At 45.1% G+C, this 115343-nt stretch carries 79 protein-coding genes and 2 pseudogenes (1 of these 81 running past the window's edge); 41 read left to right on the top strand and 40 right to left on the bottom strand.

Going from position 1 to position 115343, the window contains the following annotated elements; translation table 11 throughout:
- Positions 1-16 precede the first annotated feature (16 nt).
- On the top strand, positions 17-3250 hold the full coding sequence (locus KUA49_RS03625) for a S41 family peptidase (RefSeq protein WP_218412976.1): 3234 nt from the start codon (positions 17-19) through the stop codon (positions 3248-3250).
- Positions 3251-3367: 117 nt separating this feature from the next.
- On the opposite strand, the gene KUA49_RS03620 is transcribed toward KUA49_RS03625, so the two are convergent.
- Together KUA49_RS03620 and fldA are read right to left on the bottom strand one after the other, a co-directional pair.
- On the bottom strand, positions 3368-3721 hold the full coding sequence (locus tag KUA49_RS03620; protein ID WP_089543800.1) for a DUF2023 family protein: 354 nt from the start codon (positions 3719-3721) through the stop codon (positions 3368-3370).
- A gap of 81 nt (positions 3722-3802) precedes the next feature.
- A complete protein-coding gene (gene fldA / locus KUA49_RS03615; RefSeq protein ID WP_218412975.1) occupies positions 3803-4297 on the bottom strand; it encodes a flavodoxin FldA in 495 nt (164 codons plus the stop codon).
- Between the two features lie 279 nt (positions 4298-4576).
- On the opposite strand from fldA, the gene KUA49_RS03610 reads away from it, so the two are divergent.
- On the top strand, positions 4577-5806 hold the full coding sequence (locus tag KUA49_RS03610) for an ATP-binding protein (RefSeq protein ID WP_218412974.1): 1230 nt from the start codon (positions 4577-4579) through the stop codon (positions 5804-5806).
- Positions 5807-5847: 41 nt separating this feature from the next.
- Here KUA49_RS03610 and KUA49_RS03605 read toward each other — a convergent pair whose 3' ends face one another.
- Positions 5848-7155, bottom strand: coding sequence for a carcinine hydrolase/isopenicillin-N N-acyltransferase family protein (locus KUA49_RS03605; protein WP_218412973.1), 1308 nt, complete (start codon positions 7153-7155; stop codon positions 5848-5850).
- A 239-nt stretch (positions 7156-7394) separates the two neighbouring features.
- Here KUA49_RS03605 and KUA49_RS03600 point away from each other — a divergent pair, with 239 nt between their 5' ends.
- Positions 7395-8402, top strand: a complete 1008-nt coding sequence (locus KUA49_RS03600) for a helix-turn-helix transcriptional regulator (RefSeq protein WP_218412972.1) — start codon at positions 7395-7397, stop codon at positions 8400-8402.
- Positions 8399-8491: pseudogene (locus KUA49_RS03595) on the top strand (exonuclease); the annotation flags it as partial. The gene KUA49_RS03600 and the pseudogene KUA49_RS03595, both read left to right, overlap by 4 nt.
- Before the next feature lie 361 nt (positions 8492-8852).
- On the opposite strand, the pseudogene KUA49_RS03590 reads toward KUA49_RS03595, so the two are convergent.
- Positions 8853-10361, bottom strand: a pseudogene (locus KUA49_RS03590) (AAA family ATPase).
- 449 nt (positions 10362-10810) lie between these two features.
- Between KUA49_RS03590 and KUA49_RS03585 the strand changes: the two are divergent.
- The 3 genes from KUA49_RS03585 (at position 10811) to KUA49_RS03575 (ending at position 13236) form a co-directional block, all read left to right on the top strand.
- Positions 10811-12052 carry an ATP-binding protein gene (locus tag KUA49_RS03585; RefSeq protein ID WP_218412971.1) on the top strand — a complete coding sequence of 414 codons (1242 nt, stop codon included), beginning with the start codon at positions 10811-10813 and terminating at the stop codon, positions 12050-12052.
- Between the two features lie 308 nt (positions 12053-12360).
- Positions 12361-12720: a hypothetical protein gene (locus tag KUA49_RS03580; RefSeq protein ID WP_218412970.1), complete on the top strand. Its 360-nt coding sequence runs from the start codon at positions 12361-12363 to the stop codon at positions 12718-12720.
- Positions 12721-12978: 258 nt separating this feature from the next.
- On the top strand, positions 12979-13236 hold the full coding sequence (locus KUA49_RS03575; RefSeq protein WP_218412969.1) for a hypothetical protein: 258 nt from the start codon (positions 12979-12981) through the stop codon (positions 13234-13236).
- Positions 13237-13252: 16 nt separating this feature from the next.
- Here the strand turns inward: KUA49_RS03575 and KUA49_RS03570 are convergent, their stop codons facing one another.
- Genes KUA49_RS03570 through KUA49_RS03555 form a run of 4 tightly spaced genes read right to left on the bottom strand, consistent with a single transcriptional unit; the run spans position 13253 to position 17076 of the window.
- Positions 13253-14347: an SHOCT domain-containing protein gene (locus KUA49_RS03570; RefSeq protein WP_218412968.1), complete on the bottom strand. Its 1095-nt coding sequence runs from the start codon at positions 14345-14347 to the stop codon at positions 13253-13255.
- Between the two features lies 1 nt (position 14348).
- Entirely contained in the window at positions 14349-14783 is a 435-nt protein-coding gene (locus KUA49_RS03565) for a hypothetical protein (protein ID WP_218412967.1), read from the bottom strand.
- Positions 14784-14790: 7 nt separating this feature from the next.
- The gene (locus KUA49_RS03560; RefSeq protein ID WP_218412966.1) at positions 14791-15954 is read right to left on the bottom strand and encodes an HNH endonuclease family protein; all 1164 of its coding nucleotides are present in this window, start codon (positions 15952-15954) and stop codon (positions 14791-14793) included.
- Positions 15955-15957: 3 nt separating this feature from the next.
- Complete coding sequence (locus tag KUA49_RS03555; RefSeq protein WP_218412965.1) at positions 15958-17076, bottom strand: adenine-specific methyltransferase EcoRI family protein; 1119 nt, start codon at positions 17074-17076, stop codon at positions 15958-15960.
- Between the two features lie 657 nt (positions 17077-17733).
- On the opposite strand from KUA49_RS03555, the gene KUA49_RS03550 reads away from it, so the two are divergent.
- The 3 genes from KUA49_RS03550 to KUA49_RS03540 all read left to right on the top strand — a co-directional run bounded on the left by KUA49_RS03550 (position 17734) and on the right by KUA49_RS03540 (position 21133).
- The gene (locus KUA49_RS03550) at positions 17734-18000 is read left to right on the top strand and encodes a hypothetical protein (protein WP_218412964.1); all 267 of its coding nucleotides are present in this window, start codon (positions 17734-17736) and stop codon (positions 17998-18000) included.
- 519 nt (positions 18001-18519) lie between these two features.
- Positions 18520-18975, top strand: a complete 456-nt coding sequence (locus KUA49_RS03545) for a DUF6078 family protein (RefSeq protein WP_218412963.1) — start codon at positions 18520-18522, stop codon at positions 18973-18975.
- Between the two features lie 262 nt (positions 18976-19237).
- Complete coding sequence (locus KUA49_RS03540; RefSeq protein WP_218412962.1) at positions 19238-21133, top strand: VapE domain-containing protein; 1896 nt, start codon at positions 19238-19240, stop codon at positions 21131-21133.
- 199 nt (positions 21134-21332) lie between these two features.
- Here the strand turns inward: KUA49_RS03540 and nhaD are convergent, their stop codons facing one another.
- Positions 21333-22703, bottom strand: a complete 1371-nt coding sequence (gene nhaD, locus KUA49_RS03535) for a sodium:proton antiporter NhaD (RefSeq protein WP_218412961.1) — start codon at positions 22701-22703, stop codon at positions 21333-21335.
- Between the two features lie 270 nt (positions 22704-22973).
- Entirely contained in the window at positions 22974-23141 is a 168-nt protein-coding gene (locus tag KUA49_RS03530) for a hypothetical protein (RefSeq protein WP_412178594.1), read from the bottom strand.
- Between the two features lie 257 nt (positions 23142-23398).
- Here KUA49_RS03530 and KUA49_RS03525 point away from each other — a divergent pair, with 257 nt between their 5' ends.
- The 4 genes from KUA49_RS03525 (at position 23399) to KUA49_RS03510 (ending at position 28471) form a co-directional block, all read left to right on the top strand.
- Positions 23399-25513 (top strand): TonB-dependent receptor, encoded by a 2115-nt coding sequence (locus KUA49_RS03525; protein WP_256624865.1) that lies wholly within the window; start codon positions 23399-23401, stop codon positions 25511-25513.
- Between the two features lie 33 nt (positions 25514-25546).
- The gene (locus tag KUA49_RS03520) at positions 25547-26776 is read left to right on the top strand and encodes a DUF4374 domain-containing protein (protein ID WP_218412959.1); all 1230 of its coding nucleotides are present in this window, start codon (positions 25547-25549) and stop codon (positions 26774-26776) included.
- Between the two features lie 42 nt (positions 26777-26818).
- Positions 26819-27949, top strand: coding sequence for a PepSY-associated TM helix domain-containing protein (locus KUA49_RS03515; RefSeq protein WP_203051499.1), 1131 nt, complete (start codon positions 26819-26821; stop codon positions 27947-27949).
- Positions 27950-28255: 306 nt separating this feature from the next.
- Positions 28256-28471: a hypothetical protein gene (locus KUA49_RS03510; protein WP_218412958.1), complete on the top strand. Its 216-nt coding sequence runs from the start codon at positions 28256-28258 to the stop codon at positions 28469-28471.
- Between the two features lie 146 nt (positions 28472-28617).
- On the opposite strand, the gene KUA49_RS03505 is transcribed toward KUA49_RS03510, so the two are convergent.
- The 15 genes from KUA49_RS03505 to KUA49_RS03435 form a co-directional block, all read right to left on the bottom strand.
- Positions 28618-29286, bottom strand: coding sequence for a hypothetical protein (locus KUA49_RS03505; RefSeq protein ID WP_218412957.1), 669 nt, complete (start codon positions 29284-29286; stop codon positions 28618-28620).
- A 36-nt stretch (positions 29287-29322) separates the two neighbouring features.
- Entirely contained in the window at positions 29323-29772 is a 450-nt protein-coding gene (locus tag KUA49_RS03500) for a hypothetical protein (RefSeq protein ID WP_218412956.1), read from the bottom strand.
- A gap of 339 nt (positions 29773-30111) precedes the next feature.
- Positions 30112-31677: an ATP-binding protein gene (locus KUA49_RS03495; protein ID WP_218412955.1), complete on the bottom strand. Its 1566-nt coding sequence runs from the start codon at positions 31675-31677 to the stop codon at positions 30112-30114.
- A 213-nt stretch (positions 31678-31890) separates the two neighbouring features.
- Positions 31891-32559 carry a hypothetical protein gene (locus tag KUA49_RS03490; protein ID WP_218412954.1) on the bottom strand — a complete coding sequence of 223 codons (669 nt, stop codon included), beginning with the start codon at positions 32557-32559 and terminating at the stop codon, positions 31891-31893.
- 25 nt (positions 32560-32584) lie between these two features.
- Entirely contained in the window at positions 32585-33940 is a 1356-nt protein-coding gene (locus tag KUA49_RS03485; protein WP_218412953.1) for a PD-(D/E)XK nuclease family protein, read from the bottom strand.
- Positions 33941-34294: 354 nt separating this feature from the next.
- Positions 34295-34660: a hypothetical protein gene (locus KUA49_RS03480; protein ID WP_238405816.1), complete on the bottom strand. Its 366-nt coding sequence runs from the start codon at positions 34658-34660 to the stop codon at positions 34295-34297.
- 231 nt (positions 34661-34891) lie between these two features.
- Positions 34892-36148 carry a type II toxin-antitoxin system HipA family toxin gene (locus KUA49_RS03475; RefSeq protein WP_218412952.1) on the bottom strand — a complete coding sequence of 419 codons (1257 nt, stop codon included), beginning with the start codon at positions 36146-36148 and terminating at the stop codon, positions 34892-34894.
- A complete protein-coding gene (locus tag KUA49_RS03470; RefSeq protein WP_089543833.1) occupies positions 36138-36455 on the bottom strand; it encodes a helix-turn-helix domain-containing protein in 318 nt (105 codons plus the stop codon). Before KUA49_RS03470 ends, KUA49_RS03475 begins: the two co-directional genes overlap by 11 nt.
- A 663-nt stretch (positions 36456-37118) precedes the next feature.
- Complete coding sequence (locus KUA49_RS03465; protein WP_118081390.1) at positions 37119-37799, bottom strand: hypothetical protein; 681 nt, start codon at positions 37797-37799, stop codon at positions 37119-37121.
- A gap of 89 nt (positions 37800-37888) precedes the next feature.
- The gene (locus KUA49_RS03460) at positions 37889-38518 is read right to left on the bottom strand and encodes a hypothetical protein (RefSeq protein ID WP_118081388.1); all 630 of its coding nucleotides are present in this window, start codon (positions 38516-38518) and stop codon (positions 37889-37891) included.
- Between the two features lie 1417 nt (positions 38519-39935).
- Complete coding sequence (locus KUA49_RS03455; protein WP_117945580.1) at positions 39936-41159, bottom strand: site-specific integrase; 1224 nt, start codon at positions 41157-41159, stop codon at positions 39936-39938.
- A gap of 335 nt (positions 41160-41494) precedes the next feature.
- Positions 41495-43222, bottom strand: coding sequence for an alpha-amylase family glycosyl hydrolase (locus tag KUA49_RS03450; protein WP_218412016.1), 1728 nt, complete (start codon positions 43220-43222; stop codon positions 41495-41497).
- 67 nt (positions 43223-43289) lie between these two features.
- On the bottom strand, positions 43290-45392 hold the full coding sequence (locus KUA49_RS03445) for a glycoside hydrolase family 97 protein (protein WP_218412017.1): 2103 nt from the start codon (positions 45390-45392) through the stop codon (positions 43290-43292).
- 92 nt (positions 45393-45484) lie between these two features.
- Positions 45485-47212: a RagB/SusD family nutrient uptake outer membrane protein gene (locus KUA49_RS03440; protein ID WP_218412018.1), complete on the bottom strand. Its 1728-nt coding sequence runs from the start codon at positions 47210-47212 to the stop codon at positions 45485-45487.
- A 71-nt stretch (positions 47213-47283) separates the two neighbouring features.
- Positions 47284-50259, bottom strand: coding sequence for a SusC/RagA family TonB-linked outer membrane protein (locus KUA49_RS03435; RefSeq protein WP_218412019.1), 2976 nt, complete (start codon positions 50257-50259; stop codon positions 47284-47286).
- A gap of 227 nt (positions 50260-50486) precedes the next feature.
- On the opposite strand from KUA49_RS03435, the gene KUA49_RS03430 reads away from it, so the two are divergent.
- The 3 genes from KUA49_RS03430 to KUA49_RS03420 all read left to right on the top strand — a co-directional run bounded on the left by KUA49_RS03430 (position 50487) and on the right by KUA49_RS03420 (position 56830).
- A complete protein-coding gene (locus KUA49_RS03430; RefSeq protein WP_218412020.1) occupies positions 50487-52124 on the top strand; it encodes a DUF6377 domain-containing protein in 1638 nt (545 codons plus the stop codon).
- Between the two features lie 316 nt (positions 52125-52440).
- A complete protein-coding gene (locus KUA49_RS03425) occupies positions 52441-55257 on the top strand; it encodes a TonB-dependent receptor (protein ID WP_218412021.1) in 2817 nt (938 codons plus the stop codon).
- Positions 55258-55300: 43 nt separating this feature from the next.
- A complete protein-coding gene (locus KUA49_RS03420) occupies positions 55301-56830 on the top strand; it encodes a hypothetical protein (protein WP_218412022.1) in 1530 nt (509 codons plus the stop codon).
- 140 nt (positions 56831-56970) lie between these two features.
- Here KUA49_RS03420 and KUA49_RS03415 read toward each other — a convergent pair whose 3' ends face one another.
- Positions 56971-57603: a nitroreductase family protein gene (locus tag KUA49_RS03415; protein WP_218412023.1), complete on the bottom strand. Its 633-nt coding sequence runs from the start codon at positions 57601-57603 to the stop codon at positions 56971-56973.
- A gap of 295 nt (positions 57604-57898) precedes the next feature.
- Between KUA49_RS03415 and KUA49_RS03410 the strand changes: the two genes are divergently transcribed.
- On the top strand, positions 57899-58564 hold the full coding sequence (locus KUA49_RS03410) for a hypothetical protein (protein WP_218412024.1): 666 nt from the start codon (positions 57899-57901) through the stop codon (positions 58562-58564).
- Positions 58565-58622: 58 nt separating this feature from the next.
- Here the strand turns inward: KUA49_RS03410 and KUA49_RS03405 are convergent, their stop codons facing one another.
- The 4 genes from KUA49_RS03405 to KUA49_RS03390 all read right to left on the bottom strand — a co-directional run bounded on the left by KUA49_RS03405 (position 58623) and on the right by KUA49_RS03390 (position 65134).
- The gene (locus KUA49_RS03405; RefSeq protein WP_218412025.1) at positions 58623-59492 is read right to left on the bottom strand and encodes a hypothetical protein; all 870 of its coding nucleotides are present in this window, start codon (positions 59490-59492) and stop codon (positions 58623-58625) included.
- A 64-nt stretch (positions 59493-59556) separates the two neighbouring features.
- Positions 59557-63252: an ATP-binding protein gene (locus tag KUA49_RS03400; protein ID WP_218412026.1), complete on the bottom strand. Its 3696-nt coding sequence runs from the start codon at positions 63250-63252 to the stop codon at positions 59557-59559.
- Positions 63249-63854 carry a condensin complex protein MksE gene (locus KUA49_RS03395; RefSeq protein WP_256624781.1) on the bottom strand — a complete coding sequence of 202 codons (606 nt, stop codon included), beginning with the start codon at positions 63852-63854 and terminating at the stop codon, positions 63249-63251. The genes KUA49_RS03400 and KUA49_RS03395 overlap by 4 nt, the downstream gene beginning before the upstream one ends.
- An 80-nt stretch (positions 63855-63934) precedes the next feature.
- Positions 63935-65134, bottom strand: a complete 1200-nt coding sequence (locus tag KUA49_RS03390; protein ID WP_218412027.1) for a hypothetical protein — start codon at positions 65132-65134, stop codon at positions 63935-63937.
- 301 nt (positions 65135-65435) lie between these two features.
- Between KUA49_RS03390 and KUA49_RS03385 the strand changes: the two genes are divergently transcribed.
- From KUA49_RS03385 to KUA49_RS03375, 3 genes are all read left to right on the top strand, one after another.
- The gene (locus KUA49_RS03385) at positions 65436-66104 is read left to right on the top strand and encodes a DUF3800 domain-containing protein (protein WP_217763513.1); all 669 of its coding nucleotides are present in this window, start codon (positions 65436-65438) and stop codon (positions 66102-66104) included.
- Entirely contained in the window at positions 66104-66640 is a 537-nt protein-coding gene (locus KUA49_RS03380; RefSeq protein ID WP_218412028.1) for a hypothetical protein, read from the top strand. Before KUA49_RS03385 ends, KUA49_RS03380 begins: the two co-directional genes overlap by 1 nt.
- A 166-nt stretch (positions 66641-66806) precedes the next feature.
- A complete protein-coding gene (locus tag KUA49_RS03375; RefSeq protein WP_218412029.1) occupies positions 66807-68699 on the top strand; it encodes a MutS-related protein in 1893 nt (630 codons plus the stop codon).
- Positions 68700-68769: 70 nt separating this feature from the next.
- Here the strand turns inward: KUA49_RS03375 and greA are convergent, their stop codons facing one another.
- On the bottom strand, positions 68770-69234 hold the full coding sequence (greA, locus tag KUA49_RS03370) for a transcription elongation factor GreA (protein WP_089544955.1): 465 nt from the start codon (positions 69232-69234) through the stop codon (positions 68770-68772).
- Between the two features lie 241 nt (positions 69235-69475).
- On the opposite strand from greA, the gene KUA49_RS03365 reads away from it, so the two are divergent.
- Positions 69476-71044, top strand: coding sequence for a PepSY-associated TM helix domain-containing protein (locus KUA49_RS03365; protein ID WP_218412030.1), 1569 nt, complete (start codon positions 69476-69478; stop codon positions 71042-71044).
- Between the two features lie 123 nt (positions 71045-71167).
- On the opposite strand, the gene KUA49_RS03360 is transcribed toward KUA49_RS03365, so the two are convergent.
- Positions 71168-72301: a 5-methyltetrahydropteroyltriglutamate--homocysteine S-methyltransferase gene (locus KUA49_RS03360; RefSeq protein ID WP_218412031.1), complete on the bottom strand. Its 1134-nt coding sequence runs from the start codon at positions 72299-72301 to the stop codon at positions 71168-71170.
- 254 nt (positions 72302-72555) lie between these two features.
- On the opposite strand from KUA49_RS03360, the gene KUA49_RS03355 reads away from it, so the two are divergent.
- From KUA49_RS03355 to KUA49_RS03345, 3 genes are all read left to right on the top strand, one after another.
- The gene (locus KUA49_RS03355; protein WP_118141730.1) at positions 72556-73032 is read left to right on the top strand and encodes an Lrp/AsnC family transcriptional regulator; all 477 of its coding nucleotides are present in this window, start codon (positions 72556-72558) and stop codon (positions 73030-73032) included.
- A gap of 11 nt (positions 73033-73043) precedes the next feature.
- Positions 73044-73742, top strand: coding sequence for a M15 family metallopeptidase (locus KUA49_RS03350; protein WP_256624776.1), 699 nt, complete (start codon positions 73044-73046; stop codon positions 73740-73742).
- A 477-nt stretch (positions 73743-74219) separates the two neighbouring features.
- On the top strand, positions 74220-75377 hold the full coding sequence (locus tag KUA49_RS03345; protein WP_218412032.1) for a DUF3810 domain-containing protein: 1158 nt from the start codon (positions 74220-74222) through the stop codon (positions 75375-75377).
- 154 nt (positions 75378-75531) lie between these two features.
- On the opposite strand, the gene KUA49_RS03340 is transcribed toward KUA49_RS03345, so the two are convergent.
- The 3 genes from KUA49_RS03340 to KUA49_RS03330 form a co-directional block, all read right to left on the bottom strand.
- Positions 75532-76023 (bottom strand): hypothetical protein, encoded by a 492-nt coding sequence (locus tag KUA49_RS03340; RefSeq protein ID WP_218412033.1) that lies wholly within the window; start codon positions 76021-76023, stop codon positions 75532-75534.
- A gap of 93 nt (positions 76024-76116) precedes the next feature.
- Positions 76117-76506 (bottom strand): hypothetical protein, encoded by a 390-nt coding sequence (locus KUA49_RS03335; RefSeq protein ID WP_218412034.1) that lies wholly within the window; start codon positions 76504-76506, stop codon positions 76117-76119.
- 48 nt (positions 76507-76554) lie between these two features.
- Positions 76555-77094 carry an RNA polymerase sigma factor gene (locus KUA49_RS03330; RefSeq protein WP_218412035.1) on the bottom strand — a complete coding sequence of 180 codons (540 nt, stop codon included), beginning with the start codon at positions 77092-77094 and terminating at the stop codon, positions 76555-76557.
- Between the two features lie 1080 nt (positions 77095-78174).
- On the opposite strand from KUA49_RS03330, the gene KUA49_RS03325 reads away from it, so the two are divergent.
- Both KUA49_RS03325 and KUA49_RS03320 read left to right on the top strand, forming a co-directional pair.
- Positions 78175-78564 (top strand): hypothetical protein, encoded by a 390-nt coding sequence (locus KUA49_RS03325; RefSeq protein ID WP_218412070.1) that lies wholly within the window; start codon positions 78175-78177, stop codon positions 78562-78564.
- A 46-nt stretch (positions 78565-78610) separates the two neighbouring features.
- Positions 78611-79375 carry an ADP-ribosylglycohydrolase family protein gene (locus KUA49_RS03320; RefSeq protein WP_218412036.1) on the top strand — a complete coding sequence of 255 codons (765 nt, stop codon included), beginning with the start codon at positions 78611-78613 and terminating at the stop codon, positions 79373-79375.
- A gap of 605 nt (positions 79376-79980) precedes the next feature.
- On the opposite strand, the gene KUA49_RS03315 is transcribed toward KUA49_RS03320, so the two are convergent.
- Positions 79981-80604: a vWA domain-containing protein gene (locus KUA49_RS03315; RefSeq protein WP_218412037.1), complete on the bottom strand. Its 624-nt coding sequence runs from the start codon at positions 80602-80604 to the stop codon at positions 79981-79983.
- A gap of 188 nt (positions 80605-80792) precedes the next feature.
- Between KUA49_RS03315 and KUA49_RS03310 the strand changes: the two genes are divergently transcribed.
- The 10 genes from KUA49_RS03310 (at position 80793) to KUA49_RS03265 (ending at position 91790) form a co-directional block, all read left to right on the top strand.
- On the top strand, positions 80793-82382 hold the full coding sequence (locus KUA49_RS03310; RefSeq protein ID WP_218412071.1) for an ATP-binding protein: 1590 nt from the start codon (positions 80793-80795) through the stop codon (positions 82380-82382).
- A gap of 44 nt (positions 82383-82426) precedes the next feature.
- Complete coding sequence (gene crcB, locus KUA49_RS03305; RefSeq protein ID WP_218412038.1) at positions 82427-82807, top strand: fluoride efflux transporter CrcB; 381 nt, start codon at positions 82427-82429, stop codon at positions 82805-82807.
- 201 nt (positions 82808-83008) lie between these two features.
- Positions 83009-83617: a DUF6621 family protein gene (locus KUA49_RS03300; protein ID WP_218412039.1), complete on the top strand. Its 609-nt coding sequence runs from the start codon at positions 83009-83011 to the stop codon at positions 83615-83617.
- Positions 83618-83659: 42 nt separating this feature from the next.
- Positions 83660-84901 carry a saccharopine dehydrogenase family protein gene (locus KUA49_RS03295; RefSeq protein WP_006848470.1) on the top strand — a complete coding sequence of 414 codons (1242 nt, stop codon included), beginning with the start codon at positions 83660-83662 and terminating at the stop codon, positions 84899-84901.
- A gap of 26 nt (positions 84902-84927) precedes the next feature.
- Positions 84928-85947 carry a recombinase RecA gene (recA, locus tag KUA49_RS03290; protein WP_203040743.1) on the top strand — a complete coding sequence of 340 codons (1020 nt, stop codon included), beginning with the start codon at positions 84928-84930 and terminating at the stop codon, positions 85945-85947.
- A gap of 313 nt (positions 85948-86260) precedes the next feature.
- On the top strand, positions 86261-88168 hold the full coding sequence (gene dnaK, locus KUA49_RS03285; RefSeq protein WP_203040744.1) for a molecular chaperone DnaK: 1908 nt from the start codon (positions 86261-86263) through the stop codon (positions 88166-88168).
- A gap of 218 nt (positions 88169-88386) precedes the next feature.
- Positions 88387-89241 carry an HAD family hydrolase gene (locus KUA49_RS03280; RefSeq protein ID WP_218412040.1) on the top strand — a complete coding sequence of 285 codons (855 nt, stop codon included), beginning with the start codon at positions 88387-88389 and terminating at the stop codon, positions 89239-89241.
- Between the two features lie 34 nt (positions 89242-89275).
- Positions 89276-89638, top strand: coding sequence for a hypothetical protein (locus tag KUA49_RS03275; RefSeq protein ID WP_203051028.1), 363 nt, complete (start codon positions 89276-89278; stop codon positions 89636-89638).
- A gap of 47 nt (positions 89639-89685) precedes the next feature.
- The gene (locus KUA49_RS03270) at positions 89686-90432 is read left to right on the top strand and encodes a peptidylprolyl isomerase (protein WP_256624777.1); all 747 of its coding nucleotides are present in this window, start codon (positions 89686-89688) and stop codon (positions 90430-90432) included.
- 23 nt (positions 90433-90455) lie between these two features.
- Positions 90456-91790: a DUF4861 domain-containing protein gene (locus tag KUA49_RS03265; protein ID WP_256624778.1), complete on the top strand. Its 1335-nt coding sequence runs from the start codon at positions 90456-90458 to the stop codon at positions 91788-91790.
- 164 nt (positions 91791-91954) lie between these two features.
- On the opposite strand, the gene KUA49_RS03260 is transcribed toward KUA49_RS03265, so the two are convergent.
- The 4 genes from KUA49_RS03260 to KUA49_RS03245 form a co-directional block, all read right to left on the bottom strand.
- Entirely contained in the window at positions 91955-94735 is a 2781-nt protein-coding gene (locus KUA49_RS03260; RefSeq protein WP_218412041.1) for a glycosyl hydrolase, read from the bottom strand.
- An 85-nt stretch (positions 94736-94820) separates the two neighbouring features.
- A complete protein-coding gene (locus KUA49_RS03255; RefSeq protein WP_218412042.1) occupies positions 94821-97154 on the bottom strand; it encodes a hypothetical protein in 2334 nt (777 codons plus the stop codon).
- Positions 97155-97267: 113 nt separating this feature from the next.
- Positions 97268-101575 carry an alpha-L-arabinofuranosidase C-terminal domain-containing protein gene (locus tag KUA49_RS03250; protein ID WP_218412043.1) on the bottom strand — a complete coding sequence of 1436 codons (4308 nt, stop codon included), beginning with the start codon at positions 101573-101575 and terminating at the stop codon, positions 97268-97270.
- Between the two features lie 163 nt (positions 101576-101738).
- A complete protein-coding gene (locus KUA49_RS03245; protein ID WP_218412044.1) occupies positions 101739-105359 on the bottom strand; it encodes a hypothetical protein in 3621 nt (1206 codons plus the stop codon).
- A gap of 534 nt (positions 105360-105893) precedes the next feature.
- Between KUA49_RS03245 and KUA49_RS03240 the strand changes: the two genes are divergently transcribed.
- The 4 genes in view from KUA49_RS03240 to KUA49_RS03225 are tightly spaced (at most 51 nt apart) and all read left to right on the top strand, a layout consistent with a single transcriptional unit that may run on beyond the window.
- Positions 105894-108791, top strand: coding sequence for a hypothetical protein (locus tag KUA49_RS03240; protein WP_218412045.1), 2898 nt, complete (start codon positions 105894-105896; stop codon positions 108789-108791).
- A gap of 24 nt (positions 108792-108815) precedes the next feature.
- Positions 108816-112199: a SusC/RagA family TonB-linked outer membrane protein gene (locus KUA49_RS03235; RefSeq protein ID WP_218412046.1), complete on the top strand. Its 3384-nt coding sequence runs from the start codon at positions 108816-108818 to the stop codon at positions 112197-112199.
- Between the two features lie 23 nt (positions 112200-112222).
- A complete protein-coding gene (locus KUA49_RS03230; protein ID WP_218412047.1) occupies positions 112223-114037 on the top strand; it encodes a RagB/SusD family nutrient uptake outer membrane protein in 1815 nt (604 codons plus the stop codon).
- 51 nt (positions 114038-114088) lie between these two features.
- Positions 114089-115343, top strand: the 5' portion of a protein-coding gene (locus tag KUA49_RS03225; RefSeq protein ID WP_218412048.1) for a fasciclin domain-containing protein. The gene runs 896 nt beyond the window's last position; only the first 1255 of its 2151 coding nucleotides appear in the window; the start codon lies at positions 114089-114091; its stop codon lies beyond the right edge, outside the window.

Genomic DNA, 115343 nt, shown 5'->3' with positions numbered 1-115343 from the left:
TGATAAACTATATAGTATGAAGAAACTGTTCCTGAGCGCTGCCCTCCTGGCAGCATCTCTGGCATCCCAGGCCCAGCAGGGTCCACTGTGGATGCGCTACCCGGCCATCTCGCCCGATGGCTCTACCATCGCCTTTGCCTACAAGGGCGACCTCTATTGCGTTCCTGCCCAGGGTGGCGAGGCACGCCAGTTGACTACCCATGCCGCCTACGATTCGCAGCCTATCTGGAGTCCCGACGGCAAGAAGATTGCCTTCGTCTCTACCCGAGAAGGCAGCATGGATGTGTACGTCATCTCTGCCAAGGGCGGTGCGCCAACCCGACTCACCACCCACAGCGGCAAGGAGACACCTATCGCCTTCAAGGACAACGACCACGTGCTCTTCGCTGCCAATATCATGCCTACTGCCCAGAGCAACCTGTTTGCATCCAATGAGTTCTCGCAGGTTTACGAGGTAAGTACCCAGGGCGGTCGTCCAAAACTGTATTCCGTTCTGCCGATGGAAAACATCAGCATCAACAAGAACGGACAGGTGCTCTACCACGACAAGAAAGGTTACGAGGATGCATGGCGCAAGCACCACACCTCACCTATCACCCGAGACATCTGGATGCTCGACAACGGAAAATACCAGAAGCTCACCACCTTCAAGGGCGAAGACCGCAACCCGGTATGGGCAGCCGATAACCAGAGCTTCTATTATCTGAGCGAGCAGGATGGTTCCTTCAATGTATATCGCCGCAACATCGCCAGCGGAAAGGATACCCAGATAACCCACGAAAAGAAGAATCCTATCCGATTCCTCACCTCTTCTGATAGCGGCCTGCTCTGCTATGGCTTCGATGGCGAAATCTATACCGTAAAGGAAGGCGGACAGCCTCAGAAGGTCAGCATCTCCATCACCACCGACAATGAGGAGCCAAGCCTCATCCGCCAGGTGCAGTCGTGGGGAGCCACCGAGATAGCCCTTTCTCCTGATGCCAAGGAAGTAGCCTTCGTGATGCACGGCGATGTATATGTTACATCTACAGAATACAAGACCACCAAGCGCATCACCGATACTCCTCAGCAGGAGCGCAACCTGAGCTTTGCCCCAGATGGAAGAAGTCTGGTCTATGCCTCCGAGCGCAATGGTGTATGGCAGATTTTCCAGGCTAAGATCAAGAACGAGAAGGAAAAGAACTTTACTTACTGCACCGACATTGAAGAGGAGCAGCTTACCAAGACCAACATTACTTCGCAGTATCCAGCCTACAGTCCTGACGGCAAGGAAGTGGCTTTCTACGAAGACCGTGCCGCCCTCCGCATCATCAATCTGAAATCGAAGGAAGTGCGCACCGTGCTCGACGGCAAATACAATTTTTCTTATGCCGATGGCGACATCTGGTTTGAATGGAGCCCAGACAGCAAGTGGATTATGTGCAGCTACATAGGCACCGGCGGCTGGAACAACACCGACATAGCCGTGGTGAAGGCCGATGGCAAGGAGGTGCATAACGTAACCAACAGCGGCTACAGCGACGGCAACGGAAAGTGGGTGCTCGGCGGAAAGGCAATGCTCTTCGAGAGCGACCGTGCCGGATATCGCAGTCACGGTTCATGGGGAGCAGAAAACGATGCCTATCTCATGTTCTTCGACCTCGATGCCTACGACCGCTTCCGCATGAGCAAGGAGGAACTGGAACTTGCCGAGGCTAACAAGGACCTGAAGGAGAAGAATGCCGATGAGAAGGAGGAGAAGAAGAAGGAAGAAAAGAAGAAGAAGGAGGAGAAGACTGGCAAGATAGAGGTGGATAAAGTAAAACCGCTGGAGCTAGACTTCGACAACTGCCGCGACCGCATCGTCCGTCTCACCGTCAACTCATCCAACATGGGTGACGCCATCCTCGACTCAAAAGGCGAGAAGATATATTACCAGGCAGCCTTCGAAGGTGGCTACGACCTCTGGTGCCACAACCTGAAGGAAGGCAGCACCACCCTGATGATGAAGGGTATCGGTGGCGGCGGCTTCGTTGCCGACAAGGACATCAAGAACCTCTTCCTCTGCAACGGCAGCAGCATCAAGAAGATAGACCTGGGCAGCAGGGCTACCAAGAACATCGCCTTCGAGGCTCCGTTCAACTACAAGCCAGCCGAGGAGCGCCAGTATCTCTTTGACCATATATGGCGCCAGGTGGACGACAAGTTCTACGATCCTAACATGCAGGGCGTGGACTGGGCATACTATCGCAAGGTGTATGAGAAGTTCTTACCTTATATTAATAACAACTTCGACTTTGCCGAGATGCTGAGCGAGATGCTGGGCGAACTGAACGCCAGTCATACGGGTTGCCGCTACTATGGTGGCACGGCATCGCTTTCTACCGCAGCCCTCGGAGCCTTCTTCGACCCTAACTACGAGGGCGACGGTCTGAAGATTCAGGAAGTAATCAAGCGTGGTCCTTTCGCCGTGAAGAAGAATGAGGTTACCGCCGGCTGCATCATCGAGAAGATTGACGGCGAGGCTATCAAGGCGGGCGAGGATTACAACGCATTGCTCGATGGCAAGGTCGGCAAGAACGTACGCCTCACCATCAAGAACACCAAGGGCAAGACTTTCGTTCTCACCATCAAGGCGATTTCGCAGGGCAATCAGCAGGAGCTGCTCTACAAACGCTGGGTAGATAGAAACCGTGCCATCGTGGACAGTGTATCAAAGGGCAGAATCGCCTATGTTCACGTAAAGGCGATGAACAGCGAGAGCTTCCGCACCGTATATAGCGAACTCTTGAGCGACAAGAACCGCAACAAGGATGCCGTAATCGTGGATGAGCGTCACAATGGTGGCGGCTGGCTGCACGACGACCTCTGCACCCTGCTCAGCGGCAAGCAGTATCAGGATTTTGTGCCTCACGGCAAGGTGGTGGGCAAGGACCCATTCAACAAGTGGACCAAGCCTTCCTGCGTATTGATTTGCGAGGACGACTACAGCAACGGTCATGGTTTCCCATGGGTATATAAGGAGTTGGGCATCGGCAAGCTGATTGGTACGCCGGTGGCTGGAACAATGACTGCCGTATGGTGGGAGACGCTGATGGACCGCAGTCTGGTATTCGGTATTCCTCAGGTAGGTTGCCGCGACATGCGTGGCACCTTCGGCGAGAACACCACCCTTTATCCACATGTAGAGGTGTATAACTCTCCAGAGGATTACATCACCGGTCATGACACCCAGCTCATCAGAGCCGTGGAGGAAATGATGAAAAAGTAAGGAAAAGGAATTATTCCGAAAATTGTCTTATACATGAAAAGAGCGTGATCGCCAAATGAGGCAATCACGCTCTTTCGCTATTAACATTATAATATTCCGAGGGATGAAAGAAAAAACTTAGCAAACTTTCTTCTTGCGCTCACAATAGCGTTCGCATTGGGCACAGATATCATATCCCAGCATGGCACCCAGGATGAAATCCTCTTCCGGCGTAAGCTGGCACAGCGGTTTGGTAACAATCATGCGGATAGCATCCAGACATTCCTTCTTACCAAAGAAGAGATTCAACCGATCGTTGCCAACCGGCTGGATGATATAATCAATGTTCTGACGCTCTAATCTTGTTATGGCAAAAGACTCATATTTCCTGTTGAAGGTATAGAGCACCAGGCGGCGCACGCCCTTCTTATATTCATATATATGATTCATCAGAACCTTCAAATCTACTGGTGTTGCGATTTCCTGCTGCATACTATCCGAATTTATTGTATTTAAATCAAGAATCAGAGAATTCCGTCATTCTCCAATTCTTGAAAAATATTTTAGAAAAAATTATAACGCTGGTTTGATGGCCTCAAGCCAGGCATCGATGCGCTCCTCAGTCTTGTCGTCCTCATTCACCTCGTCGAGTGCGAGTCCCAAGAACTTGCCGTCCTCAATCGCCTCACTGTCATCATAGGTGTATCCATCAGTAGAAACACCAGGCAATACGGTAGCACCAGCCTCAACAGCAGCATCATAGAGCTCCTTCATGCCACCGCAGAATGTATCAGGGTAAGACTCGCTGTCGCCACAACCAAACAGGGCCACAGTCTTGCCTGCCAAGCCGACACTCTTCAGCGTCTTCACGCCATCATACCAGTCATCCTGCATCTCGCCGGCACCCCATGTAGAAGTACCGAGAAGAAGATTCTCATGACTTGCGACAGTAGCATCATCGATGTTAGCTACATCTACAGCTTCCACGCCCAACTTAGAGGCGATGGTTTCGGCAATCGACTGGCATGAGCCAGTGGAAGAGCCATAAATTACGATAGTTGTTTTCATTTGTCCTTAATCTCTTTTAGTTACATTTTTATTTCCGGGTGCAAAGTTACATCCTTTTTCCGGAATCTGCAATACCTAAAAATGATGGTTTCCTAGAAATACCTAGATATGGGGATAGGAGAAAAGTTCTAGGATGGTTTATCCTAAAACTTCCGGAATTTGAGGAGTTTTAGGACGATTTATCCTAAAACTTTCTTAAATTTTATACTTTTAGGATGATTTATCCTAAAAAAATAGTATCTTCGCAGCAAATATATAATCAAAGAACAATGAAATGATATGAAACGAATAGAAAGAACGGAATATCTCAATAAGCTGATTGCTTTCAAAGACAAGTCTCTTATCAAAGTGATAACCGGCATTCGCCGTTGCGGAAAATCCACCATTATGGAGATTTATCGTGACTGGCTTAAGAAGCAAGGTGTCCATGACGACCAAATCATCTATCTCAATTTCGAGGATTACGACTTCTATGAGCTTCGCAATCCACATAATTTATATGCTTATATCAAGCCATTGGTTCATCAAGACAAGATGACTTATATCTTCTTTGATGAGATACAACATGTGGAAGATTTCCCAGACATCATCAACAGTCTCAACCTGAAGCCAACAGTAGATCTCTATATTACGGGGTCGAATGCATATATGCTGTCAAGCGAAATCGCCACATTATTATCCGGAAGATATGTGGAAATCGCCATGCTTCCCCTTTCATTCAGAGAGTATGTAGAAGGCATCGGCGGAACCGACAATCTTCCAAAAGCCTATACAGACTACATCACAAGGAGCAGTTTTCCATATACCCTTGAACTGGATACTCCCGCTGAAATCGGCGACTACCTGAATGGTGTATATAACACCATTGTGGTAAAGGATATCATGAGCAGGAAGAAATTACCCGACGTCATGATGCTGGAAAGTGTTATCCGTTTTACAGCAGACAACATCGGCAACATCCTATCCACCAAGCGTATAGCCGACATCATGACTGCCGACGGAAGAAAAATAGACCAGAAAACCGTGGAACGATATCTGACTGCACTCTGCGAAACCTTCTTCGTATATGAAACCAAAAGATACAACATCAAGGGTAAGCAGCTGCTCAAGACACTGGGTAAATATTATCTTGTGGATATCGGTTTGAGAAGAATGCTCCTAGGTTCCCGCTCATTCGATGCCGGCCGCATCCTGGAGAACATCGTTTATCTGGAACTACTCCATCGCCAGCAGAAAGTATATATCGGAAAGATGGATAATCTGGAAGTAGATTTTGTAGCAATTGATGAAAATGATATCACGTATTACCAGGTAGCAGCCACCGTTAGAGATGAGGCTACCTTAAAACGTGAATTGGCATCTCTTCAGCAAATCAATGACCAATATCCTAAGTATATCCTTACACTCGATGAAGACCCTACTGCCGATTACAACGGTATCAAGAGAATCAATGCCCTAAGATGGCTGATGGGAGAAATAGAGTTGAGCCAAAAGAAGGTTTGGAAGTGACCTCATAGAGGTCACTTCTTCGTTCTGTTGGGTGCTTCTGCCTATTTTAAGTTGAACGTAAATTTATTCTTATAGTCTCGATTCACACAGACCGTAGCCTTGCGCTGAGAAAGATTATACACCACCGACCACTGGGTATGGCTCGTAGGATTGCCCGGAGTTTCTGCCTGACTCACGCCATTGAGCAGATTCATGGCTCCTTCCTCAGACAACTGATTGTTGTTCTGCTTGATGACGAATTCCATTATGTCATAGCGGGTCTTGCCGTGGTTCGAGAGCTTCGGACCTTTATCAGAACATGCCATGGTTTCAGATACATAGAAGTTGCTGGCATAGCGCTTTTCTATCACCTCGCGGGTGTTTGGTAAAATGTCAGGATATTTAAAATAAGTCTTGCCATCCTCACCCGTATATTCATCGTCTATGTAAATCTTGCTCTGATGCTCCTTATCATACACGAATTCTACGATGGCATAACGGCCCGTGGCATCTGCCATGTAGAAATGATAGTTGCCGTCGTTATCCGGTATCCAGAGATCATATCCGTCCAGAATCTTGAGAGCTTCATCCACAGTTCTGGCATGATCCAACATCATGCGCAAGGCAACGGTTGTAGTCAATTTCTTTCCCGTACTAGCCTGCTGGGTCGGTTTGCCGTCGAGATGGAGCACGGAAACGGCAAAGCCAGCCTCGTTCATACCGTCCATCAGGAGATATGGGAATGCCATGATATAGGATAGGTCTTGCGTCTTATTCTTCTCAAACTCAGCCTTGTTATATAGGATGTAATGCCAGAGATCCTGTCGGTAACCTATCCAGTAGGCATCCACCATACTGATGGATTTCAGTCCGCCTTCGGGTGCCGTACGAACCAGGGCAGCTGCTATCGGTTCATTATCATGGGAGTAATCAAAGTTGCGCCCCATCAGATAATCGCCCGTATCGGGTGTCGTCACGGCAAAGGCACTGCAGCCTGCATCCAGCTTAACCCTTGCCTTGAGCCAGGATGGCGTCTTGTCGCAGAGGGTTTTCAATACGGCACCAATCAGATGGGTGTTGTCGGTGAGATTGAATCCTGATATGGTAGGGAGTTTATAATCCTCCGTATAGTCAAGATAGAAGAATCTTCCGTCTTTCAAGTCCTGGATAGACCTTACCATCTCCAGTTTCTTGGCATCGGTCAGCAGACTGGCCGGTACGTCCTGATAGTGAGCCTGGTTGTATACTTCTTCTGGGTCATCATCGCTGCACGAAGACACCATAACCATGAAGAAGGTAAAGCAGAAAGTTAAGCATGCAAACATTAGCCACTGAATGCGCTTGCTGTTGAAAGTATTGTTTCTTTTCATAATTAGTGATATTTAAAAGATGAATGATTCATTTTTTTTCGATGCAAAAGTAATGGAAAATAAGGTTCGATATGGGAAAAAATACCCTGAAAAATACTGATTTTTTAGGAAAACGGGAAAAAATAACCTCAAAAGCCGTCAAAATCACAGATTTTTATTATCTTTGCACGGTAATGCTAAGCAAAGCTAAGCAATGCAAAGCAATTCATCTATCAATAATGAATATATCCCTACGGAGTATGAAAGCAAAGAACTCAATAAGAACCAAGTTACGCAGGTTGGGATTCTCCTTGCTGAAGAGGGAATCCAATTACCTCGATCGCCAGCGCCAATGGCTTCTGGTATGTTTTGCCGTGATGCTTTCTCTAGGCATCCTGTCTAATATCCTGGGGGTGTCGGGAGCCTTCGATCCATTTTTTACAGCATCCAACATCGTCTTTCTGGTAGTTGTGGTGTCCTCGTTCGCTGCCTATCTCTTGGGTAAGATAGGGGTGGTGAAAGGGATAACCTTCCTTGCAGTAGCAACCCAGGTTTTCATAGGCATGGATATTCTGTATAGTGCCTTCGTGCCTACCTTGAAAGATAATACGATGGTAATTCTCATCAACATGCTCATTCTTGCCGGCAACATGTTTTTCTCGCTGGCAGCTTATCAGGCTCGTCTTACCCGCTGGCTGGTAGGCATAGCCTTGGGAGTTTACCTAGTCTGTGTGATAGTTACGGGCAATGAATCACTGCGTAATTATTTCTTTATGATGCTGTTGATACTGCTGTTTATCAGTGTGCTGAGTCTGGGCATTGCCCGAAATGGCGAGTATCTGGTAAATGCCAATAAAATATTGCAGCGAGAAGAGGAGGAACTGCTCCAGGTGTTGAGAATCAACAAGAAGCAGATTAAGGCATACGTGGCATTGGCCAAGGAGCGGCATGATGTGAAGCAGACCGAGCATTTGCTGGATTTGCTGGGTGAGGCATCGCAGAAGAATGTGATAGATAATGTATTGCAGTATATTCAGACCCGGGAATTGAGCAAGCAGAATCTGGAGCGTGTTTTTCCGGAATTGAGTTCATCTGAGAGGGAAATCTGTTATCTCATCCTGCAGAATAAGAAGTTGAGTGAAATCGGTATCCTGCTCAATAAGACAGAATCCAATATCACCACCCAGCGTGGCAATATCCGAAAGAAGCTGGGGATGAATCCTTCTGATAATCTGCAGAAAGTATTAGAAAAGAGGATAAGGGAATGAAAGATTTTGCAGCAATAGATTTCGAAACGGCCAACCAGCAGCGTACAAGCGTCTGCTCGGTGGGCATTGTGATAGTGAGGGATGGCAAGAGAGCTGCTATAAATAACAGTCTATATCTTGCCGATAAAGTATAAAAAAGCATAATTTCGGCAGAATATAATATACTATATTTTGCCGCAATCTTCAACAATCCGGAAGATAGCAAAAAGGTAGTACGTTTATTGGCAACCCGCCATTCCGGTTTCACTCGTGAAGAAATCAGCCAAGCCACAGGTCTCCCTCTGGGAGGAGGTTTGTCTAACACCCTTGCAGCTTTGGCTGAAAGTGATTTCATCACAAGCTATTCGCCATACGGGATGCCCAAAAGTACAACATACTATAAACTGATAGACAACTTCTGTCTCTTTTGGCAGAAATACGTAGAACCCCATGGAAAGGAAAATGCTACAATCAACACACCACTTCCTCCATTCTCACCAACTTGCCAGCAACAAACTGCATGATGATTTTATGGAGCGTTGTACCTTGGCGAAGAGCCTCAACCCTTGGAGCCATGGCATATCGCTTGATTTGTTCCTCTGCCGCTTGCCTTTGTGCTTCTGCCTTGGAAAGTTTGCCATCCTCAGGCTTTGCCTCATAATCTTTCTTTGGCAACACCTTCAGTTCCAATATATAACTATGTTTGGTTGCATAATGTGTAAGAAAAAATTATTGCTCCAACAAACAATCATAATACTGCTTACGAACATTATTGTTTGGAATACCCAATATCAGCATATCACCGAAAGTATCCTTTATAGTAAGCATACCATAATAGAACAGCAGACTGGTGAATGTTTGAGGATTAGTCAACCTACTGGCAGGGAATGTCTCTTCCAGGGTTGTCACAATCTGCCCCGTCTCAGCTATCGTACGGATGACACCCTTGCGGTCGCCATCCAACTTATCCAACTGAAGAAGTTTCTTCATTTTATTATAATCAGTCCTCGTGTTTGGATCTATCATCAGGTCAGGTGCCTGTCCATAGTCCATATAATTTCGGAGATAATAAATGACCATATCACAATTGAACACCTTGCTTTGAGTTTCCAGAGCTTTCTTGGAGAAACAATAGTTATCATACCAAGGCTTCATCTCGTCTATCATCACCTCGATATCACTTGTTGCAGGAATGCCCCCTACCTCTTTATAATAAGCAAACATCTTGCGTACTTCCTCCATGGAGAAGCCTAACATCTGATTAAATTCCGGCTTGGTAGAGATATGCCAGCCTATATTGAACCCACTCGTCACATCGTCTAAGGTAACAGGACTGACACCAGTGATGAAAATACGCTCAAACATGCCCTTGAACTTCTTGAAGACATCACGATAGAAGCCGTCGGCATGGGTGATTGCCCAATATACATTCTCCCCCTGCTCATTGAGCACGGTATTGGTGAAATTGTCGTATTCATCGATTATCAGATAGAGAGGAATGCTCCTGGCTGCTGTCTCATCTTGAAGCAAAGCCAGTTTCTCCGTAGCAGAATCAGACTTAAAGAACTTCTCCTTTATATCTGCTGGATAAAACTCTTGGTAAACACGCATGAAGCCATCCAATTTGACACGCATATATATATCGAAGTTTTCTTCCAACTTGTCAATACTACCGCCTACATACGAGAAATCAAGGTGAAGAACCTGATACCTTCCCTGTAAGGGAGTAGGATGCTTACCTACCCATAAATCACCGAAAAGAGTTTGGAATTTCTCTTTTTTGCTACAGTCATAGTAAGCATGGAGCATACTCAGGAATATGCTTTTACCGAACCGACGTGGACGGATGAAGATGATGTTGCTAGGCTGGTTTTCCAACAAAGGCAGATACATCGTCTTATCCACATAATATTGATTTTGTTCTATAACAGCCTCAAAGTCATTGATACCGTAAGGCAAACGTTTCACATTCTGCTTCATAATTGCTCCTTTTCTAGTTGAGTAAGTGGTTACGACAGAAATCTATCAGATATAGCCAATATCATGCTTCATTCTGTCTCAGGCACACTATTTTGTGCAAAGATAAACAAAAAGCATGAAACCCGCAAGAGATTTCGTACTTTTTATATGTTTTTGGGTACCATTTATGAGTAAGCAACGTTTTTGCATCAGCTAATCCTGCTGGCATCACTGCCAGCAGGATTCTACGCTTTTTGATACAGAAGCATACATAAAGCAAGCCAAAAGTTTAATTTTATTAAACATTCCCAGTTTTTGACATTTGTGTCATTTTTCGGGAATGAACACACGAAAAGCCATTGACATCTTACTTTCTGGGGCTTACGTTACGAGATTTTGAATGCAAAAGCCCACAAAGGAGCCGATTTATTCCCGATTTTTGTCATTAATGACACTTTTCGGGAACGACTATGATTATAAAAAGAGATTATTATTTACAGCAACTCATATCGAGCAAGTCTAACAATCTCATAAAGATTGTAACTGGAATTAGAAGAAGCGGCAAATCGTTTCTTCTCTTCAACTTGTTTCACAATCATTTGATTGAAACAGGAATAAGTGAAGACCATATAATAGAAATTGCATTAGATGATCGCCTCAACAAGAATTTGCGTGACCCTGATGTTATTCTACGACATATTCATGAACGTATCGTAGATGACAAACTCTACTATATCATATTGGACGAAGTACAAATGATAGATGAGTTTACCGATGTGCTGAATAGCCTTTTGCATATTCGCAATGCTGATGTATATGTCACAGGAAGTAACTCCAGATTTCTATCCAAAGATGTGGTTACAGAGTTTCGGGGACGTGGTGATGAAATTCACCTATTCCCATTGTCTTTTGCTGAATTATATAATTCTGTAGGAGGAGACAAGTTTGAGCTGTGGAAAAGTTATTATACTTATGGTGGACTACCAGGTATATTGGAATTGGATAGTGACAAGAAGAAAGCTGCATACCTCCGATCTTTACACGAAACAGTGTATCTCAAAGATATAATAGAGAGGAACAACTTGAAAAACAGCGAAGAATTCATGGAGTTGATGCGTGTGATGGCTTCAGGTATAGGTTCTCCGTGCAATCCTAGTAAGTTGGAAAATACATTCAAAAGTGTAAAGAATGAAACGCTTGACAGAAAAACCATATCCAAATATCTTTCCTACATGGAAGATGCTTTTCTTATAGAGAAGTCAATGCGATATGACATAAAGGGCAGAAAATATATAGGTACACTTTCGAAATACTATTTCCAAGACATCGGACTACGCAATGCCTTACTGAATTTTAGACAAGTGGAAGAGAATCATATCATGGAAAACGTCATATACAATGAGCTTCGTTTACGAGGCTTTTGCGTTGATGTGGGTATGGTAGAGGCAAGGACTGCAAAAGAACGCAAACAACTGGAAGTGGATTTCGTTGCAAATATGGCAGACCGTAGATATTATATCCAATCAGCATTTGCAATGCCTGATGATGCAAAAAGAGAGCAAGAATGCGCTTCATTAAAAAGAATCGACGATTCCTTTAAGAAGATAATCATAATGCGCGATGACATAAAACCATATCATGACAACAATGGCTTTTATATTGTCGGGTTAATGGATTTCTTGCTAAAGCCAGATTTGATGGAACAATTATAGAAATCGGAGAAAGAATCCATTCGTCATGAGTGGACTCTTTCTTTTGACAATCATAGCTTACCTATTATTATATGGTTGAGTACCTTACATTCCCCAACTTTTCGGGGAATGTTTCCACATACTTTCCTCATTTTCCACACCATCTACTTTTGGTACGCAAAATGTAAATATCTGATAATCAACCCATATCATTTTCATTATTTTTTTTGGCACGCAGATTGTGACTATGAATAGCGGGTTCGATAATGAATCCACAAAGAAAGTAAGTAAGTAACATTAAATAGTAACAATTTTAAAAATATACGATTATGAAGAAGTTTATGTTTGCAGCTATCGCAGCTATGGTAATGGTTTCAGTAAGCAACGTTTTTGCATCAAGCAGAATGGTAAGTAACGCAGAGGTAGCACCAGTTGATACCGTAGCTCCAGATGCTCCTTCAGATACAACAGAAATTGGCACTCCTATCCAGCCACAGGCTACCACTGAGGATTCTACTCAGCAGGAGACACCAGCCGAAACTACTACAGATACTCCTGTAGCAACAGAAGAGAACACCCAGGCAGAGCAGCCAGCTACTGTTCAGGAGACTCCACAGGAGAATTCCCAGGAGGAAACAACTCAGCAGCAGGAGTCTGCAGAGACAGAGCAGCAGACAAATGCTGAATAAGAACTCACAAGAGAGTTCTGTAGAGTTCTATAGAGTTCTATTTGCAGACGACATATTAAGAATAATAGGGAAAGCGTAGAATCCTGCTGGCAATGATGCCAGCAGGATTCTACGTTTTTTGATACAGAAGCATACACATGGATTTCAAAAGAGCAAGCCAAAAGTTTAAATCTATTAAACATTCCCGTTTTTTGTCATTAATGACACTTTTCGGGAATGACTATGATTATAAAAAGAGATTATCATTAAAATCATAACATGACAACAATGACTTTTAAGATGTCAATGGTGCAGTACAGAAACCGATACAGCGCCATCTTATCTGACCATTGCGTAGAATTCCTGCACCTTGTTATGGAGCATAGAAGCATAGAGAAGACCATCTTTCCATTCTTCAGGAATTTGGTTTATTCCATATTTAGCACCCAGGATTGCTACTGCTGCATTGGTATCCGCATCTCCTACACATCACAGTATGGATTGATGCTAAGATCAAGAGCAGAAGTGGCATCATGATTTGTTCCGGTATTTATTATTGCAATAATTTTGCTTTCTGTGCCTGGAATTCTTCTTCCGTAAGAACTCCAGCATCCTTGAGCTGCACCAATTTGGTAAGTTCATCAGCAATACTATTTGATGCAGAGACACTTATCTGCTGGTTTTGGCTTGCACTACTCTTATCAACTATATCTATGATGATGGAAAAAATGTCTTTTATGCCTGTAACCTCTTTCATCAACCCTTCATAGAATATTTTATCAGCATCTTTCTTGGTTTCAAGAATCGCTCCATCATTTCTTGAATTGTAAATTTCAAGCAAAATTGTGGGATCAGAAGTACTCTTGAGCAATATTTTTATAGACATCCTTTCGATTTTCTTGTTTTTGACAGCCTTTGCAGTATTACTACCAACGATAGCACCAACACCACCAAAAAGCAAACCACCAACAACAGCTCCACCGAGAGACTTATTGTACATATCATTACCATTTTCTTCATACGTAATGCTTACGATATCAGAATATCGGTGCAGATGCATACTTGTAGGAGTCACGATAGCAACAAATTCATTGACATCATCAGTAATGAAAGCATAATCATTATATGCCTTTACTGCTGGAGTAGATTTCTTCAATATAACATTCCATTTTTTCAAAGTGTAATTGAGATTGAATTCTTTAAGCATTATATTGCCATTGTTATTCTTTATACGCAAAATCTTGTTATGAGTAGCATCATAAGATACGATGTAACTATCTGTTTTCACCGTTTCCGTAACAGAAAAATCTCTAACTACTTGTGTATTTCTACCTTCATTAGTTGTAGCGCATACGGTCACGTCCTGTTTTTGGGAATTAAAATATAATTTTAAGTCACCATTTCCAAAACAATCATCGTAATCCAGCGTTTGGGCAAAAATGTCCTGTTGTTCTTTTCTTGCCTTTCGGTTAGAAGCTTTATTCTTGGCATTAACAGCCATGACTAAACCTACAACTACACCAACAGCGGGTATTATAGCTATAGGATTTCCTGACTTATCTGTAGTGTAAGAAAATATAGCCATAATAGCAAAAACTACGGTAAGAACTATAGCTCCACCAAAATCCAAATCATTTTGTCTTTTCATACTAAATTATTTTTACGAATATTACAATTGGAATTATATAACACAATAAATCACAAATATCAAAGATACCTGGGCAAAGACCGAACTGTTGCAGGACCTCTAATACAACTGCAGATATAGGAAGAGGTAGAGCTAAAGATAGCCTCATTTTCTTATTCAGTTGCGTAGTACATAAATACATAGCCATAAGATATGATGCAGTCCATAATCCGGCAGGTAAGCTATAGACCACAAAATCCGGCAAATGAACATGCTCAGCTTTATTCCTTACCATATCAACAGTCGTGGAACCACCCAATTTGTTCAATACCTCAAACAAAATAATGTTTTTAGGACGATAAAGCAAATATACCAGTCCCCCTAAGAGTACCGGCATTAATGCTATCGCCCATTCCAAACAAGGGTACTTTCCTAACTTCTCTAGCACTTTGTCCATACTTAAACTATCTGTTTCCTTTAGCCCGATTATGGGTCTTGCAGAGCATCTGACAGTTGCTTTCGTCTGTGGCTCCACCTTTGCTCCATGCTTGTACATGGTCAGCATCCATTTCCTTTAATGCCCAGATTTTGTCTTTATTGGCATCGTGTCCAATTTTACAAAGAGGACAATTGCTTTCATGCTTCTTTTTGGCATCTGCCGTCTGACGATCATAAACCCTGCGTTTGGTATTGTCATCGAAGACACGGACATTCAGAAGTCTTGTATCCTTGCAACCGCCAAGCACATATTCAAATACGTTCTTTTTATCTTGAACGCATGGATCGTTATAAAGCTCTTTCACCTTTTGTGAAACCTTGATATGATCGTATGGAGTAGTATGGTACTTTTCGTAGAGTTCTCCCCAATTCAATCCCTTCATCTTGGGATAGACATCATCAAAGGTCTGCTCTATCCATGAAATGACATCGTTGAAATATAGTTTGAGTTCATTGATATCGGTATCACGACGATGCTCCTGCATATAATCCTTGATGTTGCCATGACTAACCCATCTCAAGGCTTCTTGCAGAATTTCCTGTCTGTTTGCGGAACCAGAGATATAGCATCCCCATTTCTGTAAACGAGTATCTTCCTTATTACTGAATTCCTTTCGGGCTGCAGAAACGAAAGGTCCTGAATAAATCGCATTCAGTTTCTCCTGGTCATTGAGTTTGATACCACCAATGTTGATGATTTCAAACCACTCCTTGATTTCAGACTCCGTACCTTCGCAAATGTATGCAAGTAACGTAGTGTTCTCAATACGTTTTTTTTCCTCTTCATTCAAGGATTTGAATTTATAAGGATCACCGTCTTTCATATAAGAAAACTTACCAATCAGATATCTTCCAAGACTTGTAATACGTTGCTGCCCATCAAGTACCTCCAAACGTCCATCAGGAAGTTTGTTGAAATAAAGTAATCCCAGTGGATAATTGTTCAACACCGAATCAATGACAGCGGCTTCTTTTTCACTATTGTTCTCACTATAGAGATAGTTGCGCTGGTATTCAGGTTGAATGGTAAGCTTGCCAGCCAAACCATACAACCCCTTTCCATCAAGTTCACTATATGTGAATCCTTCACATAGCTCCTTTACGGTATATGTATGTAATGTTGCTTCCATGATTTATTGCTTTTTACGAATTAAAATTCGGGCATATTGTCTCTTATTATTTACGACACCACATCCTCCTCTATCTTCAGGATGAACGGAGTATCCGATTTCTTTTAATATGTCCTTAGGTGCAGATGCTCTTGTATTTCCACAAGCTTGCCAAATAATATCAAATTGCTCTGGGCAATATTTGTCTAAGAAAGTGATAGATACACCCATGATACCATCATAATCCGAAGGTATCGCATCAAAGTAATTGACTTCGATAGCATTATAGTTATCGTAAGGCATGTAGCCGATTCCATTGATTTCTTTGTGTTTACTATACTTTATATTATCCTCTTTTGTCAGTAAATTCAACGGATGATGACGCCTACCGTGCTCTATATTAGTATACCAACAAATCCCAGAAACTCTATTAACTTTTATACCATTAATTTCTTTATCAAACTTATAGGTCGGAGCATATTCAAAATCGTCAGGAACCCTAAAAAACATACCCCTATTAAAATTCGTTACACCAAGCCACATTTTATTGTATTTGAATAGAGGAAAAACTTCCTTATATGTAATACAATTTATATTGCCAAGAATGATAAACTGCTTATCAGCCTCAACAATCCACGCAAGAAATTCTCTAAAAAGTGAGAATGGTGGATTCGTTACGATAATATCCGCTTCATCTCTTAACTTTTTAACCTCATCACTTCTGAAATCACCATCTCCTTCAAGATAGTCCCACTCCAAATCACCAAGATTGATTTTACCATCACCAGTAGTGTCTTTTTCTAAAACGAAAATTTTACCATGGGTGTTAGTCTTAGACTTGTCAAACTTTGGAGAAGTTGTTTCCAAAAAGGATGTTTGAATTCCTGCTTTGATAACCTTGCTATTGATAGCATAGCTCGTTGAGATGAGTTTCTTCAAGCCTAGTTCTTCAAAATTCTGTGCAAAATACTTCGTGAAGTTACTCCACTCTGGGTCATCACAAGGCAGAAGAACCGTCTTGCCACGAAATACGTCAGGATTGTAATCAAGATAGGCTTCCATTTCGGTTTCTATATCATAGAACATAGTATAGAACTCGTCTTTCTTGGCAGCCTTAGCATTTGATAATGTACTATTTGCCATAATTTATTGATAGTTGTTACGCACCCAACTATCAATCCGCAAAACGCAATAGGGTATAAAAAAGGCGTGATGCCTCTTATCGCGTTTAGCACGGGGCGGCCTCGGAATGGAGCCCCGGAATCCTCTAAGAATGCACCACGCCTATAGCGTGTGCATCGCTGTCTGAGGAAACCAGAGGCTACTATACGAGCCACCTGTCACATATTATTTTCGTGCTTTTTATTCCAAATTGAGTTTCCGAGGCTCTTGGCTAAACGCGAAATAATAGCGAATGCTTTTGTTTTTACCCACAATGTCTTGGGAACCATCCTAATCTTAGAACAATACCCGATGCAAAGGTACAAGTTTTATTTTTAACAACAAAACTTTTAGCAAAAAAGTTTCAAAAAAAGTTGTTTGAGGGGACACAAATGGGAAGAAGAAGTAGTCTTACTTGGCTAGCAACTTTAGATTTTGGGGAATGTTTCCACATACTTTCCTCATTTTCCACACCATCTATTTTTGGCATACAAAACATAAACACCTGATAATCAACCCACATCTCTTTCATTCTTCTTTTTGGCACATAGATTGCGACTATGAATAGCGGGTTCGACAAGGAATCCACATAGAAAGTAAGTAACATTAATATAGTAACAATTTTAAAAAGATAAGATTATGAAGAAGTTTATGTTTGCAGCTATCGCAGCTATGGTTATGGTTTCAGTAAGCAACGTTTTTGCATCAAGCAGAATGGTAGGTAACGCAGAGATAGCACCAGTTGATACCGTGGCTCCAGATGCTCCTTCAGATACAACAGAAGTTGGCACCCCTATCAAGCCACAGGCTACCACTGAGGATTCTATCCAACAGGAGAATTCCCAGGAGGAGACAACTCAGCAGCAGGAGACTACAGAGACTGAGCAGCAGGCAAATGCTGAATAAGAAATCACAAGAGAGTTCTATTGAGTTCTATTTGCAGACGACATATTTAAGAAATTAATTGGGAAAGCGTAGAATCCTGCTGGCAGTGATGCCAGCAGGATTCTACGCTTTATTCATTAAGCAAATCCTACACAGGAATAAAATCCAGTTTCCTTCTCAATGAAATTTCAGTTTCGTAAAGACCAAATTTATATTAGCAAGGATTTATCGCGCGCATACGTATAAATGTTTTTCTTCAAAAAAAGTATCAAAGTCTCATTATTTATATAAAAAATAATGTTATATATCTAGTTCTCAGATTATTCTATCGAATGATACTTCTCGAAAAACAGCGAAAGAAGTATCATGGAAGTATCATAAAATTATGGAAATGCATCATAAAAACACTAATAAGAAGCAGAAAAATACTATTAATAAGCGGAAATAAGCTACAAAAACATATAAAAAATTGCTGTTTTCGGGCAATAAATACCCATTTTTCTCGTTATAATAGAAATTTTTACCAAAAACATAGCAACTATGGATGAAAAGGAACTTTTGAAAAAGGCTTTCGAATACGGAAACGTACCTAGCCTCATCACCTATTGCTTCACCGAACCATGTCCGATGAAAGACAAGTGTATCCACTATCTATCCGGTCTCTATAAAAACGAGGAAACTGATAGAGGAAGTGCCATCTTCCCAAATGCCCTGAAAAACGGGAAATGCGAGTACTTCGCTCCGCTGCGTGTCGTGAAAATGGCATGGGGATTCGACAAACTTTTTGCCGAAATGAAAGTGAAAGATGGACCAGCATTGCGCGCCGAAATGAGAGACTACCTCGGTAGCAAAGGACAATACTACCGATACAAACTGGGACAACTGAAACTCCTCCCGGAACAGCAGAAATATATCAAACAGCTCTTCGCCAGATACGGATATAAAGACGTTGAATTCGAACACTTCTCTGAAGAGATTGACTTCACTAACAGCTAATCTTTCCAAGAATTTATTGTTCTACTTTTTCAGTTCATCAGATGTTCCCTCTGTGCCCACTAACTGTTCCTACCATGCCCGTTACACGGGCATCCACAGCCCACCAAGCGGGCATCCACAGAACAAGTGCTGGGCAACAAGTGCCCATAAGGCGGGCAATGAGTGCCCAAAAATCGGAACTTGTTTTGGGCAACACTGAAAAGAGTTTATAGTTTACAGTTTACAATTTACAGTTAACACTTAACCATTAACCAGAAATACAATGAAGGTAACTATCGTACATACAAATAACAAGAAGCAGCTCCTCGTAAGCACCAAGACGATGGAGAAGCTGATGGAACGATTCGCAAGGGATGATAGCAAACTGACTATCACCCACTTCCGCGAAAGCGTTCCGTATCTTAGCAACAACTATGAAGGCTACAAGGATTTGCCGAAATGGATGCACATCTATCCCGCTGCTGAATTCGCCAAAGATGACAACAACAACCTGAAGATGAAAGCTTTCAACGGCATCCTGCTGCTGAAATTTGGCAACATTACTGATGTTGATGGTGCGGAGGGTGTTAAGCGCTCGGTAGCCATTCTGCCTTCTACCCTTGCCGCCATCACAGGTGCCGACGGAAAGACTGTTATCGTTCTGATAAAATTCCAGGGCGAAAAGGATTCCCTGCCTACATCTGAAGCGGATGCCGAGCATCTCTATCGCATCGCTTACCAGCAGATTTTCCCTGTATATCAGGCTATTGTCAAGGCTTCGATTCTTGTAGATGGTCCGAAACCTTCTATCGAGGCAGGCTCTACCCTATCCCAAGAGCCCTCGATTCACAACAGTTTCATGATGACGCTCGATGCGGCGCCTTATTTCAACAGCAAGGCGGTGGCGATGAAGATTGATAGCCATGCACGTTCTCAAAATCTTATTCCAAACACGGGAAATAATCAGCAGATGATAGCTGATTCCGAAACAGCTGAAGCAAAGAATGACAACAAGAAAGAGGATAAGAACAGCGTGAGAAGCAACATTGTGAGTATGATGAAACTGCTGGAAAGCAGATATGATTTCAGATATAACACAGTGATGAAATATGTGGAATATCTGCCGAAGGACAAGGGATGGTATGGCTACCGACCTGTGGAACCCAGAGTGCAGAAGCGCATGACGCTGGAGGTGCAGCTGGCTGATATCCGGGTGAGCATCAAGGATGTACGTAATTTTCTGGAGTCTGATTATATCAAAAACTATAATCCGATAGAGGAATATCTCTTCCAGTGCTACGACAAATGGGATGGAAAGGATCATATCCGTGCCTTGGCCCGCACGGTGCCTACCGCCAATCCTCATTGGGCAGACTGGTTTTACACCTGGTTCCTGGGCATGGTGGACCAGTGGCGCGGCTATTCACATCGCCAATACGGCAACTCGGTGGCCCCGCTTCTCATTTCCAAACAGGGTTACAACAAGAGTACTTTCTGTCGCCGACTGCTGCCGCCGGAACTGCAGTGGGGGTATAGTGACAATCTTATTCTGTCGGAAAAGCGTCAGGTTTATCAGGCGATGGCGCAGTTTATGGTCATTAATCTCGATGAGTTCAACCAGATTTCGCCACAGGTGCAGCAGGGATTTCTGAAGAATCTCATCCAGTTGCCTACGCTGAAATACAAGCCTCCGTATGGCAGTCATGTCATGGAATTTCCTCGTCTCGCCTCGTTCATCGCCACGAGCAACATGAAGGATATTCTCTCCGATCCATCCGGCAACCGAAGATTCATCGGTGTGGAACTGACGGGACCTATCGACGTGAGCGTTCGCCCGAACTACCAGCAGCTTTTTGCCCAGGCACTTTCTGCCTTGAACAATGGCGAAAAGAGTTATTTCGATGCGCAGCAGGTGAAGCTGATTATGAAGAGCAACAGCCAGTTTGAGATAATCCAGCCGATAGATCAGTATTTCCTGCTCTATTTCGAGTTGGTTGATAATGAGAAAGAGGGTGACTATCTTACTGCCGCCGAGATTTTCGACTATCTGAAAAAGCAGATTGGTTCATCTATCAAGGTAAACAGTCTGATGGGATTCGGCAGAAAACTGGCGAATATGAGTGAGTTGAAACATAAGAGATTTGCAGATGGAATGAAGTATCTCGTAAAGAAAAAGTGAAATAATGATACTTCTATGATACATGAATGAGACTTCCCGGCATCAGAACCGAGAAGTCTCATTCTTTTTATCTTATTATCTATCAAGTCTTTAAGCCGATATTTTTAACCAAAAATGAGACTTTGAGACTTTTTCTTCAAAAAAAAACTTTTTCACGTAAGCGAAAACTATGAACCTTTTAAGCAGAAATGCTTATCCTTTAGATAGCATAAAGGAAGGTGCGGATAAACCAGTAGCTGATGATACCTGCGATGTAACCTACGAAAGCAATCCAGGAGATATGCTTCATATACCAGCCGAAGGTAATCTTCTCCAAGCCCATTACTACCACACCAGCGGCACTACCGATAATCAGCATTGAACCACCTACACCGGCACAGTAAGCCAGCAACTGCCAGAAGATGCCATCCACAGCCATATCACCAGCGGCTGCCACAGGATACATTCCCATACATCCGGCTACCAGAGGCACATTGTCAACAATACTTGAAAGCACACCGATAATACCAGTAACCAGGTAGTGGTTGCCATCGAATACGACGTTCAAGCCCTGACCCAAAGCTGTCAACACACCAATCTCAGCCAGGCAGGATACTGCCATCAGGATACCGAGGAAGAAGAGGATGGTACTCATATCAACACGAGAAAGCAACTTGGTTACTCGCTTCTGAGTGCCCTCGGCATCAGCTCCACGATGCAAACCGCGATAGAAAACTTCGGTAGCAGTCCAGAGAACGCCCAATACCAGGAGAATTCCTACGAATGGAGGCAAGTGGGTGATACTCTTGAAGATAGGAACGAAGATCAAACCGCCTACTCCCAACCAGAACACAGCCTTGCGCTGACCTTCGGTGAAATCGCTGACCGATGCATTCTGCTGGTCAGAAACCTCAGGCATCACGAGTTCGCCCTTCAGCATGGTCTGAAGGATGAGGGCAGGAATCACCATGGAAACCACAGACGGGATGAAGATTTCGGCGATAACGCCGGCTGCAGTAATCAGTCCCTTGTTCCAGAGCATGATGGTGGTAACGTCGCCGATTGGTGAGAAGGCACCACCCGAATTGGCTGCGATGATGACGAGGGAGGCATAAACCATGCGATCCTTGTGGTCGGTGACAAGCTTTCGGAGAATCATGATCATCACGATACTGGTGGTCAGATTGTCGAGGATTGCAGAGAGGAAGAAGGTAAGGATAGCGATACGCCAGAGGAGCGCACGCTTCGACTTGGTCTTCATCACCTTGCGAACCCAGTTGAATCCGCCGTTCTGGTCAACGATTTCCACGATGGTCATTGCACCCATCAGGAAGAAGAGTGTTGTGGCGGTATCGCCCAGGTGTTCCTGGATGATTCCGGTCACCTTCTCCACCATTCCAGCAGCACCGCCAGTATAGTCAGGGTGCATCAACTGGAGATACTGCATTGGATCCACCATGTAGAGGGTCCAACAACCTACCAACATCAACAGGGCTATCGCAGCCTTGTTAACCTTTGTCAAGCTTTCGGTGGCAATGAGTGCATAGCCGAGCACGAAAACGACAATAATAGAAATTGTAAGTGTAGTCATTACTTTTTATTTATTATTAGATATTCTTTTTTCCTTTAGATATGATTTGGCACGTATGTTAACCAAACGGCTGCAAAGATACAAAAAGAAAAGCAATAACCATCCTTTTCTGTATTATAATTATATGAAATCGTTTACTTAATTACGGTTTTAACCTGATAATAACCGATTTCGACCAGTATGGTTGAGGCATTTCGTTGTTTAGCACATGCTTGTTGAATTTGGGGAATCCGAAAATGACATCAGTATAACTGTAACTACTCAGTACCCCTATGGGCATGAGTAATCGTCTTGCTGTTGTACGACAGCAAGAATTGCATTGAATTTAGAGTTTCCATTCTTCATGGCTGTTTCCGCTATGGAATGTAGCTTGGCAAAATCATCAGCACCTTCATCGGTACGGAAGCATCCGCTGACTTTCTGCTTTATCTTTATCATTCTCACCCCCTCGTTCGCTGGCATTATTGTCATAAGGTACAAGTGGATAGGAGAGGAAAGTGAACAGATAGTTTTTTACCTTTAGGGCACTCCGAATAAAATATACTTAAATTTAAGAGGACTGTAAATCACTATTTTTAGGTATTGCATATTCCTCATAGAAGCCGTACCTTTGCACCCTCAAAAGAAAATAAGGTAAAAAGACAAAAATTAATATGAGAGTGAACAAAAAAATAGGTCTGTGCATTCTTTCATCAATGGCCATCAGCACGAATCTGAATGCACAGGTAGGAAAAGACTCTGTCCTTCTTGAAGAAGTTCAGGTAGTGGGTAAATCAAAGGCACGCAGAATGCAAGAGCAAGCTTACGCAATCTCTGTCTTGGACTTAAAGAAACAATACCAGACAGCGGCTCCCTTGAACAAGCTTCTTAATAGTGTTACGAGCGTCAAGATTAGAGAAGACGGTGGACTGGGTTCCAACTATAGCTTCTCCCTGAATGGCTTCTCTGGCAACCAGGTGAAGTTCTTCATCGATGGCATTCCTATGGATAACTTTGGCTCTTCCTTCAACTTGGCCAATATCTCCGCAAACATGGCTGACAGAATCGAGGTGTATAAGGGTGTGTTACCAGTATATCTCGGCTCTGACGCACTGGGTGGAGCTGTGAACATCGTGTCACGCAAAAATGCCAACTACCTGGATGCCACCTACTCCATCGGTTCTTATAATACGCACCGCTTCTCTATCAATGGAGCTTATACATCACATGGAGGATTCACCATCAGAGCCAACGCCTTCGCCAACTACTCTGACAACAACTATAAGGTATGGGCACCTATCGTCAACCTTTCCACCAACAAACAAGAGGGCTACGAATGGGTGAAAAGATTCAATGATGGCTACCACTCATTCGGTTTGAAGGTGGAAAGCGGCATCGTGGGCAAATCATGGGCAGACTACTTGCTCCTGGGCTTGATTGCATCCACCGACAAGAATAATGTACAAACAGGAGCCACAATGGATGCGGTGTATGGTGGTGTAAAGACCAAGAGTTTCTCCATTATCCCAAGCATTAAGTACAAGAAAGATGACTTGTTCTTGCCAGGACTGTCTTTGTCTCTTTATGGCACGTACAATATCGTGAACACCCAGAATGTAGATACGCTTACCAGAAAGTATAACTGGAAGGGAGAATATGTTACCAGTACATCGGCTGGTGAAGGTTACCTCACCGATGCTACCATCAAGGAACGCCAGTGGCAAGCCAATGCCAATCTGAACTACGTCATAGATGACCACCAGTCGGTCACTCTGAACAATGTATTCACTGCCATGCGCAGAAAGAGCGATGACAAGATGTACCCAGACGATGAGATGAACAATGTACCACAGCAACTCACCAAAAACATCACAAGCTTGGGCTATCAGGTGAGATTCCAAAGATGGAATGCCAACATCTTCGGTAAGATGTACCGGCTCTATAGCTCCACCTATAAGCTGATGGACCAGTTCACCGAAAACCAACGATGGGAGAAGGTGTCTGACAGAAAGCATCGCTTTGGTTATGGAGCCGCTGCCACTTATTACATCTTACCTTCTTTGCAAGCCAAGGTTTCCTTTGAGCGTGCCTTCCGTATGCCAGAGACCGTGGAGATGTTTGGTGACGGAATGGTTCAGAAGAGTAACCCAGACCTCAAACCAGAGAGTAGCAACAACTTCAATGCGGGCCTTCTCTTTGACCAAAACTTTGGTCCTCACAGAGTGCAGGCAGAGGTCAACTACATCTATAGAAACACCAAGGACTTCATCTTGAAGGGAGTGAGCTTGACCAGCAACCCTACCACCAGTTATGACAACATTGGCAAGGTGCATACGCGTGGTATAGAGGCCTCTCTGGGATATTCTTACAAGAGAAATCTCCATATCAATGGAAATTTCACCTACCAAGACATCAAGGACAAGCTGGAGTTTGAGAAATCACAGAATACCTACGTGGGCGATGGCATCACTGAGAACATCACCTTCGGACAGCGCTTGCCAAACATTCCATATCTCTTCATGAATGGACACGCTGACTACAATTTCTTTGATTTCGGGTGGAAGGGCAACACCCTCTCCCTCAATTATGACATACAGTATATCCATAGCTACTATCTCTCCTTCACCGGACTGGGAGCCAAGGCCACCAAGAAGGTCATACCAGAGCAGCTGAGTCACAATGTATCTCTGGGTTACAGCATGAAAGATGGCAGATACAGCGTCATATTGGAATGCACGGACATCACTAACGAGAAACTGTATGACAACTATCGCTTGCAAAAACCAGGCAGAACATTCAACATGAAGTTCAGATATTACATCAGCAAATAACATCCATTGAATTAAAAGAAATTTGATTAGACAATGAAAAAAATATATAGCAACATCATGCTCATGGCCACCATAGCCATGACATCCCTCACTCTGTCATCATGCGACGATGACCTCAGTGGCGAGCAAGAAATTCCAAACGCCCCTTACGTGCTTAGCTTGGGCGTAACCTCCAGTGGCAATACCTCCTATTACGTGGTTTCTACAGACAACTTGATGGAAGGAACCATCAATGCTGTAGGTAAAGGTATCGAGCAAAATGGCTATCACGATTATCAGCAAGGCGGCAATACCATCTTCTGCATCGGAGGACTGGGAGTAACCAACGCCACAGGAGTGGTAAGAGGCTCCGACGGTCTTCTGAAGGAACAAGGAGAATTCGTTTTCAACAACTCCATCAATGGATTTTGCCAAGTGGATGGGAACACGATGGTGGCCCTGGAACTGCCAAGCAATAAGGAAAGCGGTAACAAATTGACTTTTTATACGGTAGATGCCCATACGGCAGCCATCACTTCCAAAAACAGCAAGACTTCTGTTTCTCCAATAGATAATCTCGACTGGCCAAGCATCACGGGAATGGCACATAGTGGCGGCAACCTCTATGTTACTTATACACCGATGAACAGCAAAACATTCGAGACTGCTTATACTGACACTTGCTTCGTAGCGGTATATTCATATCCAGAGTTCAAGTTTGTCAAGCTGATGAAAGACACGCGAATGGGACCTGGTGGATCATGGAACGCCTTCAATGGATTTGTCAAGGATGAGGAAGACAACCTCTACGTGATGTCCAACTCCGCCATTTCCAACGGATACTCTCAAAGTACCAAGCATGCAGGCTTTCTGAGAATCAAGAAGGGATCCACCACCTTTGACGAGGACTACTTCTTCGATTTCGAACAGGCCACAAGTGGGCTAAAACCTGCCCATATCCAATATATCGGCAATGGACTCGTCTTTGCGGAAGTGAGTACCATCACCCCTCAGACCGCCAATGACAGATGGGGCGACAAAAGCCTAAAATGCTGCATCATCGACCTCAAAAACAAAACTGTAAAAGACGTGGAAGGAATCCCTGTGCACAATGGAAATGGTGGCAGAAGATTCGCTTGCCTCATTGAAAACGGCTACGCTTTCTTGCCGGTGTCAACAACTGATGGCATCTACATCTATAGAACCGATATTGCCACAGCCAAGGCCGAGAGAGGAGCTCGTGTCTCCACATCTTTCGTAGGAGGCTTTTTCAAACTACCATAAACATCAGAAAAGCAGAAAATAGGAAAAATATATCAAGAACGGATGAATATCAAAAGATTATGCTACCTACTCCACTTATGGATAGGTCTAGCCACTGGAATCATCGTCTTTGTTGTCAGCATAACAGGGGCCATCTATCTCTTCAAGGATGAGATCAGCTCAACCTATCAACCTTGGAAAAAGGTGGAGGCAAGGAATCAGCCTTTTCTCCAACCTTCCAAGCTGATAGAGATTGCCAACACACAAAGCCACCAAGAGCGTCCTTCCGCCATCACCATAGGCGAAAAGGATGAAGCCGTATGGGTGGATTACTTCGGAGAGAAGGGACAGACAACCATTTATCTGAACCCTTATGACGGAAAGATAATCCATACTAGCCACTTAGGAACCGATGAGTTTGACTTTTACCGATTCATCTTGAACGGACACCTGTATATGTGGTTTCCTCGAACCATCGGAAAACCTTTGGTTAGCTATGGAGTCTTGCTTTTCTTCCTGACTCTCCTCACAGGATTGGTCATCTGGATGCCAAAGCATATCACGTTACATCTTCTGAAGAAACGTCTCGCCTTTCATCGTCCATTCAAGTGGAGACGATTCGTATATGATCTTCATAATGTATTGGGTATATACATGCTCCTACCGATAATAGTGGTAAGTATCACAGGCCTTATCTTCGGCTTAGATTGGTTCAGTCATGGTATCTACCAACTGGCCTCTGGCGGAAAACAGATGGAAGCATACACCTTACCTCCATCCGATTCTCTCCATATCCAGAGTAAAACGGCAGGCATCGACCTACTGCAAGCCAAGATTCTAAAAGAGAGTCCTAACGCAGTACAATACTACTATGCACTCCCTGCCGATAGCCAGGGAAGCTATAGAGTGAGTGTGGTACATGAGAAAGGTTCCTATTATAAACAAGACAATCTTTTCTTTGACCAATATACTCTCAAAGAGCTAAAAGGAACAGGCCCATATGCTGGCAGATACAAGGATGGCACACCAGCAGATAAACTGATTCATGCCACTTTGGACCTACATGAAGGCATCATCTTGGGATGGATAGGCAAAATCATCATGCTATTTGCTGCACTTACATCAGCTTCATTGCCTATTACAGGTTTCCTGCTGTGGAGAAGAAAGAAAAACCAAAAGAAACCAGTAGGATAAGAAGATGTACATCAAGCAAATACACCCATAAAAATAGAAGGCAGACTTGGATATCCATCATACTCCATGTCTGCCTTCAATCATTAACAAGATAAAGCATCAAATGGTGCATCCATCTCTTAAATACATACTAATCTCCAATGTAACTACTCATGCTCATAGGGGTACTGAGTAGTTACGTATAACTAGTAAAAAGTTAATTAGTAATAAAGTTCTTACTAATATACTTCTTACTAAAACACTTCTTACTTTAAAAATTATTACTACCTTTACATTCAACATTAAATGATGAAGAAGGAAACGATTATGATAGAAAATCCCTTTGAATTCGGTAGAGCTGTGGAAGATGAATATTTCACCGACCGCATAGACGACGCTAAGCACCTGAAAAGCTCTGCAAATGTGCAAAGCATCAAGAAGGCGTTGATAGCTAGAGATTTCATAGATGCGGATGGGGATTTCGTATCGTTTAACGACCCGTTCTTCAAGTTGTGGATCAGAAGAAACATTACGCAGCTTTGATAGTATTCGCAACAACTCAGCCCCCAAACACGAAGTTAGCTTCATCAAGCATCGAAAGTAGTTTCGGTGTCTGATGAAACTACTTTCGATGCTTGATGAAGCTAATATACTTACGGAGGGAATTTTTCCTCCATCAACGTTTCCTTTTATTGCTCTGAAGATATAGAAGCAAACAAAGTTACTTTTTGCGGAGTTGCTTCTCTGAATGTCCAGTAGAGGCTGCTCTCTTCAGGGAAAGTATCCATGTATTCATTGAGAGAAGCCAAATGCTTGGATAGAGTCTTCTCATCATACTTACCTACTGTAAACGACAGAAGATATTTGCCGCTGTCTTTTAGATTGACTGGCTTCAGATGGCTGAGAGCCTCAGCTATGTCGTCTTGATATTCATAAGAATAGACAGATACCACATTCTTTCCTCTGATGATATCGGAGAAACTTCTGAAATCAAAGCCTACCATACCATGAATCTCCACATTCTCATGGTACACTTGCAAGAAGTGCTTCAATTCCATGTATGGATTACAGCCTGGATTTTGCTGAAAAGACAAGATAGAGTCGATATCGGATTCATCCTTGATGCTGAGTTCCGGAGTCATTTTTACGACTACATTCTTTCTGGCACATTCGTGGTTCTCCAATACCTGATGAACATGTTCTGCTCCTTCGGCAGTAGATACCACTACCATATTGATAAGTGTGCAAGAACGGTTCTCGATGGAATATATTCCATCTGAGCGAAGCTGATTGATAGCTTGCTGACTGACATCGTCAGCAGCTATCAGCAGCAAAGAATCAAATGCGATTTCTTTCATGAGAAGACTCATTATCACTATTAAGATGAACTATTATTACTTTAAGTCACTTCGCACAGAGCATTTTTTACCATCAGATTTTTTAATATTGATATAAGCTGCATTAGAAAGGTAATACGCAAAATCATCATTGTCAGATTGGTTTACAAAGTCTATTACCTCTTTCTCTGAAACTTCATTAAAACCTTTATTTGACAATAGATGAATCAAACTAAGATATTGACGCAGATGACTACGTAATGTTATCTGGTCTTTGAAAGGAATAATTCCTTCTCCAATCTCTTTTGCAATACCATCTTGATTGAGACTATACGATTTCTCATCATAAGCCTCTCGGTTCATTATCATCACTTTGAACGGAGTTGAAGCATACTTATCAGGGAAAATGACTCCATCTCTAATCGTATATGAAGCATCCTTAAAAATACTATTGTACAAAGCCCATAGCTTATCTTCCCACTTATTATATTCTAAAATATTTTCCATATTTTATCTAACTTCGCAACACTATAATTTATATTCTACAAACACCCAAGCTGCAAAAAACTGCCTAGGATTATGCCATATCAGAAATACCTCTAATCTTAGTGCTGCATGAATAGAATAGCAAAACTCTGAATGACATGGCAAAATTACAAATAAAATATGAAAATTGACTGCACAGGTTCGTTTTTTTTCGCAAAACGATGAAATAATTGAAATCTGCATGAAATAAATCTATCTTGTGCAACTGATTTTCCATTTGCATCCGTATGGTTACTGCAAAAAATCCGAAACAGATAGCTGCCAATGCTTCTGTTTCGGATTATCTTTTCGTTTTCTTTCTTATTCTTCCCTGATTATCCAATCACCAATCGTACGCTGATTACTATCGAAATTTACACCTATTTTAAACAGGCGCTTACCATCTGCAGAATATGGAATCAGATATCCCTTTTCATCAATCTGTCTAATAGCTTCTTCGGCAGAACCATCATACTTCAGTTCAAAAACAAACACGGCATCAGGCATATACACCACGGCATCAGCCCTGCCTATCGCACTGTTCTCCTCTACCCTCATGTAGGCACCCATCAGGTTGAAGATAAGATAGAACACCGTCTGGAAATCCCGTTCGTTCTTATTACTCAAGCGGTTGGAGATACTAGCAAGATAGGCTTTCAGGCGAACCATCGCTCCTTCAACATCAGCATCATAGAGCTTTTCAAGAAAATCACCTACCAAACTGTTGTTATCCAGCGATATTGGCGAAAGATAGTTGGGCGCAAGACTCTTGAGCATACCCGTCTTAACCTCCTTGTTAGGATATTCCAGCGTATAGCGATGCAATATCGGATTATACTTCTTGATGGTGAGGTAACCGCTCTGATAGAGCAGCGGAAGTGCAGAGGTCACCAGTTCGGGCGAAACATCAAAGTCATCTATATCACATGACTTTTTCTCTATATCCATCACGCTGACATGGTACTTCTGCAACGTTTTGATAAGATAAGTTGGCGTTCCAGAACCAAACCAGTAAGAGGCAATATCCCGTGCATTCAGTGCCTTCACCAGACTGAACGGATTGAAAACATCTTCTGATTTTTTACTGAAATGATAACCATCGTAGTATCTCGTCAACTCAGCCAGGCATTCCTCGTACGTCATGCCAAGAGTTTCCCCAAGAGCCTCTATATCCGGTTTCATCTGCGTACAAAGTTCAGCCTTACTGATACCACAGATAGCCGAATACTGGTCGAACATGCTGATATTATCGAGGTTGTTGAGTTCGCTGAAGATACTGAGCTGAGAGAACTTAGTAATACCCGTAATGAAGGTAAACTCCAGATATGGGTCGAGCTTTTTTAAAGGACTATAGAAGTTCTGCATAATGAGACGCAACTGCTTGAGTACATCCTTCTCATGCACCACATCCAGCAATGGGGCATCATATTCATCAATAATGACAACCACCTTTTCGCCCGTCTGTTCGTAAGCTCGCTTTACTATTCCATCCAGTCGGTCGTTTGGATACAATTCATCATCATCCCTGCCATAGAGCTTCTCGTATGGTTTCAGCTGCAAGTCGAGATAATGCTTCAAGCCTTCCTCATCAAAATGCTTGGCACCACTCAGGTCGAAATGCAGCACAGGATGCTTCACCCAATCCTTCTCGTAATCAGCAATGGCCAATCCCTCGAAAAGTTCCTTTCTTCCCTCAAAATAAGCCTGAAGGGTAGAGGCAAAGAGAGACTTGCCGAATCGTCTCGGACGACTCAGAAAGATATAGGACATCTTCTTTTCCCTGAAATCCACGATATATTTGGTCTTATCTATATAGAGATAGCCATTCTCGCGGATTTTTTCAAATGTCTGAATTCCTACAGGATATTTATTTACTATTTTTGCCATATTCCTACATGCTTTACGTTTTGCGCTGCTAAGTTACGAAGAAAATCTGAATTAGCCAAGCATATTCTAAAAATTATTAGGAAAAGAAGCCCAAAAACGAAGTTAGCTTCATCAGGCATCGAAAGTAGTTTCGGTGTCTGATGAAACTACTTTCGATGCCTGATGAAGCTAATATACTTACGGAGGGAATTCTTCCTTCATCAACGTTTCCTTTTATTGCTCTGAAGATATAGAAGCAAACAAAGTTACTTTTTGCGGAGTTGCTTCTCTGAATGTCCAGTAGAGGCTGCTCTCTTCAGGGAAAGTATCCATGTATTCATTGAGAGAAGCCAAATGCTTGGATAGAGTCTTCTCATCATACTTACCTACTGTAAACGACAGAAGATATTTGCCATTGTCTTTTAAATTGACTGGCTTTAGATGGCTGATAGCCTCAGCTATGTCGTCTTGATATTCATAAGAGTAGATAGATACCACATTCTTTCCTCTGATGATATCGGAGAAACTTCTGAAATCAAAGCCTACCATACCATGAATTTCCACATTCTCATGGTACACTTGCAAGAAGTGCTTCAACTCCATGTATGGATTACAGCCTGGATTTTGCTGAAAAGACAAGATAGAGTCGATATCAGATTCATCCTTGATGCTGAGTTCCGGAGTCATCTTTACGACTACATTCTTTCTGGCACGTTCGTGGTTCTCCAATACCTGATGAACATGTTCTGCTCCTTCGGCAGTAGATACCAGTATCATATTGATAAGTGTGCAAGAACGGTTCTCGATGGAATATATTCCATCTGAGCGAAGCTGATTGATAGCTTGCTGACTAACATCATCAGCAGCTATCAGCAGCAAAGAATCAAATGCGATTTCTTTCATGAGAATGATGCTTGGTTGTTATAAACTACAGCTTGTCTATGATACCATACTTTTTCAGTATTTCAAAACGGGTTCTCATAAAATCAAGCATCTTGCCATTGCGCATATCTGCCAAAGTTTGAGGATCATCCCAATCATACCAATTTTTATCACATTTTCTATTCTCGTCACTTAAATACGAAAATCCCCAAGGGAATTCTTTCCATTGCTCTTCAGAAAGTTTACCCGGTAGATTCTCTTGTGTGAACTTAGGATACTCGTCATCTGGATTGCCAGACTCTATCTTAAATTTATGTTTCAGCTCTTCCAGATTTGAATAGTCCCCATTAATAATAGACAACCCATATAACATTCCGCCATTATTATCGTCTGTTCGTGAGAAATAGCCAACCACGAATCCTACTTGTGATTGACACTTCTTCTTTCCTACAAAAATCATCCAAACATCTTTATCATTATCCCATTTAATGATGTTAACATACCCATTATCATTTTCACGAAGTTCAAGACCATATTCACCTGCCTTTTGCACTAGCTTTTCACAGAAGTCTTTTCTGATTTTCTCTTTTATCTTTTCCCCACTATGTATGATATTAAGTGTCACATCTAATAAATTTTCATCTGAAAACAACAAATTCCACAATTCATTTTGATATTTTCCTTCCATAATCTGTCTTGTATTTTTTATATAAGTTATGTATTGCTTAATCACTTCATGAATGCGAGGGCATCCTTTTGATATATTCAAGCACTCATCAAGCCAAGATAAGATATTTGGCTTATTATCAGACAGGTCATAACTTACCGGATAATAGATTATTTTATTGGGACCCGTAGAATTCTCCGAAGCATATTGACCAGATGGAGTGAGATATATCAAGATAAAATCCTCATATTTCTTATCATCTTTGCCATGATTATAATATCGCTCAAGTTGCTTAGGTTGATCTTGAGCAGGATTGCCATATCTATCAAACTTGTTTTCAATAATGATAGCATGCTTTTTGTCATCATGCAAGAGAATATCTATTTTTCCTCCAGTAGAAGTACCATCCTCAGATATCTCATTATTGCCCAAATAAACATCTTTATATTCAATATGACTCGAATTGATATCATATTGAAAATCAGACTTCAACTTTTTCACAACCATTTTCAGGAAAGCCTCCAAGAAGCCTTTCCCCACTCCATGATTGGCATCCTTATCAAGCAGCATACGAAGAAAAGGAGTATGCAGTTGTTCCTCAAAGCGCGAAAAATTCAAATATTCAAAAACACTGAAATATTCGCCTTTTGCCTCACGCTCTTTCTTCTCAGCCTTACTTTTCTGTAAGATAGGCTGAGCTTCTTGCAGCAATTGCTGTATAGCTTTTAAATCCATATTACTAAAATTTTAATTTCATTCTTTTTCTTATACTTATTCCACATTCTTATAATGTCTATATCAGAAAACGGAAAAGTCGGGAAGATATTATATAAATTTCATTTTTTTATTTCCAGTGCAAAAGTACAGAAGACATGGGTAAATTGGCTGCACAGGTTCGTTTTTTTTTCGCAAAACGATGAAATAATTGAAATCTGCATGAAATAAATCTATCCTGTGCAACATATTTTCCTACTTTTCCGTTATCTTTGTACCAAATTAAAGAAACAGAATATGGCTATCAATCAATTGAACAAATATGTCTGGCTGGTGGAAACCATCCATCGGGCAAGAAAAAGGGGCGGCATCACATTAAGAGAAATCCAAAGCAGATGGAAGGATTCTGATCTCAGCGAAGGAACTATAGCTGAGTCCTTCAATCCGATTCTGACAAACATATTCCTTATCGATAAGTTCCTGAGTTTCGTTGGAATATCTGAGCAATGTCAGGATTCTGCAATCCAGGTATTCCGTCAAATCTGAAAACCGGATTTGGGTATCATAGCACCGGTCGGCAAAGAGGGCCATGATAACACTTGCCCGCTTGGAGATACACAGTTTATCTGAAACCAAACCAAGATACGGATCTACTTTCTGATAAAACTCTTCTCCGAGAGAAGATCCTTTTGCCTTTTCTACGATTATCTCGAAGGCCTGGAGCAAATCTATCTGCTCCACATCTTTTTTATCTGATATTTGCTTAACCATCATCATACAACATTAATACATTCATTTTTGGATGCAAAATTAAGATGTACCTATGAAAGTTGGTTTCACAGATTGAGAAATTTTTCTTCTGCGTAGTATTTTTGATGGCTATGGATACCAATTTTAACCAGTCACTTACCTTCAGAATGATAAGGCAGCATATATCATATCAGGCATGTTATTCTTACTTTTGTACATCATTTAACGGTTTTCTTCCAAAACCCGTTCTATTTTGCGTATCCAGTGCTCATCGATTTCCACTTTCTCTGCATAAGACTTGAAGTTCATCACTACGTCTTCCACTTCTTCTATGATACTAGAAGCATTTCTGATATCCTGTCTTTGTGCAAAAAGCATCAAATCCTGCTTCGTTATATTCTTTCGCTTGCCAAGAACCGTAAGTTCATGGTTACGATAGAAATGCGAATCAGGATCGGCGGAAAACACGATGTCGTAAGCTGGCGATATATGCCATTCTCCGTTGGGATACATCACAAATGAGAAGTTCTTGGTATGGTCATCTACATTTTCTGCAAGTACATTAAACACCATTCTCCTATATTGCTGACTCTGCTCTTCAGCAGACAAATTCAGTTTTCTACCCACAACAAACAAATCTTCGTAAGTATCAGCCAAGGAACTCATGGCAGCCAAAGTCTGAGTATATATTTTTCTACCCTCCACTCTATCAAAGCGTTGGGTCAGAAAATTCTGGGTTCCTTCAATCTCTACCAAACGAGAAGGCATCATGTTGATACCGGCATCCTTGGCCATCAGATAATAAGCCATCTCTACCCTAGTAAAAGGAAGTTCATTTTTCCTGCTTGTATCAAACTTCAATATATAGTGCTTAAAGTTAGACGGCAAATCGGCTTGGCCAGAACGAATAATACCTGTAGCCTCATCCATACCGATAATAGCCTTAGGACGCTGACCGCCAGCGGAAGTTCCCACCTTGTACAAATCTTCCATAATAAGACTGTTGCTCATATCAATGTTCACATCCTGCCTGTCCAGAAATATCTTATTGGCAAGTTCATAAAGTGAAGCCAACTCGATATTTACAGATGCATCCTCCTGGATATGAGCAGGTTGAAATTCCAAGGCACCCATTGCTCTCTTACCGATAAAAGACAGTCTATCCACTGCATTTACCATTTTGGATTGCAGATGATTGGCTTCCATCCATTTCTGGAAGACCACATTTCCCCAATGGTCAGGCAGAGAATCTGCTATGAACTCAGGCAAACCGGCATAAAGTTTTTCTCTGTTTCCAGACATAGGGAAAGTTCTTTGGACATAAACAGAATCCAACGGTGCTACCAATGGAGCAATATTCCATCCATACTGCATAAAATCCTTGTCGAATTGGAAGACAGAGCAGCTGCGCTTGTCATCCCAAGACAACAAGCCCACATTCTTATCCCACAAATTCACCTGCACAACATTATCTTTCATGTCTTACCCTTTCCTTCTTTTCATTCATTTTCTTCACTTGGCTAGGCAGAATTGGCAGTGGCGGCAAGAGTTTCTCTGCTTCCTGCAGGAATCCGATGCTTCTCAACAGAGAAAGAATAGTGCCAAAACCTATGTTCTTAGCTTCGCCTTTTTCAAACTGGCTAATGGTGAAAATGCTCACACCAGCCTTTACAGCCACCTCTTTCTGAGTGAGATTGCTGAACAGACGATATTGCTTGAATCGTCCTCCTAATTCAGATATAATCTCAGAATTAGACTTTGCCTCTATACCATATTCCGTAATCATGCTGCAAATATAGTTATTTCTTTATTTATCGCCAAATATAGGGTTAAATATTTAAATATCTTTAGTTATTTAAAGAAAATTATGGAAGAGATAAAGGAGATAAAGGAGTAAGGAAACCATATAAAAAATCCGAAACAGATAGCTGCCAATGCTTCTGTTTCGGATAATCTTTTCGTATTCTTTCTTATTTTTCCGAAAAATTCTGCTAAAATATGCCGAATAGCTAAAAATGAGCGATTTACAAGTGTTTCACCTCAATAGAGGTAATGACTTGGTAATAGTTTTAACTTCTGTATTATACATAAGTTTGCATTACTTGTCAAACAACTCTTTTCGGTGACAAAGGTACAACATTTATGTGGATTGATGAAAATCATATCCATTTTTTAGATTTTATTTTCAGTTGCTGCCATATACGTACTACTCAACACCCCTTGGATGTGTCAAATCCGCAAAATATTGATGATTTTGGCTATATTTATGCTACAAAATAGGCTATTATGTCAAATGAGTACTTGAAATTCATTTTTAGGGGCTGAGTAGTAACAAGAACATCTGAGACCTACAGAGAATGAACCGCCAACCTGTGGGGAGGGATAAATTGAAAAATGCTTCCATACTGCGAAAGTACGGAAGCATTTGTATGGGGGAAAAGACAAAAGATTATTGCAGACTCTTGTCAAGGATTTCAAGAAGAATGGTAGGGTCCTCGTGGATTTGCTCAGCAGTGAGTCCTCTCTTTTCCACTTCTTCAGCGACGGCAGGATAGTCCTTGAATTTATCCTTTATCTTTTTCAACAGTTTCTTTTGAGAATATTTTTCTCTTTTGGAATTAATTTTTTTATCCTCAAATAACATCCAATAGTAAACATGCTTGCCGCTATCAACCATATAGTGATATCCCCTACAGCCCAAGTAAACGGTATTATTTGTCCATATACCAGTAAACGACCTGCTGTGGGTGGAACTTTCAAAAGCAAACGGCTGCATATAGCCCGTAACATGTTTACCCTTGTAAATTTCAGTTGCCATAAAAGGGAATGTAGGGTCATCTTCATTAAGAACGAAAGTTCGCTTCTTGCCGTCTTGCATAGCATTGTCCACCACAAGGGATTTAATGTCTACGATTTTGTATTTTACATCCTTACCATTTTGTGTTTCACTGAAATAGATGTTTTTTTTCATGAAGTGGATGTCGTTCTGCAAATAGCCGTTGAGCACAGTACCGTCTTTAAGAGTCAGCACTGCCTTAGGCCATGAAACTTTCTCTTTAGGTTTCTTTGCGTTTGCTATTGTCGCAAACGAGAACACCATTAAAAAGATGATAAAAAGTAACTTTTTCATATGTACGTTTATTTAATGTTTCGATAGATATTTTTAACACTACAAAAATTTGATTACAAAAACTTTGTCATAAATCATAATCAAGGAAGTTATTCCAAAACTTCATCAAGTTTTCTGACTAATATAGTAGGGTCTTTACGAATCTCTTTCATACTTAGACCTTTGAGTATTTCCTTTATCTGAGGATAACCTTTAAAATACATTTTTAGCACAGTCTTTTGACCAATTCCTCCAATGCTATTATCCTTCAAATAATAGGTTCTTGCAAAGTCCTCATTCTTGGCTTTGTAATAAAACATGATAGCCAATCTGTAAATACTTCCCGATTTCACATGGGTAGCTGTGTTTATATAGTGAATATAGGCAGAAATGTTTTTCCCCTCATAAACTGGCTGAAGGAATACCGGATTTTTGTAGAGTTTCGGATTCTCTTTATAAGACATGCTCATTCCCATCTGGGCAACCATCGGAATCCAGTTTTCCCATTCTCCAGCCTTCTTGTTATAGTATTTTATCTCTTTTACATCAGTAGATGCGAAGTCTGCCTTCTCACCATCAGTTTTTTTGATTCTGAACTCATGGTAATTGTCTACATTAAAGGAAAACTTCTTAATGTCACCTTTCACAAAGGTGCCGTTGTTCAAGGTTACTTCTGCATTCTGAGCTTGAACTATTCCACAAAGAAGAATAGCAAGAAACATAAAAATCAACTTTTTCATACGCATGACTATTTAATTTTGTTTCAATTTAAATTAATTGTTTTGCTTATAAAGATAGGATGCTTTTCTTTAACTGCCAAAGAAAAAGAATATTATTAACACAATTATATAGATATATAACAAAATTTAGCATATAATGGCAGTAATTGCAGTTGGTATACTCATTTTCTGCGACCATCGGGAGCAAAAATTCTCCACCCTCATGGTGGAGCGAGGAGTTTTGGGGTTCCCGAAACATAACCTCGCTCCCTCCTCTAAGAACAAAAGACGAGATATTTGCCTTTCGGCTTTCCATGCCCAAGGTTGCAGACCTTAATTCTCTCAATTTACGCCAAACATCAAAGCTGCCACATTGAAAGAACAAGGTCACAGACACAAGCTACTTTGTACATGGAGTTTGCAAAGGAAAAGGTGATATTTTCAGTGTGAAACTTGCCAAGTGTTTCAGTTGTGTGTTGTTGATTTCCTTTGTGAACTATGCCGAGTGTGCTGTGTGTCCTCGGTATAGTCTGCATAAATCTAATGCCATGCTAAAACACTGCGGAGGTTCGCCCAAGTGGCTGGAGGCGCAAAGCCTCCAAGGAACGTTGCTGCAACCATTTCGGAGAATAGAGCGGTTGCCAATTAATCCACAAGCACATTTTACAGCGTACCAAGTGAGGGCATGTAAAACGTTGAATTGTTGAAGATAGGTGTTATCTTTATGAGAACCAACCACTTATACCCTCAACAAACTCTCAACAAATAGCTCTACACAACAAATTACTGGGCTAAAAAGAAAGAAAGGAATGGTGTTCATGGTTTTCTCTTTTCAACATTATCTTTCTTTTGTTGAGAGATTTGTTGAGAATATGTTGAGCCGTAAATGCCTGATGTTCAATACTTCTTTCATCATATTCAACAATTCAACAAAAATAAGGGGTGTTTTGTCCGTCATTTTTAGGAACAGAACTCATCCCCCTACAAGTAAGAATGTCATGCTTATGCTTCAGTACTTATTCACGACAGTACGACAGCGCCAAGCCAACAAACAAGCAAGAGGACATTCAACTAAAGGCGGTTGTTCTTCTATTGAGTTGTAGGATAATGACACTACTTTTCTCTTTTGCCCCGTACAATCTCTTGAAGATGGTGACACGAAACCGAGCTGCCCCGTATGAGTTTATACGGAAGCAAAGGGCAACAATCATCGGAAAGCCATACAACGTTTGCCAAATGCCATTGGAAGTTTCCTGTTTCTGTTGGACTTTCGACACCGTCAATAAACCATCCTTGTATATTGACCTTATCACAGCATGGAGTTTCATGGCGGTGACATGAAGCATATCAACCAATTCACCCTCACTCATCCACAAGTCTTGCAAGTTGGACGGAATGGATAACATTCCATTTCCGTCCACGGTGATTACTGTCCTTTTCATGCCATTCCTCCCATTGTAGGCAAATGCCCCTTGATTCGACTTTCAAAAGCTGATATGTCATGCTCCAATTTAGTACTTGTCACCTTTGCGTAAATTTGTGTTGTGGCGATGTCCGTATGTCCCAGTATCTTGCTTACACTCTCTATCGGCATACCGTAGTTTAAAGCCAAAACTGCGAACGAATGCCGGCTTACATGAAATGAAATTCGCTTCTTGATGCCACACATTTTTGCCACTTTCTTTATACGCTTGTTTACCATGTCAAGTGAGCCAATATTAAACAAGTGCATATCTTTTCTCAATGGCTTGTAACGTTCAATTATCTGTATGGCTGCATCTATCAGTTTAATTTTGAATGGTACGCCTGTCTTTTGACGCTGAGAAACTATCCATGGAGACCCACTTATAATGGCAACATTGTCCTCTGTAAGATTCTTGATGTCAACGAAAGAGATACCTGTCCAACAACCAAACATAAACAAGTCTCTCGCAAAAGCAAAGTTGGGATTTTCCAACTCTATTCCTGCCAATATGTCCAATTCTTCCTCTGTCAAGAACTCCCGCTCCTTGTGGTCTGGGTCAACGTGGTACATGGCAAACGGATTTCTCTGTATCTTGCCGTTGTAGTGTGCTGCCGTGACGATATGCTTCAATGGTATGGAGTATATCCAAATGGTAGATTGCGTGAGTCCAATGACATTCTTCAAATACAGACAAAAATCACGGATGAACTCCTCGGTAAGCTCATTCATGGACATATCGCTGCGCTTGTACTGAAATTTGATGAACTCGGCAACGTACTTTCTTACCGTCAGATACTTGCGGTAGGTTCGGACAGCTCGGTCTTTTCCCACGCGTTGGGCAAAGGCTGCGTTCTCCTTGTCAAAAGCTCTGAGTAATGTCTCATACTCCGTACCTATGCCTTGATATGCGTTTCTCACCATTTCAGCGGTAACGAACGCCTCACGGTCGGAAAGCCGTTGGTAATGCTTAGCGATTTGAGCCTTGATGTTATCAAGCGCAAAGTTCACCTCATTGGCTTCCTTGCTTCTGCCTTTGGCTCTGTTGCCCTTGGCATCCCATATCGCCTTGGTCACGCTCAGCTTGCAACTGAACTGTGCGATAGTTCCGTTGATTGTCACTCGTCCCATGATAGGGACAACTCCGTTTCTCTCCTTGCTTCCATTTACATAGAAGACTGTCTTGAATGTACTTCTCATAATTCCTTGCTTTTTGTTCTGTGCAAAATTAAATCATGAGAGTTGCATGGCAAATTCACAACCTGTGCAGAATTGAGAAGTAAAAACCGAAGCCGTTAAAAATGCTTATTAGAGAGTTTCTTTGAGGTAATGACTTGAAAGCGTTTCTACTTCTCAAATCCGCCATTTTCGCATTTCCTCACGAACGTCACTTAAAGCCAACAACTGCCACAACCACTTGAAACTCAAAACAAAAGCCCAAATCTGCTATTTTTTGCTTTTTTAGTCATTCTTTTTCCTTAAAATCCATGCGGATTCTGATATTTAATAAAGCTAGCAATAATCATGTTCACAGGTTACTTAGCCATCTTGAATACGGCGGCACTAATGCCTGAAGCTTTGATAGCATCGGTCTTCTTGCCTGATTTATATACAACCTTGCCTGTTGAAAGAACAGAAACCACCTTGCCACCTACAGAGCTGATGTTGAGAGACACAGCCTTGGCGCTAGGATTCACGATAACAACATACTTCTCTTCACCCAAAGTACGCTCATATACCATCGGATATTCCTGACCCTTCTGGTTCAGGAGCTTCCAATCGCCCTCATTGTCAAGAGCCTTGGCTGAATGACGCAAAGCGGTCAGCTTACGGGTATATGACAACAGAGAATTCTGATCTCCCTGCTGAGCCTCAACGGTCAACTTTCCGTTTTCCGTATCTACAGGGAAGTAGAGTTTATCAGGCGCACTCGTTGAGAAGCCGGCATTCTTGCCCTTGGTCCACTGCATCGGAGTGCGGGTACCAGAGCGCTCATTGCTACCCTCCTTGTTAGGGAGATTCATCTGATACTTCATACCAATCTCATCACCATAATAGATAAATGGAATACCAGGCATGGTGAGGAAGAAGGTCATCGCCACCTTCAGCTGGTCTGGAGTGTTACGGGTACCTATATTAGGCCGCTGGTAATCGTGGTTGGCAGATGGAACAGCGATGTAGCCGAGATTCTTAGTGGCATTGAATGCCTTGGTATAGTTCTCGCTAAACTCCTTGAGCGAACCTTTACCCAGCTTGTCGAAATAGCAGTTCTGGTAACTCTGCTCCCACTTGCCCCATGGAGTCTTGCGGTCGAAGAACAGAGAAGCATATCCCTTGAGACCAAAATGAATGTAGAAATCGATGTTGAAACCAGCAGGGATGGCTTGCTGCGGATTAGCCCATTCTGAAATCAGGACGGTCTCAGGATAGTATTGATCCTTCCAGGCACGCATCTCATTCCAGAGCTTGGAAACCTCCTTCTTGTCGGGGTCGTTCTTGATGAGCGATGATGCCATATCTACACGGAATCCATCTACACCCTTATCAAACCAGAATGCCATGATGTTACGTATCTCCCTGCGAACAGCCTGTGGTCCAGGAGCATCTACCCCCTGCTCCCAAGGATGATTTGGGTCTGGATGAGCAAAACCATAGTTCAAGGCAGGCTGGCACTCGAAGAAATTCTTCTCATAATACTTGGCACGAGGAGCATTCGCCTCCACATATCTGCCTCGGGTACTAGACTCCGGACTTGCCTCCTGATGACGGGCTTCTATTTCTTTCTTCTCGCTCTCAGGAATATCGTTCATCCAGATATAATAGTCGCTGTAACGCTGGTTAGGATCTTTCTCGGAAGACTCCTTGAACCAGGCACACTTGGTGCTGGAATGTCCTGCCACCAGGTCGAGACAAACCTTCATACCACGCTTATGGGCCTCATTGACCAATGTAACCAAATCGGTATTGGTACCGAATCGAGGATCCACCTTATAGAAGTCGATGACATCATAGCCACCATCAAACCATCCCGACTCAAAAATCGGATTGAGCCAAAGGGCGTTCACACCCAGCGACTTGATGTAATCCAACTTGGAAGTGATACCCGGCAAATCGCCAATACCATTGCCATCTGTATCCATATAGGAAGATGGATAAATCTGATAGAAAAGTGCATCACTCAACCAAGCCGGTCCCTTCTTCTGTTCTGCCTGAACAGAAAGTGTGGTTGCCGCCAAAGCAGCAACCAACAACATTTTATTCATTCTTTTCATGAGCATCATTATTAAATTAAGAAAAACTCTCTCTAATAATAACTTCAAATCCTGCTTTTTATTGTGCAAGAATGCTAATAGCAAATCCACCACCTGCAACAGAGTTCAACTTCAAGACTGACTTGCTGGTCACAGTCTTCTTGGTGATGACATAAGCCTGAGGATTAGTCTTGTAGTTGGCATTCTTTGCATCCTGATAGATGGTAGCCACATACTTCTTTCCCTTGTCGAGGAAATCGAGCTTTACGGTAGATTGATGAGCCTTCATGCCCGTAACACCACCGACAAACCAGTTATCAGAACCCTTTGCCTTGCGGGCAGCGGTGATATACTCCATTGGTTCAGCCTCCAGATAGATAGACTTGTCCCAATCTACAGCCACGTCCTTGATAAACTGGAAGGCATCCATGTGCTTCTCGTAATTCTCTGGGAAATCGGCAGCCATCTGCAATGGACTGTACATCGTTACATAAAGTGCCAACTGACCGCAGATGGTAGAGTTGCAATGTGAACCATTGGCGCAATCCATCTCAAAGATACCAGGGGTATAATCCATCGGACCACCCTGCAGACGGGTGAAAGGCAAGATGGCGGTATGTCCCGGTTTGGTACCTCCGAAAGCCTGATATTCAGTACCGCGAGCACTCTCGTTGCCAATCAGGTTAGGATAAGTGCGGCAGAGACCGGTAGGACGCACAGCCTCATGGGCATTTACCATGATGTGATAATCGGCAGCACGAGTTACGGCATGCTGATAGTGATTGATTTCCAACTGACTGTAGTGATGCTCGCCACGAGGAATGATGTTGCCCACATAACCGCTCTTTACAGCATCGTAACCATAATCTTTCATCAACTGGTAAGCTCTGTCCATATACTTCTCGTAGTTCATCACAGAAGAAGAGGTTTCATGATGCATAATGAGCTTCACTCCCTTGGAATGTGCATACTCATTGAGTGCCTTGATGTCGAAATCAGGATATGGAGTCAGGAAATCGAATACTTTTTCCTTCATATAGCCACTCCAGTCTTCCCAACCGATGTTCCATCCTTCTACCAAGACAGCATCGAAACCATGGGCTGCAGCAAAGTCGATGTAACGGCGCACATTGGCATTGTTGGCAGAATGCTTGCCCGATGGCTTGGCATGTACATAGTCGGTTTCATCCAACTTCACGGTAGGATAATCATGGGTATAGGCCCACTCTCCCTTACCGGAAATCATCTCCCACCATACACCTACATACTTTACAGGATGAATCCAGGAGGTATCCTTGATCTTGCAAGGCTCATTGAGATTGAGAATCAGATTGGAAGACAAAACCTTGCGGGCATCATCTGTAATAACCATGGTACGCCAAGGGCTCTTGAACGGAGTCTGCACATATCCCTTCATTCCCTGTGCATCAGGGGTAAGCCAAGAGGTAAAGGTCATGGTCTTGTCATCCAGATTCAGGTGCATGGCTGGATAATCCACTAAAGCAGCCTCATGCAGATTGATATAGATACCATCATCAGTCTTCAACTGGAGTGAAGTCTGTACACCTGTATCAGAAAAGACAGTCTGCGAGAGATTGCTGCTGACAGCAGCATGCAAGGCTGGACGAATGCCAGACAGACGGGTCTTGGTGTATTCATATTCCTGGGTATCGTAATCACCAGGAATCCACCAGGCGGTATGATCGCCCGTCATGGCAAACTCAGTACGCTCTTCCTTGATGGTAAAGTAGTTGAGACTGCCTTTCTGAGGGAACTCATAGCGTAATCCTACTCCATCATCATAGACACGGAAACGGACGTTCATATAACTGTCGGTGGAATTCTGCTTCAACTCTACCAGCATATCATTATAATGATTGCGGATAGCCTTGTTCTCTCCCCAAACAGGAGTCCAGGTCTCATCGAAAGTGGAAGTTTTCTCATCGATGACGCTAAAATCGGCAAGCAGGTCCTTGCCATCCTTACCACCCTTGGCGAGCTGATAACCCAGACGGCTAGGCTTGATGATGGTCTTGCCCTGATAGGTCACACTATAGGTAGGCACAGTGCCATCCAAGGTGAAGTTCACCTTGATTTGTCCGTTAGGAGAAGTAATGTCTCCAGCATCTGCCGAGATGCCAAAAGCCATCAGAAGGCTTGCGAGCAAAAAGAGTTTTTTCATATTATTTCCTTTTTTAGTTTGTAATATTCAATATAAAATTACCATTCTCCCTGGTATGCTCCAATGAGGAATTTCCTCATTGGAGCTACCCCTTACTTGGTATAACCAGGATTCTGATCGAGTTTCTTGTTCAAGTTGAGCACGGCATAAGGGATTGGATAAACCATGGTATAGCCCTGCGTATCATCATTGTAATCACCTGCAGAAGCATTGTGGGTCACACCCTTGAAGCGATCAGCTGTAGGTTCTGTAAAGGTGCAGAATCTGATCTGATCTGGGCGTCGTACTCCCTCCCAAGCCAGTTCCAGCATACGTTCATCCAGAATGTCATTGAGCGTAAGTTCTGTACGAGGGGTAGCAGCAACACGGCCACGAACCTCATTGACAATTGTGAGAGCCTCAGCCTTGTTTCCCATACGATACTCAGCCTCAGCCTTCAGGAGCAGGGCATCAGCATAACGCCAGATTACCAGGTCGTTGTTGAAACTATACTGCTGGGTAGTGGACTTATCAAACTCATACTTCTTCATTCTGGCACCGGCACACTTCATGGCATGAGGGTCGTCGGCAGCAGAGAAATCTACCTTTACAGCCAGTGGCATATACTCCAGTGGCTTGTCTGTGGCACCATCCTCTACAGCCTTTCCAGTCTCCTCCATATAATCCTTGTCGGTATAGAAGTTGAGCTTCAGACGAGGGTCCGGATTAGCCGTTCCATAGCCATACACCAGCATCTGCTGCTTGGAAGAGCAGGCTCCATTCCAGCCCTGATAACCGATGGCACCGCCATGGTTATAATGCAGGGTGCGCACGATGTTGTAATCCTCTATCTTATAGTTGACGCAGTCGTTCGGACGGGTCCAGATATTCTCCACGGAATTCTGGTTGGCTACGATGAAGTTATCTGCATAGCTAGGCTGCAGGCGGTAACCCAAGCTGGCAATCTGATCAGCACAATAGGCTGCTGTTTCCCAAGCATTGCGAGTTTCACCATCCAAAGTGATGTTAATCTTTTTGCCCATTTCCGAAACAGTCTTTCCCTGCTCCTCGCTGGCAGTAGCCTTGCCGCTCTTGTCTGTACCGACAAAGGCACTATAGCTGGTTGGAGTGGTATCATCGATGGTATAGACCGGTGCATTGATGGCACACTTAGCCATACACATATATGCCACAGCCTTAGTGATACGGCCATAATATTCACCCTCGTTCTGGCTCTTACTGTCTGAAAGATGAGGAATACATTCTGCCAACTCAGAAGTGACAAACTTGAAGACATCAGAGCGGTTGGACTGATTCACCTCGTTAGCACTCACCTGAGAAGAAACAACCAATGGCACCTGTCCGAAGAGATCCATCACATAGTAATAATAGACAGCACGAAGGGCTCTCAATTCATATACATATTCAGCATATTCCGGATGTTCACCCAGGTACTTGTTGAGTCGGTCGATAGAAGAATTGGCAAGACCGATGACACGATACAGGTTGTTCCACACATCGTTATACTTGCTTACAGACGATTCAAAGTTGTGGAGGAAAATGTTCTGCCAGGCACCACCATCCACCCAGTCACCTTGGCGACCAGGAATCATACTGGCATCAGAAGAGAACTCCTGAAAGGTATGTACCGAGCCACCATCGCTTCCATACAATCCATTGCCGATGGAAGAATAAACATTAGCCACTGTGTTTACATATACCAGCTTAGGGGTACTGAAAGCCTCCTCCTCAGAAAACTTGCTTCGTGGAGTCTCATCCAGTGAGCAACTAGCCAGTAATATCGATGAAAGAAGCATCGAGCCTATAATATATTGTTTCATAACTGTAATCCTTTATATATTAATAATGTAATTCTTAATTAGAACTTGTTATCTATTCTATGTGAAAACATTTAGAAATTCACTGAGAGCGACAAAGTATAAGTACGGCTCAGAGGATAGATGTTCTTGTCGTCAACACCCAGATTGCCGCCACTGATGGTTGCAGAGTTGATCATTGGAGTCAAGCCCTTGTAACCCGTGAGAGTACAGATATTGTTGACCGACAACGACAGGTGAATGTTGTTGATGAATTTCCACTTGAGCATATCCTTGGTGAAGGTGTAGCCCAGAGAAGCGTACTCGAAGTTCATATAGTCACCCTTTTCCAACCAGTAGTCAGAAATCTGAACATCATGGATTCCCTTGCCATTATTGAGATGCTGTGCACCGCTCAGAATATTATAGGTTGGGAAATTACTCATATTGTTCAAGGTCATGGATGTAGCATTGTAAATCTTATGACCGAACGCACCATTAAACTGCATGCTCAGATCCCAGTTCTTGTACTTGAAGCTCATATCCCAACCGAGGAAGTACTTAGGAATGGCCTGTCCGCATACCTTGCGGTCGCCACTGTCACCCGTATCAATGGTACCATTATCATCAAGGTCTTCGATGATATACTGTCCATTCTCATCAATACCTGTGCAGTGAGGCAGATAGAACACACCAACAGGCTGTCCCTCTATCAGATAAGTTACGCCATTGTTATGCACCAGACCAGCCGCACCTACGGTGGCAACAGAGATATGCTCGCTCGTTGTCATAGGCTGTCCCTTGTAGGTACCACTCAACTTCTTCAGCTTATTCTTCTGATAAGAGAAATTCAGACCGGAATTGAAGGTGAAGTCCTTCGTCTTGATGATGTCACCACGAACAGCCAGTTCGAATCCCATATTAGTCATGGTACCCATATTGGCCAACAGACGGTCGTAAGTGAAAGGAGGTACCGGCACGGTATAGGTATAAAGCATATCCGATGTCTCAGAAGTATACCAATCGAAGGTTACGTTGAGACGCTGCTTGAACATCGACAGGTCGAAACCGGCATCAAACGTCTTCTTTACCTCCCACTTCAGATCAGGGTTGCTGTTGGAAGTAACCGCAAAAGTAGTACTTGTTGCGCCGTTAACGGTAGTTACACCATTAGGTTCCATCAGGGCAAGAGAGGTATAAGGATCGATGGCATCCTGATTACCGGTCACACCATATCCTGCACGGATCTTGAAATTATCTATCTGCTTGATTTTCTTCATCCAAGGCTCGTTGCTGATTACCCAGGCTAAGGAAGCAGAAGGGAACCAGCCCCACTTCTGACCATCACCCAACTTGGAAGAACCATCGGTACGAACATTGACGGTAGCGATGTATCTGTCAGCAAACATATAGTTGACACGAGCCATATAAGAACTCAGGGTATATTCGGTGTAGTTAGACTGCAGATTACCCCAGCTCACATTGGCAGCAGCCTTCATGTTATTGAACTTGAAGTAGTTGGTATCAAATCCATGTGCCTCCTGTGAGTTCCAGTCGTAGGTGTATTTCTGTCCCTCCATCAAGGCCAAGGCATCAATGTGATGCTTGCCGAAATCCTTGGAGAAATTCACCATGACGTTGCCCATATAGTCCTTGCGGTTGGTATTGGCGATATAAGCCCATCCGTTACCGTTCAGCTTACCCATCTGGATATTGTTAGGAATATAGAACTTATTGTCACGGTTCCAATAGTTATATGAACCAAAGGCACTTACAGAGAGACCGTCGATGATGTTGACCGTTGCCTTGCCATGAACATTGACAGAGGCATCCTTGTAGAAGTCATCAATATCTAGCAATCCCAGTGGATTCCAGATTTCATTGGCAAGCAAGTCCTCATCCCATTCGCCCTTGTTGTTTCTCACATGAGGATAGGTAGGGTTATAAGCAGTGGCAGAATAGAACAGCTTGTGCATATCATACTGGATATTGCTGTTGCGCTGAGAGCCAAACATTCCGAGTTCCAGCTTCAGATGTTTGTCGAAGAGATACTGGGTTCCATCCAACTTTGCTGTAAAATTCTTCATATCAGAATTCTTCAAGGCTCCCTGACGGAGTATGAATCCCAAAGAAGCACGCAGACTGGATGTATCCGTACCAGAAGAAAAAGAAATATTATGATTTTGGGTAAGACCCGTATTGCGCTCAATCTCCTCGAGGAAATTGGTATCGCCACCCATATCGGTATAGGTCAATCCCAAGGACTTGGCTGTCTCACGATATTCGGAAGCCGACATCATATCCAGATTTTTATAGACCGTGTTTACACCAAACTGACCATTGTAGCTAAGGCTGGAATATCCCAGCTTACCCTTGGCTGTGGTAACAACGATGACACCGGAAGCACCACGTGAACCATACTGAGCCGTCTCAGAAGCATCCTTCAGGATGGTTAGACTCTCAATGTCACCAGGAGCCAGGGAATTGAACATCGTCATATCAGCAAAGACGCCATCAATGATAACCAACGGATCGTTACCACCTGAAAGAGAAGAAGTACCACGAACACGAATGCTTGGGGAACTGGTTGGATCACCACCTGCCTGAGAGATGACAACACCAGCTACCTTACCCTTCAAGGCCTCGGCAGGACTGGTTACCACACCCTTGTTCATATCTTCTTTCTTGATGCGGTCAACAGCACCCGACACCGTGCGCTTGCTGCCCACAGCATAACCCACGACAAGCACCTCGTCGAGCACCTCATCGTTTTCCTTCAGCGTCACATTGATGACATGATTTCCCTTTACCGGAATCTCCTGAGTGCGATATCCCAGATAAGAGAATACCAAGACTGCACCATCCTTCACATTATTAAGCGTGTAACCGCCATCCAAGTCTGATACAGCTCCATTCTTTGTGTCCTTTACCAGAATGCTGGCACCAATGACTGGTTCGCCGGTGGCATCCACCACTTGTCCTTTAATGGTAGCCTGACCAAAAGCATTTAAAGTAATCAAGCATCCTGCCATCAGCAGACCTGCTTTCTTTGAAAAGTTCGTTTTATCCATAATTTAATAGGTTTATTATGATTAAAATTGTTTGTTGCTGCAAAAGTACGGCAAAAATCAATAAGTTGGTGCGAATAGTAGGCTTTTGGTAGATGGCCGGTATTTAGAGCCAACCTTACGGCTCTGAATATCAAGATTTTGCAAATTCTCAAAAAAAACGGCTAGTAGATGCGAGATTCTCAATGTTTTTTATTATTTTTGCAGCGGAATCTAAAAACATAGGAAATATGAGACATCTTATCGTTATAATCATCACCCTGATGATACAGCCGATATACATAAAAGGAGACAACAACCAGCTATACAAGCAGCTGGATGCTGCCCTGGCACAACGTGCCCATTATGTAGAGTTAAAAGAGAAAAGCTTAAACGAAATCAAGCAAGGAGCCAAGTATGTTACCAGCAACGAAGACAAATTAAAACTATACGAACAACTCGCCAACGAATACAAAGCTTACGAATACGACTCGGCGATGACCTACGTAAACAAAGGTCTTATCCTTGCCCAAAAGAGTAACAATATCTTTTTTAACAAAAGATTCCAGCTTAGCCAAACCAGGTTATTGATCACACGTGGATTCTATGCAGAAGCAAAGGAAATTCTTCAGAAGATAGAACCTAAGGAAGAACCACGTGACTATCAGTTTCTATACTATTATACAATGTATGGACTATACAACAACTGGTCAACCTACTGTGAAAACAATGAATTCAGCAAGAATTACGACCTGAAAAAAGTGGAATACCTGAAGAAAGCAATAGAACTGTCGCCAAAGAAAGATGCATTCTATTACTACCTGATGGGAGAATTATACTATTTCAGCAATCATCCCAACAATAACAAGACCATCCAATACTACAAAAAGGCACTGAGTATGGAAAAGGCCAACAGCCGTCTGCATGCCATGACCGCCTTTGCGCTTTCTGAGGTCTATCAGAAAGCCAACAACCTAGAGTTAATGGAGCATTACCTTCTGGTTGCAGCCATCTCAGACATCACTTCTGCCACAAAAGAAAACGTAGCCCTGCAAGACATCGCTCTCTTCATCTACAAACATAAGACAAGAAGTCTGAAAAAAGCACAGGAATACATCAACCTATCCCTGGAAGATGCTTATGCATACAACAACCGGTTACGCCGCATTGAGATTTCATCCAAATTACAATTGATTACCAATGCCTATACAGATGACATCAAAACAACTAACAGATTGCTCAACATCGCCCTATTGGTCATTATCCTGCTCCTACTTGGAGTAGGTATTAGCAGTCTGTTCATCCGCAAGAAGAACAGGCTTCTGAAACAAAAGAAAGATGAAATCACAGCTACGTCGGCAAAAATGGAAATTCTAAATGAACAATTGCATCTCATCAACGCCGAATTGAAGAATACCAATCAGAAACGCGAGAGATTGGTAAAGGTATATATTGACCTGAGCTATAAGAATATAGAGAGGAACCAAAAGCTACGAACATTGGCTATAAGAAAGATAAAGGCCAACCAAAGCAAGGAACTGCTGAGTCTCCTCTCTTCCTCATCAAGTACAGAAAGGGAAAACAAGGAGTTTTTGACTGAATTCGACAAGTCTTTCCTAGCTCTGTACCCAACTTTTGTAAACGAACTGAACCAGCAACTCACAGAATCGGCTCACATCCAACTGAAAGAGAATGGGGAAATGCCACCTATTCTTCGTGTGTGTGCCCTGTTACGATTAGGCATCACTGAAAGTTCAAAGATTGCCGGCATCCTGTCTTATTCGCCACAAACCGTATATAACTACCGTTCCATCCTCAAGAACAATGCTATAGACAAGGAGCACTTCGAGGAGAACGTACTCAAACTCTGTATGGTTATCGCAGACTGATCGAAGATTAAGAATACGGCACTTATATAATTACAAGTTTTATATAAAATATGTATTCAGATGCAAAGGTAATATAAAATCCGCTAACAGCCAAACAAAAATCACAATAATTACCGTTTTGCATGTCAAAAAGATACATTTCTCACAAAATCAACGTATTAATGCCAGTTTTTCAAAATTCAAATTCCCGAAAAAGGCAACAGATTTCCGCCCGTAACACCATTGTCGCAGCTTCGTCAATGCCTTTCAACCTCATCGCAACCCCAGTGTAATATAACCACCGTACCTTTGCAACCGAAATCAAACGATATAGGTTATGAATGCTAAAAGGGGAATTATTGTATTAGGATTGCTCTCGGCGGCTAGCATGCCAACGTGGGCGCAACAGATTAAGGGTGTGGTTATCGACCAGAAATCGAAGGAGACACTCATCGGTGCAGTCGTCACTGTGGATGGAACCAACGTGAAGGCTATCACCAACATCGACGGAAACTTCCAGATCGATGGACTGAAGAAAGACAAGACATATACACTATATATTAACTATGTAGGATATAAGACTCAAAAAATTGACGGGGTTCAGGCGAAGGACGCAGACCAGGTGATTGCGCTGCAACCTGATGAACAGCAGCTGAACGAGGTGACCGTTACCGCAGTGGAAAGGCGTAATACGGATGCGGCAATGATACAGGTGGCCAAGAACAGTCCCGTCATCGTGAGCAATGTTTCGGCACAGGAAATATCCAGAACTCAGGATACGAATGCGGGTGAGGTGATACGCCGAGTGCCAGGCGTGAGCCTCATCGACGATAAATTCGTGATGGTTCGTGGATTGTCACAGCGTTATAACAATGTGTGGGTGAACGGAGGAGCAGTGCCTAGTTCTGAGGCTGATTCCAGGGCTTTCTCCTTCGATATCATCCCAAGTTCGCAGATTGACAACCTCACCATCGTGAAGTCGCCAACAGCTGAATATCCCGCTGATTACTCAGGCGGTTTCATCATCGTCAACACCAAGGAGATTCCGGCAGAAAACAGTTTCAACATCGCCGTAGGCGGAAACTGGAATACATCTTCTGCCTTCAAGGACTTTTCTTACTCAAAAGGTTCCGGAACCGATTTCCTAGGGTTCGACAATGGCTTGAGAAACCTGAATGGGGGCATCCATGCTGACTTGAATCCACAGCTCGATGCCAACGGAAAACCGGTGGGAGATTATGCTACTTCGCTCCTGGGCAACGGGCTTAATAATGATTGGCTCATCAAGAACAAAAAGCCTTTGGGCGACTTGAAACTGGCAGCCAGCCTGAACCAGCGCTGGATGCTCGGCGGAAGAACACTCGGCATGCTCGCCGCCCTGAACTATACCAACGAATACCGCACCTACGAGAACATGGAGAACAATCTCTATGGCATCTATGATGCGACAAACGACAAGCCGAACTATCTTCGTCACTCTGTTGACGACCAGTATAATAGTAACGTGAGACTCGGAGCAATGCTCAACTTCACCTTCCTTTCCAAGGACGGCAACCACAAGTATCAGCTCAAGAACATCTTCAACCAGTTGGCTACCAGCCGATATACCTGGCGTGATGGCGTGAGCGCCCAGTCGAACCTGGAGCGAAGCGCAGAGTATTACTACCGCAGTAGAACAACATATAACGGTCAGCTTACCGGCAAGCACACCTTCACTAGCGACGCCCTTGACTGGAGCATCGGGTATGCGTATGCCAACCGTCATTTGCCTGACCGTCGTAGATACCTCATCGACGATGCTCTTGAATCGGGCGTTTATGCCCTGAGCACCGGCAACGACATATCGCGCGAGTGGACTCAGCTCGACGAACACATTCTCTCACTTGGTGTAAATGACAAGCACCACTTCAAGTTTGGCAACTTTGAGCCAGACTTGCAAGTGGGTGCCTATGGGGAGTATCGGACTCGAGAATACCAGACCCGCAACTTCATCTACAACTGGAATGTTTCAGCTAACAACATGCCATCCGGCTTCCGCCATAGCCATATCCCTACCCTGCTCACCAGCCAGGCGAACATGGGTTACGACAAGCTGTATCTTCTGGAGGAAAAGCAGATGCGCAATAACTACCGCGGACACAACACCTTAGGCGCCGGATACCTGGCGATGTCTCTCCCCTTTGGCAAACTCGGCATCCACGCCGGTGTCCGCTTCGAGCATAATGATATGGAACTCATCTCCAATTCCCGTGACTACGAGAAGAGTGAATCGAGCCGTCATTACAAGACCGATGATGTATTTCCATCTCTCAATACAACATATAAGATTAGCGACCAGCACCAGGTGCGACTGTCGTATGGCCGCAGTATTAACCGACCGGAATTCCGTGAAGTATCGTCGTCGGTGTATTACGACTTCGACCTTGCCAGCAATGTGCAGGGAAACACTGAGTTGAAGAACTGTTATGTCGATAACCTCGACCTGCGATATGAGTGGTATCCATCCCGTGGAGAGCTCATTTCGCTAGCAGTCTTCTACAAGCACTTCGATTCTCCTATCGAGTGGACCTACACGGTGGCAGGTGGCACAGACTTGATTTATTCCTACAAGAATGCGAAGAGTGCCAACAACTACGGTGTGGAGCTGGATATCAGAAAGAATCTCGGTTTCATAGGATTGAAGGATTTCAGCTGGTCGTTTAATGGTGCCCTCATCAAGAGCAAGGTGCAGTTTGAGAAGGGTTCGAAAGAGGAAAACAGACCGATGCAGGGTCAGTCGCCATACCTTATCAACACCGGTATCTTCTATAAAAACGAGCCATTGAAGATGGATATCGCCCTGCTCTACAACCGCATAGGCAAGCGAATCATCGGTGTGGGCAGAAGCGAAGGAAGCACAGGCGATGACTCCAATTCCCGAGTGCCTCACAGCTACGAGATGCCTCGCAACACCATCGACTTCTCGCTGGCAAAGAAATTCGGCAATCATCTGGAGCTGAAGCTCAACGTAAGAGATCTTCTTGCAGAAAAGATATATTACAAGCAGTTTGCTGATGTAACGTATAGCGACGGAAGCAAGAAGGAAGTAGAAGAAATAGCAAGATGCTACAAGCCGGGCAGAAACATCGGTTTGCAGGCAATCTATAAATTTTAAATAATAAGAATAATTAGATGTTTGTTTAATAAAACGAGAAACAATGATGAACAAGATGTATTTCTATGGATGCATGGGCATCCTCGCAGCATCTGCCTTGTTGAGCAGCTGCAGCAGTGACAATGACGATCCAACTCCTTCTCCAAATCCAGGACCAGAAGTAGTTTACAAGTGGACAACCAATGGCGGCTTGAAGGCTTGCGACCACATTCTCTTCGGAACAGATGACAAGGAAAACGCCAGCGGTACACAGATTGGCAACGGCGACCAGGAGTTCGTCTTCACAGGCAAGCAGACTTTGAAGAAAGGCACTTATCTCCTCAAAGGATGGGTATATATTGCAGAAGGTGCTGAGCTCACCATCGAACCGGGAACTATCATCAAGGGCGACAAGCAGACCAAGGCGGCACTCATCGCAGAGCGTGGCGGTAAACTCATCGCCAAGGGTACAGCCACAGAGCCTATCGTCTTTACATCTGAAGAGGCTGCCGGCAGCAGAAAGCCTGGCGACTGGGGTGGCATCATTCTCTGCGGTAAGGCTAAGAACAACCAGACTGAGCAGCAGATAGAGGGTGGTCCTCGTACCAAGCATGGTGGCGCAGATGATGCAGATAATTCTGGTACTTTAAGCTATGTGCGCATCGAGTTTGCCGGTTATCCATTCCAGAAGGATAAGGAGATCAACGGTTTGACCTTCGGTTCTGTAGGTTCCGGCACACAGATAGACCACGTTCAGGTATCTTATTCCAATGATGATTCCTTCGAGTGGTTTGGTGGTACCGTGAACTGCAAGTATCTCGTAGCCTACAAGGGTTGGGATGACGATTTCGATACCGATAACGGTTTCTCAGGAAAGGTGCAGTATGGTCTTTCGCTGCGCGACAGCAAGATAGCCGATACCTCTCAGAGCAACGGTTTCGAGAGCGACAACTGCGCCGATGGTGCTACCGTGGATCCTCGTACCAAGGCAACCTTCTCTAACATCACCTTCGTAGGTCCTAAGGTATTGGATGATAAGTTCCAGAACACCACAGATTATATCACTGCCGGAGCCTACAATCCAAACAACGGTTCAGCCCTCGGCAAGTTCCAGGCAGCCATGCAGATTCGCCGTTCTTCTAACCTCAACTGCATCAACTCGGTAGCCTTAGGCTGGCCTATCGGTTTGATTATCGATGGTGAGAAGGGAAATACCGTAAAGGATGCCAAGGAAGGCAAATTCAAGCTTCAGAATGTATATTTCGCAGGTATGGATGCCGTTGGTACAGATGCCAACAAGCAGTATGAGGATTATCTCTACGATGCAGCCAACAAGAAGGATCTTGACAAGAATCAGAAGTCATACAGCAACACCTTCTTCTTCTCAGAGCCAAGCAACAAGTATTTTGACAGTTGGGCTTCATTGGTTGGCGCAGACGGTTATACTCCTATCGCCGGCAGTCCGTTGCTTGGAGCCGCAAGTTTCGCCGGCTGGACAGGTTTCGATACCGTAAGCTATATTGGAGCCTTCGATGGCAGCACCAACTGGATGAGCGGCTGGACCAACTTCGACCCTCAGAATGCAAAGTACTAAAGAAGAATAGCTAATTTCTATTTTGACTATAAGGTTTTCTTTTATTGGAGCATGGCGCAGTGATTTGCGCCATGCTTTTTTTGTTGGGTTATGGAGGGAAACGTTGATGTCCTGAAACAGGACATCAACCTTCATCTGTCTTAATCCATGAACTTAATCATGTCCTGGCGTCTTGGCTTTGCCTCCGGCGATTCGTCAGGATATCCCAGGGCGATGCAGTAGAGTAGCTTGTAATTCTTGGAGAATGCCATGCGGTCGAGATAAGGCTTGGCTGACGGAGAATCCAATATCCAACGGGCAGAACTGCCCAGGCAGCAGGAGCCGATGCCCTTTGCCCATGCTGCAAGAATGATGTTCTCGCCAAGCAAACCGCAATCAATCTGCGCCATATCATAAGTAGTATCGTAGGCAATGCAAACCACGCATGGAGCATTCACGAAGATGTTCTTGAAGCCCTTGCGCTCTGCTATCTTAGGATTATCCTTTACCACGGCTTGGGTTATCGAATCGATGAGTGCTGGAGAATCTATCACTCTGATTTCGTACGACTGCAGGTTCTGCCCGTTTGGCGCATGGATGCCGCATTTCAGAATCTCGTTCAGGGTATCGCGGCTGATGACGGAATCCTTGTAAGCACGGATGCTTCTGCGACCCATCATCAAATCGGTTACCACACTTGCAGAGTCAACGCTGGTCGTTGCCTCCGGCTGTCTGTTCTCGTTGCAGGCAGTCAACATCAGTGCTGCTGCCAATCCTAAAAAAAACTTCTTCATATTACTCATGATTAAACTTATATTCCTATTAGTATATACCCATGTAACGCTATTAGTATTTATCCACGTAGCGTTATTAGTATATACCGTGCAAAGATAGCAACAAATACTTGTATTCAAGAAGATACGTTATGATTTTTAAGAGTTTTTATCGGTCTCTCCGCCATTCTTTTAACAAGTATATATCATAGCCAAACATTTTCCACCTATTTTGCTAGAATTTCCCAAAAACTTCGTATCTTTGCAGTGGCTTTATGCAAGATAAGCTGTTTATAAAATCATCAAACGTAGAATTATGGAAAGAAAAAGTTATTCTATAGATATAAATCGCATTGCACAATATGCCATGTATGCATATTGCATTTTTGCATTGTTTTCGCTGGCATTTTCTGTTTGCAGACAAGCGGGCTTATCCTTCAGAACAAGTCCCATCCTGATTCCATTAAGTCCCATCCTGGTTACCATCAAGCAACTGGTCTTGCAGCTCGCCCCTATAGCTTTATGGGGAATATTCCGCTACACGCTACCGGCAGGCGTAAAATTGCTACGACGCTGCAGCGAGTTGATGGTACTTTACTATGTGCTCTCATTCATCCTGGGCCAATGCTTCAATCTTCATCTCGTAACGATGATGCAGGACGGACAGATAACCCCCACGGCAACGATTCTCACCTGGATACAAAGCACTATGGGATTGATTTCCGTCATCGCTTCCCTGATAGCCGGCTGCCATCTGTACAGCAAGCACAGAGGTAACATGCGCAAACTGGGCATAGCCCTTATCCTGGTTTTCATGGTATGGCTGATGTGCTCGAATATACTCCCAGTTGCAGTGTTTTATCTGGCAGGTAACACCCAGCAGGCAGCCTTCACCTGCATGAATCTCATCAGTATGATAACAACGACATCGGCTTATATATACGCCTACCACATGATGTATCAGGTGATAAAAACGAAATAATTTGGTGATGCGGCGTTTTTTTCATCAGAAATAATCTCCATCAGGAATCATATCCCTATCATCTTATATACCCCTCCTGCTCATATCCCCTACGATAATGATGAATCATATTGACTAACGGCTGAAGGCGGACATCCGTTACTGCCATATTCCTGAATCTGGCATATTGCTGATTGTAAAGTGCGGCATTGCCTTCGGCCAATCTTTCCTCGATATCAGATGGCACCAGGAAGGAAGACCGATTACCCAGATAGGCATAAAACTCTGAAAGATAGATATGAACTCCAGCCAAATCAAAATCGCCGAAATGAATGTAATGATTGGGAATGCGGAGAAGCCATGACCTGAGATGCTCCAGGTTTTCCTGTGGATAACGGCAGACAAACAGGAGTTGCCTGCCAGGAAACAGGGCATCGAAAAGCCAACGCTGCAACCGAATCTGCATGAAATTCTCAGCATTCTCTATACCCACAACTATCACGTCTTCCGGTATCTCGAAACGATCCGGCTGATTGATGAAAACGGAACTGCCCTCCATCGGATGAAGTATGAATGGCTTTCCATCAAGCATAGCATCTATCTGAACATAGCAATCTACCAGAAAACCACGAAATGTATTCACCTTCTTAGCCTTTGAATCACCCACCATCCTAACCATATCAGCCCTCGTCTGCATAGAGGAAGAAGCGGAAATCCATTCTTCTAAAGAACATTTCAAGCCAAAATCCTGAACCAATAAGGTACGGCAACTCTCTCGCATGGCCTCGGCTATGCGATATTTGCATCTACTGCCATTGTTCTTCAACATCAGGAGCCCTTCCTGCCTCAGCAAAGCCGTGAGGCGAGGAGACAGCTTCGACGAAGCTATCTCCTCACCCTTCAACATTGCCAATATCTGTCGGGCATCGCCCAATCCTAACTTTTCCATATCATCCAGTATTTCATTTTATCCAGTATATCATATCAGCCGATATTTCCATACACGAGAGGTTTTATAATCTCTTGATTAATTGAGTTACCTTTGTATTTGCCCTATTGTCTTTGCTGAGCAGATAGGTGTATTTGTAATCCTCCACATTATAGGTAGTTGGCGAACTGTTTACCAGCAGGATGTTGCGGCGATTGGCAAAGTCGAGGATTCCCTTCACATTGTTAGGATGCAACTTGCCTATCTCGTCCATCATGCAATGAATCTTGAAATCGCCCGATTTCTTCGATGCCTTCTCCTTAAACACGTTGATGAGCATGATGTTAACCATCGCCTTTACAAGAATGTCGGTGCCATCAGATCCCACGTTCGCTATCTTCTCTACCCATCCCGTATCATTATCATTTTCCTTGATGCGGAACTCCAACTTAAAGGTATCTGCCACCTGCAATTGCTTGCGGTTAGGCTCATCCAGAAGCCCCTTCATGAAAGCAAGAAGATATTTCACCGCCTTGGCATTCACATCCTGGCGTGACTCGGTGGCAAAGAGATCCATCTCTCCCATATTGAACTGGTTCTCTTCCGCAAAATCTCTGATACGCAAAAGGAGGATCATCAGCTGGTCGTTGCTCTTCAGCGGGCGCAAGGCGATTTCCCTAATAACACCTGCGAAATTCCGCTCCTCGAAATCGTGGTTGATATCGTTGATGGTCTTGCCGATGTCGCCTTCCCTTCGGGTAAGATCACCCACCTCCTTGGAGATTCGGAAGATGATGTCGGTATATCTTCCACTGATGCGCTTCTGATATTCCGAGATTTTATCATTATCCACAAACTCGCAGAGATTGGATGCGAAGGCGATGAACTCCTCTTCTGTTACCGGACTTACATTGAAATGGAAGGTGTTGTGAGCAGAAAACATCCCCAGGAACTGCTGAGATTGCTTCTTGAAGTTGTCGAGCGTACGGCTGTCCTCATAAATCAGGCGCTTCAGCTCTTCTACGATGGCAAGACAATCTTTGGTGGTGATTTTCTCCCCAACCTCACTACTACCCAACGGGCACAAGGTTGCATCGTTCCGGAAGTTCTTTACTGCATTCAAGCCCGCCTCCAGCTTTCTTAAATCAGCCTGCTGCTTAGCCAGTTTTTCCTGTGCCACAGACAATTGCAGTTTGAGTCGTTCACTGCGCTGCCTGAATTTATCTTCAATCGTCATCAAAGCCTCAGCCTTGTTTTTCCGTTCCTGTCTTACGGAAGATTCCTGGTCAAAGAGTTCTATCTTGTCGTTTCGGTAAACCGCCACCACATCACGATTCTTCCTGATAAACGCCAATTCAGCATCCAGTTCTGCTATGCGCTTGTTGTAAGCATCCAAAGCCTGGGTATCCATACCCTTGCCATGAAGTTCATCGTGCTGTGCTTTCATGATTTCCTGTCTGCGGGCATCCATCTGGTTCTGCTTATCTTCTATCTGGGTACGAATATCCTGGGCAAAGACTTCATATTTCTGAGTTTCCACCTTAACCTGCCGGTTGTATTCCACCTGATGCGCTTTCAGTTTGCGCTGCAAATCCGTCTCCAGCTGGCGCTTCAGTTCTTCCTTTTTCACCTTATCGGCAACCAGCGCATTCTGCTTATCTTCCAATTCAGACAGTTGCTGGCTGCGCCATTTCTCCAAACGGTTTTTCAATTCCAGCAATTGCATCTTGAGCTTCTTTTCCGTCTGAGGCAACAGTTGTATTTCTGCCTTTTTAGCATAAAGCGATTCATTCAGCTTTCTTATCTGAAGCTGATATTTCCCCTTCAAGTTTTTATTGTCCTCCTCATGCTGGTTCTGTAAATCATTCAGCAGCTTGATGATGTCTGCACGAAGCTGTTCTTTTTCTGCGAGTTGCTCCTTCAATTCCTTGGGAGTTCTGAATTTTCGCTCTACAGCTGCCAGATTGATGCTTACGCCATAGAGAGAAGCAGAGGTTGATGATGAAGATGAAGAAGATAATGATGACGAAGAATCGGCAACCAATTGCGGATTCAATACATTATTATATAGTATCGCCTCCTCATCTACCACTTTTCCGATATTCTCCTGCCATCCCTTTCTGTTCTGGTCGAGCCATTCGGAAAACGAGCCTTTGCTTTTCTCCAAGAGATTCTGAATTTTTCTGATTTCAGCCTCAACATCCGCTTTCTGCTTCTTGGGTTCATCGAGCGAAGCCTGGTATTTCAGTTCTGCTATCTCCAATTCCTTCTCGGCTTCCTGACGCAAGGTTTCAATGCGCAGTTCCACTTCCTTTATCTCGGTTTCCACCTGAAATTGTCTGGCTGTAAATTCGGCAATCTCCTGTTCGTTTGTCTCCATCTCCCGGGCAAAAGGATTCTCGTGAGCCACCTTTGCCTTCTGAATCTTCAAGGCAGTTTCCTCATGCACCAGTTGCGCCATCATCTCATCCACAGCAGAAATCTTCTTCTGAAACACCTCTCGGGTTTCCGTTTCAGCCTTTCTCCATTCCTGCATCAGAACTTCCTTCTGGGTCATCAAGGCTGCCTGATGTTCATTGAGCAAGGCGGTCTTGCTGTTTCTGAAAGCATGCAAATCCATATCCAGCTGTTCGAGCAGAGCCTTATACTTATCCACCACGTTCTGATAGGATTTCTCCAGTTCTGCCTTCATCACTTCCTGTCGCCTGCGCTCATCTTCTATGATGGTTTCCTGCTCAACTCGCTGCAAGATATCTTCTATATGAATTTCCTCATAATGCTTGCGCTTGGCGGCAGTTTTCTTTAGCTGCGCATCGAGTACGCCCAATTCACGGGAGAGTTTATCACGCTCCTTTCCATATTTTTCCTGTTCCTCACCTATCAGGCGACTTACCCGGTTGCATTCCGCTTCACTTTCCTGGATATCAAGACGATATTGCGGCAGGAGTTCCTGTGCCATACGCTCTGCATAATTGAGTTCCCTGCGCCCCTCGCCAATCAGGCGGCGATTGTTCAGCAAGGTGCGATACGCATCTATCACCTTATCGGCTATGCGGCGAATCAGCACTTCGCCATTCTTCTCTTTCTTCGTCCAGAGGCTCACATCCTTATACTCCTGTTCAAACTCCTTGATCTGTTCACGATAAAAGTTAAGGTCAATGCTGTTATCCTCATCACTCATCGAGCGGATGATGGTATTCTTGATGAAATCGGCATCCAACTTGGTATTGAGGAAGACATTCTGGATAGTGCGGGGGATATTCTGGTACTTGGCACTCTCTACAATGGCATACTTGCGAAAAGGCTGAAGTTCCAGGCGACGATTGTTGCCGAAGATGATGTCACGATACATCTCATAACTGCTTACCAGCGAAGATATATAATGTTTCTTACCCACCTGCTCACGTATCTGGCTCCACTCGCCATACACCAGCTTACGCTCATCGATAAACCATTTGCTATCAAACGGGGCATCGATGAAACGGAACATCACTCGTCCCTGATTCTTCAAGGCAAGCACACAGTAGGCCCCATTCTCACGCATCACCTCATAGACAATGTATGAATTGGGATAAGGAAAATAAAAGGCATCAAACGATTTCTTCTCCTTCGGGATGCCCAGGCGCAACTTATCTGCATTATAGAAAAACAGCAGCGCACGGAGCAAGGTACTCTTGCCCACACCCTGAGTGCCGATGAAATGAACATTTCCATCGAGCTTCACCTCGGCGTATGGGATATGGGCACTATTCAGAAATATGATTTTATTCAGATATCTCATGGCTGTTCCTCCTTTTCCTTATCCGTTTCTTTATCTTTTTCTCCGGTATGTTCGGCATCATCGGTATTATCAGTATCATCGGTAATAGATATGCAATCTATCAACTCCTCGATATAATGGAATGAAGTCAATACCTTCCAGTTTTTCTCCACTTCATCCTGCTGCTCAACGAATCCCATTCTCTCCAATTCGCTAATCAGTTTTTCCACTATTTCATCATACGATTTTTTCTCGCTGAAGAGTTTTCCGGCCAATTCCTTCAGTTCCATATCACAATTGATTCTCACCACGATATCCGCCGCAGAGAATACCAAACCGGCTCCGAAGGCTGAATTGTAAGTCTTCAGAAAGGTGAGATAATCTATCCATTTGCTCACCGCCTCTAATTTACGCTGCAAATCCACCTTGGTTTCCTTACGGGTAAAAAAGAAGTAGCCATCGCCTGCTTCCAGATGGAATCCGATGCCCTGGTAGTACTCATCATATTCTGACTGATAGTCTTCTATGGCATCATAATACCGCTTGATTTTTGCCTGAACACTGTTGTTGGATATGAATCCACCCCTGCTCAGGATATTAAAGATTTCTTCTGTATAATTCAATTTATTCATTGTTCTGTCGTCTTATTTTATCCAGATTTTATCTGGAAAGAAAGCATTCTTATCTCGGGAGAATCGTATCATTATCTCGGGAGAATCATCGGATATTCTACTCCATCCGATTCTGCATAATTACCCGTAAACTTCAACTTATCCACATATTGCGAAGCTATCTGGCAAAAATACACGAGCTTATCTTCCCGGCTTTGTTTCTTATCATAGTGATAATTCATGACGAAAGCAAAGAGATGGGTACTCGATGCCGAGAAGGCATTATAGATTTCCTGCAGATTCACCGCCTCCAACTTCTGCCTGTTACCTTTGAGATAATCATCGGGGATAGGTTCTGCCAAAGAATCGAGCCGGCGGCCTTTCCTCTTTTTCAGATTTTCAGAAAGAATGCTGATGCATTGCAGAGCCTCATCGGATGTGCGAAGATTATCTATCGACAACTTGATGTAATACTTGGGTTGCGGTTCCATCCAAACGGCATTCCGGGTGGCAATAACCTGTCTTATATCCGTAGCCTCTTCCCAGCGGAACTGGTCTTTCAGATATTTCAGTTTTTTCACCTTTTCGAAGATGCGGTTCTGATAATCTATCATATTGAGGTACTGGATAATCTGGCGTTCTATCTCCAGCAGATTATGATAAGACTCGTTGAGCTGCAGGCGCACATCATTCACCACGTTTTTCATCTGCACATCCATCGCCATGGAGAAGAAGACGGGCTGATCGGTATCTATCACCCGTTCGCTCTCGGTGATGAGCTGAGATATGTTCTTCAACTTCTCGCTCAGTCGCTGGAGTTTCGTTTTCTTGATTTCGTAATTAGGCTCATTCTTATAAGTATTATCCATATTACGCTTCAAATCCAACACATTTCGAACGGTGGCAAGAGCTATGGTCTGCAGACACCGGCGCACCTCCTTAAGATACTTATATTTTCGGGTATCGTTATTTTCCTTGAGATAATAGTCGATATTCTCATTCAACACAGAGATGTAATCACGCACAGAAGAAACATTGATTTCCTCGTTCACTTCCAGCACATCCTCGAAGAACTTCTGATACACGTCTTCCATCTCCAGACAGTCGCCCGTATCACGAATCACTCCATTTTCTATCAAATATCGGATGCGCTCCTCCTTGTATTCGGTCATTTCCAAGGCATAGTCATAACGAAACTGAAGGGAATGTCGCTTGGCAAACATCTCCTTCAGCAAAACCTTTTCCCGGTCAAGAGTTTTAATCAATTCATCTATAGAATGGAAAGTACCCATTGGTTTGTCATTTAAATATCTATTTTTATTTTTCGGTGCTAAATTACTTATTTTTTATAGAACAGCCAAATTTTCATAGCACTTTTTTGTCTGAATTACGATAATTTGATAAAAACATGCAATTGCAAAGAGGAGAGTTTTTACTTTTCTTAGCTTTATAAGCCAAAAAAGTATAAAATTGGGGCTATTTATATAGTACAATCAAATAAAATCACTATTTTTGCAAAGACAATAACCAATTGAAGAGGTGTGTCATCATGAGTCATAAATAATAATAAACTTATAAAAAGATTAAATTAAAATGGCAAACAAGACATTCAACATTTATTGTGACGAGAGTTGCCACCTAGAACATGACCACAAAACATATATGTTGCTAGGTAACATCAGTTGTGCGTATCCACAAGTAAAAAGACACTCCGAGCGCATAAAAGAACTCAAGAAAAAGCATCATTTTTATGCTGAAATTAAGTGGACCAATGTATCTCCTTCAAAACTTCCTTTTTATATAGAACTTATAGACTACTTCTTTGATACAGATTTAAAATTCCGTACAGTAGCCGTACGTAAGGAAAAGATTATGTGTAAAGAACACCAAATGACATTTGATGATTTTTACTACAAAATGTATTACCAGTTACTGAACCATAAGGTCGATTCGGAATATCATTATAATGTATATCTTGACATAAAAGACACATGGTCAAACACAAAAGTCACAAAATTGCAGGACATTCTAAACGTAAAGTATGGAGTATTCCAAAAAGTACAATGCATCCGTTCAGAAGAAAGTCTTCTGTTACAGCTAACAGATTTATTAATGGGTGCTATCTCGTACGAAATTAATGTTCAAGAAAAAAAAAGCAGTGCAAAAGAAAAGGTCATAGCACAAATTAAAAAACACTGCCCTGACTTATCACATACAAATTCATCGAATAAGTTGAACCTCTTTTTTATAAATTTGAAATAATGTACAATCTTTTAAAGCAATATAATGCCCTTCTCGAAGTAGATTCTATGAGTCCAGCGCAAAGAACAATCTCTTTGCGAGGCGTATTCAATAGAGATATACAAAATAATAATAAATTCTCATTTCGAGAAAAGAAGATCTATCCAATTCCTAAGGAAGGAATGGACAAACTGGAAATGTTATTTTGGCATTTAACGACAAAGGTAGTTGATTATTCAACTAACCACAGAGAATATGACAAAGCAAGAAGTGTTCGTTTACATTGGATAAAGTATCATATAGAAGAGCATAAAAAAGATAATATGCTGATCTTCTCAACAAAAAACGGACGCGAAAAAAGGACGTACATATATGATAAGACAGAACAATACGTAATTGTACTTGAGCCCAAAGAGGCAAAAAGAATCGACTCTGAGGAAAAAGAACATCCCTATTATTATTACTATTTGCTTACAGCCTATAAGCTGGAAGGAAAGGATAAAAAACGTAATAAGATAGAAAAGCTATATGAACGTAGATTGCCTTCTGTCTTATAAAACAGCAAAGGACGCAAGGCATCTTGGCCTAACGTCCTTCGATTTCCTTCCTTCAAATGATGGATGAACTCTGCCGCAAAGTTACGAGTTTTTCCGTTACAAACAAAGATTAAATACCTTTATTTTCGTTAATGTTAACGAATTTAACTTATTATGTAAAATTAAAATGAATATCAAGGAGAATTATCAACAATATGTAAGCCGATATGCTTCTGAGGTAGCTGCCTTGAAGCATAAGAATACAGGATTTATAACGGGCGAGCTGCTAGCTTTTGGCGGCATCCTCGCTTTTCTAATCTGCTATTTCGCATTGGATGGGGATACACAGAACTATCTGTTGGGGGCGGCGTTGTGCCTGATTGCCTATCTGGGAATCAGACGACTTGACGACAAGAACAAGGAGAAGATAGAGCATCTTTCGGCTTTGCTCAAGGTTTATCAGGACGAAATCAAGGCTTGGGAGGGCGATTTCTCACCTTTCGAAACGGGCGATTCCTATCAGAATCCGCAGCATTCTTATTCCTTCGACCTCGATGTCTTCGGCAAGAGTTCGCTGTTCAACCGCATCTGCCGAACCATCACATCGGGCGGTTCGGAGGCACTCGCCAGGAATCTTACCCGGGAAACGCCTCTGAATATGGAAGATATCAAAAGAAGAAGAGATTTGCAGAAGGAATTGGCGGGAGAAGGCGAAAACTGGCGAATGGAATTCCTGGCACTTGGCGAAAAGAACAGAAGCCAAACTGCGGATGGCAAAATGGTGAATGGCAAGATGAAGAAGATTGATTCAGCTGCGGTGGTGGATGCGATGCAGAAGGTTTCGAAGATGGAGGTGCCGGCATGGTTTGGATCTCCGGTTTCGCTCGTTATCGGATGGCTGATGATTATCGGAGTCATCGGTTCCGTGATTCTATCGATATGCGATATGGTTTCGGTGGATTTCGCCCTGTGGTGGGTGTTGGTTCAATACATGGTGGTATTCTTCGTCTGCAAGCAGACACTTGACAAGATAGACAGCAATGGCGGCAAGCTTCGCCATCAGCTCATCGCCTATGCTCAGATACTTCAGCTTATCAACAGGCGCAATTTTCATAGCGAATTAGGCAAGGAGATGCAGGATTCCCTGGCAGATGCCCTGCCTTCCTTTGCCCAACTGGAAAAGATATTGAAGGGGTATGACAGAAGAGGCAACTTCCTGGGTCTTTTCTTCACCGATGCCTTCATGCTGAGCGATTTCTTCCTGGTTCGCAGTTTCCTGAAATGGAAGAATACCTATATGGTGAAGATGGAGGAATGGATGCATATCATCAGCGAGATGGATGCAATGGTTTCGATGGCGAATTTCCGATATAATCATCCGGAGGCGGAAGAGGCGGAGTTTGTTTCGGGAAGTCCGGAAATCGTTTTCGATGGAAAGAATCTCTATCATCCTTTCCTGGGTGCCAAGGCGGTGAAGAATGATTTCAACATCAAGGATGACAACTATTATATCATCACCGGAGCTAACATGGCGGGAAAGAGTACCTTCCTCCGTTCGCTGGGTGTGAACTATATCCTGGCGATGGCGGGTATGCCGGTGTTTGCGGATCAGCTGAAGATTTCCCGTTTCAGATTGTTCTCGAGTATGAGAACCACCGATGATCTTACGCATGGCATTTCTTATTTCAATGCAGAATTGATCAGATTGGAGGAACTTCTGAAGTTCTGCAAGGAAAGTGCAGAGGGAATGTTCTGCAAGGAAAGTATAGCGGGCAATAAGGAATCACTCCGAACGCTGATTATTCTGGATGAGATTCTGAAAGGAACGAATTCATTGGATAAGCTGAATGGTTCGAGAAAGTTCCTCGAAGCCATCGCCAAGCAACCGGTGAGCGGCATCATTGCTACCCACGATTTGGAACTTTCCAAGATGGAGAATGATGCATCAGGAAAATTCCACAACTATTGTTTCGAGATAGATTTGGGCACGGATGTTACCTATACTTATAAGATACAGAAGGGTGTGGCAAGAAACCAGAATGCTACCTTCTTGCTGAATAAGATTCTGGAGAAATATTAGAATAAAAAGGGAAACTCCCGATAATTTGATCAGTTTCAAATTATCGGGAGTTTTCCTTTTAAATAATACATTATAACTCAACGCTATCCAGGCGGAATTTCAGCAAGCCGGCTGGTACCTTTACCATTACCTCATCACCTGCTTTCTTACCCAGAAGGGCCTTGGCGATAGGCGACTTGATAGAGATTTTTCCACTATGCAAATCAGCCTCGTGAGGATTTACGATAACATAACTCATGCTGCACTTGTTGGCGAGATTGGTAATCTTAATCTTGCTCAACAAGCCAACGGTATCGCTCTTCAGGCGTGACTTGTCGATGACACGGGCATTCTCCAAGACCTTCTGCTTGAAGCTGATGCGACTCAAAAGCTTGCCCTGCTCACGCTTGGCAGCATGATACTCGAAATTCTCACTGAGGTCACCCTTGTCGCGAGCCTCAGCAATTGCATCGCGAACGGCTGGCAACTCTACGTTAACCATGTGTTGAAGTTCGGCCACGAGCTCATCGTAGCCTTCTTGAGACATATATTCCATTTTTCCTATTTTCTTAATTATCTATTTATCTTATTGTTCTTAAGAATGATGATTTTTAATTTCGGGGTGCAAAGTTACTAGTAAAACATGAAATCACCAAACTTTTTTAGTGAAAAAATTGAGAATCCTTTGTTTTTGCCAATGGCAAAGGCTTTTCAAATCATTATTTTTAGGTATTGCAGAGGTCGGAAAATATCACTAACTTTGCAGCCCAATTATAAAAGCATTAAAAGAAAAGATAATGAGAGATAAAAAGAACAAACATTTCACATGGAAGAAATACCACCGATGGTTCGGACTTATACTATCCGTCTTCATGCTAGTATTCTGTGTATCGGGCATCATCCTGAACCATCGCCAGCTCTTTGCCGATTGCGATATAAGTAGGAGCTGGATGCCTCCGGCTTATCATATCCAGAACTTCAATAACGGCGTTATCAAGGGTTCCATCAAGGCATCTGATGATTCCGTTTTGGCCTATGGCTACGGCGGCATCTGGCTTACGGATTCAAAAATGAAAAGCTGGAAAGATTTTAACAAGGGATTACCCAAGAACGTGGATGGCAGAAATATCCGAAACATGGTGCAGACGAAGGATGGAGAAATCTGGTGCGCTGCCATGATGGATGTTTATCGCTTCACCGGAAAGGAATGGAGAAGATTTCCATTACCCGATAATCATGAGAGAATCGCTGATATTACATTGACCAAAGATAGCACGAGCCTCATCGCCATGACCCGCTCTGCCGTGTATGAAATATCAGGCAAGAAGATGAAAACTGCTAATGATAAGATAGATGCTGCAAGCGAAAATCTGATGGCAACCCGAAAGATCATCGGTCAACCAGAAGGCTTTACCCCGATGGTTACCCTCTTCAAAACCGTTTGGCATCTGCATAGCGGTGCTTTCTTCGGATTAACTGGCAGATTGATAGTGGATGCCATCGCCATCGTACTCATCATCCTTTCGATTACGGGCATCATCCTCTTTATTCTGCCTTACCGTATTCGCCGACAGAAGCGTTTGCAGGCAAGAGAAAGAATGGTGAAGCTTGGCAAACAGATGGTTTTCAATGCAAAATGGCACAACAAACTGGGATATGCCACCATCATCCTGACGCTTTGGATTTCCATTACCGGCATGTGCCTCCGCCCACCTTTGATGGTGCCGCTTGCCATGAACAAGACCACAGAAAAAGTGAAGGATGGAAATGTCTGGCACGATAAGCTTCGCGCCATCCGATGGGATGCAGCAGAGGGCAACTGGCTTGTTTCTACCTCAGAAGGTTTTCTGCGTGTAGATGAGCATTTCCAGCATCAACCTACCTTATTAAATAAGGAGAAGACACCAAAGGTAAGTCCGATGGGAGTTACCGTTTTCGAGAGCGACGGCAAAGGTGGTTGGCTGATTGGTTCTTTCAGCGGCATGTTCCGCTGGTATCCGGAGAAGAACCTGATAGTGGATTATTTCACGGGGAAACAGAATATCGAAAAGTCGATGATTCCGATTTCAAACCATCTGGTTAGCGGTTATTCCAAGGACTTCTTTGGAGGAAAAGAAGTGATTTTCGATTATAGCAAAGGGGCGAGCTTAGGTGAAACAGCATCTACCCCAGAGTTGCTTTCAGCCATCCCTATGTCGCTTTGGAATGTGGCATTAGAACTCCATGTGGGTAGATGCTATTCTCCATTCTTAGGTCCTCTTTCCGACCTTTTCGTCTTCATCTCCGGCTTGCTGATTACGCTGGTTTTGCTTTCCGGCTATATCATATTAAAAAGGAGAAAGAAGAAAGGGCAAAAGCATTTATAAATCATTGGTATATAAAGCTTTTGCCCTTACAGGGCGACATTCTTGCTTATGCGTAACCCAGGGCGCTGCCCTGGGCTAGGAGCTTCTGCCCTTTCAGGGCGTGTAGAGTTTTAATAATACCTTTTATTCTCCCCAAACTTCCTCAGAAATCTCTCTAACCAAATCAATCTTTGCCCATTGCTCAGCATCGGTCAGTTTATTGCCGATCTCGCAAGAGGCGAAGCCGCATTGAGGACTGAGACTTAAGCGATTGAGAGAAATATACTTGGCAGCTTCGTGGATTCTGGCGATAACCGTAGCCTTATCCTCCAACACTGGAGATTTGGAGGTTACCAAACCCAGAACCACCTTCTTGCCATCTGCCACATATTTCAATGGTTCGAAACCGCCCGAACGCTCATCGTCATACTCCAGATAGAAGGTATCCACATCCTCATGAGCAAACAGATAAGGAGCTACGGCATCGTAGGCACCTTTGGTGGCATAGCAGGAATGATAATTGCCTCGGCATACGTGGGTGTTGATGGTCAACCCCTCCGGTTTGCCCTCGATGGCAAGGTTGTTCACCTTCAGATATTGCAGAGCTTCCTGTTCAAGGGTGAACCCGTTGCCCACCTTAGCCTTCCAGTAATCGCTATCCACAATCATTCCCCAGGTGCAATCATCCAGCTGGATGGTGCGGCAACCAGCTGCATAAATCTCCTGGAAGAAGGTGCGATAAGCCTGGGCAATATCCTCAATCAGCTGGGTGGTGTTAGGATAGAACTTGCGGGTGTTCTCGGCATTCTTGCCACGAAACAGTTCCGCAAGGAACTGTGCTGGAGCTGGAACCGTCTGCTTTGCCTCGAAGATATACTCGCCCTTGGCATCCAACTCCTCAAACTTCTTCACAAACAGGAAATCCTTGATAAAAGGATGATTCTCGCCGGTAATCTTGCCGGTCAGTTGGATAGAACCCTTGGTTGTCTCCTCGCCATGAAACTGGTAGCCATGCTCCAGTTCGATATGTTCCACACCATTGAAACCCCACATAAAGTCGAGATGCCAATAGCTGCGGCGAAACTCGCCATCGGTGATATAAGGCAGGCGATGCGCCTTCTGCTGCTTGATGACCTCAGTAATCAGACGGTCTTCGATGCTGCGAAGGTCGGTGGCAGAAATCTTGCCATCAGCAAACTTGGCTCTTGCTTCCTTCAACTCTGCAGGGCGCAAATAGCTGCCCACTGCCTCAAAATGTATATTTCTTACGTTACTCATTATTTTATCTCCTATATTTTTAAATGGTGAATGACTCTTAATATCTTTTTTATGATGAATGACTCTTGATTTGCCATCATCTGATGATGAACGGCTCTTTGCATCCGGAATTGCGAGTGCAAAGGTAAGAAGAAGAAAATTATCTGCCAAATATTCTTCGCAATTCAGAAAAATATGCTATCTTTGCAGCGTATTTAGAAAATCAGCAGAATATTATTCTGCAAAAATAAACAAAAAACAGAAACAAAGGAACAATGGCTACAGAAGAAAATCTCGACGAAATCGATATCAAGATACTCAAGTTGTTGCAGCAGAACTCCCGACTCACCGTGAAGGAACTTGCCGCAAGAGTACACCTCTCCCCTTCTCCCACCTTCGAGCGACAGAAGCGACTGGAGCGTGAGGGATACATCCAGCGATATGGAGCGATAGTGGATCATCACAAGATGGGACACAACGTGATTGTGCTCTGCAATATCCGATTGAAGCAGCACACCCACGACTTGATTCAGCAATTCATGGATACCGTACAAACCATCGACCAGATAACGGAATGCTACAATACCACCGGCGATTACGACTTCCAGATCAAGGTGTATGCCCGCGATATGAAAGCCTATCAGGACTTCATGCTCAACACCCTGGGAAACATCGACTGCATCGGAAGCCTCCACAGCATCATCGTGATTGGAGAAATCAAGGATTCGCATTATATTCCCGTAGCAAAATAAGGAGAAACGTTATGACAGTAAAAAGAATTTCAATAATATGCCTGTTTATTTCCATGCTTTTCTGCCTTCCATCCAAGGCACAGAAGCCGGGAGATATCGTCAGCGAGCAAACCATCAGAAAACTGGGAGAGAAGCATTTCTTCTCCATTTCCCCCATTCCTGATGATATTTTCCGCCTGATGCAGGGGAAGACGTATAAGAAGAACTGCACCGTAAAAAGAAGCGAACTGCGATATCTGCAATGCCTGCATGTGGATAAGGACGGCAGGAAGATAGTGGGAGAAATGGTGGTGAACAAGGCGATAGCGGCAGATGTACTCGATATTCTCAAAAAGCTCTACGAGGCGAAATATCCGATAGAGCGAATGAGACTCATCGACTATTGGGATGCCAATGACGAAAGGGCGATGAGAGCCAACAACTCATCCAGCTTCAACTTCCGCTTCATCTCGCATACCCATACCGTTTCGAAGCACGGCAAGGGACTTGCCATCGATATCAACACGCTCTATAACCCCTATCACAAACGGCTGAAAAACGGCAAGGATGTGGTGGAGCCAGCCACGGCACGCCCCTATCTCGACCGCAGCAAGCATCATGTTTACATGATTAAAAAAGGCGACCTCTGCTACCGCCTCTTCAAGGCAAAGGGATTCAGATGGGGAGGCGACTGGAAGCACAGCAAGGATTACCAGCATTTTGAGAAATAGAAAAAGAAAAGCCTCGAAAGCAAGAAAGCAAGAGAAACTTCGAAAATACATAAAAAAAGGCTATGCTGTTATTGCATCAGAACGAGCAATAGGGCATAGCCTTTTATTATCCGAACCTATCTTAACCTTTTTATATAACAAATAATCCAATCAGGAGATACAATCTGAAAATTTACAACGAATCAGGTGTACCAGATTGAATTATATTCTCTGCGCTCATCTTCCTCATTATAGAGGTTCTCATACTCAAGGCCCCTAGCCTCGAATTCTTCCAATGTCTGTTTCATAATAGTTCCTCCCATGCTTTTGATGTTAATAATCTGCCTTTACAACCGCAAAGATACAAAAAAAACAGGCTCGCCGTGTCAATTATTCAGAAAAGTTTTGTAATTTTGCACCATCATTGCACAATAGGCTCAAAAAGTGCAAAACATTCTCTGTATCAGAGCATATTCAAACTTTAAAAAAAGAAGTAAAATGAAGAAACTATATAGATTAGATGCATGGCATCAATTGCTAGCATTACGGTTCAAATCATTGAAGTGGCGCCATGGGGTACTGATAGCATTGCTCATCCTCGTTACCCTAACGAAGATGATTCCGCTTTGGGGATTCATCTACACCACCCGCATCTATCCCGTCATCGGCACCCTTCTCTCGCCCATCTCGGGATTCTTCCCCTTTGCCGTGGGCGATATCTTCATCGCCCTCAGCATCACCTGGGTTATCCTCTATCCTATTTACGAGATAGGATTGAGGAAGAAGAGGGTTTTCGGAAGAGTGGCGGAGTATCTGCTGTGGGTGTATGCCTGGTTCTACATCGCCTGGGGATTGAACTATTCACAGCCGAACATCTATTATAGAATAGGCATGAAACCAGTAGAAGTATCGAAAGCCAAATTTAAGAAATTTGCCTATCAATACGCAGATAGCCTCAACGCTCTAAGCAATGCATCTCTCAGCAATGCCAGGAAGAGCATTTCCCCTGATAGCATCGTGGATGATGCCTTGAAGAACCGGGTGCGGGATGCAGTTTTGAAGGAATATAATAAAATAGGATACCGGGAAGGCATCAACAAGCCTTTCAACCAGCATCCACATGCCAAGACGATGGTGTTCACACCCCTCAGCTCGATGGCTGGCGTAACCGGAAGCATGGGACCGTTCTTCTGCGAATTCACCCTTAACGGTGATATTCTCGCCCACGATTATCCAGCCACCTACGCCCACGAATTTGCCCATTTCCTGGGCGTAGCCAACGAGGGCGAGGCGAATTTCTACAGTTACATCGTGTGCACGGCATCGGCAGATAAGCAGGTGAGATTCAGCGGATATTACCACATTTTTTTCCATGTATTGAACAATGTTTTTGATATTCTTGGCGAAAAGGAGGGAGAAAGATTCCTGAAACATATCCGTCCCGAGATTATCCAGCGGGCAAGAAACGACCGCCACTACTGGCTCAGCAAGCGATGCAAGGCATTGGATGCCGCCCAGGATTTCATCTTCGAACTCTATCTCAAGGGCAACCATGTGGCGGAAGGCAGGAAGAGCTATTCAGGCGTTATCGGCTTGATACTAACATGGAATGAAAAGAAAGAAACGATTCTGAAATACAAAAATTCAAGAAACTGAGATAATACAAAAGCAAGAAACTGAGATAATGCAAAAGACGGTTGGTCAACATTCTTGAACCAACCGTCATTCGCATATACCTGAATAGAAAGTAAAATCTTAAATTTGCTTTGTGTTTCCAAAGACGTTTCTGAAAAAACACATTATTTCTTCTCTATCCCTGTTGACCTAGCTTTTTTCCAGGCATAGGCTTACCATTCTTGCCCATACCCTTGCGCAGACCTTTCTGAGCAAATCGTTTCTTCATCTGTCGTTCTATCTCATAAACCCGCTGAATCTGCTGCTGAGTCAAGAACTGAGAATACTTTTTGTAGTATTTCTGACGGATGTTGAGAATCTTCTCGCTCATCTCAAAACGCTGCTTAATCTCCTGCTCTGTCTGAGCATCTGTCTTTACTTCGCCTTTCTTATGATGAGGGCGAGGTCCTAATGCCCAAACCTCTTTCTGGCACTGGGTATAGGTGCCAATAAACTTAGAACTGGTCTTGTCATCAAGACCCAAATCGTGAGCAATATATTGTGCCTGCTTTTCAGCCAACTGTTCACGAGTGAGGCGCTGTTTCTGATTAGGCGCCTGTGCAAATACACTTGTAGAAACGGTCATCATTGTGACAACCATCATCAAAATACCTAAAATCTTTTTCATAATTCACCTTAATTTATATATTTCACCTTATTTTATATATTCCACCTTATTTTATATATTATAGAATCTATATAATTATATTCTTGAATCCGTTTATTCATCAAGAAATACATCCTCCTGATAGACATTGAGCAAATAAGCCTGATCAGCAGGAGACAACTGAGCGAAAGCCTGATCTACCGCTTGCATCTCATTATCTGCCTGAGATGGCAGAGAAGAATGAGGCGCAGCGAAATCGATGTTGAGTATCAGGAGTACTGCCACCGATGCTGCCACTGCCATTGCAGCCGCCCATATCACCTTCATCAGAGGTCGCTTCTTCGGCTGTTTCCTGACAGGTTTCGGTTTGTCACCCTTCACCTGTTCCAGGATATTGGCTTCCATCTCCTTGAAGAATCCTTCTGGCGTTGAGTAAGGCATCCGCTTACCCACCTGGTCGAAGTTGAACTTTCCGGTTTTATTGAAATCAAAATTTGTATCCATATTCTTTTCCATTTTGAATAACCATTAAAAAACTCATAGAACTCTCACTTAATCGTTCGAATTCATGTACTTGATAATTTTCTCCTTGGCAATATGATAGCTTGCCTTGATACTGGTTGGCGTGGAATCCGCAACCTTCGCTATTTCGTCGAACCCGAGTTCGTCGTAATATCTCATATTGAATGCCAACTGCTGCTTGGGCGGAAGCAAAAGAATAGCCTTCTGCAGTTTCACCGCCACCTTATCATCAAAGTCGATATAATTATCGCCTTGAATCAGGTTGACACCTGTGGTTTCCGATTCTATAGAAACAACTTCCTGTCTCCGTTTGCTGATAATCCTAAGAGCCTCATTCGTGGCTATGCGATAAATCCAGCTTCTCAGAGAGCAATCGCCCCGATAGTTGCCGAACGAGCGATAGATTCTCACAAAGGTTTCCTGCGAGGCATCCTGCGCATCATCGTGCGAAACCACCAGTCGGCGAATATGCCAATATACGTTTTCCTGATATTTCGCCATCAGCATCCGAAATCCGTTCTGTGGATTTTCCTTCAGCGCTTCCATAATGCCTTTGTCATTTATACTCATATTCGTTTTATTTCTTGAACGTTACGATTATATGACCATTCAAAATGGGAAAAGTAAAAAGGCGGGATACTTTTTTTTCGATACCAGCTTAATTTCTACTTCTCTTTTCTCTTTTAATATCATAGAGAAGAGAAAAAAAGGAGCTATTCCTTCGGTTTCTCAAAGAAAAAGTATATATTTGCAAACGAATTGCGGATATCAAAAAGATATATCGATATGAAGAAAGAAAAGAATTTTTCAGAAAAGGATTTTTCGGAAAAGATAGAGACATCGGATAAGAAGGCATTGGAAAGCTTATCGGATGATGAGATTCTGCAGGGATTCAAGGATGCCGATGCCAGAATAGTGAGGGAGTATTACTACGGATACTGCCGGGTGGCTTATTGCATCTACGATAAGCGATACGACCTGCAGAACAAGCCGGGTATGGATTTCTTCTCGCTGGCTCACGAATACTATCTCTATCTCTGCGAACACGACTTCAAGCCGCTGGAAGACAGGAAGCCGAGCATGTCGCTCAAAACATGGATGGTAAACGGCTTCCGGTTCCTGCTGCTGGATAAGTTGAAGGAGGTGGTGAAGGAGCACCGTTTCGAGAGTTTCGAGGCAAGGCAGGAAAGCCGCAAGATGCAGTTTGACGTGACCGACAACCAGTTTGAGCACGATCTTTACCAGACGATAGAAGACATCGGCAATTTCTATTATGGCCGAGACAGCAAGAACAGCATCATCCTAAAGATGCTCTATATAGAGGGATTCAGGGGCAAGGACGTAGCCGCACAGTTGGGCATATCCCATTCCGCCGTCACCCAGCGTTGCCAGAAGATGATGCACGATGTGGTGATTCCTTATTTCAAGAGATACTTCGACGCATCGGAATACGGAAGCTATCTGTCGTTTGCAGAGGAAGACACATCTGTTTCAAGTGCTCCTAAGATGTCTATGCCGGGAATGAGTTCTATGTCAAGAATGAGTTCTACACCGGGAATGATGGCAGAATGCAAGTGCTGCGAGGAAGCGGCAGATAATGGCAATAACATATTTAATAACATATTTAATAATAAGAAGAATATGGAAGATATGAAGAAGGGAAGAATCACTCCTCGCTGGATTGATTCATTGAAGGAGAACGAGGTATTTGTGTTTGGCAGCAATCTGGCTGGCATGCATGGTGGTGGTGCTGCCCGCATTGCCCGATTACATTTCGGTGCCGTCATGGGCAAGGGTGTAGGATTGCAAGGTCAGAGTTATGCCATTCCTACGATGCAGGGCGGCGTGGAAACCATCCGTCCATACGTGGATGATTTCCTCGACTTTGCCAAGCATCATCCCGAAATGCATTTCCTGGTAACCCCAATAGGTTGCGGCATCGCCGGCTTCGAAGCCGAAGACATCGCCCCATTGTTCGAGAGGGCAAAGGAGATGAAGAACATCAGCTTGCCGGAAAGTTTCTGGGAGGTGATAGAGTAAAGGTTTAGGAAAATTATCAAACAAAGTTAGGAAAATTATCAAATTAATGTTAGGAGCAATAATAGGAGATATTGCTGGCTCAAAATATGAGTTCAACAATACGTTTGATTATGATTTCGAGATGTTCGGCGAGGGATGCGACTTCACCGATGATACCATTTGTACGGTGGCGATAGCCGATGCGATTCAGAACGGGCGAAGCTATCAGGAAAGCCTGCTGGATTGGTGCCGCCGCTATCCTTCTCCAAAAGGAGCGTATGGCGGAAGATTCGCAGGGTGGATTCGTTCTCTTGATCCGCAGCCATATAATAGTTTTGGCAATGGTTCGGCAATGCGAGTATCGCCGGTAGCTTGGCTCTTCGATGATCTGTCGCAGGTTTTGGAAGAGGCAGAGAAAACGGCTCTTCCTACTCATAACCATCCCGAAGGAATCAAGGGAGCCCAAGCCGTGGCTCATGCCATCTGGCATTTCCGCAAGAGCAAGGAAAGCCATTTGCCAGATGATGAAGCAATGAAAGCCTTCAAGAATATCGCCCGCAGCTATTATGAGGATTTCGATACACGAGATTATCCGAAAGGCAAGTTCGATGAAACCTGTATGGATGCCGTGCCATTATCTTTCGATATTCTTTCAAAAGCCTCATCCTTCGAGGATGCCATCCGCCTAGCCATATCTCATGGCGGCGATAGCGATACCATCGGAGCCATCGTTGGCTCCATCGCCGAAGCCCGATTTGGTATTCCACAAGATATAAAAGAGAAGGCTATCAGTTATCTGACGGATGATATGAAAGATGTTATTGGTAACTGAACTTTCGCAAATGGCATCCTACCGGCCCCAAAGGGGACCGGAGGTTACTTACAAAACTTAAAAACCAAAATATATTTTCCCTTAAGGCTAATTATATTTTCCCTTAAGGCTAAATATTTTTAGGCTTAAGGGAAAATAATCCCTGCCTACTTCACGGATATTCCTTTCTAAATCCAAGGCTTCGCAGGAATTGACAGAGGACGTAATCTAGCTTTTCTACTTCACACTACATGATTATGCAGAACAATTCAGTACTGGAAAAATCTTATATAAACGATTTTCACCGTCAGAGCAGCTTGGCTGCGTTAAAGGGGGAACAATACATGTTATAGCATCCTTACTTGCGGGAGCAGAAGTTGGCGCAAATCAACTCACTGCGCCAGAACACAGTTTCAAAAGAGAACAGCAACTTGGAAAGATCCAAGAAAAACGCATAGAAAGCTGGGCGAAAAAGGCAGGATGCTGGGTAGATGACACTAGCGTCTACAACGATTAATATAAAAAATAGCAAAAGCAGCACGATTTATCATGCAGCTTTTGCTATTCCCATTTTATTTAGTTTACTCGCTTGCAGGTAATTCTCTGCTTATACTGAGGTCCATCCTTTACTTCTCCTCAAAGTAACTACCCGCTTCCATCTTGCAATCCATCGCACGGCACTTGTTATAGCGCTCCCTGGCTCTGTTTTCTCTAGCAAACATCGCCTTGGTGCCAGCCTCATCTTCTGAAAACTGGAGGTGGTTGTCGATACCCATACCATGAGCTATGTTCTCCACATCAAGGTCATCGGTGCCGATGAAGGTAAAAGTCCAGTTCTGCTTCTTCAGTTTTTCTATGAGGTTCTTGATCATCTTCAGATCATACTCCTCGCTGCAGTTCTCCTCACCATCCGTAATGATGGTAACCAACACGCTGTCATCCTCGGTGGTCAGGGCGTTGATCTTGGCGATACCCATACCGATGGCATCATAAAGCGGGGTGCCGCCACATGGATTGTAATCCCTTGACTTCAATGGGTTGGCATGGCGGGCAGACACATTATCATAGAACAGCTTCTTGTGGGTGCTGTCGAAGGTGATGAGCGTTACACGCTGCTCCATGTTCAGATGCGTCTTCTGCATTTTCTGAATCGTGGTCAGGGTCTCGTTGATGCCCACCAGTGCCTGGCGCTCGATAATACTCATGCTGCCACTCTCATCTACGACCAAAAGATTGAATACTCGTTTCATAACTTGTTTCTCCTATTTATTTTAATTGTTCAACATAATTTTATAAGCAAGAAGAACTATTCCCTGCTTCTATTTATCCCTTTAAAGAAAGAATAGAGGGAAAAATTAAGAAAAGGTACATAAAAAATTTGCTTGTATCGTTATTTTTTGTAATTTTGCAGAAAATAAGGAACAAGCGTATGAATAATATGAAATATCCGATAGGCATACAGAGCTTTGAGAAAATCATCACAGAAGGATATCTTTATATAGATAAGACTCAGATGATTTATGATATGGTAGAAAATGGCAAGATTTACTTTCTGAGTCGTCCCAGACGATTTGGAAAGTCACTCCTCGTTTCTACACTTGAATGCTATTTCCAAGGAAGAAAAGAACTGTTCAAGGGCCTAGCCATTGATAATCTGGAAACCGACTGGAAGCAATATGCGGTATTCCACCTTGACTTCAATGGCAAGGATTTCACACAAGCAGGTCAGCTGGAGAAGACGCTGATTGATTTCGTTGAATCGCAGGAAGCCATCTACGGCAAGGCCCCCTTTGCTTCCACCCTCGGCGACAGATTCATTGGCGTACTGAGAAATGCCCACGAAAAAACAGGACTTCGCGCCGTTGTCCTTATTGATGAATACGACAAGCCTCTGCTAGACGTATTGGATTCTACACTGAAAACAACCGATGCAGATGGCAACGAGCGGCTGTTGGAAGATAGGCATCGGGAAATTCTGAAAGGTTTCTACAGTGTATTCAAGGCTGCCGATAAAGACCTACAATTCGTTCTGCTTACAGGAGTTACCAAATTTTCGCAAGTAAGCGTATTCAGCGGTTTCAACCAACCCGAAGATATCAGCCTTTCTGCCCACTTCGATACACTCCTCGGCATTACAGAAGACGAGTTGCGCTCTACCTTTTCACAGCAAATTGCAGAAATGGCTGAGGAATATGATGTTTCAAAGGAAGAAATACTGATAAAACTGAAACGCCAGTTTGACGGCTACCATTTCAGTCGCAGGATGCGAGGCGTATATAATCCTTTCAGCATCTTGCGTGCCTTCAAGGAAATGCTCATCGACGACTATTGGTTCCAAACGGGTTCACCCACCTATCTGGTTCGCCTGCTAGCTCATAGCGATGAAAACATCAACGAACTGGTGGGAAAATATTATCCTACCAAGGATTTCGACGACTATAAGGCAACCATAGAACGCCCTTTGCCGATGATATATCAAAGCGGATATCTGACCATCAAGGGATGGTCAAGGAATACCAATTCCTATCTGTTGGATTTTCCGAACGATGAAGTTAGAAGGGGATTCATCAGTTTGCTGGCAGCAGATTATCTGAAGCCAAAAGTTTCACCAGATTCCTGGGTTCTACAGGTAATCGAAGCATTGGGAAAGGGAGAATGCAAAAAGCTGCATCAGCTGATGGTTTCTTTCTTTGCCAGCATCCCTTATTCCCAGCGAAGAAAAGATGATGAACGTGAGAAGGAGCGTTATTTTCAATATACATTCTATCTGGTATTGAGGATGATCAGCTCCTATACCATCTTCATCGAAAAAGAGCAGAGCGAAGGAAGAGTAGATTGCATCATAGAAACCCCTCTGTACATTTATATATTTGAGTTTAAGAGGGATGGAAACGCAAGAGAAGCGCTCCAGCAAATCGAAGATATGGGATACGCCCGGGAATATTTATCAGATAAGAGAAAGATATTCAAGATAGGATGCAGTTTCTCATCAAAAACAGGAACAATAGATGATTGGGGAGAGCGTTGAATCTCTCCCCCCGATAGCATTTTATACATATATTATATAAGGAGATGAAAGAAATATTGATAGTAAGCATAGGCAGCTTCTTCGGGGGCGGCATGAGATATTGGATTTCAAAGATGGTGCAATCCTGCACGGTGATAGCCTTTCCGTTCGGAACAATGGCGGTGAATGTGGCAGGATGCCTCATCATCGGGTTTCTCTCGGGATTGAACTGGAGGGAAGGGGGATGGATGTCGCCATCTGCCAAACTGCTGCTCACCACGGGGTTCTGCGGAGGATTCACCACCTTCTCTACCTTCATGAACGAAGGGGCGGGATTGATGAAGGAGGAAAATTACCTCTATATGATGCTCTACCTATTCGGAAGCCTGGCACTGGGACTTATCGCCGTACTCGCCGGGCATTATCTGGCGAAGATTATTGCATAAAATACAAAAGATTATCGCATAAAATACAGAAGATAGGATTCCATCAGATGAAGAAATGATGAAAATTCTATCTTTTTTATTATTTTATATTTTCAAAATGCCTTAATTACGAAATTTATTCGTAAATTTGCAGAAAATAATCTGCACTCGACAATTTGAAAGCATGCTTTCATTGTAATCGTTTGCTTAATTTTTGCACCAATGAATACATTAGATACAAACAATATAAAATGGAGCGAGAATGTAATCATCGCTGATGCCGACTATATCGACCGAGTGGCTTTCGACCTGACTGTCAACTTCGAGCGAATGATCAACCGACGCATCCAGCCAGCTGACATGGCACAATGGGCAGTGTGCATCGCCCTCGACGGAGGACTCAGAGAGGGGGAGCACGAAACGCAAGTGGTGCTTATCCACGATAAGAAAGCCATTGCAATGAAGAACTTCCGCCCTTCTAACTATGAAACGGACCTCAACGCCAAGGCTTTCAAGGATGATAAGCTAGGAGAATTCATCTTCTCGTCTTATCCTACAGAGGAGAAGATGGCGGGAAAGGATGAATTCCTCGTAGAAGTGGCACGCACCGTATGCAACGCCAAGGAGGTGAAAAGGGTGATGGTGATTCCGAACTCGGAGGATGGAGACGCCTACGACCAGCTGAGAGATATGCTTCGCAAGGTAGATGACGATGACAAGCGCATCACCCTCTTCGCCATGCAACCCATGCCGGGAGGAAACTTCCGACAGGAGATTCTGGGGTACTCGCTGATGAACGCCCTCGGAATCTCGGCAAAGGAGATAAAATAAACATTAAAATAATAAACATAATAATAAAAAATAAGATTATAAATGAGTAGAGTACTTATGATTGGCGCTGGTGGCGTGGCTACCGTGGCTGCCTTCAAGATCGTCCAGAACCAGGACGTTTTCACCGAGTTTATGATTGCTAGCCGTCGCAAGGAAAAGTGCGATAAGCTGGTTAAGGATATCCATGCCAAAGGCTACAAGATGGATATTCAGACAGCTGAGGTGGATGCCGACGACGTTGAGCAGTTGAAGGCTCTCTTCAATAGCTATAAGCCTGAGCTTGTCATCAACCTCGCTTTGCCTTACCAGGACCTCACCATCATGGATGCCTGTCTGGCTTGCGGATGCAACTACATGGATACCGCTAACTATGAGCCTAAGGACGAGGCTCACTTCGAGTACTCTTGGCAGTGGGCTTACAAGGATAAGTTTGAGCAGGCAGGTCTGTGCGCTATCCTCGGTTGCGGTTTCGACCCAGGTGTATCCGGCATCTTCACCGCATACGCTGCCAAGCATCACTTCGATGAAATCGAGGTGCTCGACATCGTGGATTGCAACGCCGGAAACCATCACAAGGCTTTCGCTACCAACTTCAACCCTGAAATCAATATCCGCGAGATTACCCAAAAGGGACTCTGGTATAAGGATGGCGAATGGATTGAAACCGATCCTTTGTCAATCCACAAGCCTCTCACCTACCCTAACATCGGCCCTCGCGAGAGCTATCTGATGCACCACGAGGAGTTGGAGAGCCTGGTGAAGAACTACCCTACCATCAAGGAGGCACGCTTCTGGATGACCTTCGGTCAGCAGTATCTCACCTACCTCGACTGCATCCAGAACCTCGGTATGAGCCGCATCGACGAAATCGAATACGAGGCTCCATTGGCAGACGGTTCCGGCAAGACAGCCAAGGTGAAGATTGTTCCATTGCAGTTCCTCAAGGCCGTATTGCCTAACCCACAGGATCTCGGCGAGAACTATGATGGCGAAACATCCATCGGTTGCCGCATCCGTGGTAAGAAGGATGGCAAGGAGCGCACCTACTACGTTTACAACAACTGCAAGCACCAGGAGGCTTACAACGAAACCGGTATGCAGGGCGTCAGCTACACCACTGGTGTGCCTGCCATGATTGGTGCTATGATGTTCCTCAAGGGCATCTGGAAGAAGCCAGGCGTTTGGAACGTAGAAGAGTTTGATCCAGACCCATTCATGGAGCAGCTCAACAAGCAGGGATTGCCATGGCACGAGGTGTTTGATGGTGACTTGGAAATTGATTAATTTTAAACTTTTAATTCAATTAAAATATGCAGGAAGGAAATTTGAATCCTAACGAGGGTAAGCTGAAGGCACTTCAGGCAGCCATGGCGAAGATTGAGAAAGACTTCGGCAAGGGCTCCATCATGAAGCTCGGTGATGAACACATTGAGAACATCGAAGTGATTCCTACAGGCAGTATCGCCCTTGACAATGCACTCGGCGTAGGCGGCTATCCTAAGGGACGCATCATCGAGATTTATGGTCCTGAGTCTTCCGGTAAGACCACTCTGGCCATTCATGCCATTGCTGAGGCGCAGAAGGCGGGCGGTATCGCTGCCTTCATCGATGCCGAGCACGCTTTCGACCGCTTCTATGCTGCCAAACTGGGCGTAGACGTGGATAACTTGTGGATTTCGCAGCCAGACAACGGCGAGCAGGCTTTGCAGATTGCTGACCAGCTGATCAGTTCTGCAGCCGTAGATATCGTGGTAATCGACTCTGTGGCTGCCCTTACTCCTAAGAAGGAGATTGAGGGCGACATGGGTGATAACGTGGTAGGTCTTCAGGCACGACTGATGAGCCAGGCTTTGCGCAAGCTCACCTCTACCATCAGCAAGACCAACACCACCTGTATCTTCATCAACCAGTTGCGCGAAAAGATTGGTGTGATGTTCGGCAATCCAGAGACCACTACCGGTGGTAACGCCCTGAAGTTCTACGCATCCGTACGCCTGGATATCCGCAAGGCCACAGCCATCAAGGATGGCGAAGAGGTGGTTGGTAACCTGGTGCGCGTAAAGGTGGTGAAGAACAAGGTGGCTCCTCCATTCCGCAAGGCGGAGTTCGACATCATGTTTGGCGAGGGTATCAGCCGTGCCGGCGAAGTATTCGGCTTGGCAGTAGCCAACGGCATCATCGACAAGAGCGGAAGCTGGTATAGCTATGCCGGCTCTAAGTTGGGTCAGGGCGCTGATGCCTGCAAGGCATTGCTCAAGGATAACCCAGAGCTTCTCGATGAACTGGAGACTAAGGTTCGCGAGGCACTCGCAGCCAAGGATCAGAAGTAGATTCAGATTCTAAAGTAGAATCAGATAAGGATTACACCTTATTATATATAAAGGAATCAAGATACGAGGGAATGCGACATTTTATCGCCCTTCTGTCTTGATTCCTTTTGTTTTGTCAGTACATATCTGACAGCTTGTCAGCTATGCCAATTTCAAAATCCCTTGGCACATGCTTTGTTATATAGGAAAGCGTGAACGCTGAGTTCAGGAAGTTCCCGACAGATGCATATCTTCGGCAGGCTTCTACCGAAGGAAGCGATTCATGAGATAAATAACAATATTAATAACGAAAAAATAAAAAAAAGATATAATCATGGGAAAAGTAATTGGAATTGACTTGGGTACCACAAACAGTTGTGTTGCCGTTTTCGAAGGTAGCGAACCAGTTGTAATCGCTAACAGTGAAGGTAAGCGTACTACTCCATCAGTAGTAGGTTTCGTAAAGGATGGTGACCGCAAGGTGGGTGATCCTGCTAAGCGTCAGGCCATCACAAACCCTAAGAACACTGTATATTCTATCAAGCGTTTCATGGGTGAGACATACGCTCAGAGCCAGAAGGAAGCTGAGGCAATGCCTTACACAGTGGTAAACGAGGGTGGTTATCCACGTGTTGAAATCGAGGGTCGCAAATATACTCCACAGGAGATTTCTGCAATGGTTCTCCAGAAGATGAAGAAGACTGCAGAGGATTATCTCGGACAGGAGGTTACAGATGCTGTAATCACAGTTCCTGCTTACTTCTCTGACTCTCAGCGTCAGGCTACTAAGGAGGCAGGTCAGATTGCAGGTTTGAACGTTCAGCGTATCGTAAATGAGCCTACAGCCGCAGCTTTGGCTTACGGTGTTGACAAGGCTAACAAGGATATGAAGATTGCCGTATTCGACCTGGGTGGTGGTACATTCGATATCTCTATCCTTGAGTTCGGTGGCGGCGTATTCGAGGTACTTTCTACCAATGGTGATACTCACCTGGGTGGTGATGACTTCGACCAGGTAATCATCAACTGGTTGGCTGATGGCTTCAAGGCTGAGGAAGGCGTAGATCTCCGCAAGGACCCTATGGCTATGCAGCGTTTGAAGGAGGCAGCTGAGAAGGCTAAGATTGAGTTGTCAAGCTCTACATCTACCGAAATCAACTTGCCTTACATCACAGCCGTTGACGGTATGCCAAAGCACTTGGTTAAGACTTTGACCCGTGCACAGTTCGAGCAGTTGGCTCACAACCTGATTCAGGCTTGCTTGGTACCTTGCCAGAATGCCGTTCGTGATGCTAAGCTCTCTACATCAGATATCGACGAGGTTATCCTGGTGGGTGGTTCAAGCCGTATCCCAGCCGTTCAGACCTTGGTTAAGAACTACTTCGGCAAGGAGCCTTCTAAGGGCGTTAACCCAGATGAGGTAGTAGCAGTAGGTGCAGCTATCCAGGGTGCCATCCTGAACAAGGAAGAGGGTGTTGGCGACATCGTATTGCTCGACGTTACTCCATTGACTCTCGGTATCGAGACCATGGGTGGTGTAATGACCAAGCTCATTGATGCTAACTCTACCATCCCTTGCAAGAAGAGCGAGGTATTCTCTACTGCAGCTGATAACCAGACAGAGGTTACCATCCACGTATTGCAGGGTGAGCGTCCAATGGCAGCTCAGAACAAGAGCATCGGTCAGTTCAACCTGACAGGTATCGCTCCAGCCCGTCGTGGTGTTCCTCAGATTGAGGTTACCTTCGATATCGATGCCAATGGTATCTTGAACGTATCAGCTAAGGATAAGGCTACAGGTAAGGAGCAGAGCATCCGCATCGAGGCTTCATCTGGCTTGAGCGAGGACGAGATCAACCGCATGAAGGCTGAGGCAGAGCAGAACGCTGCTGCTGATAAGGCTGAGCGCGAGAAGATTGACAAGATGAACCAGGCAGACAGCATGATTTTCTCCACCGAGAACTTCTTGAAGGATAACGGTGATAAGATTCCAGCAGACAAGAAGCCAGGCATCGAGCAGGCTTTGCAGCAGTTGAAGGATGCTCACAAGGCAGGTGATGTTGCAGCCATCGATTCAGCTATCAACAACTTGAACACCGTCATGCAGGCTGCTTCTCAGCAGATGTACCAGGGTGGTCAGCAGGCAGGTCCTCAGGGTGCCCAGGGCGGTCAGCAGGCACAGCAGGGTGCTAACGATGGCGCTCAGGACGTTCAGGACGCAGATTTCGAGGAGGTTAAGTAATCCTCTCGTCATAGAGAAATTATTAGATTAGCATAAAGATAAAAGGCGTGTAAGACTCTGAAAATGAGTTTTTCACGCCTTTTTTCGTGCCTTTATGATTTTTTATAGATTCAGTTATTGACAATTTGCTGAAAAATATGTATATTTGCAGGTTATGTGAGGGCGGAAGCTCTATAAAAGAAAAGATATAATAAATAAAAGAAGAAAGGAAACGGGATATGGCAAAGAAAAGACCACAGGTGGCACTGGTATACGATTTCGACGGAACGCTGTCGCCAGGCAACATGCAGGAGTTCGGATTCATCCAGGCAACCGGAAAGACCAAGGAGGAATTCTGGGATAAAAACAGAAAACTGGCAGAGGGTAAGGATGCCAACGGCATCTTGACCTATATGTTCCTGATGCTCGAAGAAGCCAAGAAGAACAATATCTCGCTCACCCGAGAATCCTTTCAGAGCTTCGGCAAGAACGTGGAGCTCTTCCGTGGCGTGAAGCAATGGTTCTCGTTCATCAACGAATATGGTGCAAGCATCGGCCTCGACATCAGGCACTACATCAATTCTTCGGGATTGAAGGAGATGATAGAGGGAACCCCCATCGCTCAGGAATTCGAGAACATCTATGCCTGCTCGTTTCTCTATGACGATGACGGCATCGCCTACTGGCCAGCCGTGGCCGTGGATTACACCACCAAGACGCAGTTTCTCTTCAAGATCAACAAGGGCATCAGGCAGGTGAGCGACAACCGGAGGGTGAACCAGTTTATCCCCGACAGCAAGCGCCCTATCCCCTTTCCTAGAATGATTTACTTCGGAGACGGAGAAACCGACGTGCCTTGCATGAAGATGGTGAAGGAGCATGGCGGTCATGCCATCGCCGTATATAACACGCCCGAGAAGGAGGCGATGGCGTGCCAGCTGGTTAGGGAAGGCCGTGCCAACTTTATGTGTACAGCTAATTACAGCAGGGGCGGCGTGATGAACATCATCGTGAAGCGAATACTGGATAAAATCAAGGCGGATTTCGAATTCGACAGATTGATAGAGCTGAACCAGAAAAAGGCGTGGAAGTGATTTTAAACTGAAATAATAATATCAAATCATATTAATGGGAAGAAACAAATACTCAGCAGGAGAAATTAAGGAAATAGGTAAGTTGCTGCGCCTCAAGAACGCAGGCAACCGTTTGCAACAGAAATTGATACGCCACGACCTTCGCGTGGATTATGAATTCAACATCTCTGACTTCAATGAGCCGGGCAAGGCTTTCGGCGAGGAGGAACTGCAGGATGCCATCAAGCGTGGCGCCATCCAGATTCTCGACGATGCTACCATCGAGGCCATGAAGGCTAAGCGTGCAAGAGATAAGGCACGCGATGAGGCAGAGAAGCAGAAGGATGCCATCGCCAGCGGTGAGCAAACCGACTGGCAGGAGGCTATGAAGGAATGGAATGAATTTTATGAAAAGTAAAAAGGTAAAAACATACTGATTACAAAATATACTGATTATAAATTATTATGGCTAAAGTATTGATTAAGACTACAGAGGGCGACATCAAAGTGCGCCTCTACGACGAGACTCCTCAGCATCGTGACAACTTCTTGAAGTTGGCAAAGGAGGGATATTTCGATGGCACACTCTTCCATCGTGTCATCAAGGATTTCATGATTCAGGGCGGCGACCCGGATAGCAAGGGTGCTCCTAAGGGCAAGATGCTGGGCACGGGCGGACCTGATTACACCATCCCTGCCGAGTTCGTTTATCCACAGCTCTTCCACAAGCGTGGTGCCTTGAGCGCTGCCCGCTTGGGAGATGAAGTGAACCCTGAGCGTGAGAGCAGCGGAAGCCAGTTCTATATCGTCTGGGGTAAGACCTACAAGCAGAACGAGCTGAAGCAGATGGAGAAGCAGATGGGCATGCAGATGGAGCAGAACATCTTCAACCAGCTTGCCAAGGAGCATCATGATGAGATTATGAACTTCCGCCGTAACCGCGACCGCGAGGGCTTGATGAAACTGCAGGATGAACTGGTGGATGAAACCAAGAAGCGCTGCAAGGAGCAGGGTTATCCAAAGTTTACCGAGGAGCAGCAGAAGGCGTACACCGAGGTGGGCGGTACCCCTTTCCTCGACAACCAGTATACCGTGTTTGGCGAGGTGGAGGAAGGCCTTCATGTGGTAGAGAAGATTCAGAACTGCGAAACCATGCGTGGAGATAGACCTAAGGAGGATATAAGCATGCAGGTTTCTGTTATTGAGGAATAAAGGATTTTAAAAGAACAAATCAAATGAAAAAGATTCATGGAAAAATGATGAAGGGCATCACGGTCAGAAGCCTGATGATGCTCCTGGCTCTGGCTGGTTCTAACTACTGCCATGCTCAACAAGCCACCATCGTGGTGAGCAACCCTACTTCCGCCCCCCGCACGGAGCTTATCTCTCTGAGCATGAACGAGGTGAAGGCAAAACTGGGCAATGCAGCCCCTAAAAAGGGCGAGACCTACATCGTGAAGAATAAGCGCGGACAGCAAATCGGTTCGCAGATTACCCACGATGGCTATCTGCTCATCGATGCCAGCGTGCGCCCTCACGGTTCCGCCACCTACTACATAACCATCGGCAAACCTTACCAGCAGAAGGTATGGGCAACCGGTGCTCTCTATAAGATAAGAAAGGATGATATCGCCTGGGAAAACGACAGATGCGCCTATCGTGTATATGGCCCTGCCCTGCAGCGCACCGGCGAACGCTCCTTCGGCACCGATGTATGGGTGAAGAATACCCCCGACACCGTGGTTTACGAGCGATACGTAAAGGATATGAACGGAAATATCAAGGGTGATAAGATTGATGCCAAGGTAAGAGCTCTGCAGAAGCAGGAGAAGTCAGAGAAGAACAAAGCAAAAGCAGCAGCCCTTGCCAAGCAAATCAAGGTCCTTCAGGCAGAATCAAAAGAGGTGGATATCCTCACTTCCTTCCATCTTGACCATGACAACGGCCTCGACCCTTATCGCGTGGGTGCTACACTGGGATTGGGTGCACCAAGCCTCATGGTGGGCAAGAACCAGGTGCTGCCTTACTGCTACAAGGATTACAAGATATTGGATAACGGTCCGCTCCGCTTCACCGTAGAACTGACTTATAACCCATCTACCGTAGGCGATATGAAAAACGTGGTAGAGCATCGCATCATCTCGCTCGACAAGGGCAGCAACTTCAACAAGATGACCGTATGGTATGATGGCCTGACCCATGCCACCGATTTCGCTACCGGTTTCCCTATCCATGAGGAAGATACCGAGAGCAAGACCTTTGCCAAGGATTACGTAAGCTATGCCGACCCTACCGACAACATCGAGGTGAACAACTCGCAGGTTTTCGTGGGTGTACTCTTCCCTGAGGGCATCGACAACACTTACTACCAGCTCTTCGACAAGAAGCACGATGGTGCCACCGGTCATGCCCTGGGCTTGAAGCGCGGCTTGAAGAATGGAGAAAAGTACAGCTATTACTTCGGTGCAGCATGGAGCAAATATGATGTAAGGAGCTATGCCGAATGGCAGATTCGCATCAAGGAATACCTGGATGCATTGAAGACTCCACTCGGGGTTGAAGTGAAATAACAATGATGGATAAGACAGGTGACATGGCATAAAAAATAAAAATGCATGAGATATAAAAATCCCCCATACGCAAAAGAGCGTATGGGGGATTTTTATATTCAGAAACGTTTCAACCATCAACGTTTCTGCGTTTCACTAAAATTTATCTTCCAACAAATTCAAACTTATCTTCTAACCACAATCTTTGCAGCCTTGCCCGAATTGCCCTTCACAATCAGTACGCCAGCTGGCAACTGGCTGAGATTGATTTTTGCCACGCCATCCACCATCTTAGCAGATGCTACGCTGGCACCGCTCACGGCATATACGCTTACCGCAGAAGAAAGCATATCGCTAACCACAAGCTCGCCGGCTGCCACCTGTACATCCAGCGGCTGCTGAGCCTGAGTCCATGCCGAATCCCAGATAGAACCAATGCCGGTAGATGTGCCGTCGTCGGTGCTGATGCTCATCCAACCGATATTCTCCGAGATAGGATTCTTGCTGCTCAATGTGCGGTCTGGATCAGATGTGTCGGCTGCTACACGCAACTGGCAGTAAGCTGCAGCCGGACCCTTAGGACCTGTTCGGAGCACTGAGAACAGTTTTCTGTTGAAAGTCTGATACTGGCAGAGGAAGATTGGGTCTTCCAGCTTTTTACCGAACTTCACATTGTTGGTGGTAGTGGCATACTTAAAGGTAAAGGTGGTATCCTTTACGGTAAGTATCTTGCCGCTGGCCGTGGTAGTACCCTTCTCGATAGCCACATAAGATACACGCTGACCTACGATGGCAGGATACTTCTCCTTCATGCCATACTGGCGGGTCATCACCACCTTGAAACCATCCTTGGTTACATCCCATACACGCGCCATCATCGGATAATTCTTGTAGGTAGAAACCGGAGTTACGAATACCACCGGTGCCTCGGCAAATGGCTCGTTGAACTTATATTCTATGGTGTCGCCACCCACACGCAGGGCGGTGCCCGCCTCGTTCTTCAGGAGTCCTGCCTCGAAACGCAGGTCGCCTATCATGCCGTTACCTGATTTTGCCACCAGGTAAGAACTCAGTTCGCTGCCCTTTGAGAAATCATCAGCATCACCCTCGCAGTTCCATGGGAAGAACTTGGATGCAAAGTAATTCGTAGTCACCGATGATACGTTTTCCACAATGCGGGTAGAAGGATTCATATAAGATGCACTTCCGAATACCACGGCAGGAGCCTCGCTGAAGGTGCTCTTGTAGTAGCAGTAGTTGTCGGCATCATTGTCGGAAACCATGGTTCCCCACTGCAGGGCTTCTTCGCCCTCGGTGCCGTTTACCACGTTGGTCACCTCGCTTGAGTACAAGTCTTTGTTTCTATAGTCAACCACATGCACGCGATAGTAGTAGTTGCCTGCTTCCTCTACGTTCACCTTGTAAGAGTAAGCCTTGTCGGCATTCTCATCCACATCCACGGTAGCCACACGCTTCCACTCGCCGCTGGCACCCTTCTTGCACTCCACAAACATAGAGTCGGCAAACTCGCCGCTAGGGTTCTTCCACGACAGTACACACACTGAAGAGCGAGGTACGAAGGTAGAGGTGAGCTCCTTAGGAGCATAGGTAGGCGGATTGGTAGGCACATACTCATACTTCTCGTTATACGCCAGCTTCTCTGGCAGCGCCGCATAGTATTCGCCTATAGGGGTCAGCTTGTCGCCCGCAATGGCATAGCGGCAATCCTGCACATTATTATAATAGGCATAGCGCTCGATGTATGGCGCATCGTTCAGATAATCCAGGATAGGAGCCATGTGCTGCATCTGGATGGCATAGTTGGCATCGGTTCCCTTGGTGTCAGAACCCGGCCATCCCGTCCAGTTGGCACCGTAGTTCATCTCGGTAATCCAGATAGGGCGACCGCCGCAGCGCTGGCTGATGCTCTTCAACTGGCTCTCCCATCCCGGTTTGTCCTTGAACCAGTAGGCATGCACGGCGATGAAGTCGCAGCGCCATCCGCGGGCATCGATGGAGTCGATGAACTCATAGAGCCAGTTGTAGTCGCCTGCCACGGCTGGCGAACCCAGTCGGCGTCCGGTGGCCATCATCTGCGGCCAGTTGGCAAGCACGTTCTTTACATCCACATCCTGCTCCTTGTCGTCGGCCTTGTTTTCCGGCTCGTTGTTACCCAGAATGTTGGCACTGCCTGTGTTGTTGCCCACATCGGCTATGCCTGGCCATCCCTCGTGGTGGTGCTGGGTTACGTATTCACGGTCTGTCCAGTCGTTGTGGTTGCTGGCATCCCAGTTGTAGCACCATGAGGTGTTGAACTTCTCCTGCACGCCGTCGTTCCAGTAACCTGCCCATCCGCGCTTGTGGGCGTTGTTCCATCGGCTGATGCGGATAAAGGAAATCCTGCCCTTCAGTACACCTGGGATATTGGCTATCTCCTTATCTGCCTGGTCGGCGATGAACACGCGGCTGTAACCCTGCCCGTTGGCAGATGTGGCGAAACAAACCATGTATCCACGCTTCAGCTTGAAACTGCGGATGTTGTTGTTGAACGCCTTGTTGCTCGACAGGTTGTAGATGTTGTTCACATTATAGCTGCTGTTGGATGAACCACCATAGTTCTCCTCGGTGAACACGGTGAGCGGCTCCTTGTCGGCAAACGGCAAGAGGATGCTGCCGCCGTTGTAGATACGCAACTGGCAGTTCTGTCCGTTCTTTGCCTTTTCGCCGTTGATGGTGATATTACCCAGGAAAGCATCTGCCTTGCTTGGCACCAGCTTGTCGAAGATAACCACTGCACGCTCGGTATTGGTAATGTTGATACTACCCGTTGTGGCAAAAGGGTTGGCAGATGAGATGTGATAATCCACATCCTCGCTCAGGGTAACCGGAGCTGTAACCTCAGCCACCGTCTGGGTGGTGTTGCCGGCAACCACCGAGAGTGATGTTGCCAGCAACGCTGAAACCATTATTTTTCTAATATTCATATATAAATTAAGTTGATTAAATAGTTACTAATCTGATATTTACCTAAAGAATTGCATCCCGGAATCCTTACTTCACTACCACTTTCTTGCCATCTACGATGTAGATGCCCTGTGGCAATCCGCTCAGGTTTTTGCCGTTCTTCTTCACCAGCTGTCCGCCCAGGGTATAGATGCCCTGCTGGCCATGCGCCTTATCTACGGTTACTTCCTGGATGCCGGTAGATGGTTCCTCGGCTCCGTAATAGTAGAGGCGGAAGTTATCGCAGATGCTCCACCAGCTTGAGCCAGTGTTGTTTTGCGACTTCATGCCGATGGTCATGGTAGTACGATACTTGGTGGTAACCTTCACACTGTTCTCATAAATACCGGCTGCGAAATACTTGGCTGCCGATGCCATATCGTCAGGTACATACTGATTGCCCACGCTGGCTTCCTTGCCCGACATCAGTTTCTCCTGCTGTGCACCATCCATGATGTGGCAGATGTTCTGCTTGTTGTTCACATTGCCCAGATAGATGAAGGCATCCACGTTGTTCTTGCCTGCCTGGTAATCCTGGTAGGCAGTGGTGATAGAGCCAGGGCGCTGGAATGCCTGAACCTTCAATTCATAGACACCCACTGGCATCTTGGCGAGTTTCTGGTTCATATCGTAGGCACGCTGGTAGAACTCGCCGCACGAATAGTTCAGGGTTGGCTCCATGCTCCATCCGTCGGCAGCATCCATGCCTGCATTCTGAAGCAGGAAACTGATATCGAATGGTTCATCGGCTGATGCGGCTACTACATCGCCCAGGAAGTTGCGCAGGGCGGTGTTTGCCTCATCCTCCAGTTCCTCCAGTCGGTCGGCAGATGCCGTTTCGGCTTCCGTCTTCATCTTTTCCAGTTCTGCCTTGAAGGTGGCATCCGTGCCCTCCTTCACCTCCTTGTGAGGCACATCGAGCAGTGCCTCCATCTTGTCGAGCAGGGCGGAAACCTTCTTGGCTATATCCACACGCAGGGCAGCGGTAAGCTGCTTGGCTTCATCGCCAGTAAGGATGAGCCATCGCTGGGCACCGCCAGCCGCCGAGAAGTTCAGGGCGTTGGCCTTGATTCGGGTGGTTTCCTGTGCCGTCAGGCAGTTCATGCTGTTGCTGGTTACATTGCCTATCCAGTAGCCATGCTTGGCTTCGCCGTTTAGGGTGGCCACCTCTACCGGTGATGGCAGCAGGTGGAACTGCTCTTTGGCACTGATGTTATCCGTTATCTTGGTCTTGATGCCGTTGTTGCCCGATGTGCCATAGGTCATGTATCTGCCTGTGGCCACATTCTTCAAGCTGTAATAGCAGGTGGCAGGGTCGAAGGTTACGTTCCATGCGGCACTGTCGTTGGCTGTTGCCTCGTCGGCACTCATGGCTACCCACTGCAGGTTGCCCGTCTTGTCGATGCGCAGGAACTTGGAAGAAATGCCCAGCTCCTCGTTCTTCAGATAATACTTGGTGTTGTCATCCTGCTCGAACACGTAGGCTGGGGTGGCAAACTGTCCGGAAGTGGGTGCCAATCCATCCTCGCCCAGGGCTTCTGCCAGCAGCGAGTTGGCGATATAGAGATTCTGGGTTCCGTTATCCTCATGCGCACCGTTTACGCCGTATGGCCACATGTGGGTGCCGTCGCCGTTGAGCTGACTGGTAGGGTTGTTATCCCAGAAGCGCAGGGCACGCGTTACTCTGCTTCCCAGCCAATAGCCGTGGGTGGTATTAGCGCGCAGGAAACTGTTGTTCTGCCAGGTGCCGATGGTTCCCACGCCTATGGCATGGAGCATTTCGTGGAGCAGGGTTCCGGTGCGCTGGTAAGAGGCGTTAGGTCCTACCCGCATCCATCCGCCGTAGCTGCAGTCGGCAGTAGGTGTGCCGGCACCATAGTGGATGGAGAGATGAAGTCCGTTGATGCCGGTGTATTCATTCCAGAGGTTGACGGCTTCCTTTGCCGCACTCTGAATACGGGTATCGGCATCGCCCGAGAAGCCTTCAATGCTGTAGGTAATGCCTCCGCCCGGACGGGTTATCGCCTTCACCGGGTCGCCATATACCACGGTGCCATCCTTCTTCATTACGTAGGCACGGATATAATATACGGTGGCTGGCTGCAAGCCCGACATATTATAGATGTTGCCATTGTTGCTCAGATAGACCTTGGTGGTAGCATCATCCACTGTGGGGTTTGTGTTTGTAGAAGAATAGCAGAATCCCTGCTCCTTGATGGTGCTGGTGGCGATGCCGCTCACGTTCATTCTAGCATAGATGTGTGTGGCGCCGCTCAGCCAAACCTTGTTGGTTTGCACCACGTCGGCAGCAAAGGCAGGGGTTACGATTCCCACCGAAGCCAGCGCCAGCGCCAACATTACTTTTGAGTACTTTTTTTTCATTTCTTTCAGTTTTGAATAGTTGTTGTGTTGATTAATTGTTTTGAATTATTGTTTTTGAGCCAGGAACGCAAGCCCGCCAGGCGTCCCGCCGGATTTCCAATCCGCCGGGACGCCTAGCGGAGCTTCTTTCCGCCCTGGATATAAATCCCCTGGGCAGGCTTGGCATTCAGCTTCATGCCATCCAGGCGATAGATGCCCTGCTTGCCCTTTTGGGAATCTGCAGATGAAGATGCATCCGCCTCCACACCCTTGATACCAGATGTGGTGGCATCCAGATAGGTGAGCTTGAAGTTGTCGAAGCAGCACCAGTCGGCATTGATTCGCTGCCGGCTCCTGATGCCCAGACGCAGCACACCATCCGTTACCACACAATCAATAACATTGTGATAGAGGTCGTTCTGGTTGAACGCCTCGTTTGCCTGACTCACATTATCCGGATAGCTATAAGGCGAAACGCTGTAGGCATCCGTATCATAGAGTGAGCAAACCGGCTTCTCCTCGCCGTTGGCATAGAAGATGGCATTGATCTGTTCCGTACCGTTGTCATGCGATGTCACTGCCTGCGAGATGCCTCCCGCACGGTAGAAACTCTGCACCTCTACCCGATAGTGCCCGTTTGGCAAGCCCGTCAACTCCTGATAGAAATCAAAAGTCTTGTTATAATGCTCAGCCACACCTGCCGATGCTGCGGTAAACGAGGTTCCGCTCCATCCCGTGGCACCCTCAGAGAAATCAGGATTCTGCAACAGGAAGGTGAGATCTGATACCCTGCCCGCTGCTGCCTCCTGCTTCAGATACTCATCATATCCATCCAGGGCATCCTTCAGGGCTGCGTATGCCTTCTGCATGCTTTCACACTCCTCATCGAAACTGCCCGATGTGGCAAGTACCTGGTCGCCAAGTTCAATGGCATCATTCAATGCCTGCAATGGCTGAACCGCCTGCAGCTTTCTGGCTTGCTTCAGCAGAGTTACCACCTGCTCCCAGGTTTCAAGATGCTGGTACTCCTTCTGCGTGAGCTTCACGAACGAACCGTGCTGCGGCTGCACATTGCCCTGGATATTGGTCATGCCCTGAGGGTTCATGCAGTGCTCATCCAAATCTACCATTCGATAGCCGCCGCCACTGTAGTTCTGGTAAGCGAGCTTCCAGGTTCTGCTTCCGATAGGACGGAAGAGACTTGGTGCCTCTATCGACTTGCCCTTCTCATACACATCGAAGTCATCCACCAGGTTCCACTGGCAGGTGCCCGTGGTCTTATCGCCCGGCACCAGCTGCTTGGCTCTCGCCTGCTTCAGGTGGTGTTCTCCGCTCTCGGTCTTGTAAATCATCACGTATTCGCCATCCACCTTATTATAAACGATGTCGGCATCGATGATGTCGTAACCCGGGTCGAAGTAGAGTTTCGGCAGAGATACCTCGGTAAGGTCCTCGTTTACCAGCGAATAGTAGATGCGATGGCGATCAGGGAATCCCACGGAGTAATATACCACATACTTCCGGGTTTGCGGGTCGTAGATAACCTGCGGTGCCCAGGCAGCCGTCATATCCTTCACGTCGGTAAGCCCCAATGCCTTCATGTTCTCCGGACTTTCCAGGTCGATGCTGATGCTCTTGTCCAAGTGTACCAGGTCGTTGCTCAGCATCAGCACCATGTTGTGGTTGCTTGTCCATCCCAGGCGCGAGGTCATGTCAGTGCCTGCCAGCATAAACTTACCGCTCTGGGTGCGGGTAACATAGGCATCGCGCATGCCGCCCGTCTGCGTAAACTTCTTGGTATCAAACACTTCACCGCTGTTAAAGAGGTCGTTGTAGCTATTGCCGTAACGGCTCAGGGCAAAGCAGGTGATTTCCTGCGAAGCATGCATGTGGGCATAGAGATAACCGTATTTATCGGCATCCTCGGCAAGCACATCGTCCTTCACCTCGTCAGCCACATCGCTCACCTTCAGCTTGAACACATTGAGCGAGTAAGCCGGAATCTCCAGCTGGTTCACATCGCTGAGCGTCTGCTCGCTGGTAGGAACCACCTTCATCGGTTCATCCATCGTATTCTCATCGGTTCCGTTCTCCGAAGTCAGTCGAACCACGGTGCCCTGCTCCGCCTTCATGTTCTTGAGGTTCAAATCCAGGGTAGCCGCCTTGGCATTCGGATTCACCACCTTGAGATAGAGCATACCCTGCTCTTCATCTATCTGAGCCGACTGGTAGATGAGCTGGTCGGCAGGAAGCGAGAACTGGTGGATGGTGTTGCCATCCAGTTTGCATGTCACCTGGTTGCCATCCACATCAATCTCAATATCATACCATCGGTTGGTTTCTATTCTTCCCGAAGCCGTGGCAAGGGTGTTTTTGCTTCCGTTTACGCATTGCTCCACGCCGTGGCTGGTGTTGTTCCATCCACCCAGGTTCCACCAGCAGTAGTTGTCGGCATCCTGGTAGTTGAAGATGATGAGGAATCCTTCGTCTCCACCCGTCTTTCTGGCTCTGAGCTTATAGGTATAGTGAGAATCGGAGATGACCCTGGCATTCACGTTGGTACAGTTGGTGCCTCCTCCGTTCTGCGAAAGCACACCATTGCTGATACTCCAACTGCCTTCCCCGGCATTCCAGCCAGCAGAGGCATCAGAAGATGAACCTGGAGATTCGAAAAGATCCTTCAGCAGGGAGTTTCCGTTTCCATCCTTCACTTCCACATCATCGTAATCCACCTGGGTTGCCCAAGAACCCACGCCCACCTTGCAATCGGCATCAGCGGTAACATTGCCTGTTTCCGTCCATTTCAGGTTCTGCTTGCCCAGATGGTTGCCCAGCAGCTTCTGCACGTAGTAAGAAGGGGTACAGAAGTTCTTGCCGGCATTGAAGTGAATCATATCGTATGCCCACAGAGGGTCCTTTTCGTGGGTGAAGATAGGTGCAAAGCTTGCCAGCTTGCATACATCCGAATTCTTCTCCATGCCCAGCATGTAGATGGCTTCACCCAGGGCACTGTTCAGATTGCCATACTTGCCGTAGGCACCCTGATTAGCAGCATACTCGCCGTTATAAACGCCGATGGAGCGGTTGTAGCGGTCGTACTTGTTATAGTTGTTTCTCATCCATTGATAAGAACGGTAGTAATGCTCATCTACCAAATCTACTGGGGTATCGAGCACCCACAAAGGGTTGTCGGTGCCCCATGCCTCCACGTTGCCGATGATCACAATATCAGGATATTTGGCATGGATAGCATCATAGAACCTGGCATAGCGGCGACTGTACTCGAAGCGTGCCTCCGGCTGACCGTTCTCATTGCCTATCTCGATGAATTTAAGTCCGTATGGTTCTTTGTGGCCGTTGGCGATGCGTCGTCTTCCCCACTCTGTGGTTTCATCGCCGTTGGCATACTCAATGGCATCCAGGGTATTCTGCACCAGGGTATCCACCTGCTCGAAAGGCACGGTGAAGCCATGACCCAAACCTACGTTCACCACAAACATCGGTGCGGCATTCAGGTCTTCGCACAGCTGCAGATACTCATCATATCCCAATCCGTCGGAAGAGCGGTAGTGCCAGTTGTTGTTCCAATGGCCAGGGCGCTCTTCGATAGGACCTAATGTAGATTTCCATCTGAAGGCGTTCTCGTAACCATCCTGTCCTTCCACATAGCATCCGCCTGGGAAACGGAGGAAACTTGGTTTGGTATCATAGAGGAGTTGTGCCAGGTCGGGGCGCAATCCGTTGGTGCGTCCTTTCCAGGTGGCAGGCATCAGCGACACCACATCCAGGTAGAGGGTGCCATTGGTAGAAGAAAGAAGGGCAAAGCGTCCATCGCTGCAATCGGCTGTGGCCTTGATGGTTGCCGAGAGCTTTACCCATTTGTTGGTTTCCAGCTTCCCCTGCAGTTTCACCTCTTCAGAGGCAGCCGAGCCATCCGCCTTCTGCAACTGGCCATAGAGTTTGCCGTTGAAGCTGGTAGATGCCTTGACCCATAAGGTGAGGGTGTAGGTGGAATCGCTAACGAAGTTCATTCCCCAGAAGCCGCTGTTGCTGATACCCGCCTTTCGGGCATCGCTGGCTCCTGAGATGGAGACACGGAGATTGGTTCGCTGGGCACTGTTAAGCTGCTGGGTGGCATTGAGTGAGAGGTTCACCGCCTGTCCGCTCTTCCTGATGGCCGACCAATATTCGGGTGTAGAAGAGTTATCCTCGAAAGAACGGTTTCTGATGAGTTCGGCATAGAGACCTCCATCTCCGGCATGGTTGATTTCCTCGAAGAAGAGTCCATACTGGTAGTTGCTGATCATGGCAGCTCGCTGGGTGGCATCTATGTTCATCTTCACCTGTGCCTGTGTCGTAGCTGAAAGCGAGAGGCAGAGAAGGGTGCTGAAGAGAACGGGTTTATGACTGAAGAGAACCGGTTTATGACTGAAGAGTTTCATAATGAAAAAATGATAATATAAATAATAGAAACAAGATGCTCTGCTTTTGAGCATAAGCTATCCCGGAAAACTGAAAAAGGCAGACAGAAACAGAAGGTTTTTCACTCTCTGTATTCCGTCTGCCCTAAAATTATCTAGTTACTAAAACAAGCTAGTTTTCAGATTACTTCATGATAATCTTGCTAACCTTCTTAGAACCATCGCTCAATGTAGTAACCACAACGTTGATACCTCTCTGGAGCTTACCGATGAGCATACCGGCAGCGTTGTAGATCTTGGTACCCATTGTAGTAGTGCCAGCAGCGTTCTCGATATCCTTGATAGCTGTTACAGGATCGTTAGGATCGTAACCAGCATACTCCAAGGTGAAGTTCTTGATGATTGTCCAGTCATTGGTTACCTTCACATCCTTGTAAGCACCGATATAGAACTCACTCTTACCATCGTAAACAATCTTCAAAGGCTCTGTCTCATACTTAGAACCTACCTGCTCTGACTTGAAGAATGCCTGAGCAGTAATCATATTATTAGGAATCCAGAGATTCTCATCAGAAGTTGCACCCTCAACATACTTGACCATGCCATCTGTGCTACCAAGATGCGCATACTCGTTCAAGTTAGCCTCAGCAATCTGGCAAGCAGCGATAGGCTTCAAAGCCTCAGTTGCCTCGAATGTAGAATCGCTTGTTGCGAAGTAGAGGAATGCATTCTCGTTGGTCTCATACTTCTTCACTGTCTCATTCTCATCAGCGAAAGCAGAAGCGTTGTTACCGTTGCGATAGTATGCCTTGCTCTTCAAGTAGTATGTGCCTGCAGGGAGACCTACAATCTTCTGCTTCAGATCGAAGTCGCAGTTATAGAACTCAGCAGCCTCAACACTGTTACCTGCCTGGAAGCCGATAGAACCCTTCTTCACGGTCCAACCAGTCTTGTCCATGGTAGCGAAGTCGTTGTTAACGAGTACGTTAGAGATATCAACATGATTATCCTTAGAAGCCAACTTAGCATTGTCGTAGATAACATACTTCGTAACAGCCTCGTTCAAAGCCTGGATAGCAGCAGGAACATCAGCATCAGCTACAGTACCATCGTTGTAAGCTGCCTCAGCAGAAGCCTTGGCAGCAGAGAATACAGCCTTAGCCTCAGCAGAGGTCTTCTTATTGTCATTAGCCAACGCTGCCTCATTGTTATCGTAACGTGTCTGAGCGCTCTCTACAGCTGTGTTCAATGTCTGGTAAGCATCAACAGAAGCATTAGCTGCGGTGATAGCATCAGCAGCAGCGTTGATAGTCTGGATAGAACCATCGGCCTTGAGTTCAGCAATAGCAGACTCCAATGTAGCATGAACCTCAGCATTCATCTTAGATTTGAGGAGTGCATTACCCTGCTCAATAACAGGACCTGAAACCTGATCGATAGCATCCTGACCACCGCCGAGGAACTTCATAGAGAAGTTATCCCAGATTGCCCAGTCGCCAGCATTTGCGCTAGGACGCTTTGTTTCACGAACACCGATGCGAACAGTCTCACCTGCCTTCAAGAGAACAGTAACAGTGGTCTTGTAAGCCTCAGGGTTCTTCTCGCATGCATTTGCAAAGCCCTTCATTGAGTTAGGGATATATACCTCTTCACCATCAGGTGTGGTATATTTATATTCATTATCAGCCTTCTCTGATTCTGTAACTCCGTATGTGAAAGGAGAAGCGAACTTGCTCTCCATGTTGTTAGCATAGAGAACAGCTGTGATATCCTCAGAACCATTTTCGTGAGCAGTTGCAGTAGCCTCATTCCAAGTTACACGATGCATTGCCTGTGCAGAAATCTCGTAAACACCAGCCTGAGGAGCTGTAATCTCCTGATACATATCGAATGGAGCCTGTTTCTCGTAAGCCTCGCAGTTCTTCCATGTGCCATCTACTTTAGTTGCACCTGTCCAACCGTTCTTACCATCATCGAATGTAGGGTTAGTGAGCATATAAGTCAAATCAGAACCTGCAGTAATGCTCTGCTTGCGAGACAAGTCAAGCTCTGTCTTCAACTTACCCATATACTCATCAATCTGGTTATTATCAAGAGAGTAGTTAGCGACTATCAGATCCTCAAGCGTAGTTCCTTCTCCATCGCCGCAATCATCCAACAATGCCTGCAAAGCATCAGTAGCATTGCCGCCCTCGGCCAGGAAGTTCTGGATTTCATCATTCAATGTACTCAACTCAGCATACTTGGCTGCACTAGCGTTCATAACAGCTACTGCCTCCTGAATCTTAGCCTTCAATGCCAAGATTTCTTCCTTAGAAGCATCTGTTGTCATGCTCATACCTTTTTCAGCAAGCTCGTTCACGGTATCTATATATCCCTGATAAGCAACAGCTGTTGCAGCAGTACCCTGTGCATCTGTAGCTACATTCTGCATATCGAGAAGATACATCATCTGTGCATCAGCACCATAATAATCTACCTTGAACTCATCAACGAACAACCAGTTGGCTGTAGTATTCTCAAGTTTGAGACCGAAGTTTACGTTCTCGCCTTCCTTCACCTCGAACATGAATTCAAACTTCTGAGGTGCCTCTGGATCTGTAGCAACAACCTTAGAATTTTCCTTAGAGCTGGTGTTAGCGAAGAGAGTTACACCCTCAACCTTATAACCAGCACCCTTGTCCTGCTGGCAAGCCATTGCATAGCAAGAAATCTTGTAAGCACCTGCAGGCAAGTTGGTTAATGTCTGTGAAAGATAACCATCGCTCAAATGACCTGTACCTGCTGCATTGCCTGTCTCTGGGTTAGAAGATGCATGAATCCAACGCTCGAGGAATGTGCCTGTCTCAAAGCCATCAGGAGCGGTATATTTATGTGTCTGTTTCTGCCAGTTGGTACCATGACCACCTGAACCTACATCACCATTTTTATCGTAAACGCAATCGTGATCCCAGCCGGTCAAAGCATCGCAGTTGGCATTTGTAATGAACTCATTGAGACTTACAGGAGATTCTGCAGTAGCAGTACCCAAAGCCACATTACGGCGAACATCACTGATATACTTCATTGCATTCTTCAAATCTGCATATGAAGCATTAGGATCGTTATACACTGCGATAGCCTTAGAAATATCCAAGCCCTCGTCAACAGCTTCGTTGATAGCAGGCATCAGCTTATCCAGACGATAGAAATAAGTAACAGGATAAGCCTCCCACTCTACACCATACTCAGATGCGCCCTCTGCCTGCATGTTCAAGGCAGGACGGAACAACTGGTCAACAGCATCTTCTCCCTTGCCATCCTTACCTGTATCATTAGGATTCCAGCCAGCACGGGTATTGCTTGTACTATTCAAGTTTGCGATGGTATCTGCCTGAATCTCAAAGCGCTTGCTGCCGTCCTTTGTCCAAATCTCCCAATTGCATTTTTCAATGCCCTGGTTGTTGTAATCTACATAAGAATTACCGCCGTTCTCATCAAAACTGTTGGTAAAAATCTTTCTGCCGTAAGTATCATCAGCAGAATTGTTGAACAATGTAAAAGTACCATTAGGAACATCCTTTGTCTTGTTAGGAACGATGGCAATAGCCATACCTTTGTCACCCAAACTTGTCTGGGTGCCATAAGCATTGCTGTTAACAAGCCATTTCTGTGCCTTTACATTGTAAACATACACTGTGTCAGTACCATCCAACTTCAACTGAACTGGTTCAGGGAATGCTGGTGCTTCCACTTTCTGTGCCTGTGCCTCTGTAGCACCGATGCCGGCTGCTAAGATGGCTGAGAAAAGTAAACGTTTGTCCATTGCTATTTGGTTTAATTTTTGGTTTGAGAAGTAATTAGCTTCTTTTATTGAATAATTGATTTGCTTGCAAAATTAGCAATAAAATGAATACATGCAACTTTTTTGAGTGGAAATCTACACTAAATTTAGATTAATTAACTAAAAACATCCGTTTTCTAAGCCTTCAAAAGGCTGTTACCTTATTGAATAAGTGTCGTTTTACAACAAATGTGCTTTTTAAGTTAGCACAAAAAACAGATAACAAGCAACCTTTTATGTTAAATATGGTTAAGAGAAAAGGATTTCTTGATTAAAATCAACTAAGTTTCTTAAAAACTTGTTATCTTTGCACCTGATAAACTAACAGGCATCAACTATAAATAAAAAATGAATCAATATGCAGAGCATTTATGATCAAATCTCAATAGGTAGAAAGCTACTTTCTACGCTGTTTTCAGGAGGTACTTTTCACGTCAGTTCTCCCCAAAAAGGTGGAGCTTACGTAATCAGACCCAGTGTTAACTAGCAATAAACCAAACATCAAATAAATAAAACATGAGCAACCGTTTAATTAAAGATTCGCATTTCGCGATCATCGGTATGTGCGCAGCATTGGCTCTAGGTGGCTTCAATGCCTGCACCGACTCTTACGACCTTGACGAACAGGGAAACAATCCTGAATGGTTGGGCAAGAGTATCTACGAAGAGCTGCAAAACCCTAGCGGTACCAGCCTTCAGGGTACTTTCAACACCTACCTCAAGCTGATTGACGACCTGGGTTACAAGGAAGTGATGTCGAAGACGGGTTCAAAGACTGTGTTCGTTGCCAACGATTCAGCTTTCAACAAGTTCTTCGAAAGTAATTCATGGGGCGTACGTTCGTACGAAGAGCTGACTACCCCTATGAAGAAACAACTCTTCTATGCTTCCGTGCTGGATAACGCTATCCAGACAGAGATGCTTTCTAACGTGGAAAGCAACGGAGGCGTCCTCTCTAGAGGTATTGCACTGAAGCACCAGACTTCTGCCAATGCCATTGATACGGTATATCATTTCTACAACCGCGGCGTGATGCCACAGAACAACTCCTACTGGGATAAGTATATCGACGGCATCGATGTGGTGATGGACAACACCCGTCCGATGATGGTACACTTCACCCAGGAGCAGATGCTGAACAACGGTATCACCGACAACGACTTCTCTGTGATCACCGGTCGTCCTTACGATGGCAGTACCTACATCTTCAAGAACAAGGTCATCGCCAGCGACATCACCTGTCTGAACGGTTACCTGAACCAGACAGACGGCGTAATCGTGCCTCCAGGCAACCTGGCACAGATGCTTCGCGAAAGTTCGGATACAAAATGGTTCAGCCGTATGCTCGACCGTTTCTGTGCACCTTACTACGATGCACAGACCACCCTTAACTACAACGACAATGCCAAGCTCAACAACACCCACCAGATTGACTCCATCTATCAGTGGCGTTACTTCAGCGAGCGTTCGCAGGGAACCCAGGCATTGGAGCGTGACCCACAGGGCGTGAAGCTTCCAACAGACAAACTCTTAAGATTCGACCCGGGATGGAACCAGTATTACAGTTCATACGGCACCATGCTCGCCGATATGGGTAGCATGTTTGTTCCTACCGACAAATCAATAAAAGACTATTTCACCAATCCGTCTAACGGTGGTTACAACATCATGAAGCTCTACGCCAAGAAGCCAATCGATGACAACGACGATCACTTCGCAGAGAACCTGGATAGCATTCCTAGCAATATCATCCGTTCGTTCGTGAACAACCTGATGAATGCATCCTTCGTACAGTCAGTGCCAAGCAAGTTTGGTACCATCATGGACGAGGCGAGTGACCCTATCGGCATCACAACAGGTGACATCTGCAAGACCACCAACGGCGCATACGACGTGAGAATCGCCAACAACGGTGCCATCTACATGCTCGACCGCGTGGTTCCACCTATTTCATATAATATCGTATCTACCCCAGCCCTGCTGCGTAAGGCACGCGACCTGGGTGTGATCAACTGGGCCATCCAGGACAAGAGCAACCTGAAGGTGAACTTCTATGCCTACCTGCGTGCCAGCACAGCCAACTATGCGCTGTTCCTGCCAGACAACCACGCTTTCTGCGGCGGTAAGGGTGTATCTACCGATTTCTACTATGTAGATCCGGTTTCCCTGGGCAAGAACTACAAGGAAGGTCCTCGAGTGCTCCACTTCTATTATAAAGATGTGAACAAGGACAATATCATCTCGGCATCTGCCTTCAAGTACAACCCTACCAATGGTTCCATCAGCGAAGATTCAACCATCGTAACAGTGGGTGAGGTGACCGACCGACTGATTGATATTCTGAACTATCACACCGTATCTCTTGCACAGGGCGAGAAGTTCGGCAAGAACAGATTCTACAAGACCAAGCATGGCGGTGAAATCGAAATCAGCGGTACAGGCGTTGGCGCTACCGTGAAGAGCGGTGCTCAGATCAACGGCATGGCAGGCATGAACTTCGCTTTGCCAGCTTCAGAAATCAAGGAAGCCACTACCGACTACAGCAATGGTAGCACCTTCGTCATCAACCGCGTGATTCAGGCTCCACAAACCAGCGTATTCGGCTGCTTGAACAACCACAGCCAGTTCAGCAAGTTCATGGAATTGTGTATGCCAGCCGACTTGAGCTCTATCCTTACCAACATCGGTATAAAATCAAGCGAGCAGAAGCAGTTCACCGTGTTCACCAACCAGTTTGATGCAAACATCAACACGAACAAGCAGTACGACTGCCTCGATTACAACGTAGCGTTCTTCAACACATACAACTACACGCTGTATGCCCCAAACAACGAAGCTATGGACGAAGCCTTCAAGCGCGGTCTTCCTACCTGGGAGCAGGTGCAGCAGGTGCTCGCCGAGGCAGAACATGGTTCAAGCGACCAGCAGTTGGCAGCCAAGGCAAAGGCAAAGGATATGGTGGAGGCCATCAGAAACTTCATCCGCTACCACTTCCAGGACTTCGCGCTCTATGCCGACAACACTGTGGATTTCGGAGATGCTCCTGAAACCAACGGCAAGTACCGCTTCCAGACATCCTGCGTAGATGGTACCATATATAAGCGCCTGAACGTGAGCGGTGGAAGCGACAAGCTCCATGTAACCGACATCGCCGGCAACACCATTACCATTAATGGCAACGACAGCAAGAAGCTCGTGAACTACATGACTCGTGACTACACCTTCTACAAGTCGATGATCAACACCTCATCGTTCACTGCCATCCATGAGATTTCCGAGCCACTCTGCATCAACGAAAGCAAGCGCTACGACGACCGCTTTGCCAGCAACACAGAAGCTGCCAAGAAGGCAAGCATCAAGCGCCTCAACGCTTTGTACTATGCCCAGAAGCACGGACAGAAGTACTACAAATAAATTCACAATCAAGCATGTAATATAATGAACAATATAAGAACATATCTTACAGCAGCCGCCCTGTGCAGCACCATGACCATCGCCGCCCAAGGGCAGCGTGTATCAGGTACTGTATCCGACGAGTTTGGTCCTGTGATTGGCTGTAACGTCATCGAGAAGGATGCCAACAACCGTAACGTCAACGCTACTGTTACCGACGTGAACGGTAACTTCCAGCTGACAGTGAAGAATCCAAAGCACAAACTCGTTGTCACCTTCGTGGGTTACAAGCCATACTCTAAGGTGATCGGCTCACAAACCAACTTCGAAATCCAGCTGAAGGATGAGAACCAGATTGAAGCAGTTACCGTGGTTGCCAAGCAGCGCTTCCGTGGCGATGGTTTGAGCATTCCTAAGAACGAGCTTTCTGTGGCTACACAGACCTTGAACATGAACAAGGTGGATGGTCTTGCCTTTACCAGTGCCGACGAGGCGCTGCAGGGTCAGATTGCAGGTCTCGATATCGTGGCCAACTCTGGTAACCTGGGTGCCGGTACTACCATGCGTATGCGTGGTGTAACCACCATCAACGGTTCTTCTGAGCCTCTGATCGTAGTTAACGGCAACATCATGGATGTGCCGGGTGCCGAGAACACCGACTGGTCAACCGCTACGGAGGAGACCTACAGTTCTCTGCTTTCCATCAACGTGAACGATATCGAGAGCATCGACATCCTGAAGGATGCTGCCGCTACCGCCATCTGGGGTGCACGTGGTGCCAACGGTGTAATCAGTATCAAGACCAAGCGCGGTAAGCGCGGAAAGATCCGCATCAACTATAACTTCATGCTCCAGGGCACCTGGCAGCCAGATGGTTACAATCTGCTTACCGGTGATGAATACACCATGCTGATGAAGGAGGAGTTGTACAATCCTACACAGAATCCTTCTGCCACTACCAACATCAACGAGTTGAACTACAACAAGAGTTGGGCAGAATACAACAACTGGAATGACAATACCGACTGGGTAGATGCAGTGCGCAAGATGGGTTGGAACCAGACACATGGTATCACCATCTCGGGTGGTGGCGAAAAGGCTACCTTCCGTATCTCTGCCAACTACGACCACCAGTTGGGTACCATCATCAAGCAGCAGCTCGACCGTTTCTCAACCCGCTTGAGTTTGGATTACTACGTGAGCGACCGCATCAAGTTCTCTACCGAGTTCCCTCTTACTTATACCAAGAACCAGAAGAACTACGGTAACAACATTCTGGGCAAGGCTTTGCAGATGGCTCCTAACATGAGTATCTACCGTGAGGATGCCAACGGCAACGATACCAACGAATACTACATCATGCTGCCGGAAGGCAAGGAGGGTGCAGGTTCTACCGTGAGCGGTACTTCTTCAGAGCAGTTGAAGTCAGTGCGCGGCATCGGTAACCCTGTTGCCATCGCCAACCTGGCTTACGACAACGAGACCACCTATCGTATCAACCCTGAGTTCAAGCTCAACTACTATCTGATGGGTACAGAGGAGCGCAAGACACGCCTCGACTACGAGGGAAGCGTTTATCTCGATGTCTATTCAAAGAGCAACCCTACCTGGTATCCAGGTACCCTTTCTACAGCAGGATGGGAGGACGGTAACTACAACCGCTATGCGATGGACGACTACAACTCGCTGGCATTCACCACCCGCCACCAGCTCATCTTCACCCCTTGGTTGGGTAACGACCTGGCTTGGACGATGCTGGGACGATGGGAGATGACCAAGGGTAACGGCTACGGACAGAACGTAACCGAGAACCAGTTGCCAGACGGCGTAAGCTCACCTACGGTGCCAGCTTACCTCCGCAACATGTCAACCAGCAACGGCGAGTGGCGCGGTATGAGTGGTGTATTCTCTACCCACATTTCTTATAAGACCCGTTACAACGCCGACTTCACCGTGCGTGCCGATGGTACAACCAAGTTTGGCAAGAACAACAAGTGGGGTTACTTCCCTGGTGTATCCGTGCGTTGGAACATCAGCGATGAGCCTTGGATGCGCTGGTCACGCAATGTACTCTCCATGCTCGCCGTACGCCCATCATGGGGTGTGAACGGTAAGGCTCCTAGCAGCGAGTACCTGCAGTATGCCAAGTATGTGTCAGGTAACATCTATGGTAACGGTACTACTACCCTGCCAGCTACGAAGGTAGATGGCTTGCAGCTGGTAGATTTGAAATGGGAGAAGACCACATCATGGAACCTCGGTGCCAACCTGGGTCTCTTCGATGATAAGCTGGAGGCTGACTTCAACTACTACTACAAGAAGACCAACGACCTGCTGAACTCAGGTGTGAGCATCGCCTCACAGACAGGTTTTGCCAAGCTGGCATGGAAGAACATCGGTTCGATGGAAAACAAGGGTTGGGAGTTGAACATCCAGGGCAACCGATTCATCAAGGCAGGCAAGTTCTCTATGAGCGCCAGCTTCAACGTGGCTCAGAACTTCAACAAGATTACCGAGATGGATCCTACCGTGCTCGATGGTATCAATGAAGACTGGACAGCCGACAGCCGTGGTAAGTACTTCAAGCGCATCCAGGTGGGTAACGCACTGGGATCAATCTTCGGATTGCGTGCTCACGGAGTATATCAATATACCTACGACTACCTGACCAACCTCCGCCGCCAGAACAACTGGAGCAACAGCCAGCTGGTTGACTACATCAACAACGAGTTCCTGCCAGCAGGCAAGACAGCTCCTGTGGCACTGAACAAGGAAGGCAAGGTAATCACCGGTTCCGACGGTTCACCATTGCGCATGACCTACAACTCAAGCAACGGTAGTGAAACCTACAAGTTCGACGGTGGTGACGTGATTTACGAGGATGTGAACAAGGATGGTACCATCAACTCACTGGATATGGTATATCTGGGCAACTCAAACCCTAAGTTCTCGGGAGGTTTCGGATTCACCTTCAACTACGGCGACTGGTCATTGCGTACCAACTTCGTATTCCGTACCGGTTTCAAGGTAGTGAACTTCGCTCGCATGGGCTTGGAGAAGATGTATGATACCACCAACCAGAGTTCTGCCGTGAACTGGCGCTGGCGCAAGAACGGTGACCAGACAGAGATACCACGTGCACTCTATAACTATGGTTACAACTGGCTCGGTAGCGACCGCTACGTGGAGGATGCTTCCTTCCTGCGCTTCAGCTACGTAAGTTTGAGCTACAATGTTCCTAAGACATTCCTGAAGCAGTTTGGTCTTAACCAGATGCGCTTCGACCTGAGCGGCCAGAACATCTTCGTATGGAGCAAGTATAGCGGCACCGACCCTGAGCATGCCAACAGCGGCTGGAACTTCGCTTCCGACAACTCGCAAACACCACGAAGCAAGTCATTCACACTCCGTATGACGCTCGGTATTTAACCCATCTTTAAATAAAGATAAAAATGAAGAAAAAAACAAACCATATCATCAAGAGCCTGGCGGTAGCCTTCCTCGGAGGCTTATCACTCTGCTCATGCACCGACTTCCTGACGATTTACCCTACCGATAAGACCGTGGGTGAGAACTTCTGGAAAAACAAAGACCAGGTTGACCAAATGGTCACAGGTGCCTATACTGGAATGATTTCTGGTTCCAACATCGAAAGATTCATCATGTGGGGTGACTATCGCTCCGACGTGTTGAGAAAAACCAGCGCATTGGATAATACCACACTGGATAACATCACCAACGTGGATCTCTATCCTAGCAGCGGTTATAACTCATGGTCATCTTTCTATTATGTCATCAACACCTGCAACCTGGTGATGAACCATGCACAGGATGTACTGGCTGTGGATCCTGACTATACCGAAGGTGACTACCAAACCACCCGTGCGCAGATGCTCGGTCTTCGCGCACTCTGCCACTTCTACCTGGTTCGCACCTTCCGCGACGTGCCATACGTAACCAAGGCGTATGAAAAGTCAGACGACCTGACCCTCGACGGCCAGCTGGCACCTGATTCTACCCTGCAGCTCTGCATCAACGACCTGGTAGAAGCAGAAAGAGGTTGCTACAAGTACGGCACCTTCGCCGCCGACGACTGGCGCAGCGTAGGCTTGCTGAGCAAGGATGCCATCAATTCCATCCTCGCCGATGTATATCTGTGGCGTGCTTCACTCTGGAGCCAAACAGACAAGGAGAAGGCAAAGACCTACTATCAGGCTTGCATCAACTATGCCGACAAGGTGATTGAATCTCACAAGAGATTCTACGAGAACAACTACAAGGGTTCTGCATCCAGCGATAACGCTACAGCTCCTTACTATCTGTTGAGCGGTAACAAGGCATTCTACCAGAACTTCGTGGAAGGCAATTCACGCGAAAGCATCTTCGAACTCCAGTTTGATGGAACCAGCAACGTGAACAACCTCGTTCGCCAGTACTTCTACAAGCATAAGGACGCAACATCAACCTACGGTATGCTTGCAGGAACCATAGCAGTGGGTAACTCTGTAGGCGACAGCCCTACACCAGCCAAGTCGAGTGCTTCTACCTCTGCCTTGTACCAGTCGGAGAACGACTATCGCTTCTACGACAACAGCTATGGTGTGAACGATGCCAACTCCTCATCCTTCCCAATCAGAAAGATGGTGTATAACATGCAAGCCTATTCTATGATTCCTACCAGCAAGCAGGGATACACCTATTTCCAGACACGCGGTTTCGACAACTACAAACAGAACTGGATTGTATATCGTATCACCGACGTGATGCTGATGAAGGCAGAAGCCGAGACACAGTTGGCTGGCACCGATGCCAACAAGCTGAAGCATGCCTTCCAGATTGTCAACGCCGTGAACAAGCGTTCGCTTGACCCATTGGCAGTAAACAAGGATTCATTGGTTTATAAGGATAACTACGACAAGCAAGCCAAGCTGGAACTGCTCTGCCTCCAGGAAAGAGGTCGTGAGCTTCTCTACGAAGGCAAGCGCTGGTACGACCTGGTTCGCTACAGCTACCGCCATATGACGGGTGTAGATCCAACCAAGACCCTCTACGAGATTGACCCTAAGGGTAGCCTCTATCCTACTTTGGATAATGCCGACAACGAATTCAAGAACATTCTGAATGCCAAATACGGTACAGGTGTCATTAAGTTCAAGAACGAGGCATTCCTCTACTGGCCAATCCTGCAGCAGGAAACCAAGAACAACAAGTTGATCCATCAGAACCCGGTTTATGTGGAGACACAGACTTCCGAGCGACAGGATTAACAGCATCATTACACATTATTATATATATACATTAATAAATAGTATAGCAATATGACTAAGTTCATTCATAAGATAGGAGGCATGATGGCACTCGCAGCACTGGGTGTTGCGTCATTCACATCTTGCTCTGAAGAGATTGATGACAGTAACCTCTATACTTTCACCGGTCAAACCGTCATCGACTATCTGCGCAGCGACTCAACCTTGAGCGACATCGCCAGGATTTCCGACTATGCAGGTATGTCTGACCGCTTGTCTGCCTACGGAACTTACACCTGCTTCGCCCCAACCAACGAGGCACTCGAGGTTTATATCGACTCACTCTACAAAGATGTGAAGAGCGGCGATAAACACAATGGTCTTTATACAGGTTATGGAGATAAAGTACCAGCAGACAGCGTCATGAACCTCCTCTGGAAATCAGAAAAGCGTGATTCCCTCTGCAAGGACATCATCGAATCGCACGTAACAGGTCAGAAAAAGACCACCAACGACTTCCTCACAGGTGCCGACATCACCATGATGCTGGGTAACACCCATACACCAAAGCGTGTAAATGGCGAAATAACCATGGATGGTACCACCCATTTCATCAAGACCGACCAGGAAGTGGAAAATGGTATCGTGCAGGTAATCGACCGCCTCTTCTACCGCTCAACCAACTACATCATCGACGAGATGGATGCAATGGGAAGCTACAAACTCTGGGTAGAAGCCTTGAGAAAGACAGGTATCGACAAGATCTTGCAGGAAAACATCCGCACCAAGGGAATCAGCTGGTTCAACATCGAACCAGAAACCAAGTATCCATACGCCGACTACCCAACCAAGTGTAAGGTGGGATTCACCATCTTTGCAGAGCCAGACGAAGTACTCAAGAAGGAAGGCATCAACACCTTTGCTGATTTGGTAGAAAGAGCCAACAAGGAATATGCAAATTGCAAGAACTGGTATAGCTATGTGGAGGATGCAGGCATCAACGTAAGCACCGGCAACGACTACACCAACCAGTGGAACGCCCTCAACATGTTTATCCGCTACCACATTCTGCACTATGCACTCTCTACCGACAAGCTCGTTTATTCATACAACGAGTTGAAGGATATGGATGTATATGAGTATGTTCGCACCCTGTTGCCAGGAACCATGTTCAAGCTTACAGGTATCAAGGATCCAGGTGGTAACGTAGGTGAAATCCGCATCAACCGCCAGCTGAACACTCCTACCCTGACCAGCGACCCAGGTAACACCAACCGCAATGGTACAGCTTATCTGGAGGCAAACAAGGTTATTGACGAAGGTATCC

The organism is Segatella copri (assembly GCF_019249655.2).
In the GTDB taxonomy this organism is placed as follows: Bacteria; Bacteroidota; Bacteroidia; order Bacteroidales; family Bacteroidaceae; genus Prevotella.
Note: the sequence above shows the minus strand (reverse complement) of the source record. Positions and strands in the feature narration are given on the sequence as shown.

What these genes read in the sequence shown, in the direction of transcription:
- KUA49_RS03625 (WP_218412976.1), top strand. Translation starts at nt 17, where the DNA reads ATGAAGAAACTGTTCCTGAGCGCTGCCCTCCTGGCAGCATCTCTGGCA.
- KUA49_RS03620 (WP_089543800.1), bottom strand. Translation starts at nt 3,721, where the DNA reads ATGCAGCAGGAAATCGCAACACCAGTAGATTTGAAGGTTCTGATGAAT.
- fldA (WP_218412975.1), bottom strand. Translation starts at nt 4,297, where the DNA reads ATGAAAACAACTATCGTAATTTATGGCTCTTCCACTGGCTCATGCCAG.
- KUA49_RS03610 (WP_218412974.1), top strand. Translation starts at nt 4,577, where the DNA reads ATGAAACGAATAGAAAGAACGGAATATCTCAATAAGCTGATTGCTTTC.
- KUA49_RS03605 (WP_218412973.1), bottom strand. Translation starts at nt 7,155, where the DNA reads ATGAAAAGAAACAATACTTTCAACAGCAAGCGCATTCAGTGGCTAATG.
- KUA49_RS03600 (WP_218412972.1), top strand. Translation starts at nt 7,395, where the DNA reads ATGAAAGCAAAGAACTCAATAAGAACCAAGTTACGCAGGTTGGGATTC.
- KUA49_RS03585 (WP_218412971.1), top strand. Translation starts at nt 10,811, where the DNA reads ATGATTATAAAAAGAGATTATTATTTACAGCAACTCATATCGAGCAAG.
- KUA49_RS03580 (WP_218412970.1), top strand. Translation starts at nt 12,361, where the DNA reads ATGAAGAAGTTTATGTTTGCAGCTATCGCAGCTATGGTAATGGTTTCA.
- KUA49_RS03575 (WP_218412969.1), top strand. Translation starts at nt 12,979, where the DNA reads ATGACAACAATGACTTTTAAGATGTCAATGGTGCAGTACAGAAACCGA.
- KUA49_RS03570 (WP_218412968.1), bottom strand. Translation starts at nt 14,347, where the DNA reads ATGAAAAGACAAAATGATTTGGATTTTGGTGGAGCTATAGTTCTTACC.
- KUA49_RS03565 (WP_218412967.1), bottom strand. Translation starts at nt 14,783, where the DNA reads ATGGACAAAGTGCTAGAGAAGTTAGGAAAGTACCCTTGTTTGGAATGG.
- KUA49_RS03560 (WP_218412966.1), bottom strand. Translation starts at nt 15,954, where the DNA reads ATGGAAGCAACATTACATACATATACCGTAAAGGAGCTATGTGAAGGA.
- KUA49_RS03555 (WP_218412965.1), bottom strand. Translation starts at nt 17,076, where the DNA reads ATGGCAAATAGTACATTATCAAATGCTAAGGCTGCCAAGAAAGACGAG.
- KUA49_RS03550 (WP_218412964.1), top strand. Translation starts at nt 17,734, where the DNA reads ATGAAGAAGTTTATGTTTGCAGCTATCGCAGCTATGGTTATGGTTTCA.
- KUA49_RS03545 (WP_218412963.1), top strand. Translation starts at nt 18,520, where the DNA reads ATGGATGAAAAGGAACTTTTGAAAAAGGCTTTCGAATACGGAAACGTA.
- KUA49_RS03540 (WP_218412962.1), top strand. Translation starts at nt 19,238, where the DNA reads ATGAAGGTAACTATCGTACATACAAATAACAAGAAGCAGCTCCTCGTA.
- nhaD (WP_218412961.1), bottom strand. Translation starts at nt 22,703, where the DNA reads ATGACTACACTTACAATTTCTATTATTGTCGTTTTCGTGCTCGGCTAT.
- KUA49_RS03530 (WP_412178594.1), bottom strand. Translation starts at nt 23,141, where the DNA reads ATGATAAAGATAAAGCAGAAAGTCAGCGGATGCTTCCGTACCGATGAA.
- KUA49_RS03525 (WP_256624865.1), top strand. Translation starts at nt 23,399, where the DNA reads ATGGCCATCAGCACGAATCTGAATGCACAGGTAGGAAAAGACTCTGTC.
- KUA49_RS03520 (WP_218412959.1), top strand. Translation starts at nt 25,547, where the DNA reads ATGAAAAAAATATATAGCAACATCATGCTCATGGCCACCATAGCCATG.
- KUA49_RS03515 (WP_203051499.1), top strand. Translation starts at nt 26,819, where the DNA reads ATGAATATCAAAAGATTATGCTACCTACTCCACTTATGGATAGGTCTA.
- KUA49_RS03510 (WP_218412958.1), top strand. Translation starts at nt 28,256, where the DNA reads ATGATAGAAAATCCCTTTGAATTCGGTAGAGCTGTGGAAGATGAATAT.
- KUA49_RS03505 (WP_218412957.1), bottom strand. Translation starts at nt 29,286, where the DNA reads ATGAAAGAAATCGCATTTGATTCTTTGCTGCTGATAGCTGCTGACGAT.
- KUA49_RS03500 (WP_218412956.1), bottom strand. Translation starts at nt 29,772, where the DNA reads ATGGAAAATATTTTAGAATATAATAAGTGGGAAGATAAGCTATGGGCT.
- KUA49_RS03495 (WP_218412955.1), bottom strand. Translation starts at nt 31,677, where the DNA reads ATGGCAAAAATAGTAAATAAATATCCTGTAGGAATTCAGACATTTGAA.
- KUA49_RS03490 (WP_218412954.1), bottom strand. Translation starts at nt 32,559, where the DNA reads ATGAAAGAAATCGCATTTGATTCTTTGCTGCTGATAGCTGCTGATGAT.
- KUA49_RS03485 (WP_218412953.1), bottom strand. Translation starts at nt 33,940, where the DNA reads ATGGATTTAAAAGCTATACAGCAATTGCTGCAAGAAGCTCAGCCTATC.
- KUA49_RS03475 (WP_218412952.1), bottom strand. Translation starts at nt 36,148, where the DNA reads ATGAAAGATAATGTTGTGCAGGTGAATTTGTGGGATAAGAATGTGGGC.
- KUA49_RS03470 (WP_089543833.1), bottom strand. Translation starts at nt 36,455, where the DNA reads ATGATTACGGAATATGGTATAGAGGCAAAGTCTAATTCTGAGATTATA.
- KUA49_RS03465 (WP_118081390.1), bottom strand. Translation starts at nt 37,799, where the DNA reads ATGAAAAAGTTACTTTTTATCATCTTTTTAATGGTGTTCTCGTTTGCG.
- KUA49_RS03460 (WP_118081388.1), bottom strand. Translation starts at nt 38,518, where the DNA reads ATGAAAAAGTTGATTTTTATGTTTCTTGCTATTCTTCTTTGTGGAATA.
- KUA49_RS03455 (WP_117945580.1), bottom strand. Translation starts at nt 41,159, where the DNA reads ATGAGAAGTACATTCAAGACAGTCTTCTATGTAAATGGAAGCAAGGAG.
- KUA49_RS03450 (WP_218412016.1), bottom strand. Translation starts at nt 43,222, where the DNA reads ATGAATAAAATGTTGTTGGTTGCTGCTTTGGCGGCAACCACACTTTCT.
- KUA49_RS03445 (WP_218412017.1), bottom strand. Translation starts at nt 45,392, where the DNA reads ATGAAAAAACTCTTTTTGCTCGCAAGCCTTCTGATGGCTTTTGGCATC.
- KUA49_RS03440 (WP_218412018.1), bottom strand. Translation starts at nt 47,212, where the DNA reads ATGAAACAATATATTATAGGCTCGATGCTTCTTTCATCGATATTACTG.
- KUA49_RS03435 (WP_218412019.1), bottom strand. Translation starts at nt 50,259, where the DNA reads ATGGATAAAACGAACTTTTCAAAGAAAGCAGGTCTGCTGATGGCAGGA.
- KUA49_RS03430 (WP_218412020.1), top strand. Translation starts at nt 50,487, where the DNA reads ATGAGACATCTTATCGTTATAATCATCACCCTGATGATACAGCCGATA.
- KUA49_RS03425 (WP_218412021.1), top strand. Translation starts at nt 52,441, where the DNA reads ATGAATGCTAAAAGGGGAATTATTGTATTAGGATTGCTCTCGGCGGCT.
- KUA49_RS03420 (WP_218412022.1), top strand. Translation starts at nt 55,301, where the DNA reads ATGATGAACAAGATGTATTTCTATGGATGCATGGGCATCCTCGCAGCA.
- KUA49_RS03415 (WP_218412023.1), bottom strand. Translation starts at nt 57,603, where the DNA reads ATGAAGAAGTTTTTTTTAGGATTGGCAGCAGCACTGATGTTGACTGCC.
- KUA49_RS03410 (WP_218412024.1), top strand. Translation starts at nt 57,899, where the DNA reads ATGGAAAGAAAAAGTTATTCTATAGATATAAATCGCATTGCACAATAT.
- KUA49_RS03405 (WP_218412025.1), bottom strand. Translation starts at nt 59,492, where the DNA reads ATGGAAAAGTTAGGATTGGGCGATGCCCGACAGATATTGGCAATGTTG.
- KUA49_RS03400 (WP_218412026.1), bottom strand. Translation starts at nt 63,252, where the DNA reads ATGAGATATCTGAATAAAATCATATTTCTGAATAGTGCCCATATCCCA.
- KUA49_RS03390 (WP_218412027.1), bottom strand. Translation starts at nt 65,134, where the DNA reads ATGGGTACTTTCCATTCTATAGATGAATTGATTAAAACTCTTGACCGG.
- KUA49_RS03385 (WP_217763513.1), top strand. Translation starts at nt 65,436, where the DNA reads ATGGCAAACAAGACATTCAACATTTATTGTGACGAGAGTTGCCACCTA.
- KUA49_RS03380 (WP_218412028.1), top strand. Translation starts at nt 66,104, where the DNA reads ATGTACAATCTTTTAAAGCAATATAATGCCCTTCTCGAAGTAGATTCT.
- KUA49_RS03375 (WP_218412029.1), top strand. Translation starts at nt 66,807, where the DNA reads ATGAATATCAAGGAGAATTATCAACAATATGTAAGCCGATATGCTTCT.
- greA (WP_089544955.1), bottom strand. Translation starts at nt 69,234, where the DNA reads ATGGAATATATGTCTCAAGAAGGCTACGATGAGCTCGTGGCCGAACTT.
- KUA49_RS03365 (WP_218412030.1), top strand. Translation starts at nt 69,476, where the DNA reads ATGAGAGATAAAAAGAACAAACATTTCACATGGAAGAAATACCACCGA.
- KUA49_RS03360 (WP_218412031.1), bottom strand. Translation starts at nt 72,301, where the DNA reads ATGAGTAACGTAAGAAATATACATTTTGAGGCAGTGGGCAGCTATTTG.
- KUA49_RS03355 (WP_118141730.1), top strand. Translation starts at nt 72,556, where the DNA reads ATGGCTACAGAAGAAAATCTCGACGAAATCGATATCAAGATACTCAAG.
- KUA49_RS03350 (WP_256624776.1), top strand. Translation starts at nt 73,044, where the DNA reads ATGACAGTAAAAAGAATTTCAATAATATGCCTGTTTATTTCCATGCTT.
- KUA49_RS03345 (WP_218412032.1), top strand. Translation starts at nt 74,220, where the DNA reads ATGAAGAAACTATATAGATTAGATGCATGGCATCAATTGCTAGCATTA.
- KUA49_RS03340 (WP_218412033.1), bottom strand. Translation starts at nt 76,023, where the DNA reads ATGAAAAAGATTTTAGGTATTTTGATGATGGTTGTCACAATGATGACC.
- KUA49_RS03335 (WP_218412034.1), bottom strand. Translation starts at nt 76,506, where the DNA reads ATGGATACAAATTTTGATTTCAATAAAACCGGAAAGTTCAACTTCGAC.
- KUA49_RS03330 (WP_218412035.1), bottom strand. Translation starts at nt 77,094, where the DNA reads ATGAGTATAAATGACAAAGGCATTATGGAAGCGCTGAAGGAAAATCCA.
- KUA49_RS03325 (WP_218412070.1), top strand. Translation starts at nt 78,175, where the DNA reads ATGAAGAAGGGAAGAATCACTCCTCGCTGGATTGATTCATTGAAGGAG.
- KUA49_RS03320 (WP_218412036.1), top strand. Translation starts at nt 78,611, where the DNA reads ATGTTAGGAGCAATAATAGGAGATATTGCTGGCTCAAAATATGAGTTC.
- KUA49_RS03315 (WP_218412037.1), bottom strand. Translation starts at nt 80,604, where the DNA reads ATGAAACGAGTATTCAATCTTTTGGTCGTAGATGAGAGTGGCAGCATG.
- KUA49_RS03310 (WP_218412071.1), top strand. Translation starts at nt 80,793, where the DNA reads ATGAAATATCCGATAGGCATACAGAGCTTTGAGAAAATCATCACAGAA.
- crcB (WP_218412038.1), top strand. Translation starts at nt 82,427, where the DNA reads ATGAAAGAAATATTGATAGTAAGCATAGGCAGCTTCTTCGGGGGCGGC.
- KUA49_RS03300 (WP_218412039.1), top strand. Translation starts at nt 83,009, where the DNA reads ATGAATACATTAGATACAAACAATATAAAATGGAGCGAGAATGTAATC.
- KUA49_RS03295 (WP_006848470.1), top strand. Translation starts at nt 83,660, where the DNA reads ATGAGTAGAGTACTTATGATTGGCGCTGGTGGCGTGGCTACCGTGGCT.
- recA (WP_203040743.1), top strand. Translation starts at nt 84,928, where the DNA reads ATGCAGGAAGGAAATTTGAATCCTAACGAGGGTAAGCTGAAGGCACTT.
- dnaK (WP_203040744.1), top strand. Translation starts at nt 86,261, where the DNA reads ATGGGAAAAGTAATTGGAATTGACTTGGGTACCACAAACAGTTGTGTT.
- KUA49_RS03280 (WP_218412040.1), top strand. Translation starts at nt 88,387, where the DNA reads ATGGCAAAGAAAAGACCACAGGTGGCACTGGTATACGATTTCGACGGA.
- KUA49_RS03275 (WP_203051028.1), top strand. Translation starts at nt 89,276, where the DNA reads ATGGGAAGAAACAAATACTCAGCAGGAGAAATTAAGGAAATAGGTAAG.
- KUA49_RS03270 (WP_256624777.1), top strand. Translation starts at nt 89,686, where the DNA reads ATGGCTAAAGTATTGATTAAGACTACAGAGGGCGACATCAAAGTGCGC.
- KUA49_RS03265 (WP_256624778.1), top strand. Translation starts at nt 90,456, where the DNA reads ATGAAAAAGATTCATGGAAAAATGATGAAGGGCATCACGGTCAGAAGC.
- KUA49_RS03260 (WP_218412041.1), bottom strand. Translation starts at nt 94,735, where the DNA reads ATGGTTTCAGCGTTGCTGGCAACATCACTCTCGGTGGTTGCCGGCAAC.
- KUA49_RS03255 (WP_218412042.1), bottom strand. Translation starts at nt 97,154, where the DNA reads ATGAAAAAAAAGTACTCAAAAGTAATGTTGGCGCTGGCGCTGGCTTCG.
- KUA49_RS03250 (WP_218412043.1), bottom strand. Translation starts at nt 101,575, where the DNA reads ATGAAACTCTTCAGTCATAAACCGGTTCTCTTCAGTCATAAACCCGTT.
- KUA49_RS03245 (WP_218412044.1), bottom strand. Translation starts at nt 105,359, where the DNA reads ATGGACAAACGTTTACTTTTCTCAGCCATCTTAGCAGCCGGCATCGGT.
- KUA49_RS03240 (WP_218412045.1), top strand. Translation starts at nt 105,894, where the DNA reads ATGAGCAACCGTTTAATTAAAGATTCGCATTTCGCGATCATCGGTATG.
- KUA49_RS03235 (WP_218412046.1), top strand. Translation starts at nt 108,816, where the DNA reads ATGAACAATATAAGAACATATCTTACAGCAGCCGCCCTGTGCAGCACC.
- KUA49_RS03230 (WP_218412047.1), top strand. Translation starts at nt 112,223, where the DNA reads ATGAAGAAAAAAACAAACCATATCATCAAGAGCCTGGCGGTAGCCTTC.